This is a genomic window from Halobacterium jilantaiense, from assembly GCF_900110535.1.
GTDB classification, from domain to species: Archaea; Halobacteriota; Halobacteria; order Halobacteriales; family Halobacteriaceae; genus Halobacterium; species Halobacterium jilantaiense.
Genome location: NZ_FOJA01000001.1, coordinates 437,622 through 548,159, shown reverse-complemented (window position 1 = coordinate 548,159; position 110,538 = coordinate 437,622). Strand labels below are relative to the sequence as shown.

109 protein-coding genes (2 of these 109 running past the window's edge) are annotated in these 110,538 nt (G+C 68.8%); 49 read left to right on the top strand and 60 right to left on the bottom strand.

Annotation, left to right across the window (positions count from 1 at the left end):
• The 9 genes from BMW35_RS02860 to BMW35_RS02820 form a co-directional block, all read left to right on the top strand.
• Positions 1-673, top strand: the 3' portion of a protein-coding gene (locus BMW35_RS02860; protein ID WP_089667894.1) for a BMP family lipoprotein. It extends 377 nt beyond the left edge of the window; only the last 673 of its 1,050 coding nucleotides appear in the window; the start codon falls outside the window, past its left edge; its stop codon occupies positions 671-673.
• A gap of 24 nt (positions 674-697) precedes the next feature.
• Positions 698-2,218, top strand: coding sequence for an ABC transporter ATP-binding protein (locus tag BMW35_RS02855; RefSeq protein WP_089667893.1), 1,521 nt, complete (start codon positions 698-700; stop codon positions 2,216-2,218).
• Positions 2,215-3,435: an ABC transporter permease gene (locus tag BMW35_RS02850; RefSeq protein ID WP_089667892.1), complete on the top strand. Its 1,221-nt coding sequence runs from the start codon at positions 2,215-2,217 to the stop codon at positions 3,433-3,435. The genes BMW35_RS02855 and BMW35_RS02850 overlap by 4 nt, the downstream gene beginning before the upstream one ends.
• Positions 3,428-4,513 carry an ABC transporter permease gene (locus BMW35_RS02845; protein ID WP_089670327.1) on the top strand — a complete coding sequence of 362 codons (1,086 nt, stop codon included), beginning with the start codon at positions 3,428-3,430 and terminating at the stop codon, positions 4,511-4,513. Before BMW35_RS02850 ends, BMW35_RS02845 begins: the two co-directional genes overlap by 8 nt.
• An 89-nt stretch (positions 4,514-4,602) precedes the next feature.
• Positions 4,603-4,998, top strand: coding sequence for a cytidine deaminase (gene cdd, locus BMW35_RS02840; protein ID WP_089670326.1), 396 nt, complete (start codon positions 4,603-4,605; stop codon positions 4,996-4,998).
• Between the two features lie 52 nt (positions 4,999-5,050).
• Positions 5,051-5,743 (top strand): helix-turn-helix domain-containing protein, encoded by a 693-nt coding sequence (locus tag BMW35_RS02835; protein WP_089667891.1) that lies wholly within the window; start codon positions 5,051-5,053, stop codon positions 5,741-5,743.
• Between the two features lie 109 nt (positions 5,744-5,852).
• Entirely contained in the window at positions 5,853-6,158 is a 306-nt protein-coding gene (locus BMW35_RS02830; protein WP_089667890.1) for a hypothetical protein, read from the top strand.
• 65 nt (positions 6,159-6,223) lie between these two features.
• A complete protein-coding gene (locus BMW35_RS02825; protein ID WP_089667889.1) occupies positions 6,224-7,045 on the top strand; it encodes a nucleoside phosphorylase in 822 nt (273 codons plus the stop codon).
• A gap of 106 nt (positions 7,046-7,151) precedes the next feature.
• A complete protein-coding gene (locus BMW35_RS02820) occupies positions 7,152-7,478 on the top strand; it encodes a DUF7344 domain-containing protein (protein WP_089667888.1) in 327 nt (108 codons plus the stop codon).
• A 322-nt stretch (positions 7,479-7,800) separates the two neighbouring features.
• Here the strand turns inward: BMW35_RS02820 and BMW35_RS02815 are convergent, their stop codons facing one another.
• The 6 genes from BMW35_RS02815 to BMW35_RS02790 all read right to left on the bottom strand — a co-directional run bounded on the left by BMW35_RS02815 (position 7,801) and on the right by BMW35_RS02790 (position 13,920).
• The gene (locus BMW35_RS02815) at positions 7,801-8,970 is read right to left on the bottom strand and encodes an NAD(P)/FAD-dependent oxidoreductase (protein ID WP_089667887.1); all 1,170 of its coding nucleotides are present in this window, start codon (positions 8,968-8,970) and stop codon (positions 7,801-7,803) included.
• A gap of 45 nt (positions 8,971-9,015) precedes the next feature.
• Positions 9,016-9,549: an Rrf2 family transcriptional regulator gene (locus BMW35_RS02810; RefSeq protein WP_089667885.1), complete on the bottom strand. Its 534-nt coding sequence runs from the start codon at positions 9,547-9,549 to the stop codon at positions 9,016-9,018.
• A 196-nt stretch (positions 9,550-9,745) separates the two neighbouring features.
• Positions 9,746-10,648, bottom strand: coding sequence for an ABC transporter ATP-binding protein (locus BMW35_RS02805; protein ID WP_089667883.1), 903 nt, complete (start codon positions 10,646-10,648; stop codon positions 9,746-9,748).
• Entirely contained in the window at positions 10,648-11,760 is a 1,113-nt protein-coding gene (locus BMW35_RS02800) for a FecCD family ABC transporter permease (RefSeq protein ID WP_089667881.1), read from the bottom strand. The genes BMW35_RS02805 and BMW35_RS02800 overlap by 1 nt, the downstream gene beginning before the upstream one ends.
• A gap of 6 nt (positions 11,761-11,766) precedes the next feature.
• Positions 11,767-12,951 (bottom strand): ABC transporter substrate-binding protein, encoded by a 1,185-nt coding sequence (locus BMW35_RS02795; protein ID WP_089667879.1) that lies wholly within the window; start codon positions 12,949-12,951, stop codon positions 11,767-11,769.
• A gap of 105 nt (positions 12,952-13,056) precedes the next feature.
• On the bottom strand, positions 13,057-13,920 hold the full coding sequence (locus BMW35_RS02790; RefSeq protein ID WP_245708120.1) for a helix-turn-helix transcriptional regulator: 864 nt from the start codon (positions 13,918-13,920) through the stop codon (positions 13,057-13,059).
• A gap of 120 nt (positions 13,921-14,040) precedes the next feature.
• On the opposite strand from BMW35_RS02790, the gene BMW35_RS02785 reads away from it, so the two are divergent.
• Positions 14,041-14,964: an NAD-dependent epimerase/dehydratase family protein gene (locus BMW35_RS02785; RefSeq protein ID WP_089667877.1), complete on the top strand. Its 924-nt coding sequence runs from the start codon at positions 14,041-14,043 to the stop codon at positions 14,962-14,964.
• Positions 14,965-14,979: 15 nt separating this feature from the next.
• Here the strand turns inward: BMW35_RS02785 and BMW35_RS02780 are convergent, their stop codons facing one another.
• Entirely contained in the window at positions 14,980-15,297 is a 318-nt protein-coding gene (locus BMW35_RS02780; protein WP_089667876.1) for a hypothetical protein, read from the bottom strand.
• Positions 15,298-15,412: 115 nt separating this feature from the next.
• On the opposite strand from BMW35_RS02780, the gene rocF reads away from it, so the two are divergent.
• Entirely contained in the window at positions 15,413-16,318 is a 906-nt protein-coding gene (gene rocF / locus BMW35_RS02775) for an arginase (RefSeq protein ID WP_089667874.1), read from the top strand.
• Between the two features lie 262 nt (positions 16,319-16,580).
• Here rocF and gyrA read toward each other — a convergent pair whose 3' ends face one another.
• Positions 16,581-19,070 (bottom strand): DNA gyrase subunit A, encoded by a 2,490-nt coding sequence (gene gyrA / locus BMW35_RS02770; RefSeq protein ID WP_089667872.1) that lies wholly within the window; start codon positions 19,068-19,070, stop codon positions 16,581-16,583.
• Position 19,071: 1 nt separating this feature from the next.
• Complete coding sequence (gene gyrB, locus BMW35_RS02765; protein WP_089667870.1) at positions 19,072-20,985, bottom strand: DNA topoisomerase (ATP-hydrolyzing) subunit B; 1,914 nt, start codon at positions 20,983-20,985, stop codon at positions 19,072-19,074.
• Positions 20,986-21,187: 202 nt separating this feature from the next.
• On the opposite strand from gyrB, the gene BMW35_RS02760 reads away from it, so the two are divergent.
• Together BMW35_RS02760 and BMW35_RS02755 are read left to right on the top strand one after the other, a co-directional pair.
• Complete coding sequence (locus tag BMW35_RS02760; RefSeq protein ID WP_089667868.1) at positions 21,188-23,596, top strand: DNA topoisomerase VI subunit B; 2,409 nt, start codon at positions 21,188-21,190, stop codon at positions 23,594-23,596.
• Positions 23,593-24,693, top strand: a complete 1,101-nt coding sequence (locus BMW35_RS02755) for a DNA topoisomerase IV subunit A (RefSeq protein ID WP_089667866.1) — start codon at positions 23,593-23,595, stop codon at positions 24,691-24,693. Before BMW35_RS02760 ends, BMW35_RS02755 begins: the two co-directional genes overlap by 4 nt.
• A gap of 213 nt (positions 24,694-24,906) precedes the next feature.
• On the opposite strand, the gene BMW35_RS02750 is transcribed toward BMW35_RS02755, so the two are convergent.
• The 4 genes from BMW35_RS02750 to ligA all read right to left on the bottom strand — a co-directional run bounded on the left by BMW35_RS02750 (position 24,907) and on the right by ligA (position 29,217).
• Positions 24,907-25,836, bottom strand: coding sequence for a DUF8130 domain-containing protein (locus tag BMW35_RS02750; RefSeq protein ID WP_089667864.1), 930 nt, complete (start codon positions 25,834-25,836; stop codon positions 24,907-24,909).
• 66 nt (positions 25,837-25,902) lie between these two features.
• The gene (locus tag BMW35_RS02745; protein WP_089667862.1) at positions 25,903-26,646 is read right to left on the bottom strand and encodes an MBL fold metallo-hydrolase; all 744 of its coding nucleotides are present in this window, start codon (positions 26,644-26,646) and stop codon (positions 25,903-25,905) included.
• 76 nt (positions 26,647-26,722) lie between these two features.
• A complete protein-coding gene (locus tag BMW35_RS02740; protein ID WP_089667860.1) occupies positions 26,723-27,502 on the bottom strand; it encodes an HAD-IIA family hydrolase in 780 nt (259 codons plus the stop codon).
• Positions 27,503-27,549: 47 nt separating this feature from the next.
• A complete protein-coding gene (ligA, locus tag BMW35_RS02735; RefSeq protein ID WP_089667857.1) occupies positions 27,550-29,217 on the bottom strand; it encodes an ATP-dependent DNA ligase LigA in 1,668 nt (555 codons plus the stop codon).
• A gap of 118 nt (positions 29,218-29,335) precedes the next feature.
• On the opposite strand from ligA, the gene BMW35_RS02730 reads away from it, so the two are divergent.
• Positions 29,336-30,868, top strand: a complete 1,533-nt coding sequence (locus BMW35_RS02730; protein ID WP_089667855.1) for a glutamate-cysteine ligase family protein — start codon at positions 29,336-29,338, stop codon at positions 30,866-30,868.
• A gap of 1 nt (position 30,869) precedes the next feature.
• On the opposite strand, the gene psmB is transcribed toward BMW35_RS02730, so the two are convergent.
• Positions 30,870-31,601, bottom strand: a complete 732-nt coding sequence (gene psmB, locus BMW35_RS02725; RefSeq protein ID WP_089667853.1) for an archaeal proteasome endopeptidase complex subunit beta — start codon at positions 31,599-31,601, stop codon at positions 30,870-30,872.
• Between the two features lie 97 nt (positions 31,602-31,698).
• Positions 31,699-31,866 carry a hypothetical protein gene (locus tag BMW35_RS15475; RefSeq protein ID WP_177170761.1) on the bottom strand — a complete coding sequence of 56 codons (168 nt, stop codon included), beginning with the start codon at positions 31,864-31,866 and terminating at the stop codon, positions 31,699-31,701.
• 248 nt (positions 31,867-32,114) lie between these two features.
• On the opposite strand from BMW35_RS15475, the gene BMW35_RS02720 reads away from it, so the two are divergent.
• Positions 32,115-32,477 carry a DUF555 domain-containing protein gene (locus BMW35_RS02720; protein ID WP_089667851.1) on the top strand — a complete coding sequence of 121 codons (363 nt, stop codon included), beginning with the start codon at positions 32,115-32,117 and terminating at the stop codon, positions 32,475-32,477.
• A 40-nt stretch (positions 32,478-32,517) separates the two neighbouring features.
• The gene (locus BMW35_RS02715; protein WP_089667849.1) at positions 32,518-33,057 is read left to right on the top strand and encodes a CBS domain-containing protein; all 540 of its coding nucleotides are present in this window, start codon (positions 32,518-32,520) and stop codon (positions 33,055-33,057) included.
• A 33-nt stretch (positions 33,058-33,090) separates the two neighbouring features.
• On the opposite strand, the gene BMW35_RS02710 is transcribed toward BMW35_RS02715, so the two are convergent.
• The gene (locus tag BMW35_RS02710; RefSeq protein WP_089667848.1) at positions 33,091-34,272 is read right to left on the bottom strand and encodes a thiolase family protein; all 1,182 of its coding nucleotides are present in this window, start codon (positions 34,270-34,272) and stop codon (positions 33,091-33,093) included.
• 152 nt (positions 34,273-34,424) lie between these two features.
• Between BMW35_RS02710 and BMW35_RS02705 the strand changes: the two genes are divergently transcribed.
• Positions 34,425-35,219, top strand: coding sequence for an enoyl-CoA hydratase/isomerase family protein (locus BMW35_RS02705; RefSeq protein WP_089667846.1), 795 nt, complete (start codon positions 34,425-34,427; stop codon positions 35,217-35,219).
• 38 nt (positions 35,220-35,257) lie between these two features.
• Here the strand turns inward: BMW35_RS02705 and BMW35_RS02700 are convergent, their stop codons facing one another.
• The 4 genes from BMW35_RS02700 to BMW35_RS02685 form a co-directional block, all read right to left on the bottom strand.
• Positions 35,258-36,793 (bottom strand): long-chain-fatty-acid--CoA ligase, encoded by a 1,536-nt coding sequence (locus BMW35_RS02700; RefSeq protein WP_245708118.1) that lies wholly within the window; start codon positions 36,791-36,793, stop codon positions 35,258-35,260.
• A gap of 89 nt (positions 36,794-36,882) precedes the next feature.
• The gene (gene purM, locus BMW35_RS02695) at positions 36,883-37,887 is read right to left on the bottom strand and encodes a phosphoribosylformylglycinamidine cyclo-ligase (protein ID WP_089667842.1); all 1,005 of its coding nucleotides are present in this window, start codon (positions 37,885-37,887) and stop codon (positions 36,883-36,885) included.
• 60 nt (positions 37,888-37,947) lie between these two features.
• Complete coding sequence (locus BMW35_RS02690) at positions 37,948-38,541, bottom strand: zinc metalloprotease (protein WP_089667840.1); 594 nt, start codon at positions 38,539-38,541, stop codon at positions 37,948-37,950.
• A complete protein-coding gene (locus BMW35_RS02685) occupies positions 38,538-40,046 on the bottom strand; it encodes a TraB/GumN family protein (RefSeq protein WP_089667838.1) in 1,509 nt (502 codons plus the stop codon). Before BMW35_RS02685 ends, BMW35_RS02690 begins: the two co-directional genes overlap by 4 nt.
• Positions 40,047-40,157: 111 nt before the next feature.
• Between BMW35_RS02685 and BMW35_RS02680 the strand changes: the two genes are divergently transcribed.
• On the top strand, positions 40,158-40,619 hold the full coding sequence (locus BMW35_RS02680) for an acyl-CoA thioesterase (protein ID WP_089667835.1): 462 nt from the start codon (positions 40,158-40,160) through the stop codon (positions 40,617-40,619).
• A 17-nt stretch (positions 40,620-40,636) separates the two neighbouring features.
• Here the strand turns inward: BMW35_RS02680 and gatA are convergent, their stop codons facing one another.
• Both gatA and gatC read right to left on the bottom strand, forming a co-directional pair.
• Positions 40,637-41,908 (bottom strand): Asp-tRNA(Asn)/Glu-tRNA(Gln) amidotransferase subunit GatA, encoded by a 1,272-nt coding sequence (gene gatA, locus BMW35_RS02675; RefSeq protein ID WP_089667833.1) that lies wholly within the window; start codon positions 41,906-41,908, stop codon positions 40,637-40,639.
• On the bottom strand, positions 41,908-42,183 hold the full coding sequence (gatC, locus tag BMW35_RS02670; RefSeq protein WP_089667831.1) for an Asp-tRNA(Asn)/Glu-tRNA(Gln) amidotransferase subunit GatC: 276 nt from the start codon (positions 42,181-42,183) through the stop codon (positions 41,908-41,910). Before gatC ends, gatA begins: the two co-directional genes overlap by 1 nt.
• Positions 42,184-42,340: 157 nt before the next feature.
• Between gatC and BMW35_RS02665 the strand changes: the two genes are divergently transcribed.
• Complete coding sequence (locus BMW35_RS02665; RefSeq protein WP_089667829.1) at positions 42,341-43,333, top strand: transcription initiation factor IIB; 993 nt, start codon at positions 42,341-42,343, stop codon at positions 43,331-43,333.
• Positions 43,334-43,593: 260 nt separating this feature from the next.
• Entirely contained in the window at positions 43,594-44,421 is an 828-nt protein-coding gene (locus BMW35_RS02660; protein ID WP_089667827.1) for a manganese catalase family protein, read from the top strand.
• A 42-nt stretch (positions 44,422-44,463) separates the two neighbouring features.
• Here BMW35_RS02660 and BMW35_RS02655 read toward each other — a convergent pair whose 3' ends face one another.
• Positions 44,464-44,691, bottom strand: coding sequence for a heavy-metal-associated domain-containing protein (locus BMW35_RS02655; RefSeq protein ID WP_143052134.1), 228 nt, complete (start codon positions 44,689-44,691; stop codon positions 44,464-44,466).
• A 247-nt stretch (positions 44,692-44,938) separates the two neighbouring features.
• Between BMW35_RS02655 and BMW35_RS02650 the strand changes: the two genes are divergently transcribed.
• Positions 44,939-45,409: an NUDIX domain-containing protein gene (locus BMW35_RS02650; RefSeq protein ID WP_089667822.1), complete on the top strand. Its 471-nt coding sequence runs from the start codon at positions 44,939-44,941 to the stop codon at positions 45,407-45,409.
• On the opposite strand, the gene BMW35_RS02645 is transcribed toward BMW35_RS02650, so the two are convergent.
• Genes BMW35_RS02645 through BMW35_RS02630 form a run of 4 tightly spaced genes read right to left on the bottom strand, consistent with a single transcriptional unit; the run spans position 45,410 to position 48,668 of the window.
• Positions 45,410-46,189 carry an SDR family oxidoreductase gene (locus tag BMW35_RS02645; protein WP_089667819.1) on the bottom strand — a complete coding sequence of 260 codons (780 nt, stop codon included), beginning with the start codon at positions 46,187-46,189 and terminating at the stop codon, positions 45,410-45,412.
• A gap of 31 nt (positions 46,190-46,220) precedes the next feature.
• A complete protein-coding gene (locus tag BMW35_RS02640) occupies positions 46,221-47,309 on the bottom strand; it encodes an asparagine synthase C-terminal domain-containing protein (RefSeq protein ID WP_089667818.1) in 1,089 nt (362 codons plus the stop codon).
• Positions 47,309-47,992, bottom strand: coding sequence for a PHP domain-containing protein (locus BMW35_RS02635; protein WP_089667815.1), 684 nt, complete (start codon positions 47,990-47,992; stop codon positions 47,309-47,311). The genes BMW35_RS02640 and BMW35_RS02635 overlap by 1 nt, the downstream gene beginning before the upstream one ends.
• Positions 47,993-48,044: 52 nt before the next feature.
• A complete protein-coding gene (locus BMW35_RS02630) occupies positions 48,045-48,668 on the bottom strand; it encodes a DUF7827 domain-containing protein (protein ID WP_143052133.1) in 624 nt (207 codons plus the stop codon).
• A gap of 117 nt (positions 48,669-48,785) precedes the next feature.
• Between BMW35_RS02630 and purL the strand changes: the two genes are divergently transcribed.
• Positions 48,786-50,897 (top strand): phosphoribosylformylglycinamidine synthase subunit PurL, encoded by a 2,112-nt coding sequence (gene purL, locus BMW35_RS02625; protein WP_089667811.1) that lies wholly within the window; start codon positions 48,786-48,788, stop codon positions 50,895-50,897.
• Between the two features lie 58 nt (positions 50,898-50,955).
• On the opposite strand, the gene BMW35_RS15470 is transcribed toward purL, so the two are convergent.
• Both BMW35_RS15470 and BMW35_RS02620 read right to left on the bottom strand, forming a co-directional pair.
• Positions 50,956-51,105 (bottom strand): DUF7550 family protein, encoded by a 150-nt coding sequence (locus BMW35_RS15470; RefSeq protein ID WP_177170760.1) that lies wholly within the window; start codon positions 51,103-51,105, stop codon positions 50,956-50,958.
• 44 nt (positions 51,106-51,149) lie between these two features.
• Positions 51,150-51,584 (bottom strand): universal stress protein, encoded by a 435-nt coding sequence (locus BMW35_RS02620; RefSeq protein ID WP_089667809.1) that lies wholly within the window; start codon positions 51,582-51,584, stop codon positions 51,150-51,152.
• 144 nt (positions 51,585-51,728) lie between these two features.
• Between BMW35_RS02620 and hisF the strand changes: the two genes are divergently transcribed.
• Positions 51,729-52,541 carry an imidazole glycerol phosphate synthase subunit HisF gene (gene hisF, locus BMW35_RS02615; RefSeq protein ID WP_089667807.1) on the top strand — a complete coding sequence of 271 codons (813 nt, stop codon included), beginning with the start codon at positions 51,729-51,731 and terminating at the stop codon, positions 52,539-52,541.
• 111 nt (positions 52,542-52,652) lie between these two features.
• A complete protein-coding gene (locus tag BMW35_RS02610; protein ID WP_089667802.1) occupies positions 52,653-53,057 on the top strand; it encodes a hypothetical protein in 405 nt (134 codons plus the stop codon).
• Here the strand turns inward: BMW35_RS02610 and BMW35_RS02605 are convergent.
• Positions 53,054-53,335 (bottom strand): DNA-directed RNA polymerase subunit L, encoded by a 282-nt coding sequence (locus BMW35_RS02605; protein ID WP_089667799.1) that lies wholly within the window; start codon positions 53,333-53,335, stop codon positions 53,054-53,056. The genes BMW35_RS02610 and BMW35_RS02605 overlap by 4 nt on opposite strands.
• Positions 53,336-53,444: 109 nt before the next feature.
• On the opposite strand from BMW35_RS02605, the gene BMW35_RS02600 reads away from it, so the two are divergent.
• Positions 53,445-55,214 carry a rhomboid family intramembrane serine protease gene (locus BMW35_RS02600; RefSeq protein ID WP_089667797.1) on the top strand — a complete coding sequence of 590 codons (1,770 nt, stop codon included), beginning with the start codon at positions 53,445-53,447 and terminating at the stop codon, positions 55,212-55,214.
• 9 nt (positions 55,215-55,223) lie between these two features.
• Here BMW35_RS02600 and BMW35_RS02595 read toward each other — a convergent pair whose 3' ends face one another.
• Both BMW35_RS02595 and BMW35_RS02590 read right to left on the bottom strand, forming a co-directional pair.
• Positions 55,224-55,832: an METTL5 family protein gene (locus BMW35_RS02595; protein WP_089667794.1), complete on the bottom strand. Its 609-nt coding sequence runs from the start codon at positions 55,830-55,832 to the stop codon at positions 55,224-55,226.
• A gap of 59 nt (positions 55,833-55,891) precedes the next feature.
• On the bottom strand, positions 55,892-56,278 hold the full coding sequence (locus BMW35_RS02590) for a DUF7961 family protein (RefSeq protein WP_089667792.1): 387 nt from the start codon (positions 56,276-56,278) through the stop codon (positions 55,892-55,894).
• A 118-nt stretch (positions 56,279-56,396) separates the two neighbouring features.
• Here BMW35_RS02590 and BMW35_RS02585 point away from each other — a divergent pair, with 118 nt between their 5' ends.
• Positions 56,397-58,673: a hybrid sensor histidine kinase/response regulator gene (locus tag BMW35_RS02585; RefSeq protein WP_089667790.1), complete on the top strand. Its 2,277-nt coding sequence runs from the start codon at positions 56,397-56,399 to the stop codon at positions 58,671-58,673.
• Between the two features lie 8 nt (positions 58,674-58,681).
• Here the strand turns inward: BMW35_RS02585 and dph2 are convergent, their stop codons facing one another.
• Entirely contained in the window at positions 58,682-59,716 is a 1,035-nt protein-coding gene (dph2, locus tag BMW35_RS02580) for a diphthamide biosynthesis enzyme Dph2 (RefSeq protein WP_089667788.1), read from the bottom strand.
• A 109-nt stretch (positions 59,717-59,825) separates the two neighbouring features.
• On the opposite strand from dph2, the gene BMW35_RS02575 reads away from it, so the two are divergent.
• The gene (locus tag BMW35_RS02575; RefSeq protein WP_089667787.1) at positions 59,826-60,224 is read left to right on the top strand and encodes a YlbF/YmcA family competence regulator; all 399 of its coding nucleotides are present in this window, start codon (positions 59,826-59,828) and stop codon (positions 60,222-60,224) included.
• On the opposite strand, the gene BMW35_RS02570 is transcribed toward BMW35_RS02575, so the two are convergent.
• Positions 60,221-60,874, bottom strand: coding sequence for a helix-turn-helix domain-containing protein (locus tag BMW35_RS02570; protein WP_089667785.1), 654 nt, complete (start codon positions 60,872-60,874; stop codon positions 60,221-60,223). The genes BMW35_RS02575 and BMW35_RS02570 overlap by 4 nt on opposite strands.
• Positions 60,875-60,955: 81 nt before the next feature.
• Between BMW35_RS02570 and BMW35_RS02565 the strand changes: the two genes are divergently transcribed.
• The 3 genes from BMW35_RS02565 (at position 60,956) to BMW35_RS02555 (ending at position 64,271) form a co-directional block, all read left to right on the top strand.
• Positions 60,956-61,792: an MBL fold metallo-hydrolase gene (locus tag BMW35_RS02565; RefSeq protein WP_089667783.1), complete on the top strand. Its 837-nt coding sequence runs from the start codon at positions 60,956-60,958 to the stop codon at positions 61,790-61,792.
• Positions 61,793-61,907: 115 nt separating this feature from the next.
• Entirely contained in the window at positions 61,908-63,311 is a 1,404-nt protein-coding gene (locus tag BMW35_RS02560; RefSeq protein WP_177170759.1) for a hypothetical protein, read from the top strand.
• Positions 63,312-63,359: 48 nt separating this feature from the next.
• Positions 63,360-64,271, top strand: a complete 912-nt coding sequence (locus tag BMW35_RS02555) for a phosphoribosyltransferase HisG-related protein (RefSeq protein WP_089667779.1) — start codon at positions 63,360-63,362, stop codon at positions 64,269-64,271.
• Between the two features lie 54 nt (positions 64,272-64,325).
• On the opposite strand, the gene BMW35_RS02550 is transcribed toward BMW35_RS02555, so the two are convergent.
• The gene (locus BMW35_RS02550) at positions 64,326-65,783 is read right to left on the bottom strand and encodes an HTTM domain-containing protein (protein WP_089667777.1); all 1,458 of its coding nucleotides are present in this window, start codon (positions 65,781-65,783) and stop codon (positions 64,326-64,328) included.
• Between the two features lie 91 nt (positions 65,784-65,874).
• Here BMW35_RS02550 and BMW35_RS02545 point away from each other — a divergent pair, with 91 nt between their 5' ends.
• Entirely contained in the window at positions 65,875-66,681 is an 807-nt protein-coding gene (locus tag BMW35_RS02545; RefSeq protein WP_089667776.1) for a class I SAM-dependent methyltransferase, read from the top strand.
• 149 nt (positions 66,682-66,830) lie between these two features.
• Here BMW35_RS02545 and BMW35_RS02540 read toward each other — a convergent pair whose 3' ends face one another.
• The 4 genes from BMW35_RS02540 to BMW35_RS02525 form a co-directional block, all read right to left on the bottom strand.
• Complete coding sequence (locus BMW35_RS02540) at positions 66,831-67,883, bottom strand: tyrosine-type recombinase/integrase (RefSeq protein WP_089667774.1); 1,053 nt, start codon at positions 67,881-67,883, stop codon at positions 66,831-66,833.
• Positions 67,880-68,257 carry a DUF5805 domain-containing protein gene (locus BMW35_RS02535; protein WP_089670324.1) on the bottom strand — a complete coding sequence of 126 codons (378 nt, stop codon included), beginning with the start codon at positions 68,255-68,257 and terminating at the stop codon, positions 67,880-67,882. The genes BMW35_RS02540 and BMW35_RS02535 overlap by 4 nt, the downstream gene beginning before the upstream one ends.
• Before the next feature lie 1,257 nt (positions 68,258-69,514).
• Positions 69,515-70,387, bottom strand: coding sequence for an ABC transporter permease (locus BMW35_RS02530; RefSeq protein WP_089667772.1), 873 nt, complete (start codon positions 70,385-70,387; stop codon positions 69,515-69,517).
• Positions 70,384-71,412: an ABC transporter ATP-binding protein gene (locus BMW35_RS02525; protein ID WP_089667769.1), complete on the bottom strand. Its 1,029-nt coding sequence runs from the start codon at positions 71,410-71,412 to the stop codon at positions 70,384-70,386. Before BMW35_RS02525 ends, BMW35_RS02530 begins: the two co-directional genes overlap by 4 nt.
• A 115-nt stretch (positions 71,413-71,527) precedes the next feature.
• On the opposite strand from BMW35_RS02525, the gene BMW35_RS02520 reads away from it, so the two are divergent.
• On the top strand, positions 71,528-72,238 hold the full coding sequence (locus tag BMW35_RS02520; RefSeq protein ID WP_089667766.1) for a DUF502 domain-containing protein: 711 nt from the start codon (positions 71,528-71,530) through the stop codon (positions 72,236-72,238).
• Positions 72,239-72,265: 27 nt separating this feature from the next.
• Here BMW35_RS02520 and BMW35_RS02515 read toward each other — a convergent pair whose 3' ends face one another.
• On the bottom strand, positions 72,266-73,183 hold the full coding sequence (locus tag BMW35_RS02515; RefSeq protein ID WP_089667763.1) for a DMT family transporter: 918 nt from the start codon (positions 73,181-73,183) through the stop codon (positions 72,266-72,268).
• Between the two features lie 53 nt (positions 73,184-73,236).
• Complete coding sequence (locus BMW35_RS02510; RefSeq protein ID WP_089667761.1) at positions 73,237-74,166, bottom strand: alpha/beta hydrolase; 930 nt, start codon at positions 74,164-74,166, stop codon at positions 73,237-73,239.
• Positions 74,167-74,245: 79 nt separating this feature from the next.
• Between BMW35_RS02510 and kynU the strand changes: the two genes are divergently transcribed.
• Entirely contained in the window at positions 74,246-75,517 is a 1,272-nt protein-coding gene (gene kynU, locus BMW35_RS02505) for a kynureninase (RefSeq protein ID WP_089667759.1), read from the top strand.
• A gap of 27 nt (positions 75,518-75,544) precedes the next feature.
• On the opposite strand, the gene BMW35_RS02500 is transcribed toward kynU, so the two are convergent.
• Entirely contained in the window at positions 75,545-77,905 is a 2,361-nt protein-coding gene (locus BMW35_RS02500) for a GAF domain-containing protein (protein ID WP_089667756.1), read from the bottom strand.
• Positions 77,895-78,509 (bottom strand): response regulator transcription factor, encoded by a 615-nt coding sequence (locus BMW35_RS02495; protein ID WP_089667754.1) that lies wholly within the window; start codon positions 78,507-78,509, stop codon positions 77,895-77,897. Before BMW35_RS02495 ends, BMW35_RS02500 begins: the two co-directional genes overlap by 11 nt.
• 111 nt (positions 78,510-78,620) lie before the next feature.
• On the opposite strand from BMW35_RS02495, the gene BMW35_RS02490 reads away from it, so the two are divergent.
• Positions 78,621-79,310: a dolichyl-phosphate hexose transferase gene (locus BMW35_RS02490; protein ID WP_089667752.1), complete on the top strand. Its 690-nt coding sequence runs from the start codon at positions 78,621-78,623 to the stop codon at positions 79,308-79,310.
• Between the two features lie 60 nt (positions 79,311-79,370).
• The gene (locus BMW35_RS02485) at positions 79,371-79,679 is read left to right on the top strand and encodes a hypothetical protein (RefSeq protein ID WP_089667751.1); all 309 of its coding nucleotides are present in this window, start codon (positions 79,371-79,373) and stop codon (positions 79,677-79,679) included.
• Positions 79,680-79,712: 33 nt separating this feature from the next.
• On the opposite strand, the gene BMW35_RS02480 is transcribed toward BMW35_RS02485, so the two are convergent.
• The 7 genes from BMW35_RS02480 to BMW35_RS02450 all read right to left on the bottom strand — a co-directional run bounded on the left by BMW35_RS02480 (position 79,713) and on the right by BMW35_RS02450 (position 89,193).
• Positions 79,713-81,755, bottom strand: coding sequence for an ArnT family glycosyltransferase (locus BMW35_RS02480; protein WP_089667748.1), 2,043 nt, complete (start codon positions 81,753-81,755; stop codon positions 79,713-79,715).
• The gene (locus BMW35_RS02475; RefSeq protein WP_089667747.1) at positions 81,755-82,876 is read right to left on the bottom strand and encodes an ABC transporter ATP-binding protein; all 1,122 of its coding nucleotides are present in this window, start codon (positions 82,874-82,876) and stop codon (positions 81,755-81,757) included. The genes BMW35_RS02480 and BMW35_RS02475 overlap by 1 nt, the downstream gene beginning before the upstream one ends.
• Positions 82,869-84,479: an ABC transporter permease gene (locus BMW35_RS02470; protein WP_089667745.1), complete on the bottom strand. Its 1,611-nt coding sequence runs from the start codon at positions 84,477-84,479 to the stop codon at positions 82,869-82,871. Before BMW35_RS02470 ends, BMW35_RS02475 begins: the two co-directional genes overlap by 8 nt.
• A gap of 1 nt (position 84,480) precedes the next feature.
• Entirely contained in the window at positions 84,481-85,635 is a 1,155-nt protein-coding gene (locus BMW35_RS02465; protein WP_089667742.1) for an extracellular solute-binding protein, read from the bottom strand.
• 126 nt (positions 85,636-85,761) lie between these two features.
• Positions 85,762-86,913, bottom strand: a complete 1,152-nt coding sequence (locus tag BMW35_RS02460) for an alpha-1 4-glucan-protein synthase (protein ID WP_089667740.1) — start codon at positions 86,911-86,913, stop codon at positions 85,762-85,764.
• Between the two features lie 64 nt (positions 86,914-86,977).
• Positions 86,978-87,691, bottom strand: coding sequence for a hypothetical protein (locus BMW35_RS02455; RefSeq protein WP_089667738.1), 714 nt, complete (start codon positions 87,689-87,691; stop codon positions 86,978-86,980).
• Positions 87,688-89,193 (bottom strand): protein kinase family protein, encoded by a 1,506-nt coding sequence (locus BMW35_RS02450; protein ID WP_245708117.1) that lies wholly within the window; start codon positions 89,191-89,193, stop codon positions 87,688-87,690. The genes BMW35_RS02455 and BMW35_RS02450 overlap by 4 nt, the downstream gene beginning before the upstream one ends.
• Positions 89,194-89,301: 108 nt before the next feature.
• On the opposite strand from BMW35_RS02450, the gene BMW35_RS02445 reads away from it, so the two are divergent.
• The 4 genes from BMW35_RS02445 (at position 89,302) to BMW35_RS02430 (ending at position 93,329) form a co-directional block, all read left to right on the top strand.
• Entirely contained in the window at positions 89,302-90,630 is a 1,329-nt protein-coding gene (locus BMW35_RS02445) for a glycerate kinase type-2 family protein (protein ID WP_089667734.1), read from the top strand.
• 59 nt (positions 90,631-90,689) lie between these two features.
• Positions 90,690-91,718: an LLM class flavin-dependent oxidoreductase gene (locus tag BMW35_RS02440; RefSeq protein WP_089667732.1), complete on the top strand. Its 1,029-nt coding sequence runs from the start codon at positions 90,690-90,692 to the stop codon at positions 91,716-91,718.
• Positions 91,719-91,788: 70 nt separating this feature from the next.
• A complete protein-coding gene (locus BMW35_RS02435) occupies positions 91,789-92,940 on the top strand; it encodes a thiolase family protein (protein WP_089667730.1) in 1,152 nt (383 codons plus the stop codon).
• Positions 92,937-93,329, top strand: a complete 393-nt coding sequence (locus BMW35_RS02430; RefSeq protein ID WP_089667728.1) for a Zn-ribbon domain-containing OB-fold protein — start codon at positions 92,937-92,939, stop codon at positions 93,327-93,329. The genes BMW35_RS02435 and BMW35_RS02430 overlap by 4 nt, the downstream gene beginning before the upstream one ends.
• Positions 93,330-93,379: 50 nt before the next feature.
• On the opposite strand, the gene BMW35_RS02425 is transcribed toward BMW35_RS02430, so the two are convergent.
• The gene (locus BMW35_RS02425) at positions 93,380-94,582 is read right to left on the bottom strand and encodes a GNAT family N-acetyltransferase (RefSeq protein WP_089667726.1); all 1,203 of its coding nucleotides are present in this window, start codon (positions 94,580-94,582) and stop codon (positions 93,380-93,382) included.
• A 45-nt stretch (positions 94,583-94,627) separates the two neighbouring features.
• Positions 94,628-95,728 (bottom strand): NADH:flavin oxidoreductase/NADH oxidase, encoded by a 1,101-nt coding sequence (locus BMW35_RS02420; RefSeq protein ID WP_089667723.1) that lies wholly within the window; start codon positions 95,726-95,728, stop codon positions 94,628-94,630.
• Between the two features lie 127 nt (positions 95,729-95,855).
• On the opposite strand from BMW35_RS02420, the gene BMW35_RS02415 reads away from it, so the two are divergent.
• A complete protein-coding gene (locus BMW35_RS02415) occupies positions 95,856-96,548 on the top strand; it encodes a DUF7504 family protein (RefSeq protein ID WP_089667721.1) in 693 nt (230 codons plus the stop codon).
• An 18-nt stretch (positions 96,549-96,566) separates the two neighbouring features.
• Here the strand turns inward: BMW35_RS02415 and BMW35_RS02410 are convergent, their stop codons facing one another.
• Positions 96,567-97,208, bottom strand: a complete 642-nt coding sequence (locus BMW35_RS02410; protein ID WP_089667719.1) for a nitroreductase family protein — start codon at positions 97,206-97,208, stop codon at positions 96,567-96,569.
• Positions 97,209-97,422: 214 nt separating this feature from the next.
• Between BMW35_RS02410 and BMW35_RS02405 the strand changes: the two genes are divergently transcribed.
• From BMW35_RS02405 to BMW35_RS02395, 3 genes are all read left to right on the top strand, one after another.
• Positions 97,423-98,460 carry a DUF2249 domain-containing protein gene (locus tag BMW35_RS02405; RefSeq protein WP_089667717.1) on the top strand — a complete coding sequence of 346 codons (1,038 nt, stop codon included), beginning with the start codon at positions 97,423-97,425 and terminating at the stop codon, positions 98,458-98,460.
• A 160-nt stretch (positions 98,461-98,620) separates the two neighbouring features.
• Positions 98,621-99,094, top strand: coding sequence for a redoxin domain-containing protein (locus tag BMW35_RS02400; protein ID WP_089667714.1), 474 nt, complete (start codon positions 98,621-98,623; stop codon positions 99,092-99,094).
• Positions 99,095-99,167: 73 nt separating this feature from the next.
• Positions 99,168-99,485: a CGCGG family putative rSAM-modified RiPP protein gene (locus BMW35_RS02395; RefSeq protein ID WP_089667712.1), complete on the top strand. Its 318-nt coding sequence runs from the start codon at positions 99,168-99,170 to the stop codon at positions 99,483-99,485.
• A gap of 16 nt (positions 99,486-99,501) precedes the next feature.
• Here BMW35_RS02395 and BMW35_RS02390 read toward each other — a convergent pair whose 3' ends face one another.
• The 3 genes from BMW35_RS02390 to BMW35_RS02380 form a co-directional block, all read right to left on the bottom strand.
• On the bottom strand, positions 99,502-100,440 hold the full coding sequence (locus BMW35_RS02390; RefSeq protein ID WP_089667710.1) for an NlpC/P60 family protein: 939 nt from the start codon (positions 100,438-100,440) through the stop codon (positions 99,502-99,504).
• A gap of 22 nt (positions 100,441-100,462) precedes the next feature.
• Positions 100,463-101,239, bottom strand: a complete 777-nt coding sequence (locus BMW35_RS02385; RefSeq protein ID WP_089670323.1) for a nitrilase-related carbon-nitrogen hydrolase — start codon at positions 101,237-101,239, stop codon at positions 100,463-100,465.
• Positions 101,240-101,304: 65 nt separating this feature from the next.
• On the bottom strand, positions 101,305-101,541 hold the full coding sequence (locus tag BMW35_RS02380; protein WP_089667708.1) for a hypothetical protein: 237 nt from the start codon (positions 101,539-101,541) through the stop codon (positions 101,305-101,307).
• A gap of 143 nt (positions 101,542-101,684) precedes the next feature.
• Between BMW35_RS02380 and BMW35_RS02375 the strand changes: the two genes are divergently transcribed.
• The gene (locus BMW35_RS02375) at positions 101,685-103,127 is read left to right on the top strand and encodes an aldehyde dehydrogenase family protein (protein WP_089667706.1); all 1,443 of its coding nucleotides are present in this window, start codon (positions 101,685-101,687) and stop codon (positions 103,125-103,127) included.
• A gap of 29 nt (positions 103,128-103,156) precedes the next feature.
• Here the strand turns inward: BMW35_RS02375 and BMW35_RS02370 are convergent, their stop codons facing one another.
• Positions 103,157-103,954 (bottom strand): ZIP family metal transporter, encoded by a 798-nt coding sequence (locus tag BMW35_RS02370; RefSeq protein ID WP_089667704.1) that lies wholly within the window; start codon positions 103,952-103,954, stop codon positions 103,157-103,159.
• A gap of 106 nt (positions 103,955-104,060) precedes the next feature.
• On the opposite strand from BMW35_RS02370, the gene BMW35_RS02365 reads away from it, so the two are divergent.
• From BMW35_RS02365 to BMW35_RS02355, 3 genes are all read left to right on the top strand, one after another.
• Positions 104,061-104,363: a MazG nucleotide pyrophosphohydrolase domain-containing protein gene (locus BMW35_RS02365; RefSeq protein ID WP_089667702.1), complete on the top strand. Its 303-nt coding sequence runs from the start codon at positions 104,061-104,063 to the stop codon at positions 104,361-104,363.
• Between the two features lie 131 nt (positions 104,364-104,494).
• Positions 104,495-106,597 (top strand): acetate--CoA ligase family protein, encoded by a 2,103-nt coding sequence (locus BMW35_RS02360; RefSeq protein ID WP_089667700.1) that lies wholly within the window; start codon positions 104,495-104,497, stop codon positions 106,595-106,597.
• Positions 106,594-107,655 carry a phosphotransacetylase family protein gene (locus BMW35_RS02355; RefSeq protein ID WP_089667698.1) on the top strand — a complete coding sequence of 354 codons (1,062 nt, stop codon included), beginning with the start codon at positions 106,594-106,596 and terminating at the stop codon, positions 107,653-107,655. The genes BMW35_RS02360 and BMW35_RS02355 overlap by 4 nt, the downstream gene beginning before the upstream one ends.
• Before the next feature lie 10 nt (positions 107,656-107,665).
• Here the strand turns inward: BMW35_RS02355 and BMW35_RS02350 are convergent, their stop codons facing one another.
• Positions 107,666-108,064, bottom strand: a complete 399-nt coding sequence (locus BMW35_RS02350; RefSeq protein WP_089667696.1) for a chemotaxis protein CheW — start codon at positions 108,062-108,064, stop codon at positions 107,666-107,668.
• Positions 108,065-108,152: 88 nt separating this feature from the next.
• Between BMW35_RS02350 and BMW35_RS02345 the strand changes: the two genes are divergently transcribed.
• Positions 108,153-108,497 (top strand): ArsR/SmtB family transcription factor, encoded by a 345-nt coding sequence (locus BMW35_RS02345; protein WP_089667694.1) that lies wholly within the window; start codon positions 108,153-108,155, stop codon positions 108,495-108,497.
• Positions 108,498-108,568: 71 nt separating this feature from the next.
• The gene (locus BMW35_RS02340; RefSeq protein ID WP_089667692.1) at positions 108,569-108,850 is read left to right on the top strand and encodes a DUF7521 family protein; all 282 of its coding nucleotides are present in this window, start codon (positions 108,569-108,571) and stop codon (positions 108,848-108,850) included.
• A gap of 9 nt (positions 108,851-108,859) precedes the next feature.
• Here the strand turns inward: BMW35_RS02340 and minD are convergent, their stop codons facing one another.
• Positions 108,860-109,813 (bottom strand): MinD/ParA family ATP-binding protein, encoded by a 954-nt coding sequence (gene minD, locus BMW35_RS02335; RefSeq protein WP_089667690.1) that lies wholly within the window; start codon positions 109,811-109,813, stop codon positions 108,860-108,862.
• A 45-nt stretch (positions 109,814-109,858) separates the two neighbouring features.
• On the bottom strand, positions 109,859-110,538 hold the end of the coding sequence (flaJ, locus tag BMW35_RS02330; RefSeq protein WP_089667688.1) for an archaellar assembly protein FlaJ. The gene runs 1,066 nt beyond the window's last position; the window shows 680 of its 1,746 coding nt (coding positions 1,067-1,746); its start codon lies beyond the right edge, outside the window; it ends in the stop codon at positions 109,859-109,861.

The window sequence follows — 110,538 nt, the reverse complement described above, 5'->3', positions numbered from 1 at the left end:
GGTCGACAGAGACAACGTCGCGAGCTACCGGTTCCGCGAGGAGACCGGCTCCTACCTCGTCGGCGAGATGGCGGGGATGCTCACGCAGCGGGACTTCAGTGCCGGCGCGGGCGCGACCGGTCAGGACACCAACGCCGTCGGGTTCGTCGGCGGCATCGAGTCCCCGCTCATCAAGAAGTTCGAGGCCGGCTTCAAGGCCGGCGCGAAGAGCGTCGACGGGGACATCGACGTGCTGTCGTCGTACGTCGGGAGCTTCAACGACCCGTCCGCGGGACAGTCCCAGGCGCGCTCGATGTACGACTCCGGTGCCGACATCGTCTACCACGCGTCCGGCGCGACCGGCGTCGGCGTCTTCCGCGCCGCACAGGACCTCGGGAAGTTCGCCATCGGCGTGGACCGCGACCAGTCCGTCACGCAGTCCGACTTCTCCGATGTCATCCTCGCGAGCATGGTCAAGCGAGTCGACACCGCCATCTTCGAAGCGGTCGAGGCGGTCGACAATGGTAACTTCAAGGGCGGCGAGACCACTCGACTCGGTCTCGACGACGACGGCGTCGCCGCGGTGTACGGCGACGAGCTCGGTTCGGAGATTCCCCAGGACGTCAAGGACACGATCTCCGAGACCCGGGACGAACTCATCGCGGGGGACATCGACGTTCCGACGGAACCCTAGTCGTATCGACCACCGACCGAACTGATGACTTCGATTTCCCTGTCGGGAATCACGAAGCGATTTCCCGGCGTTGTGGCCAACGACGACGTTACGCTGACCGTCGAGGAGGGCACCGTCCACGCGTTGCTCGGCGAGAACGGCGCTGGCAAGACGACGCTGATGAACGTCCTCTACGGCCTCTACGAGCCGGACGAGGGCACCGTCTCCGTGGGCGGTGTCGACCAGGACTTCGACTCGCCGCGGGACGCGATCGACGCGGGCATCGGGATGATTCACCAGCACTTCATGCTCGTGGACCCGATGACTGTCGCCGAGAACGTCGTCCTCGGCAACGAACCCCGGAAGTGGGGCGGGCTGCGCGTGGACCGGGACGCCGCCCGGGACGCCGTCGAGGACCTCTGTGACCGGTACGGCTTCGACGTGGACCCGGACGCGCGCATCGAGGACGTGAGCGTCGGCGTCCAGCAGCGCGTCGAGATTCTGAAGGCGCTGTACCGGGGTGCCGACGTCCTCATCCTCGACGAACCGACCGCAGTCCTCACTCCACAGGAGGTAGAGGACCTCTTCGACGTCCTCGGCGAACTCACCGCCGAGGGGAAGACCATCATCTTCATCACGCACAAGCTCGGCGAGGCGCTGCACGCTGCCGACGACGTGACCGTCCTCCGGGACGGCAAGAACGTCGGCTCGCTGCCCGCGGCTGACGCGACCCGCGAGGAACTCGCGGAACTGATGGTCGGACGCGAAGTCCTCCTGGACGTCGACGCCGACGCCGGAACGCCCGGCGACCCGGTCCTCGACGTGGCCGACCTGACAGTGACCGACGATGATGGCATCGACCGCGTCGCCGACGTGTCGATGACGATTCGGTCGGGCGAAGTGTACGGCATCGCCGGCGTGGACGGCAACGGACAGGCCGAACTCGTTGAGGCGATTACGGGGCTCCGCATCCCCGACGACGGCGCGGTGACCTTCGACGGCGAGGACGTGACCCGTGCGTCGCGTCGCCGCCACATCGAAGCGGGGATGGCGTACGTCCCCGAGGACCGCCACGAGCGTGGGCTCGTGATGGACTTCGACCTCGTCGCCAACGGCATCCTCGGCAGCCAGCACGACCCCGAGTTCGCGGAGGGCGGCCGCATCGACTGGCAGCGCTCCCGCGAGCACGCCACCGACATCGTGGACACCTACGACGTGCGGCCGGGCAACGCGGACGCCAACGCCGCGTCGCTGTCCGGCGGCAACCAGCAGAAGTTCATCGTGGGCCGCGAGTTCGAACGCGACCCCGACCTCGTCGTCGTCACCCACCCGACCCGCGGCGTCGACATCGGGTCGACGGAGTTCATCCGCGAGCGACTCCTGGAACTCCGCGACGACGGCGCGGCGGTGCTGCTGGTGTCGTCGAAACTCGACGAGGTGACGAGCCTCTCGGACCGGCTCGCGGTGATGTACGAGGGCACATTCATGGACGAAGTAGATCCCGACGACGTGACCGAAGAGGAACTCGGACTCCTGATGGCCGGGCAGCGGCCGGAGGAACGATGAGCGAGGACGCACGGTGGCGGAGTGCGCTCGCTCGGCTCGTCGACGCGTCGGTGAAAGAACGGCTCGTCATCAGCGTCGCGGCGCTCGTGCTCGCCGTCGCGGTCGGGTTCGTCATCGTCGCGCTCGCTGGTCTGGCGGCGTCCTGCACGCAGAAGGTCGCTATCCTCGGCGTGCAGACGCCGTCGTGTTACGACCCGTTCGCGGTCTACAGCGAACTGTTCCTCGGCGCTATCGGCCACCCCGAGCGGGTCCTCCTCGGCACCGGCACGTGGTCGCCGTTCGACTTCCGCGTCGCGTCCACGCTCCAGTCGACGACGCTGCTCGTGTTCACCGGGCTCGCCGTCGCGGTGTCGTTCCGCGCCGGCATGTTCAACATCGGTGTGCAGGGACAGATGGTGCTCGGGGCGCTCGGCGCTGCGCTCGCCACCGTCTACGTCGGCAAGGTCGTGCCCGCCGGCCTCATCGGTGCTGTCGTGCTGGTGCCGGTCGGCCTCGCCGCTGGCGCGCTCGCCGGCGGTCTCTGGGGGGCGCTCCCGGGCGCGCTGAAGGCGTACGCGGACGCCAACGAAGTCATCACCACCATCATGCTGAACTTCGTCGCCGCGAACCTCGCCTACGTCGTCGTCTCGACGTGGTTCACGCCCGCGGACAGCTCGCTCGTCCAGACCGCGACCATCCCCGCGGCCGCACAGATTCCGAACCTCCCGTTCGGGTTCGACCCGCGGAACAACTTCAGCCTCCTCGGACTGCTGTTCGCGGTCGCGCTCGTCGTCGGCATCGCGTACCTGCTCGCGCGCACCGCGTTCGGGTACGACCTGCGGACCAGCGGCGAGCAGCCGGAGGCCGCCGCCTACGGCGGCGTCGACGAGAAGCGCACGATGGTCGCGAGCATGGGTATCTCCGGGGCGCTCGGCGGCATCGGCGGCGCGATTCTCGTGATGATGGTCCAGGGGCGGTGGCTCGCGAACCTCCCGCAACTCGGGTTCGACGGCATCACCGTCTCGATTCTCGCGGGCAACAATCCGCTCGGTGTCGGGTTCGCCGCGCTCCTGTTCGGCGTGCTCAAGAGCGGGTCCGCGGCCATCGGGTTCGGGACGGACGTCCCGCCCGCACTCGTGGACGTCCTCCGCGGGCTCATCATCCTGTTCGTGGCGATGCCGGAGTTCTTCAGAATGCTCGGTGACCGCGTCGGTGTCGGAGGTGACGTGGATGCGTAAGCCCGAGCGGTCGACGATTGTGGCCGCTCTCGGCGTGCTCGCCGCGGCCGTCGCCGTGTTCGGCGTGCTGTTCCCCGACAGCGTCGCGGGCGAACTCGTCGACATCGCGTCCCGGCCCATCATGGCCGAAATCGCGCTCCGGCTCGCGGTCCCCATCACGCTCGCGGCGCTCGGCGGCATCTTCGCCGAGAAGTCCGGCGTCATCAACATCGGCCTCGAGGGGCTGCTCATCATCTCCTCGTTCACCGCCGTCCTCGTCGCGTGGGGGCTCGGCGGGAGCAGCGGCACCGCGCTGTGGACCGGGTTCGCAGGCGGCGTACTCGCGAGCGTGCTGCTCGCCGGGCTGTTCGCCGTGGTCTGCATCGAGTACGAGGCCGACCAGATTATCGCCGGACTCGCGGTGTGGCTGGTGGCACTGGGCCTCGCGCCGTTCGCGTCGTCGGTCGTGTTCGGCAACAAGAACACGGCGTCCATCAGCCGCTTCGGCGAGTGGACGGTCCCCGTCCTTCACGACGCGTTCGTGAACTCGGGCGTCCGGATTCTGGAGTACGTCGGACAGGTGTTGCTGCGCGCGAACCCCATCGTCTACCTGATGTTCGCCGCGGTCGCCGTGTCGTGGTACGTCCTCAACCACACCGCGTTCGGCCGGTGGGTCGAAGCGTCCGGCGAGAACCCCGACGCCCTCGACACTGCGGGCGTGAACGTCCACCGCGTTCGCTACGCGAGCGTCCTCATCTCGGGCCTGCTCGCGGGCATGGGTGGCGCTGCGCTGTCCATCGGCCACGTCGGGTCGTTCGTCGGGAACGGCACGACGATGATCGACGGCAAGGGCTTCATCGCCATCGCCACCTACCTGTTCGGGAACTACAATCCACTCGGGACGTTCGGCGCGGCGATACTGTTCTCCGGGCTGGAGTCCCTCCAGATCGGCATCCAGCAGTTCACGCCCTACGAAATCCCCTCGCAGTTGATTCAGCTCATCCCGTACGCGACTGTCGTCGTCGTGCTCGTGCTCGTCGGCCGGACTCGGATTCCGGACGCGGCCGGTGAGTACTACGAGTCCGGCGAAGACCGCTGACTGCCTCCGGGAGTTTCGACGGACGCTGCGTTCGATTCTGCGCTCTCTGGAGCGGGGGACTCTTGTCGGTCGTCCGACTCCGGGACAGTATGGACGATTCCGAGTTGCTCGCCGCCGCCCGAGACGCGACCGAGAACGCCTACGTGCCGTACTCCGAGTACGAGGTCGGCGCAGCACTGCTGACCGCCGACGGCGACGTGTTCACGGGCTGCAACATCGAGAACGCGAACTACTCGAACAGCCTCCACGCGGAGGAAGTGGCCGTCGGGAAGGCGGTGTCCGCGGGGCACGACGAGTTCGCGAAGCTCGTCGTCACGTCCAGCGAGCGGGACGCCGTGACGCCCTGCGGGATGTGTCGGCAGACGCTCGCGGAGTTCTGTGACGACGACGTCCCCGTGCTCTGTGACGACGGCGACGACTTCGTGCGGTACACCGTCGGCGAACTCATTCCGGACACCATCTCACCGGCCACGCTGGGGAAGTAAGGCAGAAGTATCAATACGACAACTATATCGGCAGTGGGACCGAGAAGGCTCCATGAGCCTCATCTCGGAGGTTACTCTCTCGGTCCCCATCATCTTCTTCGAGGACGCCTTCGACCGCGAACCGGACGCGGTCTGGACACTCGAAGCCGCACACGACCTCACCGACGACTCCGGTGGCACCTACTACGTCAGCTTCTGGTGGCTGACCGGCTGTCCCGCACCCGACTTCGAGGCCGCGCTCGACGCGGACCCCACAGTCCGATGCACTCGACAGGTCTGCAGCCTCAACGACCGAACCCTCTTCCGGGTCAAGACAGTCTCGTTCCCTCCCGAGCAGCCGTTACTGGTGCCCACGCTGCGCGCCCACGACGCGACCCACATCGACGCGACGCGGGACGCCGAGGGCCTCCACGTCCGCGCTCGGTTCCCCGACCGCGACGCCCTCAACGCCTTCCTCGACGCCGCCGAAGCGGTCGGCCGTCGCGCCGACGTCCACCGGCTGTACGCGGCGGAGAGCGGTCCGGCCGACAGCCACGACCTGACGGAGCGCCAGCGCGCCGCCCTCGAACTCGCCCACGAACGCGGCTACTACGAGACGCCCAGCGAAGTCACGCTGGAGGCGCTCGCCGAGGAGTTCGGCGTCACCCCGCAGACGCTCTCCCGACACCTCCGCGTCGCCGTCGAGAAAGTGGTCGCCGACGCGGTCCGCCCCGGGACGCCGCGACTTCAAGACCCTTCCCAGTAAGCCACACCACAGAACCACCGACGCCGTCCACGTATCGACGGCGTGACAGGGAGCGATCGCGGAGACGGAGAGTGCCGGACACTGCGGGAGAGCACCGGAGGACGACGAGATGGGTGACGGAGACGACGCGCTCGATCGCGCGCTCGACGCGCTCGGCGACCGGTACCGGCGGCGACTGCTGGCGCGCCTCCACGACGCCGCGCCGTCGGTCGGAGTCCGAGTCACGGACGTTGACAGCGACGACGTGCCGCCCAACGTCCACCACGTCCACCTCCCGAAGCTCGAACAACACGGGTACGTCGAGACGACCTACGACTCGCAGCTCGCGTACCGGGGCGACGACTTCGGCGAGGTCGCGGCAGTGATGCGCGTCCTCGAATCGAACGCCTCGGAGTTCCCGGGCGACTGGCCGTAGCGCCGGTGGACTCCGGGACGGACGAACGACAAGGCATTTTGTTCGGGCATCCCGAACGCAGGGCCATGCCGGGAACCAGCGAGGACCCGAACGACGAGGTCCAGTACCACATCGAAGTCTCCGAGGGCGACGTCGCCGACGCCGTGCTCCTGCCGGGCAATCCCGAACGCCTCGACAAGATTACGCCGCTGTGGGACGACCACGAGGAGCGCGCCTACCACCGCGAGTACCGCACCGCGACCGGCACCTACGACGGGACGCCAATCTCCGTCACGTCGACGGGCATCGGGTCGCCGTCGGCGGCCATCGCCGTCGAGGAGCTCGCGCGCGTCGGCGCGGACACCTTCATCCGCGTCGGGTCGTGTGGCGCACTCCAGCCGGAGATGGACCCCGGCGACCTTGTCATCACCCGCGGTGCCGTCCGGCAGGAGGGGACCAGCGACGAGTACGTCCGCGAGGACTACCCCGCGGTCGCGGACCACGAGGTCGTCGCCGCGCTCGTCGCGGCCGCCGAACGCCTCGGCCACGACTACCACGTCGGCCTCACGATGAGCTCTGACTCCTTCTACGCCGGCCAGGGCCGCGACGGCTTCGAGGGGTTCCGCGCACCGGGCGCGGAGACGATGCTCGACGAACTCCGGGACGCGAACGTGAAGAACATCGAGATGGAGGCCGCCGCCATCCTCACGCTCGCGAACGTCTACGGGCTGCGCGCGGGCGCGGTCTGCTCGGTGTTCGCGAACCGCGAGACCGGCGAGTTCCGCACCGAGGGCGAGTCCGTCGCCGCCGAGACGGCGAGCCTCGCAGTCCACCTGCTCGCGAAGATGGACCAGGTGAAAGCCGACGCCGGCGTCGACAAGTGGCACGCCGGCCTCAGCCTGGACTGACCAGGGTCGCACCCGCACCGCGCGGCTGGATGGCCCCGGCTACTCCGTCGGTAAGCCGGCCTTACGCGAAACGGCTTTAGTTCGCGAAGTTAGTTTCCGGACTGTCATGTGCGACGTCGAAGGCACCTTCCGAGCCCTCCAGCACCCGCGGCGGCGACACGCCCTCGACTGCGTCCGGACCCACCAGTCGATCGCGCTCGCCGACCTCGCAGAACTCGTCCTCGAACGAGAGACGGGAACGAACGCCAGCGACCACGACGCCGAGCGCGTCAGCAGAGTGTACTTCTCCCTGTACCACACCCACCTCCCCGTACTGCAGGACGCATCGCTCGTCCGCTACGAGCAGGACGCCGACATCGTCGGCATCCGCGACGGTGCCGCCCAGTCCCTCCAGTGCGCCCGAGAGACCCTCGAATCGCTGCTGAGCGCGTGAGCGACCGACGCGGCCGGAAAACTTCCCGGTCGTATCGCAACTCACCCACAGCCTCGCCCGTCGACTGGTGCCCGTCCGGGCCTCGCAGGACTCGTGTCACCTAGCCACGCACAATCGTCGTGGCGGCCGCCGTCGCTTCAACGAGACGCCACTAAGTTCGCGAGCGCGCTTCCGCTGGCGGTCGACTGCTCTCTCACGGTGCCGTCTGCGAACGCGGCAAGCGATTCGACTGACAGGCGTTCGTCGGCGAAGTCGTCGATGCCGGCGGCTACCAGACCTACGACTGACAGACAGAAACAGCAGCGGCCCGAGTACTGCCGCGTTACAGGGCGTCCCAGGCCTTCATCGCGCGCTTCCAGTCGGTGATCTTCGCGATCCAGCGCGCCGCCGCGCCCTTCTTCAGGACCTTCGCCGGCAGGCTGTTGAACGTCCGAACCGGCGCGGAGATTCCGTTCATCTCGACCTCGTGGGCGATGGCCGTCTCGCCGATGGACACCAGCGTTCCCTGGTCCTCGTACGTCCACGTCTGCAGCGGGCGACCCTGGCTGGCGCGCACGACGTTCTCGGCGGCGACGTCGGCGGCCTGCCAGGCGGCCTGCGCGGTCGGCGGCGCGACCTCGTCGTCGCCCTGCGAGACCATCGAACAGTCACCGATGGCGAACACGCGCTCGTCCTCGGTCTGGAGCGTCGACTCCGCCTGCAGTCGGTTGTGCTCCGCGTCCAGATCGACCTCGCCGAGTTCGCTCGGTCCGGTGACGCCGCCGGTCCAGAGGAACACGTCGTAGTCGATGCTGTCCCGCTCGTCGAACTCCAGGCTGTCCTCGGTCGCCGCCGTGATGGGGTCGTCCGTGAGGATGTCCACGCCAGCGTTCTCCAGGCGGTGACGGAGCGCGCCCTGGATTTCGCTGTCGCCCGGCGGGAAAATCTCGGGCAGCGCCTCGACGAGCGTTACGTCGATGGGGGCGTTGTGGCGGTCGCGGAACTCCGCAATCTCGCCCGCGCTCTGGATGCCGGACAGCCCGGCACCGCCGACGACAATCTGCGCGCGGTCCTCGCGGGTCGCCTCGCGGGCCGCCTCCCGCACCTGCTCGTGGATTTCGAGGGCGTCGTCGAGGCTCTTCAGCGTGAGCGGGTGTTCGCCCATCCCGTCGATGCCGTAGGTCGCCGTCTCGGAGCCGATGCCGACGACCAGGTAGTCGTAGTCGATGGCGTCGCTCTCGTCGAGTTCCACGACGCGCTCGTCGGTGTCGATGTCGACGACGCTGTCGTGGACGAACTCCGTGCTCCGGGACTTGATGTCCTCGACGGGAATCGTGACCTTCTCCCGGACGCCGGGGTCCCGGATGATGCGGTGGGCCTCGTGGAGCACGAGGTGGTAGTCGGTCTCGGACACCCAGACGAGTTCGGCGTCGCTACCGAGTTCGTCCTCGAGTTTCGAGACCGCGCCTGCACCGGCGTACCCTGCACCGAGAACGACGACTCTCGTTGTCATAGAGAGAAATCGGACTGCCGATGATACAAAGGCTGCGATAGCGGCTCAGTGCGCGGGCTCGCCGGCCGGTGCCTCCATCGAGTCGATCTTCAGAATGAGGATACCCTTCGAGTCGTCTTTCCCGTCGACTGTCCCCTCGACCCTGAGCTTCGACAGCGGGGTCGGCCCGACCACAACCGAGTCGCCCTCGTGGAAGCCCCGCACCGACCCGCGGAGGTGGACTTCGGCCCGGCAGAGTTCGGGGTGGTGGACGCTCGTCAGATTGATCTCCTTGACGTTCACCTCGGTAGCGTCCTCGCCGTCGTGCGTGACCGGGACCTCGGCAGCGCTGTCGAGTTGCTGGATGTCGAGTGCCTCGTAGGCGTCGACGGTGGGCTTGTATCCACCCTTCGGGCCGGGGACGCCCTCCACTAGCTGGAGGGCTTTCAGGCTCTGCATCTGGTTCCGGATGGTTCCGGGGTTGCGGTCGACCTCCTCGGCGATGGCTTCGCCTTTCACAGCCGTCTCCTCCTGCGTGTACCGGTCTACGAGCGCCCGGAGGACGGTCTTCTGGCTGGAGGTCAGTTCTATCGATGACATGGAGCCGATTTCGCGCGAGACGCACTTCAAACCCCCGATGGGGCGGGAACTGTCTTCCACTCGCGGTGCGTTGTCGCGGGCGAATCAGTCCGGGAATCCGGCCGGTCACCCGCGAACGTCGCCTTCGAGTGTCGCTACCGGTCGCCGGACAGCGACCGCAGCGGAACCGGCCGAGTGGTCGCAGCCGAACGACAGGTCACGCCGACCGGTCGTCGTCGTGCAGCGGGTCGACTGGGACGACCTGAAGGCCGTGGTCCGTGTCCAGGACTGCGGCCTCGATGTCGAAGACGTCCGCCAGCAGCTGTGTCGTGATCGTCGACTCGGGCGCGCCCCGAGCGTACACCGACCCGTCTTTCAGCGCGACGACGTGGTCCGCGTACCGCGCGGCTTGCCCGATGTCGTGGAGGACGAGAACGACCGTCGTGTCGCTCTCGTCACGCAGCGTCTCCACGACCTGCATCACTTCCAGTTGGTGGTGGGGGTCGAGGAACGTCGTGGGCTCGTCGAGGAGCAACACGTCCGTCTCCTGAGCGAGCGCCATCGCAATCCACACCAGCTGTTTCTGGCCGCCGCTGAGACTCCCGACGTCGCGTTCCCGGAGGTGGTCGATTCCAGCCATCTGGATGGCTCTGTCGACCGCCCGCCGGTCCTCGTCTGTCAGCGACTCGAAGAAGCCACAGTGCGGATACCGGCCGCGTTCGACGAGGTCGGCGACCGAGATTCCCTCCGGTGTGGCGTGCTCCTGCGAGAGCAACCCGAGCTTCCGGGCGAGTGCTTTCGTGCCCATCGTGTCGATGGCGTCTCCATCGAGGACGACCGTTCCGTCGCTCGGGTCCAGCTTGTTCGCGAGCCCCTTGAGTAGAGTGCTCTTTCCGCTGCCGTTCGGGCCGATGAGTGCGGTCACGCCGTCTGGCGGGACCGCGATGGATTCACCGTCGATGACCGGCGTCTCCATCCCCGGATAGCCGACGACGAGGTCCGTCCCGCGCAGTCCCACAGCCGACTCCGCGTCGGCCGTCGCGTCGGACGTGGGCTCCTCTGACTTGGCTCCGCCGGACTTCCGGTCTCGTTTCGAGTGTGTTGGGTTCTCGCTGGTCATTACACCGCACCGAGGTTCTCTTTTTTCCGCATCAGGTAGAGGAAGTACGGGCCACCGACGAGACCGGTGATAATCCCGACCGGTAACTGGACTGGGCTGAGCGCGAGGCGTGCGCCGACGTCCGCACCGACCAAGAGCGCGGGTCCGAGGAACAGGCAGCCGACCAAGAGCCGGCGGGAGTCACTACCGACGATGTTTCGCACCATGTGCGGGACAATCAGTCCGACGAACCCGACGAGGCCCGCAACGGCTATCGCGGCGGCTGTCGAGAGAATGGCGATGCCGGCGACGGCGAACCGGACTGTCTCTACGGGCATTCCGAGCGACTCCGCCGTTTCCTCTCCGAGCAGCAGCACGTCGAGTTCTCGTGTCACGACGAACGCCAGCACCATCGCGAGCAGAGTGAACGGCAACGCGAGCCGGACCTGTGCCCAGTCCGTCCCCAGCAGCGACCCGGAGAGCCAGGTCTGGGCGGACATGACGACACCGAGGTTGTCGATGAAGAAGAACAGCGCCCGCTGGACCGAGCTGAAGACGGTTCCGACCACGACGCCGGCGAGGACGAGTCGGACCGGACTCGTCCCGTTCTTCCACGCGATGGCGTAGACGAGCAGGAACGCGGCTCCGCCCCCGAGCGCCGCGAGCACCGGCATCACGGGCATGAGCCCGGAGAACATCGTGAGCGTGAGGAGGACGACGAGGCCGGCTCCGTCGCTCACTCCGAGGATGTACGGGCTCGCGAGTTCGTTTCTGGTGATGATCTGGAAGATTGCGCCCGACACTGCGAGGTTCGCACCGACGAGGACGCCGACGAGGACGCGCGGCAGGCGGATGTTCCAGACGATGAGCTGCCGGCGCGAGAGCCACCCCGGAATGTCGTCACCGAGGAGGAACGCACGCCACACGTCTGGACTCAACAGCACCTCGGTGTCGAACACCGTGTGCCAGGCCTCGCCGAGCGTCAGCGGGAACGCACCGAAGCTCACCTGCAGGAGCGCCGCACCGACGAGAACCGCGAGGCTCCCGAGCGCGACGACGGCGAGCTTCGAGTTCTCGTACCAGTCGCCCCACGCGCTGTGGCGCGTCGCGAGTCCGTCGAGTAGCTTCGCCATCGGTGTTCAGAGAGTCCCGTTGATGATGTCCGAGAGCCGCTGCCGGTCGAAGAGCCGCTCGCCTTCGGGGACGGCTCCGACCGACCCGGGCCACTCGCCGAACGAGTCGGGGTACACCATCTTCGCGAGGGCCTCCGTGGAGAACAGGTCGACAATCGGGCCCATGAACTGTCCACCCGTCCGGACGAGATTCCGGTTCTGGACGGCAGTCAAGCTCTGTCCGTTCTCGTTGCCCTCGAAGGGTTCGACCACGGTACTCACGAACTCCTCGCGCGTCAGGGACGTGAGGCCGCCGACGGCACCGATGTAGTCCGGGTCGACGCGAAGCAGTTCTTCGTACCCGATGGGGCCGTCGGGAACGTCGTCTTCGAACGCGTCTCTCATGCCGAGCCGTCGGTAGGTCAGGGTGTTGTTCTGGAGCGGGTCGAGTGGCGCGATACGGAACTGTCCCGAGTCGGGACGGACACCGCGCCAGATTGCGGCGACCGACGGTCGGTCTCCTTCCGGCGGGAGTCCGTCGCGAATCGTCTGCATGAACTCGTCGTGGAAGGACTGCCAGGCGTCGAAGCGCTCCTGCCGTTGGAAGATTTTTGCGGCCTTCTCGAACGCGCCGTAGAGGTCGTAGTAGGGGCCGTTGTCGGTCACCGACGAGGAGGCGAACCGGATACTCGACCCTAGGAACGGTCCCGCGCCGTTCTCGATCTCCTCGATGTCGGCGTCGTTCCAGTTGGCGTAGAACTTCAGCATCTGCGGGTCGATGAGGTGTACGTCGCAGTCGGCAGCGTAGAAGTTCTCTTTGTCGTAGCCGGACTCCGAGTCGGACGCCAGTTTCGTGACGGCGTCCGCGTCGAAGGAGACGTCCGGAAGCTGGTCGTAGTACTTCAGGGGCGCGCGCTTGAGACTCGCAGTTGCCGACGGCTGAATCCCGAGTGCCATCCCGATGTCCATCCAGACACTGGGAATCGCTGCGTACGTCTCCGGGACCGACTCGAACGTGTACGGGTCGTTCGGCTTCACCTCGACTGTGTACGGAGTCGAGCCGTCTGTGGCTTCGTCGCCGGTGCTCGTCTCCGGGGACTTGGTAGTCGACTCTGGCGTACTCTGAGATTCGCCGCTGGTACCGCTACAGCCGGCGAGACTGGTTGCGATGAGACTAGCGGTGCCTGCGAGTAGCTGGCGCCTTCGTGGCATGTGTTTTAGGCATACCTAAAACAACTTAGTGATTCTCGCTGTTCGAACCGACACGGGCCGAACAGTGTTCACGACGCAATTAGACAACACAGCGTGTACACGCCATCACTCCACGCCGTCCGCGCGCTCGCTGAGCGGTACCGCACGACTGCGGTACTCACCGACGACACGGTCTGCCCACGCTAGCACGTCTGGATGGGTACACGAGATGATGTCGAAGCCATCCCGCTGGTCTCTGTCGACCGTCAGAAACACCGTCTCGTCGATGCGGTCGACCGTACACGGAATCTGTTCGTCGAGACTGTAGTAGACCGTGGACTCGGTAACGGATTCGATGTGCTGCCACCTGGCGCGCAGCGACGGATCACGGAGCATCGTCGCTGTGACAGCCGAGTCGAATACGACCCGGACCTCCGAATCGGTGCCCTGTTCGAGTTCCTGTTCGTGCGCGTACATCGGCAGAGACGTGAACGTCCCGACAAGTGACTCACACGAGCGTGCATCACTGAGTGCGTTCGCGACGACGCGAGCGGCCGCCAGCGGGTCCGCACTCTCGCCGTGAACGTGTTCGCCGTCGACGAGACACTGGAGGTCGAAGTCGAACCAGTCAGTCGGCAGCCGCGACACCAGGTCGGGGTACGCCTTCCCGACCGACATCGTCCCCAGTAACTCCGTGAAGTCGCGGTGGACCAGCTCTCCGAAGGTCGTCAGTTCGTACGCGCGGTCGACACTCGTTCGCCGAGCGAACCCCCGGTCTTCGAGGTCCCCCAGAATGCGGCTCAACGTCACTCGTGTCGCATCCGTTCGGTCGAGAATCTCGTCCCGGGAGCGAGCGCCGTCGGACAGCAAATCGAGGACGCGCAGCCGATGCTCCGAGCGGGCGAGGAACGCGACGGACTCCACTGCTTGCTCGGGGAACTGGTCGCGCTCTCTGCCTCTCGTCTGTTGCCCTGGGTTCTCGACTGTCATCCGTCACCCGCAGTAGTTTAGGCCTGCCTAAACTACTTTCCACTCCGCGCTCCACGACGGTCCGCCGCGAACGCGCTCGGCATCAGTATCGTTTTGCCATCGACCACACCACCAACCAGTATGAACGACAACCGCGTGCTGGTCACTGGTGGTGCTGGATTCATCGGCTCGAACCTCGCGAACCACCTCGCCAGCGAAGGCAACGACGTCGTGGCGCTGGACGACTGCTATCTCGGCACACCGGAGAACCTCGACGACGACGTCGAGTTCGTCGAGGGCGACGTGCTCGACGACGACCTGCCGACGGACGTCGACGTCGTCTACCACCTCGCCGCGCTCTCCAGCCGGCAGATGCTCGAAGAGAACCCCCGGCGGGGTGCCCGGGTGAACGTCGAGGGATTCGTGAACGTCGTCGAGCAAGCGCACGCCGACGGCTGCGACACGGTCGTCTACGCCTCCACGTCGTCGGCGTACGGCAGCCGCACCGAGCCCACGCCCGAGGACACGGACATGGAAGCCTCGACGGGGTACGACGCGTCGATGCTCGGCCGCGAGCGCTACGGCGAGTACTACAACGACTTCTACGACGACCTCACGTGTGCTGGGATGCGCTTTTTCTCCGTCTACCAGGGTTACGGCGGCAGCGAGGGCCACAAAGGCGAGTACGCCAACACCGTCTCCCAGTTCACCGAACAGATTGCGAACGGTGAATCGCCCGTCCTCTGGGGCGACGGCAGCCAGACCCGGGACTTCACGCACGTCTCGGACATCGTCGCCGGCCTCGAACTCGCGGCCGACCACGACCTCGCTGGGGTGTACAACCTCGGCACGGGTGACGCGTATTCGTTCAACGAGATGGTCGACCTCATCAACGAGACGCTCGGCACCGACGTCGAACCGGAGTACGAGCCGATTCCGCTGAAGAACTACGTCCACGACACCTGCGCCGACTACAGCCGCATCCACGACGCCACCGGCTGGGAGCCCACAATCGCCTTCGAGGAAGGCGTCGAGTTGGTCTGCGAGCCCTACCTCGACGACTGACCGACCGGCCGTCTCTCAGCGGTACGTGAACGAGATGTCGACGAGTTTCGTGACGAGCAGCGTCGACGCGACCAGCGTCCCACCGGTCGCCAGTCCCAGACCGCCGCCCGCCGCGAACATGAACCGGTACCCCGGTGGCGCGTTGAGGTAGACGTAGGTCGCGACGGAAGTGACGGCGAGCAGCGGCGCGACGTATGCGAGCCACTGGACGAGGGTCAGCCGCCGCAGGTCCCCGTAGCTTCGCCCGTGCGACACCTTGAGGGTGAGGAGGAACCACGTGAACCAGACGGCGACATCCCGCGTGATGTGTTGTACTTCTCGGAGGGCGGACATACCACCCTGTCTGCGCTCTTCGTACAAAATTGTGATGCCGACACAGGACTCACTAGCGGTGTGACGACCGAGCCGAACCGGTGGAATCTAAGGCCCGGTCGCTGTACTCCGCGTTGTGTCTCGAACTGTCCACGTCATCGGAGCGCCGATGGACTACGGTGCGGACCGACGCGGCGTCGACATGGGACCGTCGGCCATCCGCTACGCGGACCTCGCCGACGAACTCGCTGCCGCCGACGTCGACGCCGTCGACGCCGGCGACCTGCTCGTCCCTCGCGCCGAGGAACGCGACCCCGGCGACGAATCCGCGAAGTTCCTCCCCGAAATCGAGGACCTCTGCACCCGGCTCGCCGACGAAGTCGCGGACGCCATCGACTCCGGCCACACCCCGCTCGTGCTCGGTGGCGACCACGCCGTCGCCATCGGCTCGCTCGCCGGCACCGCCCGCGACGCCGACGTCGGCACCATCTGGTTCGACGCTCACGGCGACTACAACACGCCCGAGACCTCGCCCAGCGGGAACGTCCACGGCATGCCGCTGGCCGCCGCGCTCGGCGAAGGCCGCTTCGCCGCCGAGGAGTGGGCGAACGCCCGCGGCCTCCGCGAGGAGAACATCGTCTACGTCGGCCTCCGCACGCTCGACGAGAGCGAACGCGACGCCATCCGCGACAGCGACATGACCGCCTACACCATGCGGGACATCGACGAACGAGGCATCACGGCCGTCGTCGACGACGCCCTCGACACCGCCACCGACGGCGTCGACGGCATCCACGTCTCCTTCGACGTGGACTGGCTCGACCCCGACGAAGCTCCCGGTGTCGGCACCCCGGTCCGCGGCGGCGCGACCTACCGCGAAGCCCACGCCGCCCTCGAAACCGTCGCCGAACGCGACCGCGCCGACGACATCCTCCGCAGCATGGACCTCGTCGAAGTCAACCCCATCCTCGACGAATCCAACCGCACCGCCGACATCGCCGCCGAACTCGCCGCCAGCGCGCTCGGCAAACGCATCCTCTGAGGGACCTTTTGCCCTGCGTGGGGCGCGCGAAGCGCGCCCCACTCGGCAAAAGCTACGCTAAAAGCACTTCTCGCTCCCGCTGGTCGCTCGTCGGCCTGCGCTCACTCGTGGCTCACGGCTCGCGATGCTCGCCGTTCGCACAAACCGAGGCGTTCGCTACGCTCACGCCTCGCACCGCTCACTCGCGCAGCGAACCGCGTCGCTCGGGTTCTTCGAACCGCTCGCTCGCGGATGCTAGCCTCGAAGAAAATTCGGTGGGGCGTTACTCGTCGTCGTCCGCGTCTTCGTCGTCCGTCTCCGTGGGGTTGTAGACCGAGACGCCGGCGACTTCGTCGCCCTCGTCGACTGCCATGATTTTGACGCCTTTCGTGTTCCGGCCGACCGTCGAGATTTCGTCGACGGGCATCCGGATGATCTGGCCGTCCTCGCTCATCACGACGAGGTTGTCGTCGTCGGCGACCGTGTCGATGGAGACCACGTCGCCGTTCCGGTCGCCGGTCTTGATGTCCACCAGCCCCTTCCCGTTCCGGGACTGGGCGCGGTACTCCGAGAGCCGCGTCCGTTTCCCGTAGCCGAACTCGGTGACGGTCAGCAGGCTGCGGTCGTCCTCGGGCTCGACGTCAGCAACGCCGGCGACCCGGTCGTCGCCTTCGAGGTCCATGCCGCGGACACCACGGGCGTTGCGGCCCATCGGCCGGACGTCGTTCTCGTCGAATCGAATCGCCATCCCCGCCTCGCTGCCGAGGATGACGTCGTGGCTGCCGTCCGTGACTTCTACGTCGGCGAGTTCGTCGCCGTCCTCGAGGTCGATGGCGATGATGCCCGTCGAGAGGATGTTCCCGAACTCGCCCACGCTCGTCCGCTTCACGTAGCCGTCGCGGGTCGCCATTGTGAGGTACTCGTCGTCGGCCTCGAAGTCGAGGTCGTCGTCGGTGACGACCGCCGACAGCTCCTCGTCGTCGTCGAGGTCGATGAGGTTCACCGCGGACGTGCCCCGTGCAGTCCGGGACATCTCCGGCACCTGGTAGACCTTCAGCCGGTAGACCTGGCCCTGGTTCGTGAAACACAGGAGGTAGTCGTGCGTGCTCGCGGTGAACACCGTCGACACCCGGTCGCCGTCTTTCAGGTCGGAGCCGATGATGCCCTTGCCGCCGCGGTGCTGGGCGTCGAACGTCTCGGCCGGCACGCGCTTGATGTAGTCGCCCTCGGTGAGCACGACCACCACGTCCTCCTCGGGGATGAGGTCCTCGTCGTCGACGGTCCCCGTGTCCTCGATGAAGGAAGTGCGGCGCTCGTCGGCGTACTGCGCCTTGATCTCCTGCAGTTCGTCCTTGATTACGTCCAGCAGCTCCTGCTCGCTGCCGAGAATCTCTTCGAGGCGCTCGATGCGCGCCGAGACGTCCTCGTACTCGGACTCGATCTCCGCGGCTTCCATCGACGTGAGGCTGCCGAGTTGCATCCGGACGATGTGGTCGGCCTGGTCCTGCGAGAAGCCGAACTCCGACTTGAGGACCTCCTTCGCGTCGTCGCGGTCCTCGGCGTTCTGGATGAGTTCGACGACGTCGTCGGCGTTCTCCAGCGCCTTCAGGCGGCCTTCGAGGATGTGCGCGCGGTCCTCGGCCTCCGCCAGGTCGTGTTCGCTGCGGCGGCGCACGACCTCCTTGCGGTGGCTGACGTACTCCGCGAGCATCTCCTTCAGCGTGAGTACCTTCGGCTCGCCGTCGACGAGCGCGAGGTTGATGACGCTGAACGTCTTCTCGAGGTGGCTCTCCAGCAGGCGGTTCTCCACGACGTCCGTGTTCGCCTTCCGTTTGAGGTCGATGACGACGCGGACGCCGTTCCGGTCGGACTCGTCTCGGAGGTCCGTGATGCCCTCGAGCTTGCCGTCCTTGACGTCCTCGGCGATGCGCTCGACGAGCTTCGACTTGTTCTGCTGGTACGGCAGCTCCGTGATGACGATGGAGTCCTTCTTGCCGTCGCTCTCGACGTGGTACTCGGCGCGCATCCGGACGCGACCGCGGCCCGTCTGGTAGGCCTCCTTGACGTCCGAGCGGCCGACGATATTCGCTGCCGTCGGGAAGTCGGGCCCCTTCACGTGGTCCATCAGGTCGACGACCGTACAATCCGGGTTGTCGATGAGGTGGATGGTGGCGTCGATGACTTCCCCGAGGTTGTGCGGCGGGACGTTCGTCGACATCCCGACCGCGATGCCGGACGAGCCGTTCACGAGGAGGTTCGGGAACGCAGACGGGAGGACGGTCGGCTCGGTCAGGCGGTCGTCGTAGTTCGCCTGGAAGTCGACCGTGTCCTTCTCGATGTCCGTCAGCAGTTCCTCCGCGATGGGGGCCATCCGGGCCTCCGTGTACCGCATCGCCGCGGCCGGGTCGCCGTCGACACTGCCGAAGTTCCCCTGGCCGTCCACCAGCGGGTACCGCATCGAGAAGTCCTGGGCCATCCGGACCAGCGCGTCGTAGATGGGGGAGTCGCCGTGCGGGTGGTAGTCCCCCATCGTGTCCCCGACGATGTTCGAGGACTTCCGGTGGCTCGACCCGCTGGTCACGCCGGACTCGTGCATCGCGTAGAGGATGCGCCGGTGGACCGGCTTGAGGCCGTCCCGGACGTCCGGGAGCGCGCGACCCGCGATGACGCTCATCGCGTAGTCGATGTACGACTGCTCCATCTCCTCGTCCACGCGCACGTTCTTCACTCGGTCCGCCACGTCGTCGGGTACGTCAGGTGATTCCGAACTCATGTCAGATGTCCACCCACTCTGCGTCGCCGGCGCGCTCCTGGATGAACTGTTTGCGCGGCCCGACGGCGTCCCCCATCAGCACGGAGAACATCTTGTCGGCCGCCGCCGCGTCCTCGACGGTGATGCGCTTGAGAATCCGGTTCTCGGGGTCCATCGTCGTGTCCCAGAGCTGCTGGGGGTTCATCTCGCCGAGGCCCTTGAATCGCTGGACCTGGGTCGGGTTCCCGTTGCACTTCTCCTCGATGATCTGTTCGCGTTCGGCCTCCGTCATCGCGTCGTAGGTGTCCCCGCGGTACCGGATGCGGTACAGCGGCGGCTGGGCGGCGTAGACGTTGCCGGCCTCCAGCAGCGGCTTCATGTGCCGGTAGAAGAACGTCAGCAGGAGCGTCCGGATGTGAGCGCCGTCGACGTCCGCGTCCGTCATCATGATGATCTTCTCGTAGCGGAGTTCGTCGATGTCGAACTCGTCGCCGATGCCGGTGCCGAGCGCCGTGATGATGTGCCGGAGTTCGTCGTGTTCGAGGATGCGGTCGAGGCGGTGTTTCTCGACGTTCAGAATCTTCCCGCCGAGCGGCAGGATGGCCTGGAACTCGGGGTTCCGGCCCTGTTTCGCGGAGCCGCCCGCGGAGTCGCCCTCGACGACGAACAGCTCGGCGTCCTCGGGGTCCTTGCTCTGGCAGTCGGCGAGCTTCCCGGGGAGGCTCGTGGAACCGAGCGCGGACTTCCGGCGCGTGAGCTCCTCGGCCTTCTTCGCGGCTTTCCGGGCCTTCGCAGCCTCGACGCCCTTCCGGACGACGGCCTCCGCGGTGTCCGGGTTCTCCTCGAAGTACGTGCCGAGGCCGTCGTTGACGGTCCGCTCGACGATGCCCCGGACCTCGCTGTTGCCGAGCTTGGTCTTCGTCTGCCCCTCGAACTGCGGGTCCGGGTGCTTGATCGAGATGACCGCCGTCAGTCCCTCGCGGATGTCTTCGCCCGTGAGGTTCTCGCCGTCGAGCTCCGAGAGCAGATTGTGCTCGTTCGCGTAGTCGTTGACGGTGCGTGTCAACGCCGTCTTGAACCCTGTGAGGTGGGTGCCGCCCTCGCGGGTGTTGATGTTGTTCGCGAAGGCGTGCGTCGAGGACTGCACGTCCTCGGACGCCTGCATCGCAATCTCGACGTGGATGTCGTCTTCCTCCGCCTGGAAGTAGACGACGTCGTCGTGGAGCGCGTTCCGGGTCTCGTTGAGGTACTCGACGAACTCCCGGATGCCGCCCTCGTACTCGAAGGTCGACTGCGTCTCGTCGTCGCCGCGCTCGTCCGTGAGCGTGATTTCGACACCGGAGTTCAGGAAGGCGAGCTCCCGGAGCCGGTTCTCCAGCGTGGAGAAGTCGTACTCCGTCGTCTCGAAGATGTCGCTGTCGGGCCGGAACCGGATGAGCGTACCCGTCTCGTCGCTGTCTCCGATGCGTTCGAGGTCCGTCACGGGCTCGCCGTACTCGAACTTCTCCCGGTACTGCTCGCCGTTCCGGGAGACTTCGACGGCGAGGCGCTCGGAGAGCGCGTTCACGACGGAGACGCCGACGCCGTGCAGGCCACCCGAGACCTGGTAGGACTTCGCGTCGAACTTCCCGCCGGCGTGCAGGACGGTGAGGATGACTTCCACCGCGGGCCGGTCGTACTCCTCGTGGGTGTCGACCGGGATGCCGCGGCCGTCGTCCTCGACGCTCACCGAGCCGTCCTCGTGGAGCGTCACCTCGATGCTGTCGCAGTACCCGGCCAGTGCCTCGTCGATGGAGTTGTCCACGACCTCGTAGACGAGATGGTGGAGGCCGCGAGCGTCGGTGGACCCGATGTACATCGCCGGCCGTTTCTGGACGGCTTCGAGGCCCTCCAGAACCTGAATTTGGCCAGCGCTGTACTCACTTTGGTCAGACATGAACGTTGCACCGTGGTAGACGCCCCGACGGTAAAAAAGCCTCGCACGCGTGCGTGCGTGCGAATCGCAGTAACGGAGGCCGGAATTCCCGAGTGTCGGCGTCCGAGCGTTCCGGGCAGACCACCCCGGACCGCCGCCAGCTCCACTTTCACCCCGGTACCGCTGGGGTTTTAGCCTCCGGTCCAGAAGGGATGGACACTGAATGACGTCGTTCCAGTCGACGCTCGCCGACGAAGACGAGGGCATCGCGGAGGAACTCGCCGCGAGCCAGCGTGAGATCTCCGTCGCCGAGTTCTTCGAGAAGAACAAGCACATGCTCGGCTTCGACTCCGGAGCCCGAGGGCTCGTGACGGCCGTCAAGGAGGCCGTCGACAACGCCCTCGACGCCACGGAGGAGGCCGGCATCCTCCCCGACATCTACGTCGAAATCAGCGAGAACCGGGACTACTACACGCTGACAGTGGAGGACAACGGGCCGGGCATCACCAAAGAACAGATTCCGAAAATCTTCGGCAAACTCCTGTACGGCTCGCGGTTCCACGCCCGCGAGCAGAGCCGCGGCCAGCAGGGCATCGGCATCTCCGCGGCCGTCCTGTACTCCCAGCTGACTTCCGGGAAGCCGGTGCGCATCGAGAGCCGCACACAGGACGCCGGCACGTCGAACTACTACGAGCTCATCATCGACACGGACACCAACGAACCCGAAATCAGCGTCGAGAAAGAACTCTCGGCGGCCGAGAGCGAGCTCCGGGGCACGCACGGCACACGCATCGAGATGGACCTCGAAGCCAACATGCGCGCCCGCGGCCAGCTCCACGACTACGTTAAGCACACGGCAGTCGTCAACCCCCACGCCCGCATCGAACTCCAGGAGCCGGGCGGCGAAATCAAGTCCGAGCGCGCGGAGGGCGCGACCCTCCCCGCCGAGACGGACGAAATCCGTCCGCACCCGCACGGCGTCGAACTCGGGACGCTCATCAAGATGCTGTCGGAGACCGACTCGCACTCCGTCTCCGGGTTCCTCCAGGGCGAGTTCACGCGCGTCGGGAAGAAGACCGCCGACAGCATCGTGGACGCGTTCCGCGACACGCACTTCGGTCGCGAGATGCGCTGGCGGCCGCCCGGCATCGACAGCGACACCGACCTCGAAGCCGCCGTCGTCGGTGCCGTCTCGAACAAGGACGCCACCCACACGAAGGTGTTCGCGCAGGCGGTCGTCGACGCCGTCGAGGACGCCGACGGGGTCGCGCACTCCGAACTCGTCGCGCTCGTCGCCGACGCCGCCGCCGACGCGGAGGCCGATACCGGGACTTCCTTCGGCGACACCGTCCAGAGCCACGTCGTCGACGCCGTCTGGGGGGCGCTCACCGAGGACCGCGCCGCGGACGTCTTCGTCCCTGTCGACGAGGCGACGACGGTCCAGAAGGACGACGCGACCGTGCGGGGGCTCGCCGACCGCATCGCCGCGAAGTTCGAGAACGGCCCCGAGCAGGACCGCGTCACGCGCGACGACCTCGAAGAGTACGTCTACCGCGCCGCCGAGAACACCGAAGAGTACGAGGACGCGACCGTCGGCGAGACCGCACGGGAGAACGTCCTCGACGCGCTCTGGGAGCGCATGGCGACCGTCCCGGACGACCCGCCGCTCACGCGCGAACTCGCCGACGACCGCGACGCAGCCAGCGACCTGCTCGCGGCGATGGAGTCGGTCAGCGTGATGGCTCCCCCGACCTCCTGTCTGTCGCCCATCGAGGCCGACCAGCTCGAGGCCGGCCTGCGCAAGGAGTTCGACGCGGAGTTCTACGCCGCGTCCACCCGCGACGCCGAGGTCCACGGCGGCGACCCGTTCATCGTCGAGGCCGGCATCGCGTACGGCGGCGAACTCGAAGCCGAGGGCGGCATCGAACTGATGCGGTTCGCGAACCGGGTGCCGCTGGTCTACCAGCGCGGCGCGTGTGCGACCACCGACGTCGCCCGCAGCATCGGCTGGCGGAACTACAACCTCGACCAGCCCGGCGGCTCCGGACTCCCGCAGGGCCCGGCGGTCATCATGGTCCACGTCGCGTCCACGAACGTCCCGTTCACCAGCGAGTCGAAGGACGCCGTCGCCCACGTCGAGGAGATCGAGGACGAGATCGAACTCGCGATTCGGGAGGCCGCCCGCGACCTCAAGTCCTTCCTGAACAAGCGCCAGTCGATGCGGAAGCGCCAGCAGAAACAGGACGTCATCATGGACATCCTGCCGACGATGGCGGAGAAGGTCTCGGACCTGACCGGCCGCGACGAGGTCGCAGTCGACGACGCGCTCGCCCGCATCATGAACAACGTCCTCGTCGAGCGCGAGGTCGACGACGGCGAGGTGACGCTGCGCGTCGAGAACCACGGCTCCACGAGCGCGGACGTCGACGTCACCGACATCGTGTCCGCCGAGCCGACCGCCGTCAGCGACGGCGCGAACGTCGTCGAGATGGACGGCGAGCACTTCGTGAAGTGGTCGCCGTCCGTCTCGGGCGGCGAGACCGAGGAACTGACCTACGAAGTCGACGCCGACGCCGACTTCGACCTGACCGTGCAGGGCGTCGAGGACGCCCGCCTCACCGTGAACCAATGAGCGAGACAGACACCCCGAAAGGAGAGGACGCCCGCGACCGCCTGGTCGCGCTGGCCGAAGAGTTCTACGAACAGTTCGAGGACGGCGACATCCCTCGGATGACGCTGCCGACGCGCTCGAAGTCCAACATCGAGTACGACGACGACGCGGACGTCTGGGTGTACGGCGACCGCACGTCGACGCGCTCGGCGAACTCCGTCCGGGGCGCTCGGAAGCTGCTGAAGTCCGTATTCACCGTCGACTTCCTCGCCCAGCAGCTCGAAGAGAACCGGTCGTCGACGCTGCGTGAACTGTACTACCTCTCGGAGTCCTGGGACGAGGAGGAGGCCCAGTTCAACGACCAGAGCGAGAGCGACAAGCTCATCGAGGACCTCGAAATCGTCTCCGGCGTCAAGCGCGAGGACTTCCACATGCGCCCCGAGGAGTCCGGCGCGAAGGTCATGGGGCCGCTGCTGCTGCGCGAGCAGACCAACCGCGGCGACCGCGAGATTCACTGCCAGGACGACGTCGGGCAGGGCGGTTACCAGATTCCGAACAACCCAGACACCATCGAGTTCCTCGAGAACGACGCGGACTTCGTGATGTGCGTCGAGACCGGCGGGATGCGGGACCGCCTCGTCGAGAACGGCTTCGACGACGAGCACAACGCCATCGTCGTCCACCTCGGCGGCCAGCCGGCCCGCGCCACCCGCCGGCTCACCAAGCGCCTCCACGACGAACTCGACCTCCCGGTCACCGTGTTCACTGACGGCGACCCGTGGTCGTACCGCATCTACGGCTCCGTCGCCTACGGCTCTATCAAGTCCGCGCACCTCTCGGAGTACCTCGCCACCCCGCAGGCGCAGTTCGTCGGCATCCGCCCGCAGGACATCGTCGACTACGACCTGCCCACGGACCCGCTCAGCGACTCCGACGTGAACGCCCTCGAATCCGAACTCGAAGACCCTCGGTTCCAGAGCGACTTCTGGACCGAACAGATAGAGCTCCAGCTCGACATCGACAAGAAGGCCGAACAGCAGGCGCTCGCCTCCCGCGGCCTCGACTTCGTCACGGACACCTACCTGCCGGAGCGGCTGGACGAGATGGGCGTCATCTAGTACCTTCTACTCGTACCTTTTGCTGCGGTCGCTCGCTTCGCTCGCTCCCTGGCAAAAGCTACGCTAAAAGCACTCCTCACTCCCTGCGGTCGCTCGTCGGCCTGCGCTCACTCGCTCTGCTCGTTCGCGCAGAGAACCGGCGACCTACCGGGTCCTTCGGACCACTCGGTCGCCGGATGCTCACTGTCGGTTGCTCAGTATTCGCGGCGCTTCTCAGACGTCCTCGATGGTGAATTCGAGTCGGTAGTCGACTGTCGCTCCCGGGCCCTCTGGCTCGCCGCTCTGAGTGTACTCCAGAACGTCCTCGTGGACCCACTCGCCGGGACCGATGGCGTCGCACTGGGGCTTCGACGGGTCGAGCGTGTAGGTGCGGGTGAGCGTCTCGCCGGGAGCGACGGGTGTCGACGTCCCGATGGCGTTCTTGGTGATGCGGTTCTCGGTGACGCTCAGGCCGTCGATGGACTCGTAGTCCTGCCAGAGGAGGAACGACGCGCCTTCGGGCTCTCCGGGGTGGTGGACGCGCGGGATGCCGAACGGTCGGACCACGCCGCCGTACACGGATTGTTCGGTGTCACCGGTGTTCTCGACGGCGAACTCCAGCGCGGCGGGGTCCTCCCCGATGCCGGCGTCGAGCACAGAGACGTCGAACGCCAACACTGGGTCGCGGTCGGGGTGGGCGTCGTAGACGCCGAGGGTCCAGTGTGTGGCGATGTCGTCGGCCTCGGTGTCGGCCGCCCACGTCACGAGGTCCGTGGCGTCCACGAACTCGCGGAGCCCGTCCGGAATCTCGTCGACCCGCACGTTTCCCTCGTCGAGGATGCGCTCGACCGCCTCGCGCACCGCTTCGTCCTCGATGTCGGAAACGTCGACGACCGTCGGGTCCTCGAAGTTCCGGCCGACGGCGTCGGTGCTGTAGACGCCCTCGATGCGGAGGTACCACTCGTGGGTCGGCGCGGTCTTCTCCGTCTCGACGGACAGTTCGGTTATCGCGAGGTCGGCGTCGGGACCCGGCTCGGGGACGGTCCTGAGATGGGTCTGTCCGTCGGTCGTCGATGCGGTGTTGTCTGCGGTCGGTGCCGACGTACAGCCAGCAGCGAGCGCGGCGGCCGACGCGACCGCGGAGAGGAGGGCGCGGCGTCGCATACGTGACGCATCTGTCCAGCGAGACGTAGGTCTTCCGTGGAGTTCAGCGCGGACTTGAGTCCCCGGCTACCGTTCGTCCAGCGCCACCGGAATCCCGCGGCTCGCCACGTCTGACGCGAACAGCCGGCTGTCACCGACCAGCCCCTCGAAGGTGTTGTAGTGGACGGGCACGACGAGTCCGGGGTCGAGGCGCTCGGCGAGGTCGGCGGCTTCGGCTTCCCCCATCGTGATGCGACGGCTGAGCGGCGGCAGGAACACGTCCGGGTGGACGTCACCGTGGGCGGCGAGCGCGTCGGAATCACCGGGGTAGAAGACGGTCGTGTCCTCGTGGGTGAGCGCGTACCCGCAGCCGAACCCGGGCGGGTGCGAGGATTCGCCGCCGGGTTCGTCGGGGGCCGTCTCCGCCTTGACGGTCCGGATGTCGACGCCCGAGACTGTCGGACTGTCGCCGTACGCCACTCGCTCGACGTCGTAGTCGAGGGAATCGACGGGGGTGACGTTCCGGCTGGCCGTCTCGGCGCTGACGGCTTCGTAGACGACGACAGTGGCGTCGTCGCCGGCCACTCGCTCGATGCCGTGGGGGTCGTAGTGGTGGTCGTGCGTGACGACCACGAGGTCCGCGTCCTGTTCGTGGTAGTCGCTCGCTGGCGGGTGGTGTCGTGCGCCGTCGAAGTCGCCGGGCGTCCACTCGCCCGTGAGGACGCCGTACCGGCCGGGGTCGGTGTAGGTGACGGTGCCGTCCGGCCACTCGACGCGCGCTGTCGCGTAGCCGAGCCAGTCGACGGTCAGACCCGCGTGTGAGACGGTCATGCCACTGGATACGGCGGGCCGGACAAAAGGCACTGCCGTCGTTCCCAGCGCGTAGGCCGACCGCTGCTGGTCGCACTCAGCCGAGCAGCTCCACCACGTCCCCGAGCGAGTCGAGGACGAAGTCTGGTCGTCGGTCGCTCGCGTCGACTTCGTCGTCGCCGTCGACGCCCGTCCGCACGAGCGCGGTCGTCATCCCGGCGCGATCGCCCATCGCGACGTCCGTCTCCAGGCGGTCGCCGACGAGCAGACAGTCCTCTGGCGGCACGCCGATGCGGTCCGCCGCCAGCCGCGCCGTCGTCTCCGAGGGTTTACCGAGAACCGCGTCCGGCTCGCGGTCGGTGACGCCGGCGACGGCGTGGACGATTGCGCCTGACCCCGGTTCGAGGCCATCCGCTCCCGGAATCGTGCGGTCCGGGTCCGTGCCGACGAACGCGGTGTCGTCGTCCATCGCGTCGAGGGCGGCCTGGAGGTCTCGGAAGTGGAACTCGCGGTCGTAGCCCGCCACGACGACGCCCGCCGCCCCGGGGTCGTCGGTCAGCGACACGTCGCCCGCCCGTAGCTGGTCGACGATAGACGACTCGGCGATGGCGAACGCGGGCTCGTCCGCGTGGCGGTCCCGGAGGTAGGCGACCGTCGCGTCTGCCGACGTGAGCACGTCGTCCGCACTCGCCTCGATGCCGAGGTCGCGCAGGCGCTCGGCGTGGTCGCTGGCGGGCCGCGTCGGATTGTTCGTCAGGAACAGGACGGACTCGGTGTGCTCGCGGAGCGCCGCGACACCCGTCCGGGCACCCGGGAGCAGGTCGCCGCCGCGAAGGACAGTGCCGTCGAGGTCGAGGACGGCCCCTCTGTAGGTCACGTCGGTGTTTGGCGCGGATTCGGCTTGAAGCCTCGGGCGTCGGCGACCTACCCCTGCTGGTCGGCGAGCCGTTCGACGCGCTCGATGGTGTCGGCGGTCTCCGGGGTCTTGTCCTCGCGGACGGAGACGTACCGCGGGAACCGCAGCGCGTACCCCGAGGAGTACGTCGGCGACGCCTGAATCTCCTCGTACCCCACCTCCAGCACGACCGCCGGCTCGATGTCGACGTCCTGCCCGTCCTCCTGTCGGATATGGGGTTCCAGGCGGTCGGTGAGGGCGTCGAGCTCCTCGTCGGTGAGTCCCGTCGCGACCTTCCCGATGGTCTCGAACTCGCTCGACGCCTCGTTGCGGGCCGACAGCAGGAACGTTCCGAGGAACGAGGCTCGCCGACCCTCGCCCCACTCCGCGCCCGTCACAACGAGGTCGAGAGTTTCCACGTCGGGCTTGCGCTTCAGCCAGTCTCTCCCCCGGTCGCCGGGCGTGTACGCCGCCTCCGGGTTCTTCAGCATGATACCCTCGTGGCCGCCGTCGAGGGCCGCTGCCTCGAAGTCCGCAATCTCGTCGGCGTCGTCGGTGACGAGCAACTCTGAGACGGCGGACTTGTCGCCGACGACCGACCGGAGGCGGTCGTGGCGCTCCCGGAACGGCACGCCGAGGAGGTCTTCTCCGTTCGCGTGCAGGCAGTCGAACGCGTGGAGTTCGACCGCGACCTCCTCGCGCATCGCCGCCACGTCGTGCTTGCGGCGGAAGCGCTTGAGAATCTCCTGGAACGGCAGCGGGTCGCCGTCCTCGTCGACCGCGACCGCCTCCCCGTCGAGGATGACTGGGGGGTCGACGTGCTCCTCGACGAACTCCACGAGTTCGGGGAGCGCGTCGGTCACGTCCTCCATGTTCCGCGAGTACAGCGCGACCTCGTCGCCGTCGTAGTGGACCTGGACCCGCGCCCCGTCGAACTTCGTCTCCACGGCCGCCGTCCCCCACTCGTCGAGCGCGTCGGTGACGGTGCCGGCCTGCGCGAGCATCGCCTGCACCGGCCGACCGACTTCCAGCCCCATCGCGTCAAGCGCCGCCTCACCGTCGTCGCGTGCCGTCTCGGCGACGAGCCCGTAGTCGTTCGACACCTGGAGCGCGCGCTCGACCGACGCCGCGGGCACGTCGAACGCCTCGACGACGGCGTCCCGCACGGTGCCCTCGCCGACGCCGATGCGCATCTCGCCGAGGACGAGCCGGGAGAGGTACCGGGCCTCCTCGCTCGAACACCGATTGAACAGCCCGAACAGCAGCCGGACTTTCTCGTCTTGGCTGCCGTCGCCCGCCGCGGCGGCGAGGTCGGCGAGTTCGTCGGCGACACCCCTCACGGTGAGGTCGTCGCCGCCGCCGCCGTCGCCGAACGCGCCGAGGCCGGCCTGCCCGCCGAGGTCCAGTCCCGCTGCGACCGCGCCGATGTCCCCTGCGTCCGCGAGGAGGTCCTCGATTTCGTCGACGTCGACGTTCCGGCCCGCGGCCCGCGCGAGCGCCTCGTAGCAGAGCCGGGGGCCGATGTCGAGTTTCGTCTCCGAGTGCGCCGGGAACACCCGTCCCTGTACGAACCGCGCCACCACCCCGAGGTCGTCGCCGGCCGCCGCGAACAGGTCGGCGACCAGGTCGACGACTTCGAGGTCCGCCGGCTCGGCCTCCACGTCGGCGGCGCGAGCGGCGAACTCCTGGAACTCCATCGCTGCGGCGTAGCCGCTGCCGGCAAGTAAACCCCGCGAACCGGCTGTCGGCGCTGCTGGCCGTGCGGGGAGTCCGAGCGCCGTCACGCCTTTCACTCGGCACGACGATGCCCCGGGTATGCCAGCACCGGAGCTCGTGGACCGCGTCCGGGACGTGCTCGCCGTCGACGCAGACGCGTTCCAGGACCGAGTCCGGGAAGACGCCGAGGTCGTCCGCGAAGAGATTGCCGCCGGCACGTTCGACAATCCGCAGGCAATCGTCGGTCTGGAGTACGAGTTCTACGCGACGACCGAGGACGGGTCGCTCGCCCGCGTCCCGCGTCGCGTCCTCGAATTCGTCGGCTTCGAGAAGGAACTCGGGCTCCACAACGCCGAGATGACCACGAGCCCGGTCCCCCTGAACGAGTACGGGCTCGCGGCTCAGGAAGCCGAGGTGCGCTCGAAGCTCGCCGCCGCGACCGAGCCGATGGCGGCGGAAGGCCTCCACCTCGTCAGCGACGGGATGTGGACGATTCCGCCCGAGGGCGAGACGGCCCGAGAGTACCTCACGGACAGCGTGAACCACGACGGCGTGGAGGTAGCGACGAACATGAGCGACTCGGCGCGCTACCACGCGATGGCGAACACCGACCAGCCGGCCGGTATGCGGCTGGACTCGCCACACGTCTCTCTGGAGGCCGAGACGGTGATGCCGGAGGCGCTCATCACCTCCATCCAGCCCCACTACCAGGTGCCACAGGCCGTCGACCTGCCGACGTACTTCCGGTACGCGCTGCGGTTCGCCGCGCCGCTGCTCGCGCTCTCGGTGAACGCCCCGGTGTTCCCGCCGGACCTCTACGACGCCGACGCCGCCCCTGAGGAGATTCTGGCCGACGGCTGGCAGGAGTCCCGCATCGACGTCTTCGAGTCCGTCCTGAACGTTCCCGGCGAGTCCGAGAAGGTGCGGTTCCCCGCGGACATGGACAGCGTCTCGGACGCCGTCGACCGCGTCGCCGACGACGAGACAATCGTGCCGATGCCGGTGGCGGAGGGCGGGCGATTCGACGACGAGTTCGCGCACTGGCGGCGCAAACACGGCACGTACTGGCGGTGGGTGCGGCCGGTGTTCGGCGGCTCCTCGAAGGAGTCCGCGAACGCCCGCATCGAGTTTCGCCCCATCGCCGGCCAGCCGACTGTCCGGGACACCATCGCCGTGCAGGCCGCGTTCGCCGGCCTGCTGGAGAACCTCCCGCGCACCGAACACCCTCTGTACGAACTCGACTGGGAGACCGCCCGAGACGCCTTCTACGACGCCGCCCGAGACGGTCTCAGTGCCGACCTGTCGTGGGTGACCGCCGACGGCGACCACACCACCGACAGCAAAGAACTGTACGTCGATCTCTTCGAGCAGGCCGAAGCCGGGCTGAAACGCCGCGGGCTCTCCGAGGAGGAGGCCGCGAAGTTCCTCTGGCCGCTCCGCCAGCGCGCCCGCCACGCCGTCACGCCAGCGAAGTGGAAGGTCGACCGCATCCGGGAGGCGCTCGACGACGGCAGCACGTTCGAGAACGCCGTCTACGCGATGCAGTACGAGTACATCCAGAACCAGCGGGAGACGCTGCTGTCCGGTAGCTTCGCGGACTGGGTGGGTCGCGGAGAAGAGCTAGACGACTAGCTTACAGGAGGTCGTCGAACTCCTTGTGTCCGACTGTCTCGGCTCCGTCCTCGGTGATTTTCGTGATGTGGACGCCGTTGCCGGACGCGGTGTCGCGCTCGCTGGCGGACTTGACCGCCTGCGCGCCGACGCGCTCGGCCTCGTCCATCGTGAGGTCGTCGCTGAACTCCTGTTCGAGGACACCGAGGGCGTACGGCATCCCCGAGCCCTGCGCGGTGTACTTGTCGGAGAGCGAACTGCCCGAGGGGTCGAGGCTGAAGACGTGGCCGCCCTCGTCGTCGACGCCGCCGAGAATCGGGACGACGCGGAAGAACGGGCCGCCGCGCAGGAGGTTCGACGCCATCGTGGAGAGCGCGTCGATGGACATGTACTCGCCGCGGCGAGCCTCGTAGAGGTTGGCCTCGGCGCGCAGCGAGCGGATGAAGCTCTGGGAGCCGCCGACGGACCCCGAGATGGAGATGGCCGCGTTCGGCTGGATCTGCTCGACCTTCTGAACGTCCTTGTTGGAGACGACTCGGCCGCCGAGGCTGGCGCGCATGTCGGAGGCCATCACGACGCCGTCCTCGGCGGTGATGCCGACGATGGTGGTGCCGGTCTTGTTGATCTTGTCCGAGTCGGCGTGCGAGAGGTCGCTCTCCGGGAGCGAGCCGACCTCCGGCTCGTAGGGGTTCGGCGTGTCGTCGAGCCGCGCCCGATTGCGGGCGAAGTCAGAGCCGTCGTTCGGGTTGAACATTACCAGACGATACCAGTCCGGGACTGATAAAAGCATCTCTTCCGGGGATTCCCTTGCCGTCCGAAAACTCGGGCGATACGCCGTCTACGGAGCGCTCTCAGGCGGTGGCCTCGTAGGCGTCCGTGGCCCCCTCCACGAGCCGGCCGACCGGGAGCGTGACGCCGAGGCGGGAGGCGAGCAGCGCGAACGGGAGTGCGAGGATACCGACGACGAGCGTGGACTGGTACAGCGCGAGCAGTCCGAGGCGGGTAACGCGGTCCAACATCGTGGTCGCGCCCAGAGGACGGCCACTGATATATCTGCCGACCACGCACTCCGGCCTAACCCGCCGCTGTCTTGCGATTCGCTCGAATCGGCGGTTCGGGCGTCCCGCTGCGCTCGTTCGACCCGCTCGTTCGTATGCGCCGTGTCAGTTCCGTCAGAGCACTCTCTAAGTTATGCGAATCCTTCGAGTCACGTCCGTCGGACGGCCGAACCACAAAGCACGACTTTCCAGGCCACGATTGGTGGGACATGAGCAACTACGTCGTTGCGATGGAGGCTGCTTGGTTGGTCCGTGACGTCGAGAACTCCGACGACGCCATCGGCGTCGCCGTGAGCGAAGCCGGCAAACGACTGAACGACCAGGACCTCGACTACGTCGAGGTGGAAGCTGGTTTGACGGGCTGTCCCGCTTGCGGGGAGCCCCTCGACGCGGCGTTCCTGGCGGCCAGCACCGCGCTCGTGGGCCTCGTACTGGAGCTGACGGTGTTCAACGCCGACAGCGAGGAGCACGCCAAGCGCATCGCGAAGAGCGAGGTCGGCGGCGCGCTCCGCGACGTTCCCCTCGAAGTCATCGAAGTCGCCGAGGAGGCCGGCGAGGAAGAGGACGCCTGACCCCCGAAGCTTTATTAATAACTCGTGGTAATCGGGGCGTATGCGACTGCCGACGCCCCAGGACCTGCGCGAGCGCCGGACCTCGCTGGACCTCACCCAGAGCGAGCTCGCCGACCGCGCAGACGTCTCCCAGCCGCTCATCGCCCGCATCGAGGGCGGCGACGTCGACCCCCGGCTGTCGACCCTGCGACGCATCGTCGAAGCCCTCGACGCCGCCGAAGGCGATGTCGTGCGTGCGAAGACCCTGATGCACGAGGAAGTCATCAGCGTCGCTCCCGACGACGCCGTCAGTGCGGCCGTCGAGAAGATGCAGGACGCCGGCTACTCCCAGCTCCCGGTCATCACGAACGGCGTCCCGGTCGGCTCAATCAGCGATAGCGACGTCGTTCACGCCGGCGAGGATGTCGGCGACCACGCCGTCCGCGAAGTCATGAGCGAGAGCTTCCCCACCGTCTCGGCGGACGCCACGCTCGACGAGATTTCGAGCCTGCTCGACCACTACAAGGCCGTGATGGTGACCGAAGACGGTGACACCGTCGGCATCATCACGCAGGCCGACGTGGCGGCTCGCCTGAGCTAACCCCGCGGTGCGGCCACGGTCGCGCCACCGACGTCAGACGCGCTCGACGAGCGTGGCGATTCCCTGCCCGAAGCCGATGCACATCGTGCAGATGCCGTACCGGCCGCCGCAGTCCTCCAGTTGGGCGGCGAGCTTCCCCATGAGTACGCTGCCGGTCGCGCCGAGCGGGTGGCCGTGGGCGATTGCGCCGCCCCAGACGTTCGTTCGCTCCCAGTCCGCGCCGGTCTCCTCCAGCCACGCCAGGACGACAGACGCAAACGCCTCGTTCACCTCGAAGCGGTCGACGTCCTCGACGGTCAGGTCGTTGTCGTCGAGGAGTTCGCGCGTCGCCGGAATCGGCCCCGTGAGCATCGTCTTCGGGTCGACCCCGACGACGTGGGTGTCGACGATGCGGACCATCGGCTCCCAGTCGTGCGCGTCGCAGGCGTCTCCCGACGCGACCAGCAGGGCTGACGCCCCGTCGACGATGCCCGAGGCGTTCCCCGCGTGGACGACGCCCGCATCCTCCTCGCGGAAGACCAGCGGGAGGTCGCCCAGTGTCTCCACGTCGGTCTCCGGACGCGGGTGTTCGTCGCGCTCGACGGTGACCGGCTCGCCGTCGACTTCGGTCTCGACGGGGACGACCCGGTCGTCGTACTTCCCGGCTTCGGCCGCTTCACTCCACCGTTGCTGGGAGTCGACCGCGAGTTCGTCCACGTCCCGCCGGTCGAACCCCCACTGCTCGGCGATGCGCTCGGCACCCTCTCCCTGCGTGGTCAGCTCGTCGAAGTGCTCGAAGTACGTCTCGGTCACGTTCTCGGGGTCGGCGTAGCTGTACTCGTCCGACGCCGTGTCGCTCGCCATCGGGACCCGCGTCATGTGCTCGACGCCGCCGGCGACCAGCACGTCGTGCATCCCGCCGCGAATCTGGCCGGCCGCGAAGTTCGCCGCCTGCTGCCCGGAGCCGCACATCCGGTTGAGTTGGACGCCCGGGACGCTGTCGCCCCAGCCGGCGACCATCGGCGCGATGCGGCCGACGTTGCTGCCCTGTTCGCCGACCGGCGTCACGCACCCGAGAATCACGTCCTCGACGGTCTCGCCGCCGTCGAAGCCGTTGCGCGCTTCGAGGGCACGTAGCGGTTCCGCAGCGAGGTCCTGCGGGTGAGTGTCGCGGAACGACCCATTGCGTTTCCCGAGCGGCGTCCGCACCGCGTCGACCACGTAGGCGTCCTGCATCGAGCGCGAGTTCGCGACACCGCTGCTTTACGTTTGGGGGCCGACCCGTCACACTCGCCAGACGTCGTCATGTGGCGGTCCACTGCCAGTGCAGCCTCGCTCTGTCGCCGGGATATATCGGTGCCGCCCGCCTCGTGTTCGGACGACGGACGATGCCCGATACGACCTACGACACCATTCGAGTCGAACGCGACGGGAACGCGGCCACCGTGACGCTCGCCCGACCAGACCACCTGAACTCGCTGACACCGGCGATGAATGCGGAGCTCCGCGAAGCAGTGACAGCGCTCACCGACGACGACGGCGTCCGCTGCGTCGTCGTCCGGGGTGCCGGTGACGCCTTCTGCGCCGGTGCCGACCTCAGCCGGTTCGACGGCGGTTCGGACGACGAACCGGTCATCCGGCAGCTCGCGTCGACGCTCCACGAGACGATTCTCCGCCTCCACCGAGCCGAGACACCGATTGTCGTCGGTGTCGACGGGAGCGCCGCAGGCGCAGGGTTCGGCCTCGCGCTCGCGGGCGACATCGTGGTCGCGAGTGACGCAGCCCGGTTCGAGTTCGCCTACCCCCGACTGGGGCTCACTGGCGACGGCGGGTCGACGTTCTTCCTGCCGCGGCTGGTCGGCCTCCGGCACGCGAAGGAGATTGTCCTGCTCGACGAGCCGATCGGGCCCGAGCGAGCCGTGGACCTCGGCATCGCCACCGAGGCCGCCGACGGAGGCGACTTCGACGAGCTCCTCGACGCGGTCGCGTCCCGACTCGCCGACGGCCCGACGGAGGCGTTCGGTCGCGTGAAACGCCTCGTGACCGAGGGCTTCGACCGCCGACTAGAAGACCAGTTGGCCGCCGAGACCGACGCGATTGCGCAGGCCACCCGGACGGAGGACTACGCCAGCGGCCACGCCGCGTTCTACGGCGACGACGACCCGGAGTTCGTCGGTCGGTAGCGACCGACGACGAGAATCGGGGCGGGGAGGTCCTGCAGTCAGTCGTCTCGGAGCTTGAACTTCTGAATCTTCCCGCTCGGGTTCTTCGGGAGTTCGTCGACGAAGTAGTACTCACGGGGGCGTTTGAAGTCGGCGAGCGCGTCGCCCGCCGTGAGGTAGTCGTCGAGTTCGTCTGCGGTGGCGTCGCCGACGACGTAGGCGGCGACGCGCTCGCCCCACTCGTCGTCCGGTTCGCCGACGACCGCCGCTTCCGCCACACCCTCGTGAGAGAACAGGGCGTCCTCGACTTCCGTCGGGTAGACGTTCTCGCCGCCCGTGATTATCATGTCGTCCTTCCGGTCGACCACCCACAGGTAGCCGTCCTCGTCGAGGTAGCCGAGGTCGCCGGTGTAGTACCACGTCGTGCCGTCGGCCTCGCGGAGCGACTCGGCGGTCGCGTCGGGGCGGTTCCAGTACTCCCGCATCGTGGTCGACCCGGCGAAGAGAATCTCGCCGATGTCTCCCGTGGCGACCTGCTCGGTCGGGTCTGCGTCCGGTTCGACGACTCGGACATCGTGGTGGAGGGCCGGCAGCCCCGCACAGCCCTGCTTGGTGAGCTGGTCTTCCGGTGCCTGAAACACGGCACAGGGCCCCATCTCTGTCATCCCGTACGCCTGGACGTAGTCCTCGCAGAGCTGCTCCATGCAGTCCTCGAAGACCTGCTCGGGCATCGGTGCAGCACCGTAGAGACCGACGCGGAGCGACGACGTGTCGACGTCCAGTTCTTTCGCGCCCTGCGCCAGAGCGTTCCACACCGTCGGTGCGGCGAACAGCAGGCTGATCTCGTGGTCCTCGATGGCTCGCAGCGCGTTCGGCGCGTCGAAGTCGTGGTGGATGACGTTCGTCGCCCCGCGAGCGATACGGCTGAACAGCATCGCGTGGAGCTCCGCGCAGTGGTACATCGGGAGGACCGTGAGGCCGACGTCGTGACGAGTGATGTCCAACTCGGCGATGCAGAGCAGATTGTGCTCCACCATACTCCGGTGTTCGTGGACGACTCCTTTCGGCCGTCCCGTCGTCCCCGACGTGTAGATGAACGCGTAGGCGTCGTCCTCCGCGACGTCGGTGTCGGGCGCGCTCGGCTCCCCCCGGTCGACTAGCTCGTAGAAATCACTGGCGTAGTCGGGAGTGTCCTCGTCGACGAACACGTAGTCCTCGACGGTGGACAGGTCGGGCTTCGCGCCTTCGACTGCGTCGCGTGTCTCGGCCTCGAACAGGAGCGCGCGTGCGCCGGCGTCCTCGACGATGAACTGCACTTCGTCGCTGGACAGCCGGTAGTTGAGGGGTGTGAACACGGCACCGAGCTTCGCGCACGCGTACACCGTCACCGCCATCTCCGAGCCGTTGTACAGCAGTGTCGCGACGCGGTCGCCCTTCTCGACACCCACGTCGGCGAGCGCGTTCGCGAGCCGATTGACTCGCTCGTCGAACTCCGCGTACGTCCACTGCTGGTCCTTCCGTGGGTAGACGATGGCGTCGCGGTCGGGGTGTCGTTTGACAGTCTGCTCCAAGGTATCACTTATTGTGGGATGCACACAGCCGCTATCCCAGTTAGTATACATATCGTTTTGGGCGCATGCCCCACTGACGACCGAGAGAGACAGAACGCACCTCGCCGCCGCTGTTACAGCGTCAGCCCGCGAATCGCCACGCCGTCGCCCTCCTTGACCCGCCCGATGACCCCGCCGTCGGTCTCGCTCGCCAGCGACTTCGCGTCGTTCTCGGGGAGCGCGACGACGAACCCGGTGCCCATGTTGAAGGTGCGGTGCATCTCCTCGTCGCTCACGTCGCCGGCGTCCTGCACGTAGTCGAACACGGGCTGGGCGGGCAGCGGGTCCGACACCTCGTAGCGGAACTCGCCCATGCGTTCGAGGTTCGTCCAGCCCCCACCGGTGACGTGCGCGGCGGCGTGGACGCCGTGCTCGCGGAAGTCCCCGAGGAGGTGCGTGTAGATGCGGGTCGGCTCCAGCAGCGCCCCGCCGACCGTCTCGTAGCCGTCGTACGGGAACGGCTCGTCGTAGCCGCCCTCGCGTGCCGCGGCTTCGCGAGCGAGCGTGAGGCCGTTCGAGTGGATGCCGGAGGACGGGAAGCCGACCAGCGCGTCGCCCGCCTCGGCGTCGCCCGGGAACAGGTCTGCCTCGGTCGCGAGGCCGGCGACGGTGCCCGCGATGTCGAAGCCCTTCACGACCTCCGGCATCACCGCCGTCTCGCCGCCGACGAGCGCGACGCCCGCCGCTTCGGCTCCCGCTGCGAGCCCCTCACCGAGTTCCGCCTCGCGGCGCTCGCTGGGTTCGTCCACGGCGAGGTAGTCGACGAACGCCGCCGGCTCGACGCCGGCCGCGACGAGGTCGTTGACGTTCATCGCGATGCAGTCGATACCCACCGTGGAGTAGTCGTCGACGGCCTCCGCGACGAGCAGTTTCGTGCCGACGCCGTCGGTGGCGAGCGCGAGGTACCGGTCGCCGAGGTCCACGAGGCCCGCGTACTCCGTGGTGTCGGCCTGCTCGGAGACCGCGCCGACGAGCGCAGCCGTCGCCGCCTCGCTGTCCTCGATGTCGACGCCCGCGTCGGCGTACGTCAGTCCGTCCTCGTCCTGTTCGGTGTCGCCGTCTGCCTCGCCGCCAGTCATACACGGACGTGCGTAACTCTGGTCGTTAAGCGTGCCGGTCTGTGCGAGTCAGTCCAACGCTCAGAGCAGGCCGAGGAAGTACAGGGCCGCCGGCCCGATGGTCACGACGGCGGCTCCGGCGTACGCGACCGGACTCCACTCCAGCACTGTCGCGCCGTCCAGCGGCCCGAACGGAATCATGTTGAACCCAGCAAGCAGGACGTTGATGAACAGGCCGCGTGCCCCGATGTCGGGCGCGACCGGCAGCAGCGCGAGCGAGACGACGGCGAGCGCGGCGTTCGTCAGCGGACCGGCGACCGCGATGAGTCCGTTCTCCCGGGGCGTGATGTACCCGCGGTGGTGGACTGCGCCCGGTGCCGCGAACAGGAACCCGGCCAGCCCGCCGGCGACCGCGAGCCCGAGCATCCCGTAGTCGGCGCGGAACTCGGCGTCCTGCCCGAAGCGAACCGCGACGACCTTGTGCGCGAGTTCGTGCAGCAGGAACGCGACGCCGACCGTCGCGAGACTGAGCAGGAACTCCCGCGCGAAAAAGCGGCTCCCCAGAACCTCGGTCATCGTGGTCGGCGACACCGGCACCCGGAACAGCGCGAACGCCAGTCCCAGCAGGAGCCAGGCCGCGGCGAGGTCCCGCAGTTCGCGGCGGGAGACGTTCACCGGAGCAGCCCCCAGATGGCGTCAGCGCTGTTCTCCGCGCCGCGGACCATCGCGTCCGAGACCGCGGCGACCGAGTCGAACGGCCCGCCGACGAGCGGGAGAATCACGAACGGGAACAGCAGCGTCGCGACGATGCTCCCGATGTTCGTCATCGCGACGACGGCGATGAGCCGGAACAGCGGCACGTCCAGCATGTCCGAGACGATGTCCCGAATCGGCCGGGTCTCGTCGTCGAGCAGGTCGTTCAAGGTGCTGATGTCCGCGACTCGGACCGAGAGGTACCGCAACTCGACGTAGCCCGCGAACCAGCCCGGTGCCAGAAGCGGATTCACCGACGTGAGCCACGCGACCGCACCGCCGATGCCCGCAGACGTCCAGTGAGCGCCCGCGAGTTTCGCCGCGATCAGAGAGATAGCCCCGTTGAAGAGAAACCACGCGCCGAACACCTGGAGCAGAATGGTGTTGTCCACCCCCGCCATCACGAGCAGCGCGAAGAACGCGAGAAAGCCCACCGTGATGAGCAGGCCGAAGGCCTTCGACAGCCACGACCCGCCCGACTCCCGGCCGGTGAGCCCCTCCATCGGCGGGAGCTCCTCGGGGTTCGCGAGGTAGTGTTCGATGCCTTCCCGGTGGCCAGCGCCGACGACGGCGACGACGTGCTTGCCCTGATTCCGGAGCCCGACGAGGTTGTGCGCGATGAACGCGTCGCGCTCGTCGATGAGCGCTTCCGCGCCGCCCGGGCTGAACCGCCGGAACTCCTCCATCATCGCCGACACTACGTCCGTGTCGGTGAGCTCGTCCATCGAGAACTCCTCGACGTCCTCCTCGGGCGCGGCCCGCGCGAACAGCACGACGAACACCGCACCCAGCACGGCTCCGCCCGCGATGGCGAACAGCACGACCTCTGCGGCGGAGACGACAATCCCCACTATCCAGCCGAGGACGCCGAGCCCGCCCGGAACCGGCGGTAGCACGTACGGTCCGCCGAGCGCTTCGGCGGCCAGACCGACGAGCCCGCCGACGAATCCACCGACCGCGAACCCGAGCGTCCGGCTGTCGGTGACGCCCAGCGCCAGTTCCGCGACCATCCTGAGCTTCTCCGTGCCGGTCATCCGCGACCAGAACCGCTGGATTGTCACCTGGATGTCGCGGTCGACGAGCGCCACCTCGGAGCCCGCGGCCTTCGCGGCCTCGACGGCCGCCTGCATGTCGGACCCGGGCTCGATACCGAACTGCTCGCCGAGGCGCTGCTGGACGTACGACAGCAGCCAGTACGCCAGGAACTGGAACGCCATGCTCCCTTTCAGGAGGTCTTTCGGGTCGAGGTCCTCCGGGGCGTCGCCCTGCATCTGTCGGAACCGACCCTCGTCGAGTTCGACGGCGACCGTGTCGGGCTGCTCCTCGGCGACGACGCGTTCGACCTCCTCGACGCTGTCCGAGGAGACGTGCGCCGTGCCGACGACCCGCACCGACCCCTCGCGGTCGGGTTGGGCTTCCTCACTCATTGCCTAGCGGGTGCGTCGGACCGGCCTTACGCCTGTCGATACCCCGCACGGCAGCCGGCGCGGTCGGCGCGTCCCGGAAGCTTTCAAGCCCTCCACCGAGAACGCGGGTCTATGAGCGACTCCGCGCGGCTGATGGACTCGTACACGGAGATGACGGAGATGCTGCTGCCGAACGACACGAACAACCTCGGGCGGGCGCTCGGGGGTGCCGTCCTCCACTGGATGGACATCTGTGCGGCCATCGCGTCGATGCGGTTCGCCGGCAATCAGGTCGTGACGGCGTCGATGGACCACGTCGACTTCATCAGCGCCATCGAGATGGGCGAAGTCGCGGTCGTCGAGGCCTACGTCTTCGACACCGGCCGCACCAGCATCGACGTGAAAGTGGACGTGCGCGCCGAGGACCCCCGTGAGGGCACGGAGCGCAAGACGACGGAGTCGTTCTTCACGTTCGTCGCGCTCGACGAGGACGGCGAACCCACCGAGGTGCCGGACCTCACCTGCGAGTCGGACGCCGAGCAGGGACTGCGGGACGCGGCCTTCGAAGCGAAGGCAGAACAGGCGGAGAACTGAGACGGGTCGGGTCGGCGTTACTGCTCGACCGCCGCGGCGGCGTTGACGATGGTCTCCTCGCCGAACTTCGGGCCGACGAGCTGCAGCCCGACCGGGAGCCCGTCGGCCTCGCCGGCGGGCACCGAGATTGCGGGGAGGTTCGCGAGATTCACCGGCGTGGTGTTCGCGTCGGCGAGGTACATCTGGACCGGGTCGTCGAGGCTCTCGCCGAGCTTCGGCGGGAGCACGGGCATCGTCGGCGACGCCAGCACGTCGACGTCCTCGAAGGCCTCGTCGAAGTCCTGTTTCACCCACGCGCGGGCCTCCTGGGCCTGCTTGTAGTACTTGTCGTGGTAGCCCGCCGAGAGCGCGTACGTCCCGAGGAGGACGCGGCGCTTGACCTCGTCACCGAAGCCCTCGGAGCGCGACTCGGCGAACGTCTCGTTCCAGTTGCCGTCGAAGCCGCCGGAGGTGCCGTACCGGACGCCGTCGAAACGCGCGAGGTTCGAGGACGCCTCGGACATCGCGATGACGTAGTAGGCGGCGACGGCGTACTCGACCGAGGGCAGGGACACTTCGACGGTCTCGGCACCCTGCGCGCGGAGGTCGTCGAGCGACTCCTCGAAGCGCTCGACGACGCGCTCGTCGGCCCCCTCGACGAGTTCGGTGGGGACGCCGACAGTGAGGCCGTCGACGTCGCCCTCGGCAGCGCCGGCGTAGTCGGAGTCCGCGCCCGCCTCCCGGGTCGTGCCGTCACGGGGGTCGGGGCCGGCGATGACGTCGAGCAGTTCGGCGGCCTCCTCGACGGTCGGTGCAATCGGACCGATCTGTTCGAGGCTGTTCGCGTACGCGACGAGGCCGTACCGGGAGACGAGCCCGTAGGTCGGCTTGATGCCGACGACGCCGCAAAATGCAGCCGGGCAGCGCACCGAGCCGCCGGTGTCGGAGCCGAGCGCGACGTCGGCGTCGCCGGCTGCGACTGCGGCCGCAGAGCCTCCCGAGGAGCCACCGGGGACGCGCTCGTCGTCGACGGGGTTCTTCGTCGGGCCGAAGTAGGACGTTTCCGTCGTCGTCCCCATCCCGAACTCGTCCATGTTCGCTTTCCCGACGATGGTTGCGCCCGCGTCGGTGAGGCGTTCGACGACGGTGGCGTCGTAGGGAGCCTCGTAGTCTTCGAGCATCCGGGAGCCACAGGTGGTCGGCACGCCCTCGGTTGAGATGTTGTCCTTGACGGCGACGGTGGTGCCGTCGAGTGGTCCGTCCCCCTCGCCCTCGATGTCCGTCTCGGTGATGAAGGCGTTTAGGCTCATTACGAGACGTTCGGCCCCTTGAAGCGGCCGTCCTCGGATTCCTCGGCGTTCGCGAGCGCGTCCGCCTGGGACAGCGACTCCTCGACCTCGTCGGGCCGCATCACGTTCACGAGGTCGGGGTCGGCGTCCACCTCCGGGACCTCCTCGAGCTGCTCGAAGTGTTCGAGGATGGCCCCGCACTGGTCGACGAACTCCTCGACCTCGTCGTCGGCCAGGTCGAGGCGCGCGAGGTCCGCGACGTGGCGAATCTCCTCGGCGTCGACGGCGTCAGTCATACGCGAGTGGTCGCGCGTGCCGGCGGTAAGCGTTTCGATGGCGCGAGCGCGACGCGAACCGGACAACATTTGGTAACATCTGCCAAAGCTCTTTTGGTCGCTCGCGCCCTCAGTCCGAACGAACTGGTGCCGTGTCCGGTTCCGCAGTCCGCCCACCATGACTGACCAACGAACGACCCGGGAAGCGGAGCGGGAAACCGAAGACGAAGAGGACGAGGAACAGCGTCGACACCACGACGCCGACGAGACGCGGCGCTGTCCCGAATGCGGCGGCGACCTCGTCGAGGACGAGGAACACGGGGAGACGGTCTGCTCGGAGTGCGGGCTGGTCGTCGAGGAGAACGGCATCGACCGCGGTCCAGAGTGGCGTGCCTTCAACTCACACGAACAGGACCAGAAGTCCCGCGTGGGCGCGCCGACGACGAACATGATGCACGACAAGGGACTGTCGACGAACATCGGCTGGCAGGACAAAGACGCCTACGGCAACAGCCTCTCCGGCCGACAGCGCCGCAAGATGCAGCGGCTGCGCAAGTGGAACGAGCGCTTCCGCACCCGCAACAGCAAGGAACGCAACCTCAAGCAGGCCCTCGGCGAAATCGAACGCATGGCCTCGGCGATGGGCCTACCGGAGAACGTCCGGGAGACGGCGTCGGTCATCTACCGCCGCGCGCTCTCCGAGGACCTCCTCCCCGGCCGCAGCATCGAGGGCGTCGCGACGAGCGCGCTGTACGCGGCCGCCCGGCAGGCGAACACGCCCCGGAGCCTCGACGAGGTGGCGAGCGTCAGCCGCGTGGACCGCGACGAGATTGCGCGGACCTACCGGTACGTCGCCCGGGAGCTGAGCCTCGAAGTCGCCCCCACCGACCCCGCGAGCTACGTGCCCCGGTTCTGCTCCGAACTCGATCTCACGGAGGAAGTCGAGCGCCGCGCCCGCGAGCTGCTGTCGGCGGCCGACGACGCCGGCATCACGTCCGGGAAGTCACCCGTCGGGCTCGCCGCGGCGGCCGTCTACGCCGCCGCGCTGCTCGCCAACGAGCGCGTCACGCAGAGCGAGGTCAGCGAGGTCGCGAGCATCAGCGAGGTCACCATCCGGAACCGCTACCACGAGATTCTGGAGGCCGGCGGCGAGACCGGCGTGGAGGCCTGAGACCCCTTTTTCTCGGACAGCAGAGCCGTTTCGAGGGAGTCCGACAGCCACGGCGCTGTGTCGGCCCCCGTACGTCACTCGTCGAAGGCGTGTAACCGACCGGCCGTCAGTCGGGTGGAACCTCGCGGGGACTGGTAGAACACGCGCCGTGAACACCGAGGTAGCCGACACCGAACTCGCCGGCTCGCTCAGGCAATCCCAGCCAACTGGTCCGAACCCTATTTTCTGTCACCGTCGACGTACGTCACGAGGTTTCAACCGTGTTCTACCACGACAACCAGCTCCAGTACGAGGTCGAAGTCGAGGAACCGGACCCCGAGTTCGGGCGGATGCTCCAGCAGGCCATCGGCGGCGTCGAGGGCGAGATGCGGGTCGCCATGCAGTACTTCTTCCAGGCGGCCGCCATCCCGGACGAGCACGCCGAGTACCGGGAGATGCTGCGGGACACCGCCGCCGAGGAACTCGGACACATCGAGATGCTCGCCGCCGCCGTCAACAAGAACCTCCGGGGCGCGTCCGCATCGCTCGGCGACGGCGACTCGGCCGTCTCCGAGCTGCTCCCCCGGCAGTTCCTCTCGTCCGGCATGCACGCGATGCCGACGGACGCCAACGGGGCCGCCTTCGACGGCAGCTGGATCGTCGCCAGCGGCAACCTCGCGGCCGACATGTACGCTAACATCATGGCCGAGTCCACGGGCCGGCTGCTCGCCACGCGGCTCTACGAGCTCGCTGACGACCCCGGGATGAAGGACATGCTCGCGTACCTCATCGCGCGAGACACGATGCACCAGAACCAGTGGATCACCCTCCTGAAGGAACTCGGCGACCCCGAGGAGGTCTTCGACGTGCATCCGATTCCCGACAGCTTCCCGGACGAAGTGGAGAACCAGGAGTTCAGCTACGCGTTCATGTCAACGAACGTCGAACCGCAGGAGGCGACCGACCTCCCGTGGACGACCGGCTCCTCTATCGACGAAGAGGGCGAGTACTCGTTCCTCCGAGAGCTCGACCTCGACGGCGCGCCGATGAGCGTGCCGAAGCCGTCCGCGCAGGCGTACAACGAGCCCGCACCCCAGGGGGAGGACTGACTGGGTCGGCGGAGCGCTGCGCTGCGAGAACGGGGCTGCCCCTCACGGCTCCTCGTCGGGCTCCACGTCGTAGCCGAGCTCCTCGACGGCCGACCGAATCTCCTCGCCTGACACCAGCGACTCGCCGTGCCGGACCTCGGTCTCGCCGGTCTCCGGGTCGATGTCGACGAGCTGGACGCCCTCGTGGTCGCGGAGCGCGTCCTCGATGTTCTCGACGTCGGCCGGCGACCGAGCGTCGGTCACGGTGAACGTCGCTCGGCTAGTCGCCACGGTCACACACCTCCCGGTCCCCGGGCCGCGGGTCGACGCTGCGGCCGCACTCGCTGGCGGCGAGTCGAGGCGTCTCGCTGGCCTGCCGGTCACCCGATGGCATACCGGCGACTTCGGGGAACTGCCGGAAAGGCGTTGTTTCAGGGTACTTGTCCGCCGGGCCGGGCGACCGGACCTCGCCCGACTGGGACTTTCTCGTCCGCCCGGAGCCCGAACCGATTTGCACGGGCCGGCCCTCCCAGCGGGTATGGAGACCACGCGGCACTTCACCGCAACCGTCTACGTCGTCAACGACGGCGCGACCGCCCTCCACGAACACGGCCGGCTCGGTATCACCATCCCGCCCGGCGGGCACGTCGACCGCGACGAACTCCCCCACGAGGCCGGCAAGCGCGAGGTCACGGAGGAACTCGGACAGGACCCCACCATTCTCGGCGAAGCGCCGGACGTACCCGCGCCTGACGGCTTCGCGCTGCCGACGCCGCGCTACCAGCTCTGCTACGACATCAACGTCCACGAGGACGGCACGGTCGGCCACCAACACGTCGACCACGTCTACTTCGCGACCGTCTCCTCCCGGAACGTCGACCCGGGGCCCGACGAAGCACCGCCCGAGGTCTGGGACTGGTACACGCCCTCCGAACTCCGGGCGAGCGAGGACGTCGACCCGGACACGGCCCAGCTCGGCGTCGAAGCCATCGAAGCAGCTACCGAGTAGCTAGCTCGTGTTCGTCATGCCGCCGTCGACCGTGATGCTCTCGCCGTTCACGTAGTCGCCCGCGGCGCTCGCCAGGTAGACCGCCGCGTCCGCGATGTCGCCGGTGTCGGCGAACCGCCCCAGCGGGATGCCGTCGAGGTACTGTTCGCCGGACTCGCTGCCGATGATGGGCACGTCCTCGGTGGTCATCGCCGTGTCGACGAGGCCGGGGTGGATGGCGTTCACGCGCACGCCCTGTGGACCGAGTTCGGCCGCCAGCGAGTACGTCAGCAGCCGGACCGCGCCCTTCGACGCGCAGTAGGTCGCGAAACCGGCCGAGCCACGCAGGCCGGCGACGCTGGAGAGGTTCACGATGGCACCGCCGTCGCCGGCGACCATGCGCTCGGCGGCGGCCTGCGCGCCGAAGAACGTCCCCTTGAGGTTGACGTCCAGCAGCGACTGGAAGTCCTCCTCGGAGACGTCGAGAAAGTCGCCGCCGCGGAACACCCCGGCGTTGTTCACCATCGCCGTGACGCCGCCGAAGTCGTCGGCCGCCGCGACGGCCGCCTCCGTGTCGCTGGGGTCGCTCACGTCGCACTCCACGAACACCGCCGACTGGTCGGTCTCCGCCTCGACGAGTTCGGCCGTCGGGACGTCCTCCTCGGGGTCGCGGGACTCCCGCTGGAGGTCCGCGACCACCACGTCGGCCCCTGCGTCCGCGTACGCCAGGCTGATCGCTCGTCCGATGCCGGAGCTACCGCCGGTCACGACCGCTGCACCGTCGTCCAGGAAATCGGCCATATCGACACCTACGGCGAACGACACCTTTACTCTAGGTGCCGTTTCTCACGCGGGACGAGACGTACTTCGTGACGTGGTCGTCCATCCGCCGCTTGAACCCCGCCTGCCGGGCGAGCCGGTCGACCTCCCGGGCGACCAGACTCCCGTACTGGACGGCCTTCTTGTCCCTGTCGGCGACCGAATCAGGCAGCCACGCGCGAGCGGCCTCGCGGAGCGCGCGCTTCCGCGTTCCCCCCGAGACGAGCCACTCGCCCGGGAGTTCGAGCGCCGCCCGAACCACGTCGTCGTGGAGCAGCGGCGTCACCGGCTCCACGCCCGCCGCCCGCAGCGCGCGAACGTCGCGCTCCAGCTGGTCCGGCAGCGACAGCACCGTCTCCCGGCGCGCGCCCCGGACCGTGTCGGCGTCCGTGCGCGGGTCGTCGGGTGCCTTCGCGACCTTCGCGTAGCCGCCGAACAGTTCGTCCGCGCCCTGCCCGAGCGCGAGCCGGTCGAAGCCGTCCGCGGCCGCGCGCTCCGCGACCAGGTACAGCGGCAGCGCAATCTGGACGTCCATCGCGTTCGTGCGGCCGATAGCCTCTGCGACCTCGGGGACAGCCGCTTCGATGTCGTCGAGGCTCACCTCGTGGACGCGCAGGTCGTCGCTCCGGTCCATCGCTGCGGCCGACTCGCGGGCCGCCTCGATGTCGCTGCTGCCCTCGTAGCCGACGACGTACAGCGGCGCGTCGAGTTCGGCGGCCACGAGCGCCGAGTCCACGCCCCCGGAGAACGCGACGGCGAGGTCGTCACCCGCCGGAACCCCAGCGAGCGCGCCCCGGAGCGCCGCTTGGACCGACTCTACCGGGCGCTCATCGCGGACTGACGGGTCCGGAAGCGACCAGACGCGGTCGCCGACCCCTGCCTCGCCCGCGGCGCGGACGTGGCCCGCGGGCAGCAGCGTCGGGTCAGTCAGTTCGTCGGGGTCGTGGCTCCAGTCGCCGCGGTCGACGTAGCAGAGTTCACGCCCGAGCACGTCTCGGGCGAGACGCCCGTCCGGCAGGTCGCCGGCGAATCCGGCGGTCCCGGGCAACGGGTCGCGGTCCGCGATAGCGCCGGCGACCACGTCGGAGGTCGCGCCGCGCATCAGAAGAAGCTCGCGAGCCGGTTCTTCACGCGGCGCTTCGCGCCCCCGGCGGCCTGCCGGAAGCTGATGTGCCAGGGCGTGCGCTTGCCCTCGACGCTCGTCTCTCCCGCCCGGATGGCGTCGAGGATGCTCTGGACGCTGCGCTCCTCGGCGTTCACTCTCGTGACCGCCTGCCCGACCATCTCGGCGATGTGGGCGTCGCTCCCGGCGGTCATCGGGAGGTCGTTGCGGCGCGCGAACTTCTCGGCCTTCCGGTTCGCGCGCCCGGTCAGCAGCCGCGAGTTGTACACCTCGATGGCGTCCGCCGACGCCAACTCCTCCCGGGAGATGTTCGGCGCGACGCCGCTGCGCGAGGACTGGAACGGGTGAGGGACGATGGCGATGCCGCCCCGGTCCCGGATTTCCGACAGGGTCTCGCCGAACGGCAGCCCCGGCGGGACGGCGGAGTCGACGCCGATGGCGAGCACGTGGCCGGCGGCGCTGGTCACCTCCATCCCCGGAATGCCCACGAGGTCGTAGTCCGGCGCGAGGTCGGCGGCCCGCATGCTCGCGTCGATTTCGTCGTGGTCCGTCACCGCCAGCGCGTCGAGCCCCACCGCCTGTGCCTGCTCGAGGAGCATCTCGACGGGGTCCCGGCCGTCGTAGGAGAGTTCGGAGTGCGCGTGGAGTTCGACCGACAGCACGACCCGAGGTTGCAGTGGCGGGGAGAAAAGCACCTCGGTACCGGTGCGCCGGTCAGCGACGCACCGCGACCAGCGCCGCGGCGGCGGCTGCGGCGAGCGCACCGAGCATGCCGAATCCGGGCACTGTCCCGTTCGAGGACGGGTCGTCGGCCATCCCGGTGGCTCGTTCGGTCGTGGTACCTTCCGACGCAGACTTGGTCGTCGTGGCTCCGTTGGACGTCTCCGTGGTCTGTTCGGCCGTATGGGCTTGGCGAACGAGCATTCGATCCACGTCGCTCTTGTTGCCCTCGACGAAGAGCGCGAGCCGGTAGGCGGCTGGCTCCAGCCGCGGAGCCTGCAGTTCGGTCTCGTTGTTGACCGTCACCGAGTCACCGTCGGTCGCCGAGAGCGTCGTGTCGCTCGTTCCAGCGTTCGAGGCGTCAAACTCGACGGCGACCGTGCCGTCACCGTTCGCGTCGACGATTGTCGCGTTCAGCAGATAGCCGTCGCGCTCGGACCCGACGTGGAGGGTCGCCCGGTCGGTTTCGGTGATGTCGATGGTGAACGCAGCGGTTCCGTTCGGCGTCGTCTCGGGGCCTCGGGTGGAGAACGAGGCCTCCGGCGTCGCGGCTGCACCCACGCCCACGAGGACGAGAGTAAACACGGCGAGGAGAGCGAGTAGGGGAGTTCGTCTCATCGTAGTCGGGCTGAGGTGACGGCCGGAGGTAAAAGCCGGCTTGACTCAAATGGCTTTGTTACGCACGAACGTGCGCATAGAAACGACTAAACCTCGCCGCGAGAACCAAGAAGATGAATGCCACTCGCCGACTCGGACCGACGGCTCGTCGCCGAGGAACTCGGCCGCGACCCCACGCCGGCGGAGGCCGCCCTGTTCGAGAACCTCTGGAGCGAACACTGCGCGTACCGCTCCTCGCGCCCGCTGCTGTCCGCGTTCGACAGCGAGAGCGAGGACGTCGTGGTCGGGCCGGGCGACGACGCCGCAGTCGTCCGGATTCCGGGCACCGACCAGTTGCTCACGTTCGGCGTGGAGAGCCACAACCACCCGAGCTACGTCGACCCCTACGACGGCGCAGCCACCGGGGTCGGCGGCATCGTCCGGGACACGCTCTCGATGGGCGCGTACCCCATCGCGCTCGCCGACTCGCTGTACTTCGGCGACTTCGACCGCGAGCACTCCCGGTACCTCCTCGAAGGCGTCGTGGAGGGCATCGGCGACTACGGGAACGCCATCGGCGTCCCAACCGTCGCCGGGTCCACGCAGTTCCACGACGGCTACGAGGGCAACCCACTCGTGAACGTCGCGTGCGTCGGCCGCCTCGACGAGGACCGGCTCGTGACCGCCGCCGCGAAGGACGCCGGGAACAAACTCGTGCTCGTCGGGAACGCCACGGGCCGCGACGGCCTCGGCGGCGCGAGCTTCGCGAGCGAGGACCTCGCCGAGGACGCCGAGACCGAGGACCGGCCCGCGGTCCAGGTCGGCGACCCGTACACGGAGAAGCTCCTCGTCGAGGCCAACGAGACGCTTGTCGACCGCGACCTCGTCGCTGCCGCCCGCGACCTCGGCGCAGCGGGGCTCGGGGGCGCGTCCTCCGAACTGGTCGCGCTCGGCGACAAGGGAGCCCGCATCGAACTGGACGCCGTCCACCAGCGCGAGCCGAACATGAACGCGCTCGAAATCCTGCTCGCGGAGTCCCAGGAGCGGATGTGCTACGAAGTCACCCCCGACGATGTCGACGCGGTCCGCGAGGTCGCCGAGCGCTTCGACCTCGGCTGCTCGGTCATCGGGGAGGTCACCGACGGCAACTACGTCTGCGAGTTCGAGGGTGAGACGGTCGTCGACGCCCCAGCCGAGTTCCTCGCGGACGGCGCGCCGATGAACGACCTCCCAATGGAGGACCCGACACAGCCCGAGACCGACCGCCCGACGCCGTCCCTCGAAACCGCGGTCGACGCCGTGCTCGCGAGCCCGAACACCGCGAGCAAGGAGTGGGTGTACCGCCAGTACGACCACGAGGTCGGCCTGCGGACGCTCCAGCGCCCCGGAGAAGACGCGGCCGGACTCGCGGTTCACGAAGCCAGCGGTGAGGACACCGAAACCGCCGTCGCGCTCTCGACGGGCACCAGCCCGGGCTGGACTGACTGCGCGCCGTACGAGGGCGCGTACGCGACGGCGGTCGAGAACGCGACGAACCTCGCCGCGCAGGGGGCAGAGCCGCTCGCCGCCGTCGACTGCCTGAACGGCGGGAACCCCGAGAAGCCCGACGTGTACGGCGGTTTCGCGGCGATGGTCGACGGGCTCGCGGACGGCTGTCGCGCCATCGACGCGCCGGTCGTCGGCGGCAACGTCAGCCTCTACAACGACTCTGCAGCCGGCCCGATTCCGCCGACGCCGACGCTCGCGCTGCTCGGGCACCGCGAGGGCTACGACACGCCCGGCACCGCACTCGACGGCGCGGGCGACCTCGTGCTCGTCGGCGGGCACGCCGACGCCCTCGGCGGCTCTGTTCTCCTCCAGGAACTCGGCGGTAGCGACCAGTTCCCGGACGTGGACGCGTCGACAGTCGACGCCGTGCGGGCAGCCGCGACCCACGAGGACACGCTCGCCGTCCACGACGTCAGCGACGGCGGGCTCGCGGTCACGCTCGCTGAGATGGTGACCGAGGACGCCGGCGTGGACGTGGCGGTGCCCGACCTCCCGGCACTGTTCTCCGAGTGCCCCGGCCGCGCGGTCGTGGAGACCACCGACCCCGAGGCGCTACGGGTGGCCGTCGACGCGCCGGTCGTCGACCTCGGCGCGGCGACCGACGACGGTACGCTGTCGGTGTCCGCCGGGGAGGAGACAGTGACCCGGGACGCCGACGCGATTCGCGGCACGCGTGCCGTCCTCGACCGCGAGCTCGACTAGTCGCGAGGCTGCGCAGTCGACGGACTCGCGAGGACGCGGCGTCGGGTCTCGACTGTCTTCAGACGAACGCCGGCAGGGCGTACGCGACGGCGAGGCCGACGAGGAGGACGACGAAGCCGGTCGTGACCTGCCCCATCGAGAACTCCTGCATCGGTGACGTGACTCGTCCCTCGTCGCCGTGGTCGTCGTGGCCGTGGTCGTCGGACATGCCCGGGAATTCTGTGCGCCGGCACTTGGCTGTGTCGAAGGCCGCTACTCGTCGTGGCGGACGATGTGGACGTCGTAGCGGTCGTCCGCGGAGACGGTCTGCCCGACCGACGCCAGCCCGCCGACCATCCGGCCGGCGTTGTCGCTGCCGACGAAGACGACCGCGGCGTCCTGCTCGACCGCGAGTTCGCGGACCGTTCGACTGACACGGCCGCGGGGCGCGTACGCGTCGAGTGTGGCGTACTCGAATCCGACATCGGGGTCGATGGCGGTCACGGCCGCGGTGAGGTTCCGGGCGACCGTCTCGACGTCGAAGGACTCGTCGCCGCCGAGCCACCCGAGTTCGCGGGCGCGACTGGGGTCCCGCTGGATGGCGGTGACGGCGACGACCTCCTCCCCGACGGCGTCGGCGTACTCGACCGCGCGCCGGAGCGCAGTCTTCGCGAGCGGTGAGTTGTCGAAAGCGACGACGTAGGTCATTACGGCTACGAGTGGAGAGTCCGCACCGTTAACGTATCGGAGCGTCCCGGCCGGAGCGGGCTGTCGGCCGCGTCGAGCGGCCGGGTGGCAGCGGGGACCGGACGGCTTTTCTCGGCGTCGGTCGTAGCCGGCGGTAACTGACCGATGACTCTCACCAAGCGCGTCATCCCCTGTATCGACGTGGCGCTCGACGACGACGGCGACGCCGCCGTCTACACCGGTGTGAACTTCGAGGACCTCGAGTACACGGGCGACCCCGTCGAGATGGCGAAACGCTACAACGAGGCGGGTGCCGACGAGTTCGTCTTCCTCGACATCACGGCGAGCGCGGACGGCCGGGAGACGATGCTGGACACGGTCTCCGCGGTCGCCGACGAGGTGTTCATCCCGCTGACTGTCGGTGGCGGCATCCGGGACACGGGAGACATCAAGGAGACGCTGCGGGCCGGCGCGGACAAGGTCTCTATCAACTCCGGCGCAATCGCCGAACCGAGCCTCGTCAATCAGGGCGCGAAGGCGTTCGGCAGCCAGTGCATCGTCATCAGCGTGGACGCGAAGCGGCGCTTCGACGAGCAGGGCGAACACTACGAGCAGGTCGACGGGGAGTCCTGCTGGTTCGAGTGCACAGTCAAGGGCGGCCGCGAGGGGACGGGGCTGGACGTTGTGGAGTGGGCGAACGAGGTCGAGTCCCGGGGTGCGGGCGAACTGTTCGTGAACTCCATCGACGCCGACGGTACGAAAGACGGCTACGACCTGCCGCTGACGGCGGCCGTCTGCGACAGCGTCTCCACCCCCGTCATCGCGTCCTCCGGCTGCGGGAGCCCCGGTGACATGGCAGAGGCGTACGACGCGGGTGCGGACGCCGCACTCGCAGCGTCCATCTTCCACTTCGGCGACTACACCATCGAGGAGACCAAGCGAGCCTTGGACGACCAGGGCTACCCGATTCGGCTGTAGAAACTCCGCCCGCCCCACCCTCGCTCACCAAGCAGCGCTCGCGGCCGTACTCCACGTGAGTGACAGGTAGGGGGCGAATGACTTATGTTTGGAACTGTAGTGGGTTTTTCTATGTCCTACCGTAGTGGGCCTGGTGGCGACGACCAGCGCCCGTCCGACTGTCCGGCTAACGGCCCCCTCGAACCGGGGCGCTCGGTCGTCGAAGCGGTCGAGTGCAACACGGCCCGCTTCGTCGACCTCTCCGGAGCCTCGGGCGGCGTCACGCCCGTCCACCTTGTCGTCTCCGACGCCGAGGCCGAAACGACGACCCTCGACCGCACGCAGGTGTTGTCGCTGCCGGAGCTACAGAACGGGCTCGCGTACTTCGGTCCCGAAGTCGACAGCGTGCGCGTCCGCACGCACCCGGACCGCCGCGTGAACGTCCGCGAACACGTCGCGGCGCTCGAAGAACAGTCGGAGACGGACAGTTTCGAGTTCGGTGGTCGGGCGTTCTCGCTGGCCGTCCAGCTCGGCTAGACCGCCGCCTGGAACGCGTCCGCGAAGTCCTGCAGTTCGTCGCCGGTACGGCCCGCTGCGTCCTGGAGCGCGTCCAGGGGGTCGACGTCCTCTGTCTTGATAGTGAGCAGCGGCTCCGTCTGGCCGCCGGACTGCTCGGGATTCATGTCGTAGGACGCCGCCGTGACCCCGTCGGTCTCTAGCAGCGCGCCCTTCAGCACGTTCATGAACGTGTGATTCTCGCCAGCGACCTCGATGGTCAGCTCCGCGTCGCCCTTCTCGATGACCCGCAAGTCCATGGCCACGAATTCGCTCGTCGGTCGTTTCAACGTTTCGAACCCCCGACCGGTGGCGGCGAACGGCTCCCGTGCCGCTGGTTTATTGTCTTCCGGTTCGCCACAGTGTCGTATGCACCTCTCGCCGGCCGCCGTCGTCGCGGCCACCACGGTCGTCGCCGTCCTCCTCGCGGTCGCCGTCCCTCGATTCCGTCGGTTGCGCTGGCTCGGCGTCGCCGCCGTCGTCGGCCTGCTCGCCGGCTTCGCCGTCGCCACCGCGCTCGGCTCGCTCGGGCCGTGGCGCGCCGTCGCGAACGCCGCCATCGTCGCGCTGGTCGCGACCGGCGTCGCCGTCTTCACGCGCGGTGACGGTCGCCGCGAACTCCAGGCCGTCCGGTCGCGGCTGCTGTTCGGCGTGCCCTGGGGGACACTCGTCGTGACCGTCGGCGTCGTCGCGTTCTACCTGTTCGTGCAGTTCGGACGGGGCGGCGGCGCGCTCGTCCTGCCGTTCGTCTCCTGGTCGTACGCCTACCCGCTGGGCGTCCTCGCGTCCCCCATCGCCCACGCCGGCCTCGGCCACGTCACCGGGAACGTCATCGGCACGCTCGCGCTCGCTCCCATCGCCGAGTACGCGTTCTCCCACTACCCGACCGACCGCGGCGACTCCTCGTTCGCGTCCTGGCGCTCGAACCCCTACGTGCGGGCGCTCGTCCTCTTTCCCTTGGGCGTTTTCGCGGTCGCTCAGCTCACGGGGATATTCTCCTGGGGTGCCACAATCGGCTTCTCCGGGGTCGTGTACGCGTTCGCCGGGTTCGCGCTCGTGAAGTACCCGCTGGCGACCGTCGTCGCCGTCACCGGCCGCGACGTCATCTCGGTGCTGTGGAACACGCTCGGCGACCCCGTGACGTTCGCGTCGGCGTCGCCCTCGTTCGGGCCGCCGTGGTGGGCGGGCATCGCCGTCCAGGGGCACCTCTTCGGCTTCCTCGTCGGAGCCGTTCTCTCCGCCGCCCTGCTCGCTCGACGGGGCGAACGGCCCAACGCCGCCCGCGTCTGGGTCGGGTCCGTCGTGCTCGCCACGTCGATGTCGCTGTGGGCGGTCTGGTGGTACGGCCAGTCCGCCGAGTACGTCCTGTTCCGGGCGGGCGGGCTGCTGCTGGTGGTCGTGCTCGCCGTCGTGCTCGCCGCCGCCGCGGGGGCAGACGACCACACGTTCGTCGGAGACCTCACGGGCCGTCAAGCGGCCTCGCTCGCGCTGCTGCTGCCCGTACTCACGATGTGCGTCGTCGCCGTCCCCGTGAACCTCACCACCGTCTCGGACGCCGACCTCCCCGGTGACCCCGTATCCGTCGAGGGGTACGAGGTGACGTACGCGGAGAACGTGACGAACGAGCGAGTCGCCGCCGTCGACGTCCCCTACTTCGAGCAGGCGACGAACGTCTCCGCCAGCGGGGTGGTCGTCGCGAACGCCGAGCGCAGCCTCTGGACGGAGCAGGTGAGCGCGGGTGAACTCGCGTTCTACGGCGACACCGCCGTCACCGTCGGCGGCGTCGGCTGGAAAGAGACCGTCTGGGTCCACCGCCGCGGCTGGGTGACCGACGGTGACGGTGCCGTCTACAACGTCTACGTCGACCCGCCGGACGCCGACTGGCGGCACGCCTACGCGTCCGAGAGCGCGACCGCGGACCCCGTGCTGGACGGCCAGCGCGTCAGACTCGCGGCCGAGGGCGGCGCGTTCGGCGTCGAGGTCGTAGAGAACGGCACTGTCGTCGGCACTGCCGGAATTCCGGACGAGAACGAGACCGCGGCCGCTGGCACGCTCACGTTCGAGCGCAACGCCACCCGGCTGGTCGCTCACCACGAGAACACGACCGTGACTGTCGCCCGCGAGGAGACCTACGAGTAGTCCGCAGTCCTACCACTCGATTCGGAACACTTCGACGTCCAGCACCTCGCGGTCGCTGGTGTGGAAGTCGAACTGCGCGCTGACCGGGAAGTCGGCGGCGAACGCGTGCGTGACCTCGCCGCCGCGGTCGCTCGCGAACGACTCGACGAACCCCTTGCTACCGGCGTTGTGCACCGTGTACGAGACGCCCGCGAGGTCGGCGGCGGTTTCGAGGAACGCGCGGTCGGCGTGTTCGTTGCCGCGCTGCGCGCCGAACGGCGGGTTCGAGACGACGGTGTCGACCGCCGAGAGCGGTGGTCGGGTGGCGTCCCCCCGGAGCCAGTCGACGTTCGTTCCGGGGTCGACCCGGCGCTCGTTCTCGCGGGCGACTCGGAGCGCCTCGGCGTCGAGTTCGACCGCCAGCACGCGCGCCGGCGAGCGCGTGGCGGCGGCGAGCGCGAGCATCCCCGTGCCCGCGCCGAGGTCGGCGACGCTGCGGCCGGCGAGGTCACCGTGGAGGTCCGCGAGGTGGAGGACGTGGGCGGCGAGGTCGGCGGGAATCGGGTACTGCTCTAGCTCCGGGTCCGGGTCGGCGAACCCCTCGACGGCCGCGAGCCGCTTGGCCAGCGCGCGCTTCACGGGTCAGTGGAGGAGTGGGGCCGCGAAGAATCCTGCGTCCGCTGGGAGTGACGGTGGCGTCAGTCGAGGTCCAGTCCCTGCACGTCGAGCGTGACGCCGTCGCGGTGTGCGCGCTCCTCGACGGCGGCGAGCGCCGGACGCGCCTTCTCGGGGGCAGTGACGTCGGCGACGTCGACGGTGAGGCGGTTCGCGCCGAGGAACGCAGCGGCGTCGACGAGGTCGCGGAGCCGGTCGGCTTCGCGCTGCGTGGCGAGCGAGCAGTCCTCCCCGAAGCGGGCTTCCGTCGTGACTTCGGCGGGGACGTAGCCCTCGCTGGCGAGGTCGTCTGCGAGGTGGCGGAGGTCGTCGCGGGGGGTGTTCGCGATGGTGTCCGCGTCGACGGCGACGGGGGTCTGGTCGGTCGGTCGGCAGCCGTCGAGCGCGCCGGTGGCCTGGGTCGTACTCATCTTGGACACGAATACATGGTGGAAATACAAAAGCCTTTGCAGATGCACAGTAGTAATTAGGCGTGGTGTATGTCGGCGGTAGATTATATCCGGACTCGGCCGTAATTCGCTACAACTCATGTCGCCAGGGAGCCCCCCGCGCGACGTCGAGGACAGCGTTCGAGTTCTCCACGTCGACGACGACGCGGCGTTCCTCGACCTCGCCGCCACGTACCTCGAACGCCACGACCTCGCCGTCCTAACGGCGACCGACACCGACGAGGCCCTCGCCGTTCTCGCCGACTACCACGTCGACTGCGTCGTCTCGGATTACGACATGCCGGGGATGGACGGCCTGGAGTTTCTGGAGACCGTTCGAGAGAACTACCCGGGCCTCCCGTTCGTGCTGTTCACCGGGAAGGGCAGCGAAGCCATCGCGAGCGAGGCCATCTCAGCTGGCGTCACCGACTACCTCCAGAAGGACACCGGAACCGACCAGTACACCGTCCTCGCCAACCGCGTGCGCAACGCCGTCGAACACGACCGCTCGAAGCGCGCGCTCGGCGAACGCGACCGCCGCCTCCGCACGCTCTTCCAGAACCTCCCCGGGATGGCCTACCGGTGTCTGAACGACCCCGACTGGCCGATGGAGTTCGTCGCCGGCGAAGTCGAGTCGATGTTCGGCTACTCCGCCGACGCGCTCGAATCCGGAGACGTGGTCTGGGGCGAGGAGGTCATCCACCCCGAGGACCGCGAGTTCGCGTGGCAGACCGTCCAGGACGCGCTCGAAGACGAGCGCCCGTTCGAGCTCACGTACCGCATCGAGACGCCCGACGGCGACGTCCGCCACGCCTGGGAGCGCGGCCGCGGCGTCGGCGAAGCGGACGACGGCGTCGTCGCAATCGAGGGGTTCATCACCGATATCACCGAGCGCGTCCGGCGGGAGCGCGAGCTGGAACGCCGGAACGCCCGGCAGTCGGCGCTGTTCGAGCAGTCCCCGGACATGATAAACATCCACGACGCCGACGGGGCCTTCGTGGAAGCCAACCGCCGGTTCTGTGAGGAACTCGGCTACGACGAAGACGAAGTCCTCGACCTGTGCGTCTGGGACGTCGACACCGCCGTCGGCCCGAGCGACGTCGAAGCCATGCGCGAGGAGACGGACTACGGCGACCTCCGACGCATCGAAACCACCTACCGGCGCGCCGACGGCTCGACGTTCCCCGTCGAAGCCCACCTCACGCGCCTCGACACCGAGGGCGACGAGGAGTTTCTGGTGTTCAGTCGGAACGTCTCCAACCGCGTCGCACGGGACCGGGAACTCCAGCAACTCCGGGAGAGCTACGAGACCGTCTTCGAGCACGCCCAAGACGCGCTCTTCCTCGTCAACGTCGAGGACGACAGCGAGAATCCGACGTTCGTCTTCGACACCACCAGTCCGGCCCACGAGTCTCTTACGGGCGTCCCCACCGACGAGCTGGCCGGGCGGACGCCCCGGGAGGCGTTCAACGACACCGTCGCCGACGAACTCGAATCGAGCTACCAGGACATTCTGGACACCCGAGAGACGGTGTTCAAGGAAGTCGAACTCCCCTTCCCCGCCGGCGAGCGAGTCGTCAGCGTGAAGATATCGCCGGTGGTCGTCGACGGAGACATCACCCAACTGGTCGGTATCGCGCGGGACACGACCGACCGACGGGAGCGCGAGCGGGAGCTCCAGCGGCAGAACGACCGCCTGGAGAAGTTCGCGAGCATCGTCAGCCACGACCTCCGCAACCCCCTGAGCGTCGCGGAGGGCCACCTGGAGATGGCCCTGGAGACCGGAGACACCAGTCACCTCGACAGCGTCGCGGCGGCTCACGACCGCATGCGGACGCTCATCGAGGACATCCTCACGCTCACCCGCGAAGGCGAGACCGTCACCGACTTCGAGGCCGTGGACTTGGCGGCCGTCGCGGCGGACTGCTGGGCGCTCGTCGACGCCCCTGCCGCCACCGTGGACGTACAGGACTCGGCGTCCGTCCTCGCGGACCGGAGCCGGCTCCAGCAGGTCTTCGAGAATCTCTTCCGGAATGCCATCGAACACGGCTCGACGAGTCCTGACTCACAGGCTCGGCAGGGCGCTGTCGAAGACGGCGGCAACGACGTCACAGTCACGGTCGGCAGGCTCGCGAACGGCTTCTTCGTGGCTGACGACGGCCCCGGCGTCCCCGCCGAGGACCGCGAGGCGGTCTTCGAGTCCGGCTACACGACCAGCGAGCACGGCACCGGCTTCGGACTCACCATCGTCGCCGAAATCGTCGACGCGCACGGGTGGGACATCTCGCTGACCGAGAGCGAGAACGGCGGCGCACGGTTCGAAATTCGGGGCGTCGACTTCGCGGAGAACAGCGGGCAGGACGGCGGCGCGGCGTGACGACCGGGCTACCAGGTGCCGTGGAAGGTGTCGAAGGAGAGTTCGTCCAGCGGCTTGTTCCCGACCGCAATCTCGTACTCGCCGGGGGTCAGCATCGGCTTGTGGAACTGCGGGCCGTCGTCGGTCGTGATACGCGGACAGCCCGTGTTCACGAACGCGTCCATGTCGAAGTTCATCAGGCGGTCCGGCGTCACCTCGTCCATCGTGATGAGGTAGGCGTTGTCGTTGTTCTCGACGATCTCCTCGGCCTGATCGAACCGGCCCTGTCCGATCTTCGTGCAGAAGATGACGCCCCACTTCTCGGCGTCCATCGCCTTGTGGACGGAGGCGTAGCGCTGCTTGAGGAACTGCTCGGCGTCGGCCACGGAGACGGCGTTGTTCACCGGGTCGGCGATGACGACGTGCTTGTCGGGGTGTTCCATCGCGAGGCCGAGGGGGTGGAACTTCCCGCCGCCGACGTACAGCACCTGGTCGGCGTCGATGTCCGCGCTCGCGTAGTTGCAGCCGAGGACCTGGCCCTCGTGAGTGAGCCGGTCGTCGCCGCGGCGCGTGTGGACGGTGAAGCCGCGCTCCTCCAGCCACGTCCGCATCTCCTCGAACTGGTTCATGTGCTGGGCGGTCGTGACGAGGCCCACGTCGTCCTCTTCGAGTTCGTCGAGGGACTGCTCCATGATGGGTTCGACGTCGACGTTCGAGAACAGCGGGACGTAGATGATGGAGTCGGACTCCTTCATCGGCGAGTGCCCGAAGTGCACGAACACGTCGGTGCGCCGCATCAGGTAGGTGTCGAGGTCGCAAGCGCCGTAACACGGCTGTCCGGACAGCAGGATGCGCACGCCGTCGAGGCGCTCCCGCAGGTCGTCGGCGACGGCGGGCCCGCGGCGTTTGAGGCCCTCGGGGAACTGCAGCCCGACTTTCTCGGCGTCCTGGTCTTCGACCTCCTCGACGATGCGGTCGAGTTCGTAGTCCCAGGTCCGGTCGTGTCGCAGCGACAGCCCCGTGTTCCGGAGGTCTCCGGCGGAACGGGTCTCCTCGTTGCTCATTACGCGCTGATAGAGAGTTCGCGCGTTTAACCCCGGCGGTTCCCCCACGAGCGGCGGACGAGTGGGGGTTCCGGCAGCTTGAAACGACGCCGGTCCGAACGTACGTGGCATGAGCGTCGAAACCGACGCGGCGACCACCGACGAGGACCACGCCGCAGACGACATCGCGCGCCAGCTCGGTGAAGCCATCACCGACACGCCGGAGTACCGCCGGTTCGTCGAGTCCAAGCAGGCGGTCGAGAACGACGACGAGGTGCAGTCGCGTATCGACGAGTTCGAGCAGCTCCGCCAGGAGTTCATGCTCGCGCGGCAGTCCGGGGACGCCGACCAGGAAGCGCTCCAGGAGGTCCAGGACGCCCAGGAGCGACTCCACGGCCACCCCGTGATGGCAGAGTACCTCGCCGCCCAGGACGCCCTGGAGGACCGATTCGAGGTGCTGAACGACCTCATCAGCGAGCCGCTGGACGTGGACTTCGTCGGCGAGTCCGGGGCCTGCTGTCAGGACTAGTTCTGTGTCGCGTCGGCGAGCGCGTCCGCTGCGAGGTTCCGCGTGGCCCGCCGCAGCCGTTCGCTGGCCGACTGCTCCGAGATGCCGAGCTCGTCGGCGACCACTGACAGCGACCCCGTTCTCGGGACGTCGAGGTAGCCGCAGTCGAGTCCGAGCCGGAGCGCTTCGCGCTGCGCGTCAGTGAGGGGGTCTGGCTCCGCGCTCCCCGGGTCGCCGTAGATGCGGTGGAGCGTGAACGAGATGTCCTCCGTCTCGCAAGTCGACTCGAACTCGGCGAGGGCGTCTCTGTCGGGGAACCGGACGCGCTGGAACCACGTGCCGTCCTGGCACTCGACGTGGAGCTGTGCCGCGCCGAGTTCCAGCCAGTCGGTGTACAGCTGGACTTCGGACTGCTCGGACGTCCGGTAGTTGTACAGCCGGCGGTCGGGCAGGTCGTCGATCAGGACGACGTCCGTGGTCGTCGGGTCCGCCCGGAGCGCGTCGTCGAAGGCGTCGAGACAGCCCCCGACCGCCCAGGCCATCGTCTTCACGCCGCCGTCGACGTCCGCGTCGACCGACTCCACGTCGACGGTCACGCCCGGCACCGTGGTGGTCGCCCCGTGGAGGTTCAACCGCGGTGAGTCGAGGGAGAACTCGACGATGACGCTCATCCGTCCTAGAACGTGCTCCTGTGCGGTTAAGTGCCACGACGGAACCCCGGAGGCTTAGGGGAGGCGTCCGTACGCCTACCCATGGTTCACTCCGACTGGGACGACTGGCTGCCGGCGGTGGTCGCGGACGCAGACCCCGACGGGGTCGCGGTCTGGTACCTCGGGTGCAACGGCTTCGTTTTGAAGGGCAGCGGGGGGACGACGCTGTTCGTCGACCCCTACCTCGGGACCGGCGACCCACCCCGCACGGTGCGGATGATTCCCGTGCCGTTCGACCCGCGGGACGTCACCGAGGCCGACGCCGTCTTCGCCACGCACGAACACACCGACCACGTCCACGGGCCGAGCCAAGCGCCAATCCTCGCCGAGACGGACTGTCCGCTGTACGCGCCCGACGACTCCGTCGCCGTGGCCCGCGACGACGAGGAGTGGCACGACCGGTACGCCGTCGCCGCCGACCAGTACCGCGAGGTCGCGGAGGGCGACACAATCGAGGTCGGTGAGTTCACCGTCCACGTCGAGGTGGCCCACGACCCGGACGCCACCCATCCGGTCTCGTACGTCTTCGAGCACGACGCCGGCACGGTGTTCCACGGCGGCGACACCAAACCCACCGAGGACTTCGACCGCGTCGGCGACGAGTACGACATCGACCTCGGCATCCTCGCGTTCGGCTCGGTCGGCCAGCTCCCGGACAAGGAGACCGGCGAACCGACGCTGAAGCGCTGGTACAACGACGAGAACCAGATAATCGAGTGCGCTCGCGCGCTCCAGGTCGACCGGCTGCTGCCGTCCCACTGGGACATGTGGAAGGGCATGACGGCGGACCCGACGGCGCTGTACCACCACGCCCGCAGCTTCGAGTACCCGGAGCGTCTCGACGTCGTCGAAATCGGTGACCGCGTGGACGTCGAGTAACCGCCTCCGGTCCGGCGACTGACAGCCCGAGCCGCCCGCGCTGCGAGCCGCCGGGCAATTTAAGGGCTTCTCCCCGTAGGTGGCTGTATGCACGACTTACGCGCGGGTGGTTGCGGTGAGTGACGAGACAGTCGTCGAGACGGACGGCGTCACCGTCAGCAAGTTCTTCAACGCCGAGGATTTCCCCGTTCCGGCGGTCGCCTTCGAGGTCTCTTCGTCCCGGGACGCCGACGTCACGCTGACCATCACGGACGAGATTCCGGACGAGTTCGGCATCGACCAGATCGGGTTCCACCCAGAGTACGGCAGCGAACACTGGACCGCGACGGGTGACGGCATCGTGTGCTTTGAGCGCGAGGTCGACGCCGGCGAGGAGTTCACGACCGTCTACGGCGTCCGGATGGAGGAGGGCCAAGACGAGACGCCGTTCCTCTCCGCGCCCGACGTGGCGGTCGACGGCGAGGACATCGGTGAGGTCGTCCCGCCGGAGTCGACAGACGTGGTCCGCGAACTCGCGGGCGGCGAGCGTGACACCGTCCCCGGCCTCGAGGACGACGACGCGGTCGAGGCCGAGGTCGAGGTGGAGGCCGGGGCTGGCGCGAGCGGCGGCATCGACTCGACGCCGAACGACGACGCCGAGATTCTCGGCGACGACGCGGGCCTCGTAGACGACGGGAGCGACGACGAGGACGAGCCGACGTTCGACGACGCCGAGACAGAGCGGCTCGCGGCCGAAGAAGACGAGGACTCCTTCGACACCGGGTCCCTCGACACCGACGCCGCCGACGGCACCGGCACCGCGCTCGACGCCGGGTCGTCGTTCGGCGACGCCGGCGACTACGACACCGACGAGGAGACCGACCTCGAAGCGGAACTCGGGGGGGACCACGACGCCGACCCGGACCCCGTCGACCCCGAGCCGGCCGAGCCCGTCGGCTTCGACGAAAGTCAGGTCGCGGCCGCGCTCGCCGACGCTATCCGGAACGACGAGGTCTACGACGACGACCTCGAAACCATTCAGGGCGCGCTCGGCGGCGTCCCGCAGTCCACGGAGGTCGAAATCGACCACCTGCAGTCTCGCGTCTCGGAGCTCGAAGCCTACACGGACGCCCTCGAAGCGTTCATCGACGAGAACGGTGCGGCACAGGAACTGCTCGCGGACTTCGAAGACGACATCGAGGACCTGGAGAACGAGCTCGCGGACGTCCACGCGGACGTGGCGACCGTCGAGGAGTCCGTGTCGGCCGCCGACGAGGACCGCGAGGACCTCTGGGCGGAGGTCGAGACCGTCGAGTCGAAGTTCGGTGCCGTCGACGACCTCGAGGAGTCTCTCGACCGCCTGCGCGGCGACGTGGACGCCCTCGACGAGCGCCTCGCGGACACCGAGGACGACGTGCTCGCCCTCGAAGATGTCGAGGACGACATCGAGGACCTCGAAGAAGACCTCGACGACGTCGAGGAGACGGTCGAGGACATCGACGAGTGGCGCAGCCAGCTCTCCGACGTCTTCGGCGCGTAGACTCACGGAATCACAACCGTTTTCGTCGCCCGCGGGCTGTACTCGACAATGACAGCGCCGGTTCGCGTCGCCGTCCCGCGGAAGGGGCGACCGCTGGAAGCCGTGCTCGACCGGGCCGCCGCGTTCGCCGACGCGACGGCGGTCGCCGACGACGTCGCCGCCACGCTACGGTACGAGAAAGCCGTCGCGAAGGGCGAGCAGACCGACGACCGCGGCGTCTACGAGCGGCTCGCCGCGTACAGCGACCCCGACGACCCGCGGGCACCCGACTACACGCTGCTCCGCGACGCCCGACCGGGGAAGCCGCGCCGCATCGTCTTCGACTCGCTGTCCGTGGACGTCGACGGGACGCCCGTGGAGCTAATCGGTCGCGAGGAGCCGTTCCGCGCGCTCCGCACCCACGAGTTCGCGCTCGGGTTCGACAGCGCCGACCTCGTGCTGGAGGAGGTCGTGGGGCTGCGCCCGGAGCCGCTGACCTCTATCGCGGACGTCAACGACCGTATCGACCCCGTGGACACGGACGTGCGGGTCGTCTCGGGGCTCGGAGACACGGTCTACCACACGCTGCTCGCGACGCCGGCAGCGACGGCAGCCGTGGACGCGCAGGACCTGGACCGCGACTTTCTCGCCGCCTACGAGGGCCCCGTCTGCATCAGCCCCCGATACGAGCGTCTCGTCGAGGCGGTCCTCGGCACCGACGTGACGGAGGGCCTGTCGTTCACGTACCCGGGCGACGACCACGACGAGGAGGAAGGCGCGATTGCCGACGCCGGCGTCGGCGTCTACCTCACGGTCACGGGGTCGACCGCCCGCGACCACGGCCTCTCGGTCGGCGAGCGGCTGTTCCCCAGCGAGACCGTCCTGATGGAGAACCAGCACGAGGCGGACGGCAGCGACGTGGCAGCGGTTCGCCGGGCGTTGACGGCGGACCCCGCGGAGACCGCGATTCCGCCGCAGTAGGCCGGACTCCGGTGTGACTGTTCTCGATACCACTCAGGTCTCCGCGAGCCCCGGTCACGTCGAGCAGTTCGTCGCCGCTAGCGCCACACGGTTCGTCGGCTCCGGTCCGTCCAGTCGCGTCGGCTGCTCGACGCTGTACACGGACGCGTTCGTCACGGACGCCGACCGGCCGTGCGGCGAGCGCGAGCAGAGGGACGCCGCGAACCCCTCGCGGACCGACTGGTCGTCGGCGTCAACGACGTTCATGACGTATTTCCGCCAGCGAGCCGACGGGTACGTCTTCGAGACGTCGGGCGGTTTGTCCCAGGTGAACTCGCCTCCGTGGAAGGCGTCGACGAGGTCGCCGTTCGGCGTCGCGGCGGGCGCTTTCACCCAGATGTCTACCGACAGCGGCTCCGGCGCGAACATGTTCCAGCGGGCCTCCGGCTCCTCGCCGTCCAGCGGTCCGGCGTCGGGGACCGGGACGAGGCCGACCGACGCGGCGCTGTACGCCAGCTGGGCGACGAGGAACGCGGCGAGCGCGACTGTCAGCGCCCTGCGCCCCCAGTCGAGCGCGTCTGGCGGGAGCGACGGAGTCGAAACCAGCGGCAGCCTCGCCCGGAGCGCCTCCTGGACGCGAGCGACCCGAGGACCCGCTACGACGGGGCGGTGCGGTCGGTCGGCGAGCGCGTCCCAGACGACACTCGGGATGAACGGCACGAGCGCGACCACCGCGACGAGCGGGAACACGCCGAGTTGCATCGTCGCGGCCATTCCGACGTGCATCGCCGCGTACGCGGCCGCGAGCAGCGCGCGCGGCCAGCCAGTCACGAGCAGGAGGAGCCCCGAGCCCACGAGCATCGCCAGCCAGACCGTGTCGAACGCGACGAGCAGCGCGGGGTAGTTCGCGAGCCAGTGCCCGACGCCGTGGACGAACATCTCCAGGCTGAACACGTACTGGATGGCGTCGCCCGAGAGCCAGGCGTCGCCGCGCAGCTTCAGAACCGCGTTCGTCGCGTAGATGACGACGACCTGGCAGAGCACGCCCGCCGTCGCCACCGACGTTACCCGCTTCTCTCGGGGGCCCTCGCGGAGTGCGTCGACGCTCCAGCGCTCGCCGAGGGGCAGGAACAGCCCCCAGAGGAACAGCATCTGGAGAACGAGGTCGCCGCCGTTCAGGACCAGAGGATTCCGGACGTGCAGCGAGACGACCAGCAGCCCCGTGACCAGCGTCGCTAGCGTCGTCCGGTAGCCGACGAGCAACGCCAGTGCGGCGACCGCCGTGGCCGCGAACAGCAGCGCCTGAAACCACAGCGCCCCCGAGAGCGCGTGCAGGGAGAGCGGTCCGAGAACCGGGTTCTGCGCGAACAGCACGTCTCTCGGAAGCACGCCGGTGTCCGTGTAGAACGCGCCGAGGTACCGCGACCGTAACAGGAGGTCGAGGAGCACGACGCCCGCAACCCCGACGCGGAACGCCGCGAGCGAGCGGGTGTCGGCTCCGAGCCGCGACGCGACTGCCGCCCGGACGTCCATACCTGCGACTGGCGTCCCGTCCCCGGATAAGCTTTCCGTGGCACCCGCGGCCATCGTGTCGTTCTTCCCCCGGCGGGCCGTGGCTCCAGTGATGAGTGACCCCCAGACCACCGGCGAACGGTCGACGTACACGTGGTCGGCCGGCCGGTACCCGTCGCTGGCACCGAACCTCCTACCCGCAATCGCGCGCCTCGTGAGTGCCTGCGGCGTCGACCCCGGGAACCGCGTGCTCGACGTCGGCTGCGGGACGGGGAACGCCGCGCTCACCGCCCGCCGCGCCGGCGCAGACGTGACCGGCGTCGACGTCACGCGTCCGATGCTGGAACTCGCCCGGGACAGCACCGAGCTCGCCGGCTACGACGACGTCAACTGGGTCGCCGGCGACGCCGAAGCGCTGCCGTTCCCGGACGACGCCTTCGACGTCGTGCTGTCGAGTTTCGGCCACGTCTTCTCACCGGCCGCCGTCGAGGCCGGCCGCGAGATGGTGCGGGTCGCACAGCCCGGCGGTCGCGTCGCGTTCACGTCGTGGTCCCCGGACGGCCTCGTCGGCGCGCTCACCGAAGTTCTCGACGACTACGTGACACACGAGGACCACGACCCCTGGGCGCACCTCCGCTGGGGCGAGACCGACTTCGTCCGCGACCGCCTCGGCGACGACTGCGAACTCTCGTTCGAGCGCCGCATCGCCCGGTTCCGGTACGTCTCCCCCGAGCACTTCTGGCGGGACTTCGCGGTCGAAGCCGGCCCGCTTTCGCCCGCGCTCCGGGCGCTCGACGACGAGGCTAGTCGAGCGGCGCTCCGTCAGGACGCGCTCGCGACGCTCGACGAGTGGTTCGCGGACAACACCGTCCGCGTCGAGTACCTGCTCGTCCGCGGCGTCGTCGACGGCGAGAACTGACCGATACTCTCGCTCGCGCTCTCAGCGCCACTCGGGCTCCTGTCGCGCCGACGCGGAACTGTTCGCTGTCGACTCCGGGGCTGCAACACAGCACCCGTCCCTAGTAATTCTGTATCGCGATATGGAGTTTACGAGTACGCTGTGCGACGCTACGTCAACGAGTAGACGTGTTCCAGATACACTTCGCGCACCCGGTCGCCCCAGTTGTGGGTGTAGGTGTCGATGATGTCGTCGGCGACGTCCCCGCGGAGGTACTTCACGACACCGCGGTCCCCCGTGCGGTCCCGGAGGTGTGTCGTGAAGAAGTGCCGGAAGTAGTGCGGTGTGACGTTCTCGGCGGCGTCGCCGCCCTCGCGGTACCAGCCCCGGGGTTCGGCGTGCTCGCGGACGATTCCCCGAACCATCTCGGGCGTCAGGCGCTCGCCCCACGAGTCCCGGGTGCTGACGAACAGCGGCTCGGCGGCGGACGGTGAATCCGGGCGGATCGCCAGCCAGCGCAGGAGCTCGGTCTTCAGTTCGGCGTCCACGGGCACGAGCGTGCCGCGTTTGCGCTTGTTCGACGCGCTGCGCTGCTCGCCGTTGACCGTCTCGCCGCGGCTCATCGCCGGGTCGACGTACAGCGTATCGGGATGGCCGTCGAGCTGGCCGCGCGTCCCCAGGTCGTATGCATCCTCGACACCGCGGGCGTCCAGATTCAGGTCCCGCAGGTCGAGGTTACAGAGTTCGCCGACGCGTAGCCCGGTCTTCAGTAACCCAACGACGACTGCACGCTCCAGGGGATGCGAGATGTCCGCGACGAACGCCCGCATGTCCTCGACGGAGACCTCGCGGCGCGTCGGGTCGGTGTCGATGGCCTCATCCATCTCCTGAATCACCAGCGCCATCGGATTCCCGTCGACCGCGCCGACCTGTCCCATGTAGCTGTAGAACCGGTTCAGGTACGACGCGTACGTCGCGACGGTGCTCTCGGCGTACTCGCCGCGGAGTTCGTGGACCCACGCCAGGCAGTCTCGACGGTCCGCGTTCGCCGGGTCCGTGTCGAACTCCGCGAGGAACGCGTCGAAGCGCCGCAGCACGCGCTCGTAGGCCTCCCGGGTGCGCTCGGACTTCCCGTGGTATGCCATGTCCTCGACGAAGTACCCGACGAGATCGTCGATGTCCTCGCCGTCACCGTCGCGGGATGCCTCCGCTCGCTCGCTCATGTGTCTTTCTGGCGGACGTATCCCTCTCGACGCGGGTCGAACCGAATCGTTCCGTTCTCGGACAGCGTCTGGACAGCGTCGTCGAGACGGTCCTCGAAGTCACCCGAGAGCTCCGCGACTAGTTCGTCCCACGACACGACGCCCGCCGAATCGACCACATCGAGGACCCGGTCTTCGAGGCCATCACCCCCGGGGGTAGCGTCCCCAGAACCACCTTCCTCGGGGCCGGTCAGGAACCCCTTTCGTCCGGCCTGAACCATCGTCCGCAGGTACTCGCTCTGGGACATGTCCAGGTCGTCGGCGTGCTCCCGCCACACCGATTTTTGCTCCGGCGGCACGTACGTCTTCACGACTGCGCGGCCCTCGTCGCCCATGCTCCGGGCGACACACCCCACTCCCTTCAATGTTCCTCATAGAGAGATAAGTATATTTATCGCCTCTTGTAGGCCTCTAGATGGCGGTTAGTTAGTACTATTTGAAACGATATTACCATTTTACGGCCTGTCTGGAATCATCTAACTTTTCTTCTGTGGAACTCCAGAAGATGATATAATATGGCTGGATTGTTGCCTCGGAGCGACGAACGCGGTTTGAGCGCGATGTAGCGTGGCGGCAACTCAGTGAGCTACTCGGCCCTCGATTCGTTGGTCGCCTGCCGCCGGTTCTCTATACCGGGATCAACTTCGGTAACCCAATTCAGGACGCATCGGACGGCGCTGGTGACCTACGAACAGTCACGTCGACTGTCGCTGGAACCCAGAGGAATTGACGAGCCGGCATCAACGCTCCTGAACGCTGCTCGATAGTGGTTTCGCCACCGTTCTCTCGGGTATTCTTGCGCTCAGTCCACGCTCCCGAAGTAGTGTGGACATCCGCTGCTTCTGTTCGGAATTCCGAGCGCTCTGGTTGCGTCGTGTCACTGGTCGATAGATTGCTGTGCCAATCAACTACAGCTCCGGCACTCGGTGCACTGGGGAGCCGCGACCCGTGATACAGTCCACAGCGGTTTCTCGATCGCGCTTCGCCACTCGGGCCTCGATGTTGTGCCCCACAGCTAACGCCGAATACAGGAAGTGAGCGCGCTCCTGATAGTGCTACGTGGCAGGACGCGTCTCGCGCACACGCTCTGGGAAGTATCCTGGCGGTGCTGACGCCCAAATCCCGCTCCGCGAAACCGCTGTGAACGCTGGAATGGAGTGCCGAGCGGTTCGGGGTCCGCACGACCGCTACGCCTGCGTCTTCCCGTATCAACGACGTTTCGCTCGGAGAGCCGACGAAACCGATTCAAGTGGGCGTGATTCGACGAGGCAATCGCGTGACTGAGCCCAGGGAACTCTCCGCGCCGATACTGATTGTCGGACGGCATCGGGGGCCGCCGGGTCAAACCGGGGGAGATGCGGATTGAGGGAGGGAGACGCCCACAATCGAGTTACAGATTCCGAAGCATATTGTTCGGTCTTCCTCGGTGATTCCCGACCGCGCTCTCGCGTAATTTGTTGACTCCAGTCCGACCCGATATTGGTTGGGTACTCGGAGAACCGATGAGTAAATCGCATGTCGCTATATACAAATCTGGGGTTGGGGTCGTCCTCGAATTTGTCGCTCAGCTCGCAGAAAGAGGATGAACGGCGTCAGCGCGCCTGAGAGCTCGACGCCCGGGAAAGCAGGAAGACAGCGACCGCGCCGAGCAGGAGGTCCAGCGCGAGCAACACGACGACGCCGGGAATCACGCCGTCGAGGGTGCCGCCGAAGGTGGTGACGTCGAGGACGGTCATCACGTCCCGGTCGAGCATCAGCGAGCGTGCGGCGTCGACACCGTAGGTCACTGGGTTGTAGGTGGCGAACGTCTGCACCCAGCCCGGCAGCGAGTCCAGCGGGAGGAAGGCCGTCGAGAGGAAGAGCAGCGGGAACTGGAGGAGGTTCGCGGCGATGATGGTGGACTCCTGGTCGCGGGTGAGCACCGCCAGCGAGTTCGAGAGCGCGAGGAACCACAGCGAGAACAGCATGCCGACGGCGACGATGCCGACAGCGCCGGCCAGCCCCGTGGTGACGTCCGCGCCGAGGGCGACGCCGAGACCGAGGATGATGCTCACCTGGATTGCGATGCGGAACATCTCCGCCGCAGTCTTCCCGAGGAAGACCGCGGTCCGGTTCATCGGGGAGACCAGCACCTTCTCGAACATCCCGTTCTCGATGTCGTTGACGAGCCCGATACCGGACGTGATGGCGGCGGCGAGCGCGACCTGGATAGTGATTGCGGGAACGAGGTAGGTCTCGTAGCTGATGCCGGGGATGCCCCGGTTGACGGCCGCACCGGCGACGTTCCCGAACACCTCGGTGAACAGCACGAGGAAGATGATCGGCTGGGCCAGCGAGACGACGAGCACGAAGGGGTTGCGGACGGCCTTGAGGTTCCAGCGCTTGAAGTTCACCCAGGCGTCGCCGAGGAAGCTGTTCCGGGAGCGCGTGAGGTCCCGGTCCGGCTGGTCGGTGGGGATACTCACGCCGACCCCTCCGTTTCGCGGTCGAGTTCTTCGCCCGTGACGGCGAGGAAGACGTCGTCGAGCGTGGGCGCTCGAACGTTGAAGCCAGTGACGGTGAGCCCGGCGTCCCGCAGCGCGACCAGCAGGTCCGTGCCGTGTTGTCGCGCGACCGGGGACGTGACGGTGATGCCGTCGCCGCTGACATCGACCGTCGCGTCGGCGAACGCTTCGAAGTCGCGGGCGATTGCGGCGGCGCGCTCCCGGGCGTCGTCCTCGGCCAGTTCCACGTCGAGTATCTCGCCGCCGACCTCGCGTTTGAGGTCGGCCGGGCTCCCCCGCGTCTCGATAGCGCCGTCGAGGATGACCGCAAGTTGCTCGCAGAGCTGGTCGGCTTCTTCGAGGTACTGGGTGGTGAGGAAGATGGTCGTGCCCTCGTCGTTGATGCGGCGGAAGTACTCCCAGAGGCGGTTACGGGCCTTCGGGTCGAGCCCCGTTGTCGGTTCGTCGAGGAAGACGAGCGGCGGCTCGTGGACGAGCGCCGTCGCGGCGTCCAGGCGCTTTTTCATGCCGCCGGAGAACTCGCCGGCCTCCTTGTCGGCGACGTCGGCGAGGTCCACGAGGTCGAGGAGGTCGTCGATGCGGTCGGCGCGCTCGCCGCGCGGCACGCCGTACGCCTCGCAGGCGAAGGAGATGTTCTCGGCGGCCGTGAGCTCCTCGTCGACGCTCGTCTCCTGGGCCATGTACCCGATGGTCGACCGGACCGCCCGCGGGCGCTCGGCCACGTCGAAGCCGTTGATTCGGACCGTGCCGTCGGTCGGCGCGAGCAGCGTCGCGAGCACTTTGATGGTGGTCGTCTTGCCGGCACCGTTCGGGCCGAGGAAGCCGAAGAACTCGCCCTCGGGGACGCGCAAGTCGACGCCGCGGACGGCCTCCGTCCCGTCCGAGTACGTGAGCCGGAGTCCCTCTGCGTCGACGGCCGCTGGCCGGTCGCTCGCCCGCTCCCGGTCGGTGCGGGGCTCGACACCGGTGCCTCGTTGTCGTGTCATGTGAGGACACTTCACGCTCCCGACGGTTGTAGGTGTAGGTGGTACCTCACGGAGAGCGCGGGACCGATTGCGACCACAGCACTAGCTTTTTCGCCCACCGCGAGAGGAATACGGTATGCGAATCAAAACGACGCTGCAGAGCAACTTCGTCGCCGGACTGATTCTGGTCGCGCCGCTGCTCGTCACGCTGTTCGTGCTGCGGACGGTCGGGGGCTGGCTCGGGGGCGTTCTCCTGCCGGTCGTCCGGGGAACGAGTCTGGAGACGCTGACCGCGAACAACCTCGTGGCCGCCCAGGTGCTCGCGCTCGTGCTGTTCGCGCTGGCGGTCACCGCCATCGGGTTCGTTGCGCAGCGCAGCGCCGGCCGGAAGCTGTTCGGGCGGACGGGCCAGGTTGTCGACTTCCTGCCCGTGTTCCGCACCATCTACGGCACCATTCGGGGGATGGCGAGTTCGGTGACATCCCGGGATTCGGACTTCGAGTCCGTCGTCTACGTCGAGTACCCGCGCGACGACGTCTACCGGCTCGGCCTGCTGACCGGCGACAGCCCGGACGAGCTCGAAGCGATCGCGGGCGAACCCGCACAGAACGTCTTCATTCCGGGCAGCCCGAACCCCACGCAGGGCCTGCTGAACCTCGTGCCCGAGAGCCGCGTCCACGAGTCGGACATGAGCGTGCGTGCCGCCGTCCGGTTCCTGATGACGACCGGAATGGACAGCGGCCGGTCGCCAATCGAACTCGACGAAGAGGAGCTACACGCCCCACCCGCCGACGGGACGGCCGACGCGCCCGCTGACGCGGCCGAATCGACCGACTCCTCGGACTGACGGTCCGATCGCTGTTTCTCCTGTTCGTCACCGAGTTGCGGCGTCGAGTCTGTGGAGTTCCGCGCGAATCGCGGGGTACTTCGCGGCGACGAAGCCCGCGAAGATGCACGCGAACCCGGCGACGGCGGTGGCAGTAACCGTCTGCCCGAGGAGGACCCAGCCGCCGAGGGCGGCGAACACCGGGATGACGTACTCGATGAAACTGGACTCGATGGGGCCGAGTTCGTCCAGCAGCGTGAAGTACAGCAGGAAGCCGGCGGCACCCGCGACAGCGCCGAGGTACGCGAGCGCGGCGAGCGCGTTCGGTGTCCACGACGCAGCGGCGAAGCCGTTGCCCGGGACGGCGAGGCTGGCGGCGTGGAGGACGACAGCGCCGACGGCCATCATCCACGCCTGCGTCGCCGCGAGCGGGAGGTCGGGGTCGCTGGCGTGGGTGCCGACGGCCCCGATGGCGAACGCGAGGGCGGCGGCGAGCACGAGCACGACGCCGACGACGCTGTCCGCGAGGTTCGCTGGGTCGGGGTTGGCGATGACGACGACGCCGAGGAACCCGAGCGCGACGCCGACGGCGGTGCGCGCGGTGAACTCCTCGCCGGGCGACACCACCCGGGTCAGCGCGGGCGTGACGACGGGGACGAGGCCGAGGAGGACGGCGGCGACGCCGCCGGTGACGTACTGCTGGCCGGCGAACAGGAAGGCGTGGTGGGCGGCGATGGCGAAGGTTCCGCCGATGGCGACGTACGTGTAGTCCTCGCGGCCGCGGGGCCGCCAGTCGGCGTCCGTGGCGAGTACGTACGCGAACAGGAGGACTGCGGCCACGTCGAAGCGCACGGCCGCGAACAGCACGGGCGGGAGGTCGGCGAGGCCGGCGTCCGTGGCGGGGAACGCCGTCCCCCAGATGGCGGCGAGCAGGAGGAACAGACCGGGTGTTCGGTAGCGTCCCATTCGGTTCGTCGTGGACGGCGGACGGTAAAGGACCCGTCGAAGCGGGCGAGCCGTCAGGCGAGCGCCGCTCGAAGCTCGGCCGCCAGCGCGTCCATCGCGTCGTCCGCGACATCGACGGCGTCGGTGAGGCTGAGGAAGCCGTGAGCCATCGACGGGTAGTGGTGGTGTTCGACGGGCGTGCCGGCCGCCCCGAGCGCGTCGGCGTACGCCCGCCCCTCGTCCCGGAGCGGGTCGTGGCCGGCAGTGACGACCGTCGCGTCGGGGAGGTCGCCGTGGTCGCGGGCGCGGAGCACGCTCGCGTACGGGTTCGCGGCGTCCACGGGGCTCCGGCAGTAGTTCGCCCAGAACCACTCCACGTCGGCAGCCGTCAGCAGCGGGCCGTCGCCGTGCTCGTCGTAGGACGCCCGGTCGGTGTCCCAGTCGGTCATCGGGTACAGCAGGGTCTGGTGGGAGACACTGGGGCCGTCGGGCTCGCGGGCGCGGAGCGCGACGCTCGCGGCGAGGTTGCCGCCCGCGCTCGTCCCCGCGACGGCCAGCCGGCTCGGGTCGCCGCCGAACGAGCCGGCGGTCTCGCTGGCCCACTTCAGCGCCGCCCAGGCGTCGTCGTGGCCTGCCGGGAACGGGTGTTCGGGTGCCAGCCGGTAGTCCACCGAGACGACCACGGCACCCGAGCGCGCGGCGAGCTCGCGGCAGATGTCGCCCGCCGAGTCCAGTGTGCCGAGCGTCCAGCCGCCGCCGTGGTAGAACACCACGACGGGCGCGGGCTCCGGCGGGTCGTCGCGGTAGACTCGGACCGGAACCTCGCCGCGCGGCCCCGCGAACGTGAGGTCGCGGACGAACGCCACCTCCCGGGGGTCGTCGTCGGCGAACACGCGGTCCTCGACCCGGCGTGCGGACGCCACGGACAGGCGGTGCCACGCAGGTACGCCCGCCGACTCGATGTCGTCGACGACAGCCGCCAGTTCCGGGTCGAGGTCGGTCATCGGTGACCCTTGCACCCCGTCGCCCGTGAACGTTCTGGCGCGACAGTACGCTTAATGGCGCGAGCCGCCACGGACAACCATGGACGAGTTCGACGCGTCGCGGTCGGCGGCGCGGATGCGCGACGCGGAGTCGGCCCTGACCGGGCTTCAGGCGCGGTTCGACACGCCCGACGACGCGACGTACCTCGACGGGAACAGCCTCGGGCTCCACGGCGAGGACGCCGCGGAGACCCTGCAGCGCGCCGTCGACCAGTGGCGCGACCTCGGCATCGAGGCGTGGACGGAGGCCGACCCGCCGTGGTTCGACTACGGCGAACTGCTCGGCGACCGGCTCGCCGGCATCCTCGGCGCGAAGCCCGGCGAGTGCGTCGCCGCGAACTCCACGACGGTGAACATCCACACGCTCGTCGGCGGCTTCCTCGACGCGGCCGACGGCACCGACGTGGTGGTGAACGAACTGGACTTCCCGACCGACCACTACGCCATCTGCGCACAGCTCGAAGCGCGGGGGCTCGACCCAGACGACCACCTCGTCGTCGCGGAGAGCGAGGACGGCCGCACCATCACGTCCGACGCCGTCGCGGACGCGGTCAGCGAGGACACCGCTGTCGTGTTCATGCCGTCCGTCCTCTACCGGAGCGGCCAGCTCCTCGACGTCGACGCCATCACGGACATCGCCCACGAGCACGGCGCGTACGCGGGCTTCGACCTCGCGCACTCCGTCGGCGTCGTCGACCACGACCTCCACCGCGCGGGCGTCGACTTCGCCGTCTGGTGCAGCTACAAGTACCTGAACGCGGGTCCGGGCGCGGTCGCGGGCCTGTTCGTCCACGAGGACAACTGGGACGTCGACCCCCACCTCGCGGGCTGGTGGGGCAACGACGACGCCACCCAGTTCCAGATGGAACAGCACTTCCGGCCCGCCGAGGGTGCCGCCGGCTGGCAGATCGGCACCGTGAACGTGTTCTCGGCCGCGCCGCTGTTCGGCGCGCTCGACGTCGTCGAGGCCGCGGGCATCGACGAACTCCGCGACCACTCTGTCTCCCTCACCTGGTATCTCATCGGGCTCGTGGACGAACGCCTCCCCGAGTGCGCCGTCGGGACGCCCCGGGAGGCAGACCGCCGAGGCGGCCACGTCGCCATCGAACATCCGGACGCGGGCGCGCTGAGCCGCGCGCTCCGCGACCGCGGCGTCGTCGTCGACTACCGGCCGCCGAACGTCGTCCGGCTAGCCCCGTCCCCGTACTACGTCAGCCACGAGGACGTCTGGAGCGCGGTCGACGAACTCCGCGAGATACTCGACAGCGACGCGCACGAGGACTACCGAGAGACAGAACAGACGGTGACCTGACGGCCCGAACCGACCGCCGCCGCCGGGTCAGTCGGTGACGACCGTCGAGTCCTCGGGCGTGAACTCGAAGCGCGCGCCCCCGGACTCGCTCTCGGTGAGCGTCACGTCCAGACCGTGGGCCTCGGCGATGTCCTCCACGATAGCGAGCCCGAAGCCCGTCCCGTCGACGCTGAACGTCTCCCCCGACTCGAAGACGACGTCTCGGCGCTCCTCCGGGATGCCGACGCCGTCGTCTTCGACGTAGAACCCCGCGTCGTCCTCGCCGCCCAGCCCGCCGACGGTCACCGTCAGCGGGCCCCCGCCGTCCGCTCGCTCTCCCGTCACGCACTCCGTGCCGTGCTCCACGGCGTTCCCGAAGAGATTCTCCAGCAGCGACCCGATGCGCGTCGGGTCCGCGGACAGCGTCGGCGGGTCCTCCAGTTCCAGAGACGCGCCCTCGGTGTTGACGTTCCGCCACGCCGACTCGGCGGCCGCCGCCAGCGGGACCGCCTCCGTCTCCTCCAGGCTGCGGCCCTGGCGCGCGAGCGTCAACACGTCGTCGACGATGTCGGCCATGCGCTCCAGCGCCTCGTCGACGCGCTCGAAGTGCTCGTCGGACTTCGTCTCCTCCGCGAGTTCGACGTACCCCCGGGCGACGTTCAGGGGGTTGCGGAGGTCGTGGCTGACGATGCTCGCGAACTCCTCCAGGCGGTCGTTCTGGCGTTCGAGTTCCCGCTCGCGCTCCTTGCGGTCGGTGATTTCCGTGTACATCGCGTACCCCTGAACGGTCGGCTCTTCGAGCTTGAACGGCACCACGTCGAGCAGGAAATCCCGCGGGCCGTCGGCCGTCTCCCGCCGGACCTCGACGTTGATGTTCTTGCCGGCCTGCAGCTTCCGGTTGTACAGCTCCGCCTCGCCCCTGCGGCTCGGCGGAACGATGTAGTCGTCGATGTTTTCCCCGACGAGCTCCGACTCGTCGTAGCCGAAGACGGTCTCGAACGCCGAGTTCACCGACTGCAGGATGGGCTCGTTGTCCTCGACGGTGAACCCCGCGGTCGGGCTCGGGACGTTCTCGAACAGCGCCGCGAGCCGGTTGCGCTCGTCGCGGAGCGTGGTCTCCTGCTCCCGCAGCCGTTGCTCGTGTTCCGCCCGGTCGAGCGCCGCCTCGCCGTTGGCGGCGAGTATGCCGGCGAGGTCGCGGTCCTCGCGCGTGAGCACGCCCCGCTCCTCGGCACCGACCAGTAGCACGCCGTGGTCGCCCAGCGGGAACAGGAACTCCTCCTCGATGACCGAGTCGGCGTTGTGCCTCTTCGGGTGGTCGGCGACGTCCCGTACCCACTCCGGTTCGCCGGAGTCGTAGACCTCCCACGCGATGCTCTCGCCGGCTCGCAGCACCGGGGGGCCGTTCGTGGAGACGGGGCTGGAGACCGACTCCGGATGGAGGTCGCCGTCCGCCTCGAAGAACACGCCGACGTACGGCAGGTCGACGAGTCCCTCGGCGGCCTCCACCATTACGGACGCGATCTCCGAGCGGTCCTCGCTGACGAACATCCGGCGCGTGGCGTCGTGAAGACTGGTGAGCACGCGCTCGCGCTGGGTCTGCTCAGTGACGTCCCGCAGCTCCGCGAACGCGTCCGCGTCCCCTGCGTCCGGCATCGGCTTCACGGTGACGTCGAGGACGCGCATCGAGACCGGCTCGTCGAGTTCCGTCTCGACGGTGTGGGCACCGTCCTCGGGCACCAGTTCGCTGGCGTCGGCGGCGAGCAGCGACCCGAGTTCGTGCTCCCGGAGGTCGGCCTCGCTCGCGTCGAACAGCTCCTCTGCGGCCTCGTTCGCGTACTCGATGGTGCCCGGTTGGCCCCACGTGGTCGAGTAGAGGACGACCGGGTGGTCGGCGTCCTCGAACAGCGACCGGAAGCGGCGCTCGCTGGCCTTCAGGCGCTGCTTGGAGCGGATTCGCTCGACCGCTCGGCGGGCGTGTTCGGCGAGTTGCTCGACCACTGCGATGTCCTCGTCGTCGAAGCCGCCGGGTTCGTCGCGGCTGGCCTGGAAGACGCCCGCGTTCCCCATGGGAACGCTCACGACCGACCGCGGGGCGTCACTCGGTACGTCCTCGACCCGGGGGTCCGCTCGCATGTCCGAGACGTGGACGGTCTCGCCGGTCTGGAAGGCGTGGCCGGCGAGGCCTTCGTCGGCCCCGATACCCGAACTGTCCGGGGGTTCGCCGCTCCACGAGCGCACGGAGAGCAGACCGCTGTCCTTCGCTTCCACCACGGTCGACGAGAAGCCGAACGCGCGTTCGGCCGCGCTCGCGAGCTCTTCGAAGACGGTGTCTGTGTCCTCCGCAGTCGCGACTGCCGTGGCGTACTCCAGAAGGTCGCCTCGGCCGCCGGTCGAGTCAGCCGTCATCGGTATCGTCGGTCGACGTCGAGAGTCGCCTGAACAGTACCTCGTAGTCGGCACCGTCGAAATCCGAGACGACGGTGTCCAGTTCGCTCTGGAGGTCGTCGAGTTCGGCTTCGAGCGCTGCGAACTCCTCGGACTCCGTGACGCTAGGGTCCTCGGATTCGGACAGCAGGGCGTGTTTCCGGGCCGTCGAGAAGAAGTCTGTGACCGTCGCGTCGTACGTGGACCGGCGGACGAGCCGTTCGACGGTCGCCAGCAGGGTCTCCCGGTCGACGGGCTTCCGGAGGTAGTCGTCGAACCCGAGGTCGATGATGTCGAGTTCGGGTTCGACTGCCGTCACCATCGCGACCCGGCAGTCGATGCCGCGGTCGCGGACGTCTGCGAGGACCTCGTCGCCGGAGACGTCCGGCATCTGGCGGTCGAGGAGGACGATGTCGACACCGTCTTCGAGGGCGTCGAGTGCCTCCGAACCGTTGTAGGCGGTCCGGACGTTGTAGTCGTCCTCCAGCCATATCGCGTAGAGGTCGGCGAGGCCGCGCTCGTCGTCGACGACGAGCACGGTGTACTCGTGCTCGTCGGTCGTAGCGTCCGTGTCGTCCTCACTCATTTTTGTAACCGACGGGGTGTCTCATGCGATGATTGGCGTGTACCTATTTATGGTTTGCCACGGCCGATATTTTGGCAAGCCTAAAATAGGCGGCGCGGGTAGCCGACCCCAATGTCCGACGGCCCGTACACGCTCGACGACGTCACCGTCGCGATGGGGACGTACAACGAGGAAGCAGCCATCGAGACGGTCCTCACTGACATTGACGACGCCACGGACGGCCGCGCCAGCGTCGTCTGCGTCGACGGCTCCAGCGACCGCACGCCGGAGGTCGCTCGCGAGCACGGCGCGACCGTCATCGAGCAGGAACCACAGGGGTACGGCGTCGCCGTCGCGACCGCGCTCCGCGTCGCCGACACGCCCGTGGTCGTCACCACGGACTGCGACGACACCTACCCGATGGAGCGCATCCCTGACTTCCTCGACCGCATCAACGAGGGCTACGACGTCGTCAGCGGCGACCGCCTCTACTGGGGCGCTGACGCAATGCCCGCGTTCAACCGCCTCGGGAACGCCGCTTTCGCCGCCATCACCTCCCTGCTCGTCGGCGAGCGCGTCCACGACACTACCACCGGAATGCGCGCCTACCGGCGCGACGTCGTCGAGAACATCCGCTGGACGCAGAACACGGGGCTGTCGGCCGAACTGCTCGTCCGACCGCTCTGCCGCGACTACGACGTCGTCGAAGAACCGATCGAGTACGCCGAGCGCCTCGGCGAGACGAAACTCGACCCGCTGGAGGGCGGCGCAGAGATTCTCGGCTCCATCCTCAAAGTCTGTCTCGAAGAACGGCTGTTTTAGGCCCCTGAAGCGGTCGAAAACGCCGATAACTATAAGTCCTTACCGGTTGTACATTATAGTATGGTAAAGAACGTCAACCACCCGACCACCCGCACGCCAGCCCCCACCGTCCGCTCCTACGTCGCGCGCTCGTTCACCGCGCGCGTCCGGTCGTGGACGCCGCTCGTCTTGCGAGCCCTGCTGGGCCTCCTCCTCTGGACGGCCGCCTGGTACGCAATCCACGAGGCAACGGCCACCGCGCAGGTCGCCGCGCTCGCCGCCATCGGGTTCTGGTTCGGATGGCTGTTCGTCTTTGCCCTGTTCGCCTTCCTCGCGTTCGTGCTAGTGACCGGCGTCGTCAAAGACGTCCGGGACCCCATCCTCGCGTAGGCCGCTCGACTCCTTCTCAGACACAGTTTGCAGTCACGTCCCGTCGACCGTCGCGTTCAACCACGTACCCTCCGGGCCGACGCCGTCGACGTACGCCGACGCGCCCCCGCAGTTCCGGAGGTCGGTGCAGAGTTCCAGTTGCGGCGACAGCGCCCGATAGCCATCGGTCGACGCCGCGACGGGGACGTCGAGGCGGTACTGGAAGCCCGCGCCGTAACCGCCGTCGACGAGCACAGTCACCGTTACGTCGCCCGCCAGCGGCACGGAGGCGTTCCCGCTGGGTGTGACCGCGCCGGCTGCGCGAACCCGGCCGTCGGCGACGACCACGGAGAGCGAGCCGGCCTCCCGGCTGGCCGCGTCGTCGAGCGTGTAGAACGCGCGGCCGTCACCTGACTCGACGGTGATACTAGCACCCGCCGTCCACGACGGGAGACCGAAGCTCGCGTCGACGGTCACCGTCTCTCCAGACGCGGCCGCCACCTCGCGGAGTACCGGGTCGACCGGGTCGCCGGTGCCGGGCGTCCACGTCCCCCGGTAGCTGTACCGGTAGAGCGCGCGGTCGGGGTACGCCGCGGCCGCGTCGAGGGCGTGGTCGTCGAGCGCGTACAGCGTCTCGCCGTCGAACCCGGGGTCGTTTCGGAGCGCCTGGAACGGGTGGTTCAGCCAGTCGCCGTACGGGTCCGGCAGGAGGACGACCGCGTTCTGCGGGGGTTCGGGCTCGAACGGCTCGTAGGCGGTCTCGTAGTCGGCGGTCACGTCCGCGTTCGCCTGCAGTTTCGAGCCCGTCGCCGTCGCGGCGCTCGCCCCGAGAACGGCGCTCGCGACAAGCAGGGCAGCGACCAGAACCGCCGTCGCCCGCCGGCCGTCGAGGCGCGAGCGCGCAGTGCGTCGAACGCGGTCGACGACCGCGAGCAGCCCGACTGCGGCGAACGCGCTCGCGGGCACCAGGAGGTCGTAGTGGTAGTACGGCCCGAGCGCGCTGACGAGCCCGTCCGAGTGGTCCGCCAGCCCCCCGAGCACGTTCCGGTTCCCCCAGAACGCGAGGTTGCCGACGACGACGCTCCCGACGACGCCGGCGAGGACGCGCTGCTGCCACGTCCACCCCCGCCGCCGGCTGACGAACAGGCCGGCCGCGGCGAGCAGGCTCCCGGCGACACCGAATGGAGCCCAGTCCAGCAGGAAGGTGCCGACGACCTCGGCGTTCGACCGCAGCGCCAGCCAGACGGTGTAGTCCTGCTCGTACCCGAGAATCTCTCGGTGGCCGAACCCGAGACCGTCCAGCGGCGCGAACGCCTGGTAGGGGAACACCGTCGGGTCGCCGGTGACGACAGCGTTGTAGCCGAGCGTGCCCGCCACGCCCGCCAGCCCGAGGCCGGCCGTCGCGGCGCGACGGACGACCAGTGTATCGACCGTGCGCTCGCGGAGTGTCTCGCGGAGCGGTGTTTGCAGTGTCCAGACGGCGTGGCCGATGAACGGCACCGCGAACAGGACCGCGGTGTACGGTCGCGCGAAGAACGCGAGTCCGACGGCGAGGCCCGCGAGCGCGTCCAGACGCGCGCTCCCGGTTCGCTCGGCGCGGAAGTACGCGAGCGCGAACGCGAGGTTCAGCATCGTCGTCGGCGCGTACGGGAGGAAGACCCCGGACTGCACGACGAACAGCGGCGACGCCAGCGTCGCGACGGCGGCGACCGCGGCGGTCCGGCGGTCCCAGGCCTCGCGGACGACGCCGTAGAGCAGCGCGACGGTCGCGCCCGCCACCGCGGGGAGCGCGTACCGGAAGCTGCCGGCGAGTTCCCCGAGGGCGTAGACGGCGGCCGTCGGCGGCGCGTACTTCGGGTAGAGGCCGCGGGCGGACTCCACGAAGAACCACGGCCGGAACGCGTCCTCGACCGGCGGCTGGAGGAACAGTCGGCCGTCGAGGAGCATCGCCGCCTGCTGGAGGTAGACGGCCTCGTCGTGGTTCAGGGAGTGGTAGGGGAAGACGAGGACGGAGACGGCGTACGCGGCGACCGCCGCAGCCGCCGCGAGCGCGACTGGCGCGAGGGGGCTCGCAGCGAGGCGGCGGAGCCGGACCATCACTCGGTCGGGTACCAAGCCAGCGAGTGGTCACTGACGAGGTCGACTGTCACGGGCTCGCCGACGTCCATGTCCTCGGCGTGGTTGTGGAGACACCGCACCACGTCGCCGTTGTCGAGTTCGACGTGGTAGATGAACGACGGGCCGGTGTACTGTCGCTTGACGATGGTGCCGTTGCCGGTGTCCCCGGTCGCCGGGACCGCCCGGAGGTCGTCGGGGCGCACGAGCACGTCCACCATCGCGCCGGTGTAGCCGTCCGTCAGCCCCTTCAGGAGCCCGCGGTCGTAGGAGCCGACGGCGGTGTCGACGGTGTCCTCGTTGACCATCCCGGAGAGAAACGCCGCCTGCCCGAGGAAGGAGGCGACGAACCGGGATTCGGGGTGTTCGAAGACGCCCTCGGGGTCGCCCACCTGTTCGATGTGGCCGTCGTTCAGCACGGCGACGCGGTCGGAGATGGACAGCGCCTCCTCTTGGTCGTGCGTGACGGAGACGGCGGTGACGCCGGCTGCCTTCAGGATGCGGCGGACCTCCTCGCGCATCTCGACGCGCAGCCGCACGTCCAGATTCGAGAACGGCTCGTCGAGCAACAGGATGTCGGGCTCCGGCGCGAGGCTGCGGGCGAGCGCGACGCGCTGCTGCTGGCCGCCGGAGAGCTGGTCGACCGCGCGGTCGCCCATGTCTGGCATGTCGACGAGGTCGAGCATCTCGTCGACGCGGTCGTCGGCCGCGTCGCCGTCGCGGTCGGTGAGCCCGAACGCGACGTTCTCCCGGACGCTGAGGTGTGGGAACAGCGCGAAGTCTTGGAAGACGATGCCGACGCCGCGGTCCTCCGCGGCGACGAACGTGTCGGGACCGGCGACGGCGTCGCCGGCGAGTTCGATGGCCCCCTCGGTTGGGCGTTCGAGGCCCGCGAGCATGCGGAGCGTCGTCGTCTTCCCGCACCCCGAGGGCCCCAGCAGTGTGAGGAGTTCGCCGTCGCGCACGGCCAGCGAGAGGTCGCTGACGGCGGTTTCGGCTCCGTACGCCTTCGTCACGCCGTCCAGTTCGAGGATCACGTCGTCCCCGGTGGTGGCGTCGTCTGGCTCCGACCGGCGTCTCGTCGTCTGGAGTTGGTCAGCCATTGTATCGTTCCTGCGCGAGGATGACGACCATCGAGAGCGCCGAGACCCCCACGAGCACGAGCGCGGGGATGGCGGCGGCACCGTACGAGCCGGCTCCTCGGACCAGCCAGATGTACGACACCAGGGTTTCAAAGCCTAACGGACTCAGCATCAGCGTCGCCGGCAGTTCCTTCATCGTCGTCAGGAAGACGAGCGCAGCGCCCGCGGCGACGCCGGGCGCGATGAGCGGCAGCGTCACCTCCCGGAACGCGCCAGTCGAGGAGCGACCGAGCGTGCGCGCGGCTTCCGTGAGCTTCGGGTCGACCTGGAGGACAGACGAGCGCACGGAGCCGACCGCCTGCGGGAGGAACCGAACGACGTACGCGAACACGAGCAGCGGGACCGTCTTGTACAGGGACTGCACGAACTCCGTGGAGAGGTATAGCAGCGCGAGCGCGATGACGACCCCGGGGACGGCGTAGCCGACGTACGTGAGGCGGTCGGTGACCTCCGAGAATCGAGACGACGAGCGCGCGGCGTACCCCGCCACGGGAAGCGCGAGCACGGTGGCAGCGCCCGCGGCGGCGACCGACACCTTCAGCGAGTTCCAGGCGGCGGTCGGGTCGAACTCGAAGACAGCGCTGCCGGCGCGCTGGAACCACCACGCGAGCACGCCGAGCGGCACGCCGAGCGCGAGCACCGCGATACCGCCACAGAACGCGAGCGCCGGCCACTTCCAGACGCCGAGTTCGATGCGGCCGGGCTGCCGGGACCCCCGGGAGACGTAGGAGGTGTCACCGGCACCGATGCGTGACTCCAGGGCGAGCACCACGGTGACGACGACGAGCAACTGCATGGAGAGCAACGCGGGGTACCCCTCGGGAACGCCGAGGCTGCGCTGGGCGACGTAAATCTGCTGCGTGAACACCTCGTAGCGCATGATAGACGGCGTCCCGAAGTCCGAGAGCGCGTAGAGCGCGGCGAGCAGCCCGCCGGCCGCGACCCCGGGCAGAATCTGGGGAATGGTGACGCGCTTGAACGCCGCCCAGCGCGAGTGGTTGAGGGTGCGTGCGGCTTCCACGAGCGTGCCGTCGAACGAGAGGAGGGCGGCCCGCGTCGTGAGGAAGACGTAGGGGTACGTGAACAGAATCAGGACGAGCGCGGTGCCCTGCAGGCCGTAGATTGTGGGGATGCGTTCGATGCCGACGACGGCGAGCGCGTCCGCGAGGTCGCCGCGGGGGCCGAACGCGGAGACGAACGTGAACGCACCGATGTAGCTCGGGACGACCAGCGGCAGCGCGGCGACGACAGTCCAGAACCGGCGGCCGGGGAGGTCGGTCTGGACCGTGAGGACGGCCAGCGGCACGCCGACGAGCACGCAGCCCAGCGTCACCAGCACGACCAGCGAGAGGCTGTTCAGGAGTACGTCGAGGCTCCCGGTCTCCGTGAGCAGACCGACGAGGTGGCCGAAGCCGTAGTTCGACGCGCGGACGAGCAGCGCGACCAGCGGGAGGGAGACGAACGCCGCGACGGCCCCGGCGAGCACGGCGAGCGAGAGCCCCGGCTCGTCGTCGCCGCCGACGACCGCGGACCGGAGGCGGGCGAGCCGCTCGCTCGCAGCCATGTTACGAGAGGATGCCGACGTCTTTGAGGAGTTCGATGGTGGGCTGGACGTCCGATAGCGACTGGAGGTCGAGGTCCGGCGGCGACAGCTCCTCGATGGTGGGCAGCGGGCCGACCGGTTCGACCCCGTCGATCATCGGGAACGCGAAGCCGCGCGTCGCGAGGAACTCCTGGGCTTCCGCGGAGAGCAGGTGGCGGACGAACAGGTCGGCGAGTTCGGGGTCGCTGGCTCCGTCGAGGACGCTCGCGCCGGCGGTGTTGACGAGCGAGCCGGCGTCGTTCTCCGTGAACGCGAGGTCCAGCGGCACGTCCGGGCGCTGCGCGAACACGAGCATCGGGTAGTAGTGGTTCGTCGGGCCAGCGCCGACCTCGCCGTTCGTGATGCCGCGGGACACCGTGGCGTACTCGCTGTCGTAGCGCGCCGGGTTCTGGTCGAGCATCGAATTCAGCCACTCGCGAGTGCCGTCGTCGCCGCGGAGCTGGCGCATCGCGGTGACGAAGCCGTGGAACGCGCCGTACGTCGGGGCCCAGCCGAGCGACCCCTGGAAGCGGTCCTGGGTCGCGAGCGCGTCGATGCTGGTGGGGATGTCGGACGCGTCGAACTGGTTGGTGTTGTAGGGGACGGCGCGGGACCGGCCGGCGACGCCGACCCACTGGTCGGTCGCGAAGCGGTCGTCGGCGACCATCGAGGTGGCGTCACTGGAGAGGTCGACGGTCGCGCCCTGCTCGGAGACGTAGGCAAGCGAGCCCGCGTCGACGGACCAGAAGAGGTCGGCCTGCGTGGTCCCGCTGTCGTGTTCGTCGACGATGACGTTCGCGAGCTGGGAGGACGGCTGGGTCTGCTGCGTGACCTCGAAGCCGTCGTAGTACTGGTCGAGGAGGTCGATGAGCGTGGTGTAGCGGCCGCCCTCGCCGCCGCCGAGGTAGATGGCGAGTTCGCCGTCGAGGTCGGGGAGGTCCTCGATGCTGGTCCCGCCGGGCGCGGGGCGGTCCTCGACGATCGCGCCGGAGCCGCGGAAGTCGCCGATGCCGGGCGCGTCGCCGTCGGATTCGCTCTCGTTGCCGAGGATACCGCTGCAGCCCGCGAGACCTGTCATCGTCGCTGCGCCGGCCGCCGCCAGGAATCGGCGACGGCTCGGTCCGGATCGCTCACTCATACACTGAATTAGGCCGACCTAAAACGTTTATACCTACCGGTTCGCTGCCAGCGACTGGGAACGACCGAAGGCCCGAGAAGCGTGGTCCGGCTCCCGGGTGAGAGACGCCAGTCCCGCGAGCGCCCGTCAGTCGTCGGCGGTGGCCGTTGCCTCGCGCTCCGCGAGCGCGTCCAGGCACGCCACCCAGTCGAGGAGGTACTCGCCGCACTCGTTCAGGAACGCGCCGTTGTTGTACTCCTCGTAGTCGCCGTCCGCGAGCCGCCGACCCACCGCACGCGCGACGGCCTCGTAGGACGCCGAGTCGGGCTCTACCGCCGCCACTTCCGTCCAGAAGTGTTCGTTCAGTTCGAGGCCCGCCACCTCGTTCGCGAGGTCGTCGAACGTCGACCGCGGGGCCTTGTTGTGCTCGCACAGCGGGCCGCCGTTGTATATCTCGCCGCCGACCACGTCGGCCGCGCGCTTCAGGAGCACGCCGCTCCAGATGTCGTCGAACCGGCCCACGTCCCACGCGTTGTCGTCCATCGGGAACTGGTAGAACGCCGGGATGACCTCCCGGCGGAACGCGAGGTTCATCGAGCAGACCGTGAGGTAGTCTCCGTCACTCGCGACGAAGTCGCGGTCGAAGTCGTCGAAGTCCGTCCGCGTCTGTGCCTGCCCCCGGAGGTCGCCGTCCATCAGGATGCGGACGGCGTCGAGGTCCGGGACGTTCGTCCAGAGGCCCTGGGACGCGACCACGTGCTCGGTCTCCGTCGCACTCGTCTCCACGGCCTCGTCCATCGCCGAGTACGGGTAGCCGCGGGGGTAGAGGTCTGCGTCGGACTGGTAGAGGACGTTCACCCACTGCTCGTCGGAGGTGACTTCCTCTACCTCCCCTTCGTGGTGGAGGTTTTCGAGGTGCGTCCCGAAGAAGTCCCACTCGTCGTGGGGGAGCGTGTCGTCGTCGATGAACACGCCGTACTCGAAGTCCTCGTTCGCCCACATGTACAGCAGGCCGAACGAGGTCTGGGCGTGGCTGGCTGCCGGGACGAGGTGGTCGTACTCCGCGATTCCCTGCTCGCCGTACCACTGTTCGCGGTCGGACCCGTCGAAGACAGCGCCGGCGACGCCCTCCTCGTCGAGCATCGCTCGCATCGCCTGGGTGTCACAGAAGTCCTCGGTGACGAGGACGACGAACAGCCGGTCGGTGTCGAAGCCGTGGTCGCGGGCGTTCCGCAGGTAGGCGCGGACACACTCGTACTCTCGGATGGTGGGTACGACCACGCAGACGTCTCGGGTCATCGGGTACCCGCCACTATTTAGGCCGGCCTAAAGTGTGTGTCGGTGTTTAGGCCGGCCTAACGAGCTACGTGATGCTGGCGACCGACTGCTGGAGCCGGATGGTCGGCGGCACCAGCAGCCCGCCCAGCAGCACGAGAAACACGTACCGCACGCTCTCGCCGACCGCACCCGGCACCAGCAGGTCCAGCAGCCCGGCGACCGCGACGCCCGTCGCGGCCACCAGCACGAACACCAGATGCCGCCGCAGCGTGTCCACCGTCGTCCCGTGGGCCAGTTCCTCCAGCCGCTCACTGAACGCGATTCCGTACGTGGCGAACGCCAGCGCGCCCACCCCACGCAGCACCACCGTCACCGTCGTCTCTCCGAGCAACACCACGACCAGCCACTCGACGGCCACGACGACGACGAAGCCGAACTCGACGAGTCGGAGCGTCGACAGCGGCATCTCGCGCTCCTCGGGCGGCGGTGCCAGCGCGCTCGCGTAGTACACCTCGCGCATCGAGAACGCCACGAACGCGATAGCGAACAGCAACGCGAGGTCCCCGAACGCCCGCACCACGTTGCCATCGACCAGCACCGTCGACACACCGAACGCGCCCACCAGCGCCACCGCCAGCCCGAGGTACGTGAGGTACGCCCAGAAGTTCTCGTGGCCCTCCAGGCGGTCCAGCGAGTAGTTCTGCGTCGCGTAGAACGTGAACGCCAGCCCCGTCACGACGAGGAGGCCGTTGCCCGTGAACGCCACCGCGTTCAGCACCGCAGCCGGGTCGGCCGTCACGTCGCGACACCCCCGCCGAGGTCCGCAGCGAGTTCGTCGAACGCCGTCTGGAAGTCGAGCACCGTGTCGAAGCGCGCCTGCTTGTCGGTCGCCAGCGACCGGTCGAAGAGCGCGTCGACCGACTCTGGCAGCGCCGGGTTCCGGACCGACGCGTCGATGACCGACCCGCCCGCCACCGGCTGCTCGCCCGTCAAGAGGTAGTACGCCAGCGCGCCCAGCCCGTAGATGTCGGTGGACTGGTCGAAGCGACCGTACGTCTCCGGGTCGCGGTGCTCAGGGGCAGCGAACCCGGCGGGAATCGGCGGCGTCCGGAACCCGCTCGTCGCGTGCGCGAACCCCCAGTCGGCCACGAGCGGCGCGTCCCAGCGGCCGAGCGGCGTCTCCAGGAACCGAATTACGCCCGGATAGAGGCCGCCGTGGACGACACCGCGGGCGTGAGCGTAACTGACCGCGCGCGTCACGCAGTCCACGAGCCAGACGGCTTCGGCGACGGTCGCCGGCGCGCCCCGGCGGGCGAGCGTGTCGCCGTCGTCGTACCGGGTCGCCGCCCAGTCCTCGCCCGCGCCGAGCACGCTCTCGACGTAGTCGTGGTCGTCGATGGCTGCCCACTGCCCGAGCGCGTCGCGGAACGCCTCCTGGACGGCGGCGTCGGTGGCGTCGAGTCGGCGGAACGTCACCAGGCCGTGTTCGAGCGTGTCGTCCGTCACAGACGCGCGGAAGTCCGTCGTCAGCGGCGTGCTCCCGAGCTGCAGGTCCGGGTCGAGGTCGGCACGCGTCACCGTCACGGACGGCGCGGCGGGGAGGTCGTCGGGTGGTCTCTCCACCGCCGTGTCGCCCGCCTCGTCGGCACGGACCGGCGCATCCTGCCCGAAGGAGACGTACACGGGGTGGTCGGGTGCCTCGTCGCCGCCGACGGTGACCACCTCGACGCCGTCCGGGAACAGCTCGGCGTACGCCTCGGTCGACCGCACCAGCATCGGGTAGCCGGCGTCGTCGGCTCGGGCCGCGATGGCCTCGGTGACGTCCCGCACGGCCTGCGTCGCGTACCGCGCCAGCAGCGCGTCCTCGTCGTCCGTCAGTGCCGCCAGCCGGGAGAGCCCGGTCGTCGCCCGGGCCGGGTAGCGCTTCGTGACACTCGCCACCGCGACCGCGCCGTTCTGCCTGACCAGGGGGTCGTCGGCTGTCGTCATGTCCACCAGCTCCGAGAAGTTCACGGAGAGCGCGTCGGGCTGGCGTTCCGCGAGTTCGGCGACCACCCAGGTCGCGCCGCGTCGCACCCAGATATCGTCGTCGTCCACGCTGTCCACGACGCTGTCGAGGTGCGCGCGGACGCTCTCGGGCCGCGAAGACGCGGCCTCCACGAGCCGCCACGCCGCTCCCGCGCGCTCGTCGGAGTCGTCGCTGCTCAGGCGCGCCGCGAGCTCGTCGACGTCGTTGGTGTCTACTGACGACTGCAGCTCCGCGACCGCCTCCCGGTCAACGTCTCGTCTCTGGGTGTCCATCGACCGTATCGAGCGTACCCTATCGTTCGGTCGCATTGAACGTTTGGCTTCCCGACCCGGACCGGCGCGACCCGGGAGGATTTGGTGGCCGCCCGCGTGGAGCCAGCCATGGTGACGATTCGGGACCGAGAGGCCCGGGAGACGACGTCAGCCCGCGAGACGGCGCTGGCCTGCGTCGCCGCCGGTATCGACGCGGCCCGCCCCGAGCGCGTCGTCGAGGGCTGCGTCTCGCTGGACGGCGACGACCTCCGCGTCGGCGCTGCCACCTACGACCTCGCCGGCCGCGACGAGGTGGTCGTCCTCGGCGGCGGGAACGCCGCGTCGCAGGTCGCTCGGGCCCTCGCGGGCGTTCTCGGCGACCGTCTCGACGGCGGCGCGGTCGTCACGGACGACCCGGTCGCGGTGCCGGGTGTCGACGTGCTGGAGAGCGACCACCCGGTCCCCTCGGCGCGCGGCGTCGCGGCGACGGAGCGGCTGCTCGCCGCGGCAGGAGACTGCGGCCCCGACGCGCTCGTCCTCGCCGTGCTGACCGGGGGCGGGAGTGCGGTGCTGCCAGCGCCCGCGGGCGACCTCACGCTCGACGACCTCCAGGCCGCGACGAGCGCGCTGCTGGACTCCGGCGCGCCAATCCACGACGTGAACGCCGTCCGGAAGCACGTCTCGGCGGTCAAGGGCGGTCGGCTCGCCCGCGCCATCGCTCCCGCTCAGGTGGTCACGCTGGCGTTCAGCGACGTGGTCGGCGACGACCTCGACGTGATTGCCAGCGGCCCGACGGTCCCGGACACGTCGACGTACGGCGACGCGCTCGCCGTCCTCGACGAGCACGACGTTGACGCCCCCGAGACCATCCGTGACCACCTTCAGCGCGGCGCAAACGGCGACCGCCCCGAGACGCCGACGCCCGACGACCCGGTGTTCACCGACGCGACCGAGCACGTGCTCGCGAACGGCCGCACGGCGCTCGACGCCGCGAGCGCGATCGCGCGCGACCGCGGCTACGAGCCCCTGCTGCTCGCCGCCGAAACCGAGGGAGAGGCCCGGGAGGTCGGCGGCGTCCACGCGGCGGTCGCCCGAGAGATACGGGCGTCCGGGAACCCCGTCGAGCCGCCCGCAGTCCTGCTCTCCGGCGGCGAACTGACGGTGACCGTTCGGGGGACGGGAGCCGGCGGTCCGAATCAGGAGTGCGCGCTCGCCGCCGCGGCGGCCGGGCTGCCGGGCGACACCGCGTTCGCGTGCGTGGACACGGACGGCCTCGACGGCGCGAGGGACGCGGCGGGCGCGGTCGTCGACGACGAGACCGTCGAGGACTCGGCGTCGGCGCGCGGTGCGCTCGGGGCGAACGACGCCGGCGGCTTCCTCGCCGACCGGAACGCGCTGCTCCGGACGGGGCCGACCGGCACGAACGTCAACGACCTCCGCGTGCTCGTCGTCGAGTGAGTCGGCCGGACGCCTGCTGGTAGCCCAACCGTTTTCTCCCGCAGCACCCCAGTGTCGGCGTGGACCTCTCTATCGTCGACCTCTCTCCGACCCCCGACGGCGGCACCGCGACCGACGCCTACGCGAACACCGTCGACGCCGCACAGCAGGCCGAGGCACTCGGCTACGAGCGGTTCTGGGTGGCCGAACACCACGGCATGGCGTCCCGGCTCGCCGGAACCACGCCCGAAGTGCTGCTCGGCCACCTCGCCGCCGAGACCGACGAGATTCGGCTCGGCTCCGGCGCGGTCCTGCTGAACCACTACAGCCCGCTGAAGGTCGCCGAGCAGTTCGGCTCGCTCGACGGACTCGCGCCCGGCCGCGTCGACGCCGGCCTCGGGCGTGCGAACGGGTCGCCCGCGGTCGACCGCGCGCTCGGCACCGAGCGTCACTCGCGTGACCCCGACGGCGACCACCGCGAGAAGGTCGAGGCGGTCGTCTCACACCTCTACGACGAGTACCCCGAGGGGCACGCGTACGCCGACATCGAGATTCCGCGCTCGGGCGAGGGTCCGCCCGCGCCGTGGACGCTCGGGTCGAGCCCGTCGAGCGCCGCCATCGCGGGCGAACTCGGGCTGCGGTACTGCTTCGCGGCGTTCATCCGCCCGCAGTTCGCCACTCACGCCTTCGAAGAGTACCGCGACAGCTTCGAACCGTCCGGACTGGGCGGCGGCGTCGACGAACCCGAGGGGATAGTGGCCGTGAACGCTGTCTGCGCGGAGACCGACGAGGAAGCGGCGCGACTGCGCGCGGTCGCTGAGGCCGTGTTCCAGCGCATGCAACGCGGCGAACTCGCCGACACGCCGTCCGTCGAGGAAGCCATCGACGAACTCGGCGGCGTCCCCGACCCGACGCCCGAGACGCTCGACGAGGACGAGTGGCCGCGGGCCATCTCCGGCAGTCCGGAGACGCTGTCGGGGCTCTTGGAGCAGCTCGCCGACCGCGTCGGCGTCGACGAGGTGATGATTCAGCACGCGGTCCCCGACCACGAGGCCGCGCTCCGGTCCCACGAACTGCTCGCCGAGGGCGTCGGTCTGGACGGTCGCTGACAGCTTCGAGGCGTTCGGCCGCGTGCCGGAACGTGAAAGGGTAAAGACCCCGCTCTCCCAGGGGACGGGTATGGACCGCGTAGCAATCGTCGGCGCGTCGATGACGCAGTTCGGCGACCGGGACGCGTGGCTGCTGGACCTCCTCGCGGAGGCCGGCGACGCCGCGCTCTCGGACGCCGGCGTGGACGGTGCCGACCTCGACCACCTCTACGTCTCGAACATGGCGAGCGGCGAGTTCGAGGGCCAGACGGGCGTCCCGAACGCGCTCGCACACGACCTCGCCGCGATGCCGGCGTACACGGCCCGCATCGACCAGACCAGTTCCTCCGGTGGCGCGGGCATCTACGCCGCCTGGCAGTCCGTCGCGTCCGGCGCGAGCGACGTGACGCTGCTCGTCGGCGGCGAGAAGATGACTCACCGGACGACCGGCGAGGCGACCGACGTCATCGCGAGCCTCACGCACCCCGTCGAGTACAAGCACGGCGTCACGCTCCCGAGCTTCGCGGGACTGACCGCCCGGAAGTACCTCGACCAGTACGACGCGCCCCGGGAGAGTCTGGGGAAGGTCGCCGTGAAGAACCACAAGAACGGCCTCGACAACCCCCACGCACAGTTCCGGAAGGAGGTCGACCTGGAGACGGTGCTGGACTCCCCAACCGTCGCCGACCCGCTCCGGCTGTACGACTTCTGCCCCATCACGGACGGCAGTGCGGGGCTCGTGTTCTGTCCGGAGTCCGTCGCCGAGGAGTACACCGACGACTACGTCGTGGTCTCTGGGGTCGCGGGTGCCACGGACACGCACGTCGTCCACGAGCGCGACGACCCGACGACGATGCGCGGGGTCGTCGAGTCCTCCGTGCAGGCCTACGAGATGGCGGGCCGCGGTCCGGAGGACATCGACGTGGCGGAACTCCACGACATGTTCACCATTCTGGAGTTCCTGCAGAGCGAGGACCTCGGGTTCTTCGAGAAGGGCGAGGGCTGGAAGGCCGTCGAGGACGGCGTCACCGACCGCGACGGCGACCTCCCCATCAACACCTCGGGCGGCCTCAAGTCGAAGGGCCACCCGCTGGGCGCGAGCGGCGTCGCACAGGCGTACGAACTCTACCAGCAGTTGCTCGGGCGGGCGGGCGACCGGCAGGTCGACGCCGAGGTCGGCCTGGCGTGCAACGTCGGCGGGTTCGGCAACTGCGTGACCACAACCATCTTCGAACAGCCATGAGCGACGACCACGACAGCACCGACCGAGACCTCGACGCGCACCGCTGCGAGAACGGCCACCTGAGTTATCCCGGGCATACGCGGTGTCCGGAGTGCGGGGCCGAACAGACCGAGACCGTCGACCTCGCCGACCGCACGGGCGAGGTCGTGACGTGGACCACCTCGACGGCGACGCCGCCGGGCGTCCGCGAACCGAACCACCTCGCAATCGTCGAGTTCGAGGTCGACGGCGAGACAGTGCGCGCGCTCGGCCAGCTCACCACGGCCGACGGCGTCGAAATCGGGTCTTCGGTCGAACCGGTCTACGAGGCGGAGCTACGCGAACCCGGCGCGGGCATCCGCGAGCCCGAGAGTCAGGACTGGGACGGCTACCGGTTCGAGCCGGTCTGACGGCCGGTCGCGGTCGGCTGGCTCGGCCGAGACCACCGACCGTGGAACCGTCAGAAGTTCTCGCGGAGTAGCGTCGCTCGCTCGGGGAACAGCGACGCGAGCGCGTCGAGAGCGTCGTCGTCGGCGTCGAGGTCGCGGACCGTCGCCAGCTCGTCGGCAGTCCGATAGCCGACGGCCAGTTGCGAGAGCGCGCCGACGCCGAGTTCGGCGTCCGCATCGGCGTCGGTGCGGTCCACGGCGGCGCTACCGTCCTCGACGGTCAGCCGGTAGGTGTCGCCGTTCCAGTCCGCGAGCGGGTCCGTGACGTCGAGAACGAGGTCTGCCGTGGCGGCTTCGGGGTACGAGAGCGCTTCGAGCGCGGCGGGGACGTCGACGAGGCGGACCATCGGCCCGAGGGAGAGTTCCGTCGTGGCGTCACCGGGGTTCGGGAGGAGGTCGAGGACGTCCGCGTACTCGCCCGTCCAGAAGGCGACTTCGTCGACCTGCGAGTCGTGGTCGGCGAGGAACGCCAGCACGGCCAGCAGCCCGTCGTGGCCGGCGCACGCCCAGTCACGCACCTGGAGCGTTCCCGTGTCCTCGCTGGAGTCCACGGTGTACGTCAGGTAGGCTTCGAGGTCGCCGTCGCGCTCCCAGCCGTAGACGAAGGGGTCGTCCTCCCAGCCCGAGAGGATGCGTTTCTGCCACCACTCCTCGGTGCGGTCGACGGTGAGGTCGAGGGCAGCGCCGTCGGCGTCGTGGACGGCGTCCATGCGCTCCCAGTCGTCCTCGCCGAGCGGGACGAACTCGCCGTCGGTGGCCTCCCGCGCGAACGAGAGGTGGTCCGGCGGGAGTTCGTGGCGCACCATCCGGTTGCAGGTCGCCCACCCGAACTGGCCGTAGAACGACCGCTTGAACGGCCAGAGCGCGGAAAGGTAGACGCTGTCGTCCCGGGAGGTGGCGAGGCTCTCGCGGAGCATCTCGCCGACGTAGCCCTGTCGTCGGTGCTCGGGCGGGCTAGCGACGGCCGAGAGGCCGTGCATCGCGTGCGTGTCGCCGCGAACGCGGACGTCGAAGTCGACGTGCTTGCAGACGGTGACGAGGTCGTCGCCGTCGTCGTAGAGGCCGTACCGGCGGCCGACCTGCCACGGCGCGGGGATGTCGTCCTCGTCGACCTCGTCGGGGTCGGTCGGCCCCCGTGTGGGGGTGAACGCGTACGACACCATCGACCGGAACGCCCCGACGTCGTCGTCGGAGACCGGGCGGAAGTCGGGCATAGAATAGTCCGGGGCCGACGACGGCTTGAAGCTACCGGGCGCGTGTCACTGGAACCCGCGGCGGTACTGCGCCGGGACCTCGACGGCGTCCTCGCGGCCGAGGTCGCGGGCGGCGTGCAGCGGGAAGTAGGGGTCGCGGAGGAACTTCCGGCCGACGATGGCGAGATCCGCGCGGCCGTTCCGGACGAGCGCGTCGGCCTGCTCGCCGGTCTGGATGCCGCCGACCGCACCGACGGCGATGTCGGTCTCCGCGTCCTGCTTGATGCGTTCGGCGAACCGGACCTGGTAGTTCGGCCCCACCCAGTCGATGTCCTGGTCGGGGTGGATGCCGCCCGTGGAGACGTCGACGAGGTCGGCACCCGACTCGTAGAGGTCGTCGGCGAGTCGGACGGACTGTTCGATATCCCACGAGTCGCGGTCGTCCAGCCAGTCGGTCGCGGAGATGCGCACGAACACGGGCTTGCCGTCGGGCCACTCGTCGCGGACGGCCTCCGTGACCTCGCGGACGAGCCGGCTGCGGTTCTCGAAGCTGCCGCCGTACTCGTCGTCCCGGTGGTTCGAGACGGGTGAGAGGAACTGGTGGAGGAGGTAGCCGTGGGCGGCGTGGACCTCCGCGACCTCGAAGCCGGCTTCGCGAGCGCGGCGAGCGCCCTGCCGGAACGAGTCGACGACGTCCTCGATGCCCGTCTCGTCGAGGGCTCGCGTCTCCCGTGGGTCGTCCTCGAACGGGTAGGGGTCGGGCGACGGCGCGACCGGCTCCCAGCCGCCCTCGTCTTCGGCGAGCGGGCCGCGTTCGTCTTCCCAGGGGCGGGCGGTGCCGGCCTTCCGCCCGGCGTGCGCGAGCTGGATACCGGGCGTCGCGCCCTGTTCTTTCACGAACTCGGCGACGGGTGCGAGCGCGTCGCGGTGCTCGTCGCTCCAGATGCCGAGGTCTTCCGGCGAGATGCGGCCCCTGGCTTCGACGGCGGTCGCTTCGGTGAGGACGACGCCAGCGCCACCGACGGCCCGCGAGCCGAGGTGGACGCGGTGCCAGTCGGTCGCGAGGCCGTCGCGGTCCTCACAGGAGTACTGGCACATGGGCGACACAGCGATTCGGTTCCGTATCGTCGTCTCCCGCAGTTCGAGCGGCGAGAAGGCGTCTGGCATCGCCGTCCGGTATCCGCTGCCGGCGTTTAGCGGTGGTGAACTCCGGGACGATTGCCGCCTCTCCGGTTTTCATTCGCTCGAAACGGCCCAAATATTTATACCGCTTCCAGTTGACCGCACTGCTAGTATGAGTGACCATTCTGCGGGGGGTGAGTGGTCGTCGTCGCCCGAGACGTTCGCGTCCACTCTCGAGGACCTCAAGCAGTCCGGCTGCATGGTACTGGTCGTCGAGGACGAGGACGCGCCGGCCCACGAGGGCTGCGACCGGCTGCTCGGAGCCGACGACGCCGCGGACCGACGACGACTGTTCGTACAGACCGACAGCGCCACGTCGTCGCGGCTGACGGTGGCGGGCCGCCGCGACCGCACGACCGAACGCGTCGCGCGCCTCCGGACGACCAGCCGCACTGCGACGGCCACCGACGCCACGCAGGCGGTCCCGGGCGCGAGTCCGACGGTCGCCACCGGCGTCGACGGGCTCGCCGCCGACGCCCGAGAGGCGGTGGACGCACTCGAGCCGACCGACGGCTTCGACGCGGGACAGCTCCGCATCTGTGTCGACTCGGTCGGCGACATGGTCGCCGCCACGAACCCCGCCGCCACGACCGGCTTCGTCGCGGACGTCCGCGAACTCGTCGACGACCACGACGGCCTCGGGCACGTCCACGTCACGCAGCGGACGCCCGGTGCGGCCGCGGAGGCGTTGCTCCCGCAGATGGACGCGGTGGTCGAAGTGGCGGGCGACGAGGAGGCCCGGCACCGCTGGCACCTCCCCGAGGAGTCGCTCACCTCGGAGTGGTTCGATCTGGAGCGCGCCTGATCCCCAGAGACAGCTGTTCTAGACGGTTTCGCGGTGGAGAACTTCGTCGACGTCGCGGCGCGGCAGCCGCTCGGGTTCGTCGCCGGCGCTCGGGCCGACCGCAATCAGCATAACCGGAATCGTGTCCTCGGGGAGGTCGACGAACTCGGCGGCGGCCTCGAAGTCGAAGCCGGTCATCGGCGTCGCGGTGAGGCCGCGGGCGTGCGCGGCCAGCAGGAGGTTCTGCGCGGCGAGGCTCGCATTCCGGATGGCGTAGTCGCGGCCGGCGCGCTCGCCCTCGTAGCCCTCGACGGTCGCTTCCTTCATGCCCTCCGCGGTCTCGGCGTCGACGCGCCCGGCCTCGACCCACTCCTCGAAGACGCGGTCGGCGGTCTTCGGCTCGGTGTGGCCGGCGACGAGGACGGCGGTGCCGGTGTCGGCGATGTGCTCCTGGCCGTTCGCGATGTCGACGAGTTCGTCGAGTCGGTCGTCGTCCTGAACGGCGACGAACTCCCAGGGCTGGAGATTGAACGACGAGGGCGCGTAGGTCGCGTCCAGCACGAGTTCCTCCAGCGTCTCGTCGTCGAGGTCCGTGTCGGGGTCGAAGTTGTGCCCCGAGCGTCGGCTCCGCAGACCGTCGATGAGCGCGTCCGTCTCCGGCAGCAGCTGTGTCTCTGACATCTACCTACGATACGTAACCCAGGTGTAGGGGGTTGACGGCATGGGAGAGCCCCGCCGATTGGCGTGTGCGGCCGTTTCACAGGCGTTACCGGTGGCGGCCGCAGCCCGTTCCCCGCGAGTGCCGCGAACGACCGCCGCGGTGTCCCGCCTCCGTCGGACCGGACGAACGTGTTCGGCCGAGCGCCTACTCGCGTGGGGCGTCTCCGCCCAAGTGATGCAGTCTGCCATCGACGTCACCGAAATCGACCGGTCGGAACGACGCGAGCGCGTCTTCGAGGCACTCGACGACGCCGACGCGGGCGAGTCGGTCGTCGTCATCGCCGAGGAGGACCCGCACCCGACGCTCCGCCAGTACCGCGTGCTTCGGGGCGTCAGCGTCGACGTCACCGACGAATCGGAGGGCGACGGGGAGTGGACACTCCGGGCGACGAAGCGTGACGGTGAGGGCGGCGACGGCCGCCCCGAGTTCGACGTTCGGAACATGCCGCCGCGACGCCGCCACACGGTTCTCACGGAGACTTTCGACCTGCTGGACTCCAGCGAGGGATTCGTGCTCGTGAACGACCACGACCCGGAGCCGCTGTACCACGAACTCCAGTCCATCCACGGCGACGTGGTCGGCTGGTCGTACGAGCGCGAGGGGCCGGACGAGTGGCGCGTCGAACTCTCGCGGACCGGTGAGTCCGACCGCGAGGACACCGGTGCCGAGGCCACGTTCGACGTGCGCGAGATTCCGAAACCGGACCGCCACCCGACCATCCACCACCGTTACCGCGGTCTGGCGGCCGGCGACGCCCTCGACGTCGTCGCACCCCACGAGCCGAAGCCGCTCCGGCGCGAGTTCGAGGAGCAGTACGGCGACTTCGGCTGGGACGTCCTGGACCGGGAGCCCGGCGAGGTCCGCGTGCGAATCACGAAGCGACCCCGTGCGGGCGAAGCCGGCGACCGTCCCAGTGACGACGGCGTCGACCTGACCGTCGTCCGGGAACTCGACGTCCGGGACCGACCGCCAGCCCAGCGCCACGAGGCCATCTTCCAGGCGTACGAGAACCTCGACGCGGGTGAGGGGTTCGTGCTCGTCAACGACCACGACCCGAAGCCGCTGTACCACCAGTTCCAGTCCGAGGCCGGCCCCGAGTTCTACTGGGCGTATCGGGCGAAAGACCCCGGCGAGTTCCGGGTACTCGTCGGGAAGGACGCCGACAACGCGGGCGAGCCGGTCGACCCCGACGGCGCGGAAGCGCCGTTCTGACGGTGGCGTGTCCTGAGTTGTCACAACCACCCGGAGCGAGCCGTCGAGCCTGCCGAAGAGCGCGTCGCCGAGCAGTTCACGGACGGCGACCGGCCGGCGCTCACCGAGTCCGCACAGGTTCGCGTCCGGATTTATCCGTCGTGGCCTCGTACTGACAGGTATGCCTTCGACAGGCGACTCCGCACCCACGTTCACGGCGACACTCGGCACCAGCGACCACGAGGACTTCGCCCTCGACGACCACCTCGGCGACGGCCCGGTCGTCCTCGCGTTCTTCCCGGGCGCGTTCACGCCGCCCTGCACGAACGAGATGGTCTCGCTCCAGGACCACCTCGACGAGTTCGAGGACGCCGGCGCGACCGTGTTCGGCGTGAGCGCCGACTCGCCGTTCTGTCAGGACGCGTTCAGCGACGAGCACGGCCTGGAGTTCGACCTCGTCAGCGACACCGCTGGCGACGCCATCCGCGCCTACGACCTCGCAATCGACCTGCCGGACCTCGGGCTGTACGGTGCGGCGAACCGCGCTGTCTACGTCCTCGACGACGACGGCGAAATCACGCACTCGTGGGTCGCCGACGACCCGACGAACGAACCGGACTACGGAGCGCTGCTGGACGCAGTTCAGGCGGCGTAAACCGGACCGGGGCCCGTCCCAGCTACCGAGAACTGGCCGACCACGTATCCGCGAACCATCCATATCAGACTCCATGTCGAGTACACCACACGACCACGAACACGACCACGACGCCGAACCGGTCACGGACCACGTCCACGACAACTCGTGGTCCGCGAATCTCGAGCAGCCCGACCACGGCGACGACCGCGACCTGGTGCTCAGGCAGGCGGTCGAGGCGGTCGAACACACGGCCGCCGGCAACCACGTGAACCTCGTCACGCACGGCGACCACGGCCACCCCGAGGACTACCTCTACGACGAACTGGACGCTGCGTTCGGCGACGACGTCGACTGGGAGTACGTCGAACAGTGTGGCTGCGGCGGCCACGTCGTGCGCGTCCACACCTGACTGGAACCCTGAACCATCACAGCAGCCGCCTCGCGCCCGCGAACGACTCGTCGAGGTCAGCGACGTAGCCGTCGCCGTCGGGGTGAAGGCTGTTCTCGGTCACTTCGTCGGCCGGCCCGTAGGCGTGGACGAACCGCGAGCCCCCAGTCGCGATGGCGACGTGCCCCGGAAAGAACAGGAGGTCGCCGACCGCCAGCGAGCCCCGTTCCACCGGCTCACCGACCGCGCGCTGCTGGTCGGCGTCCCGCGGCAGCGTCAGCCCGTGCCGGCGGTACGCCTGCCAGACGAGCCCGGAGCAGTCGATGCCGTCGATGGTGGTGCCGCCCCATCGGTACGGCGTTCCCAGATACTCCCGCGCGACCGCGACCACTGACTCGCCGTCCGGGGCTCGCGGGGCCTCGGCCACGCTGTCGTCGACCGCGGGTTCCGCGCCTGTTCGGAAGCGCACGCGCCCGTCAGCGAGCCGCTCGCAGGCCGTTCCCCGCGGGACAGTCTCGCCGTCGACGTCGATTTCGGTCGCCATCAGGGCGTCTGGCGCGACGTCGACGGTGTCCGAGAGCGTGCCGCGCCGGACCCAGCCAACGTAGCCGTCGGGAGCCCGGACTCGCTGCCAGCCGTCCCGCCGGTCGAAAGCTGTCACCGCGCAACCGTACCTGAGCTCCGTCACGCGCTCGCCGTCGGCGTCCGGTGCGTCTCGGACGGCGGTGACGCCAGTCGTGCAGGTCGCGGGCTCGGCGAGCGTCGAGAGGACCGCCACGTCGCACTCGATTCGGCGGTCGACGGCGTCGCTGGCCGCGTCGAGCGCGCGCTGCCGGAGTTCGGGCGTGGAGACGACGCCGGCGAGCGTCGGCGGGTCGCCGGTAACGTCGAGGTCGAAGACGGCGACGCGGCTGTCGGGTGCGTGTCGAGTGGCGCATCGCTGCACGGCGAGGCGAGCGCGGCGTGCGGCGTCCATGCGCGCTCGTCGCCGCGACGGCCTAAGAATCCTCGGCCAGCACGGAGACGAATTCGCGCTGCTCGGCGAGAATCTCCGGGTCGAGGTCCGCGACCAGCGTGCGTTCGTCGCGGTTCAGCGCGTGGCTGACGGCACCGTCCGGTCGGACGACGGCCGACCGACCGCCGTAGTCGACGGCGGGCGCGTTCGGGAGGTCGCGTCGGCCGGTACGGCCGCAGCCGACGACCCAGCGCACGCCGTCGAGGGCGCGCGCTCGGAGGAGGAGCCGCCAGTTCTCGCTGTACGCGCCGGGCCACGCGCCGACGACGAACAGGGCGTCGACGCGCTGGCGGGCGAACGCGGCGCTCACCTCGACGAAGTTCAGGTCGTAGCAGGTCACGAGGCCCGCCTCGCCGACGGGCGTGTCGACGGTCACGGCCTCGTCGCCGGTCGCGAGCACGTCCGCCTCGCCCGCCCAGAGGTGGCGCTTCCGGTAGTACGTCCGCTCGCCGTCTGCGGTGACGTAGACGGCGGTGTTGTAGTAGTCGCCGCCGGCGTCCTCGACGAAACCCGCGAGGACATCGAGGTCGTGGTCGGCGGCGTAGGTCGCCAGCCGGTCCAGTTCGGTGCCGTCGCGGTCGAGCGCGGCGGCGTGGACGCGGTCGTCGGCGACGAATCCAGTGAGCGCGTACTCCGGGAAGACGGCGACGTCGACCCGGTCGTCGAGGGCTGCGAGGCGCTCGCCGACGGTGGCGAGGTTCTCGGCCGGGTCGAGGTCGGCGACGTCGGTCTGGCAGGCGGCGACGGTCGGCGTTGGCACGCCAGACGCGTCGTCGCCCGCCCCCATCAATTCCCCGGAGCGCGCCGGCGCGACGCTGTGGCCGGTTACTCCGACTTCTCCGACGTCTCGTCCGAGTGTTCGTGGTCTGCCTGTTCGTCTTCGGCGTGAGTCCCGTCGTCCGCGTCCTCGGCGGCCGCGACGTGAACTTCGGCCTCCAGTTCGATTTCGACGCCCGACGCCTCCAGTTCGGCCTCGAACGTCTCGGCGTTGCCGGCCTCGACTTCCAGTTCTGACGAGTCGACCTCGACTTCGACCTCCGCGTCGACGTAGGTGTCTGGCATCACCAGTCCGTTCGAAGGCCAGGGAAAAGACTCTCGGGGTGCGCGCGGCGCTCTGGGGTTCGAGTAATCGACTGACCTCCTGTCTCAGAATCTTTCTTCAGTCGTGAGTAAACACTTTACCGGCTCCATTCCAAGGCCCAGGCATGGAACACAACGCAATCCACCGCCGCGAGCGACCGTTCGTGGCCGGCGAGTGGGTCTCCGGCGGGGACGCCCTGCCGGTGTCGGACCTCGCCGACGGCGGCACGTTCGCATCCGTCGAGGCCGCGAGTGCGGACGACGCGAAGCGCGCGCTCGCTGCGGCAGCGGAGGCCCAAGAGGAGCTCAGGGAGGCCACGGTTCCCGAGCGCGTCGAGTGGCTGGAGACCGTCGCCGATGCCATCCGCGCCCGCGAAGACGAGCTCGCCGAAGTCATCGTCCGGGAGGCGGGCAAGCCAATCTCCAGCGCTCGCGGCGAGGTCGAGAGCGCGGCCGAACGCTTCGAGCGCGCAGTCGGCGAGATTCGCCACCTCAAAGGCGAGTTCCGGCGCGGCACCACGTCCGGCCACGCCGACTGGCGCGCGGTCGTCGAACCGGAGCCGATCGGGACGGTGCTGTGCATCGCGCCCTACAACTACCCCCTGGCGACCACCGCGCTCCAGGTCGCGCCCGCGCTCGCCGCCGGTAACGCCGTGGTCGTGAAGCCCGCGAGCAAGACGCCGGTCAGCAGCGCTATTCTCGCGGAAATCGTCGCTGACGCCGGCCTCCCCGAGGGCGCGTTCAACTTCGTCCCCGGCGAGTCCAGTGTCGTCGGCGACCCGCTGGCCTCGGACAGCCGCGTCGACGCCATCGCGATGACCGGCTCCTCCGGCGCTGGCGAACACGTCGCCCGGCAGTCCGGCATCACGCGACTCCACATGGAACTCGGCGGGAACGCTCCCGCCATCGTCTTCGACGACGCCGACCTCGACGCCGCAGCGACCGCGGCCGCGAAGGGGTCGCTGAAGTACGCCGGCCAGCGCTGTTCGGCCGTCTCCCGCGTACTCGCTCACGAGTCCGTTCACGACGACCTGGTGGCGCGCATCGACGACGCGATGGACGACTGGACGGTCGGTGACCTCTTCGCGGACGACACCGACCTCGGCCCGCTCGTCAGCGCCGAGCAGGCCGACTGGGTCGCCGAACTCGTGGACGACGCCGTCGAGTGTGGCGCGACGGTCGTCCGCGGCGGCGACCGCTACGAGGAGGACGGCATCCACTTCTACGAGCTGACGCTGCTCGCCGACGTGCCCCGCGACGCCCGCATCGTCGACGAAGAGCAGTTCGGCCCGGTGTGTGCCGTCACGACAATCGAAGACGAGGACGACGCCGTCGCGCTGACGAACCGCTCGGACCTCGCGCTCGACGCCGCCGTCTTCACGACCGACCACGACCGCGCGATGGACGTGGCACAGCGCGTGGACGCCGGTTCGGTCCGCATCAACGGCGCGCCGAGCCACGGGCTCGGTGACGTGCCGTTCGGCGGCAACGACGCCTCCGGCATCGGCCGCGAGGGCCTGGACTCGACCATCCACGAGTTCGTCCGCGAGAAGTCCATCATCCTGTAGGCCGCGGCCGCCGTTTTCGGTCCTGCTCGCTACGCGAACAGCAGCGGCACCATCCCGAGCACGCCGACCGCGAGCCCGGTCGCGAGTTCGCGCGTGCCGCCGTTCGGGAGCTTGCGGCCGACCTCGCGGGCTTCGGGGATGAACTCGCTGACGACGAGGAACACCATCGCGCCGCCGGCGAACCCGTAGCCGAACGGGAGCGCCGCTCGCGCGAACTGCACGAAGACGTAGGAGATCGCGGCCCCGATGGGCTGGGGGACGCTCGTGAAGACGGCGACGCCGACGAGTGTCCAGCGCCGCGCGCCGTGCTCGTGGAGCGGGATGGACACCGCCAGCCCCTCGGGGATGTTGTGGATGGAGATGGCGATAGTCATGAAGACCGCGAGGACGGGCACGGTGAATCCGGCGATGGGGACACCGCCCTCCAGCCCCATGTCGGCGAAGGAGACGCCGACGGCGACGCCCTCGGGGAACGAGTGGACAGTGAGCACGCCCGCGATGAGCACGAGCTTCTTGAAGTCGGCGGCGGCGATTTCGCGGGGCGCGAACTCGTGGTCGTCGATGACGTGGCTGGCGACGACGACCAGCGCGACGCCGACGAGCGCGCCGAGTCCGATTTCGACCGGACCGCCGTAGTTCAGCGCCTCCCGGAACAGTCCGAACCCGGATGCGGAGACCATGATTCCGGACGCCAGCCCCCAGAGCCCGACGCGCCACCGGTCGTTCACGTCGTCGACGAAGAAGAACGGCAGCGCGCCCAGGCCCGTCGCCAGGTCCGTCAGGAGGCCGGCGACGAAGACGAAGGCGAGTTCCCCAGTCAGCTCCATACCGAACGGTCATCGAGCGCACGCAAAACAGTTTCCGAATCGGAAAGTAGTCTTTGGGAAGCCTAAAACCGCGTGGTTGAAGTCAGGGTCGGGCGACGCCAGCCACATGGACGACCAGGCACGCGTCGCCGCGTTCCTCGACGCCCACGACCTGCGAGCGCCGCCGGAGAACCGCGTCCTCGACCTCGCCAGCGAGGTCGGCGAACTGGCGAAGAACGTCAACGAGACCACCGACTACGGCACCACAGACGGCGTCGACGTCGACCGCGACGAGCTCGGGGACGCCCTGTTCTGCCTGCTCGCGCTCGCCGACGAACTCGACTACGACGCCGGCGATGCGCTCGACGAGGCGCTGGCGAAGTACGATGCCCGTCTCGACGAGTCGGGAACGGCGGGCTCCGGCGCGTAGCAACCGGGCATTCGGGGGAGACTGGCGACCCGGCCAGAGCCCGCGAGTATCACGAATCTTTGTGGGAGAGCGGTTCTCGCGGCGAGGGAACGTCGTGCGGTTTTAAGCCCGCGCCCGTACTCGGTCCACCTGTGAAGACACAAGCAGACGCAGGTGGACTGTTCGCCCCGGAGCGGGTCGCGGTAGTCGGCGCGACCGACCGCGAGGGGTCGATCGGTCGCGCCATCGTCGAGAACCTCGCCGACTTCGACGGCGACGTGGTCGCGGTCAACCCCGGCCGCGAGTCGGTCCTCGGGTACGACTGCTACCCGGACCTCGGCGAGGCACCCGCGGTCGACCTCGCCGTGGTCGTCGTCCCGCCGAGCATCGTCGTGGACGCCGTCCGCGACGCCGGCAAAGCGGGCGTCAACAACGTCGTCGTCATCACGGCCGGGTTCAGTGAGACCGGCGGCGAGGGAGCCGAGCGCGAGCGCGACCTCGTCGACGTGGCCGAGGAGTACGACCTCAACCTCGTCGGCCCCAACAGCCTCGGCGTGCTCTCGACCCCGACCGGACTGAACGCGACGTTCGGCCCGTCGAATGCACTCCCCGGGAACCTCTCCTTCATGAGCCAGTCCGGGGCGTTCATCACGGCGGTGCTGGACTGGGCGAACGACCAGGGTATCGGCTTCAAGGACGTCGCCAGCCTCGGCAACAAGGCCGTCCTCGGCGAGACGGACTTCATGCGAGCGTGGGGCGACGACCCAGACACTAACGTCATCCTCGGCTACCTGGAGGGCATCGACGACGGCCGAGAGTTCATCGACGCCGCCCGCGAGGTCACGGACGAGACTCCGGCTGTCGTCGTGAAGTCCGGCCGCACCGAGGCCGGCGCGCAGGCCGCCTCCTCGCACACCGGCACCATCGCCGGCAGCGAGGCCGCCTACGAGGCCGGCTTCCAGCAGGCCGGCGTCGTGCGCGCCGAGAACGTCCAGGAGCTGTTCGACTTCGCGAGAGCGCTGGACGGCCTCCCGATGCCGGACTCCGAGAACGTCGCCGTCGTCACGAACGCCGGCGGCCCCGGTGTGATGGCGACCGACGCGGTCGGCGACTCGCGGCTCTCCATGGCTTCCTTCGAGGACGACACGCTCGACGAACTCCGCGGGTCGATGCCGGACGAAGCGAACGTCTACAACCCCGTGGACGTCATCGGCGACGCCGACCTCGACCGCTTCCGGTCGGCCCTCGACACCGTGCTCGCCGACGACAACGTCGGCTGCGCGCTCGTGCTGTCCGCGCCCACCGCGGTCATCGACTACGAGGAACTCGGCGAAGTCGTCGTCGACCTGCAGGCGAAACACGACAAGCCAGTCGTGACCTGCCTGATGGGCGGCGAACGAACCGACCGCGCGGCGGACGTACTCCGAGCGGCCGGCATCCCGAACTACTTCGACCCGGCGCGCGCCATCGGCAGCCTCGACGCGCTCGCGGTCCAGCGCGAGGTCCAGAGCCGCGAGTACGAGGCCCCGACCGACTTCGACGTCGACCGCGACGCAGCCCGCGAGATTCTGGAGGACGCCGCCGACCGCGGCGCGACCCGGCTCGGTGTCGAAGCGATGGAGCTCCTCGACGCCTACGGCATCCCGACGCCCGACGGCGAAGTCGTCGACGACCCCGCCGACGCCCGCTGGGTCGCCAACGACATCGACGGCGACGTCGTCATGAAAATCGTCAGCCCGGACATCCTCCACAAGTCCGACATCGGCGGCGTCAAAGTCGGCGTCTCCGACGAGGAGGTCGCCGACGCCTACGAGGACCTCGTGACGCGCGCGAAGAACTACCAGCCCGACGCCACCATCCTCGGCGTCCAGGTGCAGGAGATGGTCGACGTCGACGCGGGCACGGAGACCATCCTCGGCATGAACCGCGACCCCCAGTTCGGCCCGCTGCTGCTGTTCGGCCTGGGCGGCATCTTCGTCGAGATTCTCGAGGACACCAGCGTCCGCGTCGCGCCCGTCTCCGACCGCGAGGCCGGCGAGATGATCGACGAACTCGACTCCGCGCCCCTGCTGCGGGGTGCCCGCGGCCGCGACCCCGCCGACGAGGACGCCATCACGGAGAGCGTCCAGCGGCTCAGCCAGCTCGTCACCGACTTCCCGGCCATCCTCGAACTCGACGTCAACCCGCTGCTCGCCACGAGCGACGGCGCGACGGCACTCGACGTGCGGCTCACCATCGACCCGGAGGAACTATGACCGACACACTACTCGTCACCTCGACCCACGCAGGCACCGGCAAGACCGCCGTCTCGCTCGCGCTCGCGCGACTCGCCGCCGAGCGCGACCGGACGGTCGGCTACATGAAACCGAAGGGCACCCGACTCCAGAGCAACGTCGGGAAGACCCTCGACGCGGACCCGATGCTCGCCCGCGAACTCCTCGACATCGAGGCCGAGATGCACGACCTCGAACCGGTCGTGTACTCGCCGACGTTCGTCCAGGGCGCGATCCGCGGCCGCGAGGACACCGACGACCTCCGCGACCGCGTCCGCGACGCGTTCGACTCGCTGTCAGACGACCGCGAGTTCATGGTCGTGGAGGGAGCCGACGACCCCGCGACCGGCAGCATCGTCGACCTCACGGACGCCGACATCGCCGAACTGCTCGACGCGCGCGCCGTCGTCGTCGCCCACTACGAGGAGCCCGGCGACGTCGACGACGTGCTCGCCGCCGCCGAATCCCTCGGTGACCGGTGTGCCGGCGTCGTGTTCAACGCCGTCGAGGACGCCGCCTACGACGACGTCGAGACCGAAGTCGCGCCGTTCCTCGAAGGGCGCGGTATCCCCGTGCTCGGTGTGCTCCCTGCCGAGCGCGAACTCTCCGGCGTCACCGTCGACGACCTCGCGACCGACCTCGGCGCGGACGTCCTCACCGACGGCGCTGGCGAGGACGCTGTCGTCGAACGGTTCCTCGTCGGCGCGATGAGCGCGGAGAGCGCGCTCAGCCACTTCCGCCGCACCAAGGACGCCGCAGTCATCACCGGCGGCGACCGCGCGGACGTCCAGACCGCCGCGCTCGACGCGCCCGGCGTCCGCGCGCTCGTGCTCACGGGCGGCCACCGGCCGTCGGGCGCGGTGCTCGGGAAAGCCACAGAAGAAGGCGTGCCGGTGCTCTCCGTGCAGTCCGACACGCTCACGACGCTCGATCGAGGCGAGAATCTCGTCCGCGGCGGCCGCGTCCGCGACGAACACACTGTCGACGTGATGCAGCGACTCCTCCACGACCACGCGGACGTCGACGGACTGCTCGACTGACGCCGGGCGGCTACACCAGCGCGTCCGGGTCGACCCAGACGACGAACCGGTCGTCGCGCCGGACGACACCGCGGGTAGTCTCGGACGCGCCAGACTCGTCGAGGTCCGCCTCCGCGATGGCTTCGACCTCGTGGACGTCGTCCACGAGCAGCCCGGTCGCGTCGTGCTCCGAGAGCACGACGATGCGGCTGCCCTCCGTCTCACCTGCTTCGCCGAGTTTCACGCGCGGGTCGACGACCGTGGTCGTCTGCCCGCGGAGATCGACGACCCCGACTACGTGGCGCTCGGAGTTCGGAATCGCCGTCACGTCCTCGTTCGCGTCGACGATCTCGTCGACGTGCGCGATGTCGATGCAGTACCTGCCGTCGCCCAGGGAGAACTCCAGCACGTCGGTCTCGTCGTCGGCCATACGGCCGAGTCGGGGTGCTGCCGAATTAAGCGTTTGGTTGACGCCAGCCCCGACACTCTTTTTTCGCGGGGGTCCCATTTCCATCTCGATGGACCCGGTGGACGTGTTGCGGGTACTCGGCAACAAGTACAACGCCGAGATACTCGAAGCGACACACACGCCGAAGTCCGCGCAGGACCTCAGCGAGGAACTGGACATCCCGATTGCCACCAGCTACCGCCGAATCGAGGAGCTCAGCGAACACGACCTCCTCAAACTGGAGGGCAAAGAGCTCTCGGACGAGGGGCGACGGACGAAAGTCTACCGGCGACAGGTCGACGAGATCAGCGTGAAATTCGGCGTCGACGAGACGACCGTCGACACGAAAGAACGCACCGAAGCGAAGAACGCGCTCGTCGACGTCTGGAGTGACCTCGGGTCGGAGAGCCGGTAGTAATTCTCGGGACTGGTAATCACGCCCGTACACTTTTGGGGGAGCTCTGGGTGGTCGTAAGCAAGCCCGGCATGCGCCTCATCGAATCACTCTACCTGTTGTTCAGCGCGACTCTCGCCGTCGCCGGTCTCAGCATGGTCTGGTTCTCGGTCCGCGCGTACCGAGACACTGGCCGGTCGTCGATGATGCACCTCTCGGCGGGGTTCGGACTGGTGGTCGCCGCCGCCGTCGGCACGACAATCCTCGCCTTCCTCACTGGATTCGAGCACACCCGGACGCTGCTCACTATCAACTACTTCGTCTCGACGGGTGGCTACCTCTTCGTGATGTACAGCATCTTCGAGTCCAGCTAACTCTCGTTCTCAGGAGAACCGTGACTTCACGCGGTCGAACAGCTTGACGCGGCGCTCTGCCGCCTCGTCGTCGTCGTCGACGCCGGCTTCCGCCATCAGCTCCTCGATGGAAATCTCGTAGACTGGTCCGTCTTCGGCGTCCTGCGACGATTCGGTGTCGCTCTCCTCGCTCTCTCCGGTGTCCGGGTCGACCCACTCGAAGGCGTCCTCGTCGTCTTCCTCTTCCGGCGGCTCCATGCCGACGCTGTCCGCCAGACTCGCAGCGAGCCGGTTGTAGGCCTTCGCTGCCGGGCTCTCCGGCTGCAGGTCCACGACGGGGTGGCTCTTCCGCACGGCCAGCTTGACGGCGTCGTCGTGGGGGACACTGACCGTCACCGCGTCTGTCGTCCCGAGCGCCGCGGCGATGCCCTCGACATCGTCGAAGCCGCCGTCGCCGGTCCGCGTGAACACCGCACCGACTACCGGCTTCTCCAGTTTACCCACCAACTGGCCGGTCTTCGTCGCGTCCGTCAGCGAGTTCAGCTCGGCCGTCGTCACCAGGAGGACGCCGTCTGCCACGCTCATCGCCATCGCGATGTCGTAGCTCAGCCCCGCGCCCGCGTCCAGCAGGACGACGTCGTGGTCGCGCCGCAGGTGGGTGACCATCCGGTGGAGGGACTTCGCGTCCGCCTCCGCGAACTGTTCGAGGTCGGTCGAGCCCGGAACGAGGGTCACGCCGTGCGCGTCGTAGGTCGCGTCGCTCGGCGACGCGTCACCCGCGAGCACGTCGTGTAGCGTCACGTCCTCGTCGACGCCGAACAACCCGGCGAGGTTCGCCATCCCGAGGTCCACATCGACGATTGCCACGTCGAAGCCGTCGTCGGCGAGTGCGACCCCGAGGTTCGCCGTCGTCGTGGACTTCCCGACGCCGCCTTTGCCACTGGCGACGGCGAACACGTACCCCTCACCGCCGGCCTCACTCATCGTAGTCGTCCTTGCGGGCACCAGCACATAAGTGTGGCTCCCGGGTCACACCGACAGCAGTGACTCCACGAGTCCGAGTGTCAGCGACCCGATGGCACACGAAACCCACGTCAACACGACGAAGTGGATGTACGCGTTCACCTTGTGACCGCCGTCGACCACACGGACCATCAGCGACGACAGCACGCCGTTGATTATCAGGGTCAACACCAGCAGGTACTGGATGAGCTGGATGTCGTACACCTCGGTGTTGATGATGGTGCCGACGTCGAACGCCGGGTTCGAGAAGTCCAGGCCGAGCCCGGAGATGACGTCGACGATACCGAGGCCGATGAAGAACGCGAACGTCGCCGCCGCCGTGATGCCGTACAGCACGCCGACGAGCGTCGACGCCGACTGGCTGCGCTTCTGGCGGAGCTGCAGCACCTCGCTCATGTTCTCCGAGATGAGCTCTCCGAGGTGCTTCGGCGCACCACCCATCTGGCGACCGATGAGGTACATCTCGGAGAACTTCTGGATGAGGTAGGAGTGCGCGTCGGCCGTGAAGTGCCGCCACGCCCGCGCCGCGTCCAGCCGGAGATTCAGGCGCTTGTAGAGGTCGTCCACGAGCCCCGTCAGCGGCCCGAAGTTCTTGTCACGCAGCGACTGCAGCACGCGCGTGGTCGTCGTCTGTCGCGCCGTCTCGCTGGACCCCAGCGCCCGAATGAAGCTCGTGAACGCGTCGT

Bases quoted from the DNA above. Each gene is read 5' to 3' on its own strand.
- BMW35_RS02855 (WP_089667893.1), top strand. From the start codon at position 698: ATGACTTCGATTTCCCTGTCGGGAATCACGAAGCGATTTCCCGGCGTT.
- BMW35_RS02850 (WP_089667892.1), top strand. From the start codon at position 2,215: ATGAGCGAGGACGCACGGTGGCGGAGTGCGCTCGCTCGGCTCGTCGAC.
- BMW35_RS02845 (WP_089670327.1), top strand. From the start codon at position 3,428: ATGCGTAAGCCCGAGCGGTCGACGATTGTGGCCGCTCTCGGCGTGCTC.
- cdd (WP_089670326.1), top strand. From the start codon at position 4,603: ATGGACGATTCCGAGTTGCTCGCCGCCGCCCGAGACGCGACCGAGAAC.
- BMW35_RS02835 (WP_089667891.1), top strand. From the start codon at position 5,051: ATGAGCCTCATCTCGGAGGTTACTCTCTCGGTCCCCATCATCTTCTTC.
- BMW35_RS02830 (WP_089667890.1), top strand. From the start codon at position 5,853: ATGGGTGACGGAGACGACGCGCTCGATCGCGCGCTCGACGCGCTCGGC.
- BMW35_RS02825 (WP_089667889.1), top strand. From the start codon at position 6,224: ATGCCGGGAACCAGCGAGGACCCGAACGACGAGGTCCAGTACCACATC.
- BMW35_RS02820 (WP_089667888.1), top strand. From the start codon at position 7,152: ATGTGCGACGTCGAAGGCACCTTCCGAGCCCTCCAGCACCCGCGGCGG.
- BMW35_RS02815 (WP_089667887.1), bottom strand. From the start codon at position 8,970: ATGACAACGAGAGTCGTCGTTCTCGGTGCAGGGTACGCCGGTGCAGGC.
- BMW35_RS02810 (WP_089667885.1), bottom strand. From the start codon at position 9,549: ATGTCATCGATAGAACTGACCTCCAGCCAGAAGACCGTCCTCCGGGCG.
- BMW35_RS02805 (WP_089667883.1), bottom strand. From the start codon at position 10,648: ATGACCAGCGAGAACCCAACACACTCGAAACGAGACCGGAAGTCCGGC.
- BMW35_RS02800 (WP_089667881.1), bottom strand. From the start codon at position 11,760: ATGGCGAAGCTACTCGACGGACTCGCGACGCGCCACAGCGCGTGGGGC.
- BMW35_RS02795 (WP_089667879.1), bottom strand. From the start codon at position 12,951: ATGCCACGAAGGCGCCAGCTACTCGCAGGCACCGCTAGTCTCATCGCA.
- BMW35_RS02790 (WP_245708120.1), bottom strand. From the start codon at position 13,920: ATGACAGTCGAGAACCCAGGGCAACAGACGAGAGGCAGAGAGCGCGAC.
- BMW35_RS02785 (WP_089667877.1), top strand. From the start codon at position 14,041: ATGAACGACAACCGCGTGCTGGTCACTGGTGGTGCTGGATTCATCGGC.
- BMW35_RS02780 (WP_089667876.1), bottom strand. From the start codon at position 15,297: ATGTCCGCCCTCCGAGAAGTACAACACATCACGCGGGATGTCGCCGTC.
- gyrA (WP_089667872.1), bottom strand. From the start codon at position 19,070: ATGAGTTCGGAATCACCTGACGTACCCGACGACGTGGCGGACCGAGTG.
- gyrB (WP_089667870.1), bottom strand. From the start codon at position 20,985: ATGTCTGACCAAAGTGAGTACAGCGCTGGCCAAATTCAGGTTCTGGAG.
- BMW35_RS02760 (WP_089667868.1), top strand. From the start codon at position 21,188: ATGACGTCGTTCCAGTCGACGCTCGCCGACGAAGACGAGGGCATCGCG.
- BMW35_RS02755 (WP_089667866.1), top strand. From the start codon at position 23,593: ATGAGCGAGACAGACACCCCGAAAGGAGAGGACGCCCGCGACCGCCTG.
- BMW35_RS02750 (WP_089667864.1), bottom strand. From the start codon at position 25,836: ATGCGACGCCGCGCCCTCCTCTCCGCGGTCGCGTCGGCCGCCGCGCTC.
- BMW35_RS02745 (WP_089667862.1), bottom strand. From the start codon at position 26,646: ATGACCGTCTCACACGCGGGTCTGACCGTCGACTGGCTCGGCTACGCG.
- ligA (WP_089667857.1), bottom strand. From the start codon at position 29,217: ATGGAGTTCCAGGAGTTCGCCGCTCGCGCCGCCGACGTGGAGGCCGAG.
- BMW35_RS02730 (WP_089667855.1), top strand. From the start codon at position 29,336: ATGCCAGCACCGGAGCTCGTGGACCGCGTCCGGGACGTGCTCGCCGTC.
- psmB (WP_089667853.1), bottom strand. From the start codon at position 31,601: ATGTTCAACCCGAACGACGGCTCTGACTTCGCCCGCAATCGGGCGCGG.
- BMW35_RS15475 (WP_177170761.1), bottom strand. From the start codon at position 31,866: ATGTTGGACCGCGTTACCCGCCTCGGACTGCTCGCGCTGTACCAGTCC.
- BMW35_RS02720 (WP_089667851.1), top strand. From the start codon at position 32,115: ATGAGCAACTACGTCGTTGCGATGGAGGCTGCTTGGTTGGTCCGTGAC.
- BMW35_RS02715 (WP_089667849.1), top strand. From the start codon at position 32,518: ATGCGACTGCCGACGCCCCAGGACCTGCGCGAGCGCCGGACCTCGCTG.
- BMW35_RS02710 (WP_089667848.1), bottom strand. From the start codon at position 34,272: ATGCAGGACGCCTACGTGGTCGACGCGGTGCGGACGCCGCTCGGGAAA.
- BMW35_RS02705 (WP_089667846.1), top strand. From the start codon at position 34,425: ATGCCCGATACGACCTACGACACCATTCGAGTCGAACGCGACGGGAAC.
- purM (WP_089667842.1), bottom strand. From the start codon at position 37,887: ATGACTGGCGGCGAGGCAGACGGCGACACCGAACAGGACGAGGACGGA.
- BMW35_RS02685 (WP_089667838.1), bottom strand. From the start codon at position 40,046: ATGAGTGAGGAAGCCCAACCCGACCGCGAGGGGTCGGTGCGGGTCGTC.
- BMW35_RS02680 (WP_089667835.1), top strand. From the start codon at position 40,158: ATGAGCGACTCCGCGCGGCTGATGGACTCGTACACGGAGATGACGGAG.
- gatA (WP_089667833.1), bottom strand. From the start codon at position 41,908: ATGAGCCTAAACGCCTTCATCACCGAGACGGACATCGAGGGCGAGGGG.
- gatC (WP_089667831.1), bottom strand. From the start codon at position 42,183: ATGACTGACGCCGTCGACGCCGAGGAGATTCGCCACGTCGCGGACCTC.
- BMW35_RS02665 (WP_089667829.1), top strand. From the start codon at position 42,341: ATGACTGACCAACGAACGACCCGGGAAGCGGAGCGGGAAACCGAAGAC.
- BMW35_RS02650 (WP_089667822.1), top strand. From the start codon at position 44,939: ATGGAGACCACGCGGCACTTCACCGCAACCGTCTACGTCGTCAACGAC.
- BMW35_RS02645 (WP_089667819.1), bottom strand. From the start codon at position 46,189: ATGGCCGATTTCCTGGACGACGGTGCAGCGGTCGTGACCGGCGGTAGC.
- BMW35_RS02640 (WP_089667818.1), bottom strand. From the start codon at position 47,309: ATGCGCGGCGCGACCTCCGACGTGGTCGCCGGCGCTATCGCGGACCGC.
- BMW35_RS02630 (WP_143052133.1), bottom strand. From the start codon at position 48,668: ATGAGACGAACTCCCCTACTCGCTCTCCTCGCCGTGTTTACTCTCGTC.
- purL (WP_089667811.1), top strand. From the start codon at position 48,786: ATGCCACTCGCCGACTCGGACCGACGGCTCGTCGCCGAGGAACTCGGC.
- BMW35_RS15470 (WP_177170760.1), bottom strand. From the start codon at position 51,105: ATGTCCGACGACCACGGCCACGACGACCACGGCGACGAGGGACGAGTC.
- BMW35_RS02620 (WP_089667809.1), bottom strand. From the start codon at position 51,584: ATGACCTACGTCGTCGCTTTCGACAACTCACCGCTCGCGAAGACTGCG.
- hisF (WP_089667807.1), top strand. From the start codon at position 51,729: ATGACTCTCACCAAGCGCGTCATCCCCTGTATCGACGTGGCGCTCGAC.
- BMW35_RS02610 (WP_089667802.1), top strand. From the start codon at position 52,653: ATGTCCTACCGTAGTGGGCCTGGTGGCGACGACCAGCGCCCGTCCGAC.
- BMW35_RS02605 (WP_089667799.1), bottom strand. From the start codon at position 53,335: ATGGACTTGCGGGTCATCGAGAAGGGCGACGCGGAGCTGACCATCGAG.
- BMW35_RS02600 (WP_089667797.1), top strand. From the start codon at position 53,445: ATGCACCTCTCGCCGGCCGCCGTCGTCGCGGCCACCACGGTCGTCGCC.
- BMW35_RS02590 (WP_089667792.1), bottom strand. From the start codon at position 56,278: ATGAGTACGACCCAGGCCACCGGCGCGCTCGACGGCTGCCGACCGACC.
- BMW35_RS02585 (WP_089667790.1), top strand. From the start codon at position 56,397: ATGTCGCCAGGGAGCCCCCCGCGCGACGTCGAGGACAGCGTTCGAGTT.
- dph2 (WP_089667788.1), bottom strand. From the start codon at position 59,716: ATGAGCAACGAGGAGACCCGTTCCGCCGGAGACCTCCGGAACACGGGG.
- BMW35_RS02575 (WP_089667787.1), top strand. From the start codon at position 59,826: ATGAGCGTCGAAACCGACGCGGCGACCACCGACGAGGACCACGCCGCA.
- BMW35_RS02570 (WP_089667785.1), bottom strand. From the start codon at position 60,874: ATGAGCGTCATCGTCGAGTTCTCCCTCGACTCACCGCGGTTGAACCTC.
- BMW35_RS02565 (WP_089667783.1), top strand. From the start codon at position 60,956: ATGGTTCACTCCGACTGGGACGACTGGCTGCCGGCGGTGGTCGCGGAC.
- BMW35_RS02555 (WP_089667779.1), top strand. From the start codon at position 63,360: ATGACAGCGCCGGTTCGCGTCGCCGTCCCGCGGAAGGGGCGACCGCTG.
- BMW35_RS02550 (WP_089667777.1), bottom strand. From the start codon at position 65,783: ATGGACGTCCGGGCGGCAGTCGCGTCGCGGCTCGGAGCCGACACCCGC.
- BMW35_RS02545 (WP_089667776.1), top strand. From the start codon at position 65,875: ATGAGTGACCCCCAGACCACCGGCGAACGGTCGACGTACACGTGGTCG.
- BMW35_RS02540 (WP_089667774.1), bottom strand. From the start codon at position 67,883: ATGAGCGAGCGAGCGGAGGCATCCCGCGACGGTGACGGCGAGGACATC.
- BMW35_RS02535 (WP_089670324.1), bottom strand. From the start codon at position 68,257: ATGGGCGACGAGGGCCGCGCAGTCGTGAAGACGTACGTGCCGCCGGAG.
- BMW35_RS02525 (WP_089667769.1), bottom strand. From the start codon at position 71,412: ATGACACGACAACGAGGCACCGGTGTCGAGCCCCGCACCGACCGGGAG.
- BMW35_RS02520 (WP_089667766.1), top strand. From the start codon at position 71,528: ATGCGAATCAAAACGACGCTGCAGAGCAACTTCGTCGCCGGACTGATT.
- BMW35_RS02515 (WP_089667763.1), bottom strand. From the start codon at position 73,183: ATGGGACGCTACCGAACACCCGGTCTGTTCCTCCTGCTCGCCGCCATC.
- BMW35_RS02510 (WP_089667761.1), bottom strand. From the start codon at position 74,166: ATGACCGACCTCGACCCGGAACTGGCGGCTGTCGTCGACGACATCGAG.
- kynU (WP_089667759.1), top strand. From the start codon at position 74,246: ATGGACGAGTTCGACGCGTCGCGGTCGGCGGCGCGGATGCGCGACGCG.
- BMW35_RS02500 (WP_089667756.1), bottom strand. From the start codon at position 77,905: ATGACGGCTGACTCGACCGGCGGCCGAGGCGACCTTCTGGAGTACGCC.
- BMW35_RS02495 (WP_089667754.1), bottom strand. From the start codon at position 78,509: ATGAGTGAGGACGACACGGACGCTACGACCGACGAGCACGAGTACACC.
- BMW35_RS02490 (WP_089667752.1), top strand. From the start codon at position 78,621: ATGTCCGACGGCCCGTACACGCTCGACGACGTCACCGTCGCGATGGGG.
- BMW35_RS02485 (WP_089667751.1), top strand. From the start codon at position 79,371: ATGGTAAAGAACGTCAACCACCCGACCACCCGCACGCCAGCCCCCACC.
- BMW35_RS02480 (WP_089667748.1), bottom strand. From the start codon at position 81,755: ATGGTCCGGCTCCGCCGCCTCGCTGCGAGCCCCCTCGCGCCAGTCGCG.
- BMW35_RS02475 (WP_089667747.1), bottom strand. From the start codon at position 82,876: ATGGCTGACCAACTCCAGACGACGAGACGCCGGTCGGAGCCAGACGAC.
- BMW35_RS02470 (WP_089667745.1), bottom strand. From the start codon at position 84,479: ATGGCTGCGAGCGAGCGGCTCGCCCGCCTCCGGTCCGCGGTCGTCGGC.
- BMW35_RS02465 (WP_089667742.1), bottom strand. From the start codon at position 85,635: ATGAGTGAGCGATCCGGACCGAGCCGTCGCCGATTCCTGGCGGCGGCC.
- BMW35_RS02460 (WP_089667740.1), bottom strand. From the start codon at position 86,913: ATGACCCGAGACGTCTGCGTGGTCGTACCCACCATCCGAGAGTACGAG.
- BMW35_RS02450 (WP_245708117.1), bottom strand. From the start codon at position 89,193: ATGGACACCCAGAGACGAGACGTTGACCGGGAGGCGGTCGCGGAGCTG.
- BMW35_RS02445 (WP_089667734.1), top strand. From the start codon at position 89,302: ATGGTGACGATTCGGGACCGAGAGGCCCGGGAGACGACGTCAGCCCGC.
- BMW35_RS02435 (WP_089667730.1), top strand. From the start codon at position 91,789: ATGGACCGCGTAGCAATCGTCGGCGCGTCGATGACGCAGTTCGGCGAC.
- BMW35_RS02430 (WP_089667728.1), top strand. From the start codon at position 92,937: ATGAGCGACGACCACGACAGCACCGACCGAGACCTCGACGCGCACCGC.
- BMW35_RS02425 (WP_089667726.1), bottom strand. From the start codon at position 94,582: ATGCCCGACTTCCGCCCGGTCTCCGACGACGACGTCGGGGCGTTCCGG.
- BMW35_RS02420 (WP_089667723.1), bottom strand. From the start codon at position 95,728: ATGCCAGACGCCTTCTCGCCGCTCGAACTGCGGGAGACGACGATACGG.
- BMW35_RS02415 (WP_089667721.1), top strand. From the start codon at position 95,856: ATGAGTGACCATTCTGCGGGGGGTGAGTGGTCGTCGTCGCCCGAGACG.
- BMW35_RS02410 (WP_089667719.1), bottom strand. From the start codon at position 97,208: ATGTCAGAGACACAGCTGCTGCCGGAGACGGACGCGCTCATCGACGGT.
- BMW35_RS02405 (WP_089667717.1), top strand. From the start codon at position 97,423: ATGCAGTCTGCCATCGACGTCACCGAAATCGACCGGTCGGAACGACGC.
- BMW35_RS02400 (WP_089667714.1), top strand. From the start codon at position 98,621: ATGCCTTCGACAGGCGACTCCGCACCCACGTTCACGGCGACACTCGGC.
- BMW35_RS02395 (WP_089667712.1), top strand. From the start codon at position 99,168: ATGTCGAGTACACCACACGACCACGAACACGACCACGACGCCGAACCG.
- BMW35_RS02390 (WP_089667710.1), bottom strand. From the start codon at position 100,440: ATGGACGCCGCACGCCGCGCTCGCCTCGCCGTGCAGCGATGCGCCACT.
- BMW35_RS02380 (WP_089667708.1), bottom strand. From the start codon at position 101,541: ATGCCAGACACCTACGTCGACGCGGAGGTCGAAGTCGAGGTCGACTCG.
- BMW35_RS02375 (WP_089667706.1), top strand. From the start codon at position 101,685: ATGGAACACAACGCAATCCACCGCCGCGAGCGACCGTTCGTGGCCGGC.
- BMW35_RS02370 (WP_089667704.1), bottom strand. From the start codon at position 103,954: ATGGAGCTGACTGGGGAACTCGCCTTCGTCTTCGTCGCCGGCCTCCTG.
- BMW35_RS02365 (WP_089667702.1), top strand. From the start codon at position 104,061: ATGGACGACCAGGCACGCGTCGCCGCGTTCCTCGACGCCCACGACCTG.
- BMW35_RS02355 (WP_089667698.1), top strand. From the start codon at position 106,594: ATGACCGACACACTACTCGTCACCTCGACCCACGCAGGCACCGGCAAG.
- BMW35_RS02350 (WP_089667696.1), bottom strand. From the start codon at position 108,064: ATGGCCGACGACGAGACCGACGTGCTGGAGTTCTCCCTGGGCGACGGC.
- BMW35_RS02345 (WP_089667694.1), top strand. From the start codon at position 108,153: ATGGACCCGGTGGACGTGTTGCGGGTACTCGGCAACAAGTACAACGCC.
- BMW35_RS02340 (WP_089667692.1), top strand. From the start codon at position 108,569: ATGCGCCTCATCGAATCACTCTACCTGTTGTTCAGCGCGACTCTCGCC.
- minD (WP_089667690.1), bottom strand. From the start codon at position 109,813: ATGAGTGAGGCCGGCGGTGAGGGGTACGTGTTCGCCGTCGCCAGTGGC.